The organism is Pseudomonas jessenii, from assembly GCF_002236115.1.
Lineage (GTDB): Bacteria > Pseudomonadota > Gammaproteobacteria > Pseudomonadales > Pseudomonadaceae > Aquipseudomonas > Aquipseudomonas jessenii.
In genome coordinates, this window is the sequence record NZ_NIWT01000004.1 from 631001 (window position 1) to 741994 (window position 110994).

Annotated in this window: 112 protein-coding genes, 1 tRNA gene and 2 pseudogenes (2 of these 115 only partly in view); 62 read left to right on the forward strand and 53 right to left on the reverse strand. The window is 59.8% G+C overall.

All coding sequences use genetic code 11. From position 1 onward, the window contains the following. Window positions 1-532, forward strand: partial view of a cysteine hydrolase family protein gene (locus PSJE_RS16015; RefSeq protein ID WP_090453521.1) — the 3' portion only. The gene continues 26 nt to the left of window position 1, outside the view; only the last 532 of its 558 coding nucleotides appear in the window; its start codon lies off the left edge, out of view; it ends in the stop codon at window positions 530-532. 58 nt (window positions 533-590) lie between these two features. On the opposite strand, the gene PSJE_RS16020 is transcribed toward PSJE_RS16015, so the two are convergent. From PSJE_RS16020 to PSJE_RS16040, 6 genes are all read right to left on the reverse strand, one after another. Then, on the reverse strand, window positions 591-1427 hold the full coding sequence (locus PSJE_RS16020; protein WP_235863936.1) for an IS3 family transposase: 837 nt from the start codon (window positions 1425-1427) through the stop codon (window positions 591-593). A gap of 164 nt (window positions 1428-1591) precedes the next feature. Further along, window positions 1592-1729, reverse strand: coding sequence for a transposase (locus tag PSJE_RS31670; protein WP_235863937.1), 138 nt, complete (start codon window positions 1727-1729; stop codon window positions 1592-1594). Between the two features lie 204 nt (window positions 1730-1933). After that, window positions 1934-2146 carry an SEC-C metal-binding domain-containing protein gene (locus tag PSJE_RS16025; protein WP_015093814.1) on the reverse strand — a complete coding sequence of 71 codons (213 nt, stop codon included), beginning with the start codon at window positions 2144-2146 and terminating at the stop codon, window positions 1934-1936. Beyond that, window positions 2143-2637, reverse strand: coding sequence for an LEA/WHy family protein (locus PSJE_RS16030; RefSeq protein WP_090453523.1), 495 nt, complete (start codon window positions 2635-2637; stop codon window positions 2143-2145). The genes PSJE_RS16025 and PSJE_RS16030 overlap by 4 nt, the downstream gene beginning before the upstream one ends. 87 nt (window positions 2638-2724) lie before the next feature. Beyond that, on the reverse strand, window positions 2725-3201 hold the full coding sequence (locus tag PSJE_RS16035; protein ID WP_090453525.1) for a YchJ family protein: 477 nt from the start codon (window positions 3199-3201) through the stop codon (window positions 2725-2727). A gap of 4 nt (window positions 3202-3205) precedes the next feature. Further along, complete coding sequence (locus tag PSJE_RS16040; RefSeq protein ID WP_090453527.1) at window positions 3206-3703, reverse strand: DUF6231 family protein; 498 nt, start codon at window positions 3701-3703, stop codon at window positions 3206-3208. A 189-nt stretch (window positions 3704-3892) separates the two neighbouring features. On the opposite strand from PSJE_RS16040, the gene PSJE_RS16045 reads away from it, so the two are divergent. The 4 genes from PSJE_RS16045 to PSJE_RS16060 all read left to right on the forward strand — a co-directional run bounded on the left by PSJE_RS16045 (window position 3893) and on the right by PSJE_RS16060 (window position 6559). Continuing rightward, window positions 3893-4582, forward strand: coding sequence for a PA1041 family peptidoglycan-binding anchor lipoprotein (locus tag PSJE_RS16045; RefSeq protein WP_090453529.1), 690 nt, complete (start codon window positions 3893-3895; stop codon window positions 4580-4582). A gap of 91 nt (window positions 4583-4673) precedes the next feature. Then, the gene (locus tag PSJE_RS16050) at window positions 4674-5381 is read left to right on the forward strand and encodes a PA1041 family peptidoglycan-binding anchor lipoprotein (protein WP_057716120.1); all 708 of its coding nucleotides are present in this window, start codon (window positions 4674-4676) and stop codon (window positions 5379-5381) included. Between the two features lie 148 nt (window positions 5382-5529). Beyond that, window positions 5530-5808, forward strand: coding sequence for a DUF1145 domain-containing protein (locus PSJE_RS16055; protein WP_057716119.1), 279 nt, complete (start codon window positions 5530-5532; stop codon window positions 5806-5808). Next, window positions 5801-6559, forward strand: coding sequence for a hypothetical protein (locus PSJE_RS16060; protein WP_090453531.1), 759 nt, complete (start codon window positions 5801-5803; stop codon window positions 6557-6559). Before PSJE_RS16055 ends, PSJE_RS16060 begins: the two co-directional genes overlap by 8 nt. Window positions 6560-6675: 116 nt before the next feature. Here the strand turns inward: PSJE_RS16060 and PSJE_RS16065 are convergent, their stop codons facing one another. Continuing rightward, window positions 6676-7140, reverse strand: coding sequence for a CopD family protein (locus tag PSJE_RS16065; protein ID WP_057716117.1), 465 nt, complete (start codon window positions 7138-7140; stop codon window positions 6676-6678). 99 nt (window positions 7141-7239) lie between these two features. Here PSJE_RS16065 and dinG point away from each other — a divergent pair, with 99 nt between their 5' ends. The 5 genes from dinG (at window position 7240) to pdxH (ending at window position 15124) form a co-directional block, all read left to right on the forward strand. Further along, window positions 7240-9384: an ATP-dependent DNA helicase DinG gene (gene dinG / locus PSJE_RS16070; protein ID WP_007992389.1), complete on the forward strand. Its 2145-nt coding sequence runs from the start codon at window positions 7240-7242 to the stop codon at window positions 9382-9384. A gap of 96 nt (window positions 9385-9480) precedes the next feature. Beyond that, complete coding sequence (locus tag PSJE_RS16075) at window positions 9481-11973, forward strand: beta-galactosidase (protein WP_090453533.1); 2493 nt, start codon at window positions 9481-9483, stop codon at window positions 11971-11973. Window positions 11974-12185: 212 nt separating this feature from the next. Further along, a complete protein-coding gene (locus PSJE_RS16080) occupies window positions 12186-13331 on the forward strand; it encodes a serine hydrolase domain-containing protein (protein ID WP_057716115.1) in 1146 nt (381 codons plus the stop codon). A 113-nt stretch (window positions 13332-13444) separates the two neighbouring features. Next, window positions 13445-14452, forward strand: a complete 1008-nt coding sequence (locus PSJE_RS16085) for an OmpA family protein (RefSeq protein WP_090453535.1) — start codon at window positions 13445-13447, stop codon at window positions 14450-14452. Between the two features lie 24 nt (window positions 14453-14476). Next, window positions 14477-15124: a pyridoxamine 5'-phosphate oxidase gene (gene pdxH / locus PSJE_RS16090; RefSeq protein ID WP_057716113.1), complete on the forward strand. Its 648-nt coding sequence runs from the start codon at window positions 14477-14479 to the stop codon at window positions 15122-15124. 5 nt (window positions 15125-15129) lie between these two features. On the opposite strand, the gene PSJE_RS16095 is transcribed toward pdxH, so the two are convergent. Next, window positions 15130-15366, reverse strand: a complete 237-nt coding sequence (locus tag PSJE_RS16095; RefSeq protein WP_046041257.1) for a hypothetical protein — start codon at window positions 15364-15366, stop codon at window positions 15130-15132. Window positions 15367-15531: 165 nt separating this feature from the next. On the opposite strand from PSJE_RS16095, the gene PSJE_RS16100 reads away from it, so the two are divergent. Next, window positions 15532-15996, forward strand: coding sequence for an outer membrane lipoprotein (locus PSJE_RS16100; RefSeq protein ID WP_057716111.1), 465 nt, complete (start codon window positions 15532-15534; stop codon window positions 15994-15996). 105 nt (window positions 15997-16101) lie between these two features. Here PSJE_RS16100 and nhaA read toward each other — a convergent pair whose 3' ends face one another. Continuing rightward, on the reverse strand, window positions 16102-17289 hold the full coding sequence (gene nhaA, locus PSJE_RS16105; protein ID WP_057716110.1) for a Na+/H+ antiporter NhaA: 1188 nt from the start codon (window positions 17287-17289) through the stop codon (window positions 16102-16104). A 247-nt stretch (window positions 17290-17536) separates the two neighbouring features. Between nhaA and PSJE_RS16110 the strand changes: the two genes are divergently transcribed. Continuing rightward, a complete protein-coding gene (locus PSJE_RS16110; RefSeq protein ID WP_191622271.1) occupies window positions 17537-18634 on the forward strand; it encodes a PLP-dependent cysteine synthase family protein in 1098 nt (365 codons plus the stop codon). 142 nt (window positions 18635-18776) lie between these two features. On the opposite strand, the gene PSJE_RS16115 is transcribed toward PSJE_RS16110, so the two are convergent. The 3 genes from PSJE_RS16115 to PSJE_RS16125 all read right to left on the reverse strand — a co-directional run bounded on the left by PSJE_RS16115 (window position 18777) and on the right by PSJE_RS16125 (window position 21861). Beyond that, the gene (locus PSJE_RS16115; RefSeq protein WP_090453539.1) at window positions 18777-20390 is read right to left on the reverse strand and encodes an NAD(P)/FAD-dependent oxidoreductase; all 1614 of its coding nucleotides are present in this window, start codon (window positions 20388-20390) and stop codon (window positions 18777-18779) included. 95 nt (window positions 20391-20485) lie between these two features. After that, window positions 20486-21154 (reverse strand): COG3650 family protein, encoded by a 669-nt coding sequence (locus tag PSJE_RS16120; RefSeq protein WP_090453540.1) that lies wholly within the window; start codon window positions 21152-21154, stop codon window positions 20486-20488. Between the two features lie 110 nt (window positions 21155-21264). Further along, on the reverse strand, window positions 21265-21861 hold the full coding sequence (locus tag PSJE_RS16125) for a short chain dehydrogenase (RefSeq protein ID WP_057716106.1): 597 nt from the start codon (window positions 21859-21861) through the stop codon (window positions 21265-21267). 106 nt (window positions 21862-21967) lie between these two features. Here PSJE_RS16125 and PSJE_RS16130 point away from each other — a divergent pair, with 106 nt between their 5' ends. Beyond that, window positions 21968-22876, forward strand: a complete 909-nt coding sequence (locus PSJE_RS16130) for a LysR family transcriptional regulator (protein WP_090453542.1) — start codon at window positions 21968-21970, stop codon at window positions 22874-22876. A gap of 182 nt (window positions 22877-23058) precedes the next feature. On the opposite strand, the gene PSJE_RS16135 is transcribed toward PSJE_RS16130, so the two are convergent. The 5 genes from PSJE_RS16135 to PSJE_RS16155 all read right to left on the reverse strand — a co-directional run bounded on the left by PSJE_RS16135 (window position 23059) and on the right by PSJE_RS16155 (window position 28062). Then, window positions 23059-23760: an ABC transporter ATP-binding protein gene (locus PSJE_RS16135; RefSeq protein ID WP_057716104.1), complete on the reverse strand. Its 702-nt coding sequence runs from the start codon at window positions 23758-23760 to the stop codon at window positions 23059-23061. After that, window positions 23761-24528, reverse strand: coding sequence for a high-affinity branched-chain amino acid ABC transporter ATP-binding protein LivG (gene livG / locus PSJE_RS16140; protein WP_057716103.1), 768 nt, complete (start codon window positions 24526-24528; stop codon window positions 23761-23763). After that, on the reverse strand, window positions 24525-25781 hold the full coding sequence (locus PSJE_RS16145; protein ID WP_057716102.1) for a high-affinity branched-chain amino acid ABC transporter permease LivM: 1257 nt from the start codon (window positions 25779-25781) through the stop codon (window positions 24525-24527). Before PSJE_RS16145 ends, livG begins: the two co-directional genes overlap by 4 nt. Then, the gene (gene livH / locus PSJE_RS16150) at window positions 25778-26701 is read right to left on the reverse strand and encodes a high-affinity branched-chain amino acid ABC transporter permease LivH (protein WP_007947264.1); all 924 of its coding nucleotides are present in this window, start codon (window positions 26699-26701) and stop codon (window positions 25778-25780) included. Before livH ends, PSJE_RS16145 begins: the two co-directional genes overlap by 4 nt. A gap of 233 nt (window positions 26702-26934) precedes the next feature. Continuing rightward, entirely contained in the window at window positions 26935-28062 is a 1128-nt protein-coding gene (locus tag PSJE_RS16155; protein ID WP_046816661.1) for a branched-chain amino acid ABC transporter substrate-binding protein, read from the reverse strand. Window positions 28063-28412: 350 nt separating this feature from the next. Here PSJE_RS16155 and PSJE_RS16160 point away from each other — a divergent pair, with 350 nt between their 5' ends. Beyond that, window positions 28413-28718 carry a DUF2288 domain-containing protein gene (locus PSJE_RS16160; protein WP_008052913.1) on the forward strand — a complete coding sequence of 102 codons (306 nt, stop codon included), beginning with the start codon at window positions 28413-28415 and terminating at the stop codon, window positions 28716-28718. Between the two features lie 295 nt (window positions 28719-29013). Here the strand turns inward: PSJE_RS16160 and PSJE_RS16165 are convergent, their stop codons facing one another. Continuing rightward, a complete protein-coding gene (locus PSJE_RS16165; RefSeq protein ID WP_090453544.1) occupies window positions 29014-31209 on the reverse strand; it encodes a hypothetical protein in 2196 nt (731 codons plus the stop codon). A gap of 196 nt (window positions 31210-31405) precedes the next feature. On the opposite strand from PSJE_RS16165, the gene PSJE_RS16170 reads away from it, so the two are divergent. Next, window positions 31406-32302 carry an NAD(P)-dependent oxidoreductase gene (locus tag PSJE_RS16170; RefSeq protein WP_090453546.1) on the forward strand — a complete coding sequence of 299 codons (897 nt, stop codon included), beginning with the start codon at window positions 31406-31408 and terminating at the stop codon, window positions 32300-32302. Here the strand turns inward: PSJE_RS16170 and PSJE_RS16175 are convergent. Then, window positions 32259-34475, reverse strand: a complete 2217-nt coding sequence (locus tag PSJE_RS16175; RefSeq protein WP_280523327.1) for a putative bifunctional diguanylate cyclase/phosphodiesterase — start codon at window positions 34473-34475, stop codon at window positions 32259-32261. The two genes, PSJE_RS16170 and PSJE_RS16175, sit on opposite strands and share 44 nt — an antisense overlap. A 147-nt stretch (window positions 34476-34622) precedes the next feature. Further along, window positions 34623-34988 (reverse strand): YkgJ family cysteine cluster protein, encoded by a 366-nt coding sequence (locus PSJE_RS16180; RefSeq protein WP_046043993.1) that lies wholly within the window; start codon window positions 34986-34988, stop codon window positions 34623-34625. A 267-nt stretch (window positions 34989-35255) separates the two neighbouring features. On the opposite strand from PSJE_RS16180, the gene PSJE_RS16185 reads away from it, so the two are divergent. Further along, window positions 35256-36605: a spinster family MFS transporter gene (locus tag PSJE_RS16185; RefSeq protein WP_090453549.1), complete on the forward strand. Its 1350-nt coding sequence runs from the start codon at window positions 35256-35258 to the stop codon at window positions 36603-36605. Between the two features lie 170 nt (window positions 36606-36775). Here the strand turns inward: PSJE_RS16185 and rapA are convergent, their stop codons facing one another. Next, window positions 36776-39622 carry an RNA polymerase-associated protein RapA gene (rapA, locus tag PSJE_RS16190; RefSeq protein ID WP_057716096.1) on the reverse strand — a complete coding sequence of 949 codons (2847 nt, stop codon included), beginning with the start codon at window positions 39620-39622 and terminating at the stop codon, window positions 36776-36778. A gap of 217 nt (window positions 39623-39839) precedes the next feature. On the opposite strand from rapA, the gene PSJE_RS16195 reads away from it, so the two are divergent. The 3 genes from PSJE_RS16195 to ccoM all read left to right on the forward strand — a co-directional run bounded on the left by PSJE_RS16195 (window position 39840) and on the right by ccoM (window position 40696). Then, window positions 39840-40181, forward strand: a complete 342-nt coding sequence (locus PSJE_RS16195) for an aspartate-semialdehyde dehydrogenase (protein ID WP_090453550.1) — start codon at window positions 39840-39842, stop codon at window positions 40179-40181. A 99-nt stretch (window positions 40182-40280) separates the two neighbouring features. Continuing rightward, the gene (locus PSJE_RS31310; RefSeq protein WP_008016476.1) at window positions 40281-40442 is read left to right on the forward strand and encodes a hypothetical protein; all 162 of its coding nucleotides are present in this window, start codon (window positions 40281-40283) and stop codon (window positions 40440-40442) included. A 143-nt stretch (window positions 40443-40585) separates the two neighbouring features. Further along, window positions 40586-40696 (forward strand): cytochrome c oxidase subunit CcoM, encoded by a 111-nt coding sequence (gene ccoM / locus PSJE_RS31950; RefSeq protein ID WP_007976669.1) that lies wholly within the window; start codon window positions 40586-40588, stop codon window positions 40694-40696. A 289-nt stretch (window positions 40697-40985) separates the two neighbouring features. Here the strand turns inward: ccoM and PSJE_RS16205 are convergent, their stop codons facing one another. Together PSJE_RS16205 and PSJE_RS16210 are read right to left on the reverse strand one after the other, a co-directional pair. Beyond that, on the reverse strand, window positions 40986-42461 hold the full coding sequence (locus tag PSJE_RS16205) for an inorganic phosphate transporter (RefSeq protein WP_057716094.1): 1476 nt from the start codon (window positions 42459-42461) through the stop codon (window positions 40986-40988). Window positions 42462-42837: 376 nt separating this feature from the next. Continuing rightward, complete coding sequence (locus PSJE_RS16210) at window positions 42838-43038, reverse strand: hypothetical protein (protein WP_007986337.1); 201 nt, start codon at window positions 43036-43038, stop codon at window positions 42838-42840. 685 nt (window positions 43039-43723) lie between these two features. Between PSJE_RS16210 and pcaR the strand changes: the two genes are divergently transcribed. The 11 genes from pcaR to pcaC all read left to right on the forward strand — a co-directional run bounded on the left by pcaR (window position 43724) and on the right by pcaC (window position 54507). Further along, window positions 43724-44566, forward strand: a complete 843-nt coding sequence (pcaR, locus tag PSJE_RS16215) for a pca regulon transcriptional regulator PcaR (RefSeq protein ID WP_090453552.1) — start codon at window positions 43724-43726, stop codon at window positions 44564-44566. Between the two features lie 123 nt (window positions 44567-44689). After that, complete coding sequence (pcaK, locus tag PSJE_RS16220; protein ID WP_057716092.1) at window positions 44690-46036, forward strand: 4-hydroxybenzoate transporter PcaK; 1347 nt, start codon at window positions 44690-44692, stop codon at window positions 46034-46036. A gap of 269 nt (window positions 46037-46305) precedes the next feature. Further along, window positions 46306-47163 (forward strand): CoA transferase subunit A, encoded by an 858-nt coding sequence (locus PSJE_RS16225; RefSeq protein WP_090453553.1) that lies wholly within the window; start codon window positions 46306-46308, stop codon window positions 47161-47163. Then, the gene (locus PSJE_RS16230) at window positions 47163-47942 is read left to right on the forward strand and encodes a CoA-transferase subunit beta (RefSeq protein WP_057716091.1); all 780 of its coding nucleotides are present in this window, start codon (window positions 47163-47165) and stop codon (window positions 47940-47942) included. The genes PSJE_RS16225 and PSJE_RS16230 overlap by 1 nt, the downstream gene beginning before the upstream one ends. Continuing rightward, window positions 47939-49144: a 3-oxoadipyl-CoA thiolase gene (gene pcaF, locus PSJE_RS16235; protein WP_174245503.1), complete on the forward strand. Its 1206-nt coding sequence runs from the start codon at window positions 47939-47941 to the stop codon at window positions 49142-49144. Before PSJE_RS16230 ends, pcaF begins: the two co-directional genes overlap by 4 nt. A 37-nt stretch (window positions 49145-49181) precedes the next feature. Continuing rightward, on the forward strand, window positions 49182-49886 hold the full coding sequence (gene pcaH / locus PSJE_RS16240; protein ID WP_057716089.1) for a protocatechuate 3,4-dioxygenase subunit beta: 705 nt from the start codon (window positions 49182-49184) through the stop codon (window positions 49884-49886). Window position 49887: 1 nt separating this feature from the next. Continuing rightward, window positions 49888-50454 carry a protocatechuate 3,4-dioxygenase subunit alpha gene (pcaG, locus tag PSJE_RS16245; protein ID WP_090453555.1) on the forward strand — a complete coding sequence of 189 codons (567 nt, stop codon included), beginning with the start codon at window positions 49888-49890 and terminating at the stop codon, window positions 50452-50454. Between the two features lie 133 nt (window positions 50455-50587). Continuing rightward, on the forward strand, window positions 50588-51892 hold the full coding sequence (locus PSJE_RS16250) for an MFS family transporter (protein ID WP_090453557.1): 1305 nt from the start codon (window positions 50588-50590) through the stop codon (window positions 51890-51892). Window positions 51893-51935: 43 nt separating this feature from the next. Then, entirely contained in the window at window positions 51936-53300 is a 1365-nt protein-coding gene (locus PSJE_RS16255) for a 3-carboxy-cis,cis-muconate cycloisomerase (RefSeq protein ID WP_090453559.1), read from the forward strand. 12 nt (window positions 53301-53312) lie between these two features. Continuing rightward, window positions 53313-54104 carry a 3-oxoadipate enol-lactonase gene (pcaD, locus tag PSJE_RS16260; protein ID WP_090453561.1) on the forward strand — a complete coding sequence of 264 codons (792 nt, stop codon included), beginning with the start codon at window positions 53313-53315 and terminating at the stop codon, window positions 54102-54104. Window positions 54105-54114: 10 nt separating this feature from the next. After that, the gene (gene pcaC / locus PSJE_RS16265; RefSeq protein WP_008016493.1) at window positions 54115-54507 is read left to right on the forward strand and encodes a 4-carboxymuconolactone decarboxylase; all 393 of its coding nucleotides are present in this window, start codon (window positions 54115-54117) and stop codon (window positions 54505-54507) included. Between the two features lie 121 nt (window positions 54508-54628). Here the strand turns inward: pcaC and PSJE_RS30625 are convergent. Continuing rightward, a pseudogene (locus tag PSJE_RS30625) lies at window positions 54629-54730 on the reverse strand (OprD family outer membrane porin); the annotation flags it as partial. 159 nt (window positions 54731-54889) lie between these two features. On the opposite strand from PSJE_RS30625, the gene PSJE_RS16270 reads away from it, so the two are divergent. Further along, window positions 54890-55375: a hypothetical protein gene (locus PSJE_RS16270; protein ID WP_090453563.1), complete on the forward strand. Its 486-nt coding sequence runs from the start codon at window positions 54890-54892 to the stop codon at window positions 55373-55375. Window positions 55376-55634: 259 nt separating this feature from the next. On the opposite strand, the gene PSJE_RS16275 is transcribed toward PSJE_RS16270, so the two are convergent. The 4 genes from PSJE_RS16275 to emhA form a co-directional block, all read right to left on the reverse strand. After that, window positions 55635-56894: an OprD family porin gene (locus tag PSJE_RS16275; RefSeq protein WP_090453565.1), complete on the reverse strand. Its 1260-nt coding sequence runs from the start codon at window positions 56892-56894 to the stop codon at window positions 55635-55637. A gap of 438 nt (window positions 56895-57332) precedes the next feature. Next, complete coding sequence (emhC, locus tag PSJE_RS16280; RefSeq protein WP_090453567.1) at window positions 57333-58793, reverse strand: efflux RND transporter outer membrane subunit EmhC; 1461 nt, start codon at window positions 58791-58793, stop codon at window positions 57333-57335. Then, complete coding sequence (gene emhB / locus PSJE_RS16285) at window positions 58793-61954, reverse strand: efflux RND transporter permease subunit EmhB (RefSeq protein ID WP_090453569.1); 3162 nt, start codon at window positions 61952-61954, stop codon at window positions 58793-58795. The genes emhC and emhB overlap by 1 nt, the downstream gene beginning before the upstream one ends. Before the next feature lie 3 nt (window positions 61955-61957). Further along, window positions 61958-63115, reverse strand: a complete 1158-nt coding sequence (emhA, locus tag PSJE_RS16290) for an efflux RND transporter periplasmic adaptor subunit EmhA (protein WP_057716081.1) — start codon at window positions 63113-63115, stop codon at window positions 61958-61960. A 277-nt stretch (window positions 63116-63392) separates the two neighbouring features. On the opposite strand from emhA, the gene emhR reads away from it, so the two are divergent. Beyond that, complete coding sequence (emhR, locus tag PSJE_RS16295; protein WP_057716080.1) at window positions 63393-64025, forward strand: efflux system transcriptional repressor EmhR; 633 nt, start codon at window positions 63393-63395, stop codon at window positions 64023-64025. A gap of 307 nt (window positions 64026-64332) precedes the next feature. Here emhR and PSJE_RS16300 read toward each other — a convergent pair whose 3' ends face one another. From PSJE_RS16300 to PSJE_RS16315, 4 genes are all read right to left on the reverse strand, one after another. Then, window positions 64333-64866 (reverse strand): hypothetical protein, encoded by a 534-nt coding sequence (locus PSJE_RS16300; protein ID WP_057716079.1) that lies wholly within the window; start codon window positions 64864-64866, stop codon window positions 64333-64335. Window positions 64867-65127: 261 nt separating this feature from the next. Further along, window positions 65128-66177 (reverse strand): alkene reductase, encoded by a 1050-nt coding sequence (locus PSJE_RS16305; RefSeq protein WP_057716078.1) that lies wholly within the window; start codon window positions 66175-66177, stop codon window positions 65128-65130. A 21-nt stretch (window positions 66178-66198) separates the two neighbouring features. Then, window positions 66199-67368, reverse strand: coding sequence for an MFS transporter (locus PSJE_RS16310; protein ID WP_090453571.1), 1170 nt, complete (start codon window positions 67366-67368; stop codon window positions 66199-66201). A 35-nt stretch (window positions 67369-67403) separates the two neighbouring features. Beyond that, on the reverse strand, window positions 67404-67706 hold the full coding sequence (locus PSJE_RS16315) for an ArsR/SmtB family transcription factor (RefSeq protein WP_008019443.1): 303 nt from the start codon (window positions 67704-67706) through the stop codon (window positions 67404-67406). Window positions 67707-67876: 170 nt separating this feature from the next. On the opposite strand from PSJE_RS16315, the gene PSJE_RS16320 reads away from it, so the two are divergent. Continuing rightward, complete coding sequence (locus tag PSJE_RS16320; protein WP_090453573.1) at window positions 67877-68455, forward strand: acyl carrier protein phosphodiesterase; 579 nt, start codon at window positions 67877-67879, stop codon at window positions 68453-68455. A gap of 123 nt (window positions 68456-68578) precedes the next feature. On the opposite strand, the gene PSJE_RS16325 is transcribed toward PSJE_RS16320, so the two are convergent. Both PSJE_RS16325 and olsB read right to left on the reverse strand, forming a co-directional pair. After that, the gene (locus PSJE_RS16325) at window positions 68579-69370 is read right to left on the reverse strand and encodes a lysophospholipid acyltransferase family protein (RefSeq protein ID WP_057716075.1); all 792 of its coding nucleotides are present in this window, start codon (window positions 69368-69370) and stop codon (window positions 68579-68581) included. Next, window positions 69370-70125, reverse strand: a complete 756-nt coding sequence (gene olsB, locus PSJE_RS16330; RefSeq protein WP_057400777.1) for an L-ornithine N(alpha)-acyltransferase — start codon at window positions 70123-70125, stop codon at window positions 69370-69372. Before olsB ends, PSJE_RS16325 begins: the two co-directional genes overlap by 1 nt. Window positions 70126-70280: 155 nt before the next feature. On the opposite strand from olsB, the gene PSJE_RS16335 reads away from it, so the two are divergent. The 5 genes from PSJE_RS16335 to PSJE_RS16355 all read left to right on the forward strand — a co-directional run bounded on the left by PSJE_RS16335 (window position 70281) and on the right by PSJE_RS16355 (window position 74750). After that, on the forward strand, window positions 70281-71159 hold the full coding sequence (locus tag PSJE_RS16335) for an acyl-CoA dehydrogenase family protein (protein WP_090453575.1): 879 nt from the start codon (window positions 70281-70283) through the stop codon (window positions 71157-71159). Between the two features lie 155 nt (window positions 71160-71314). Beyond that, entirely contained in the window at window positions 71315-72409 is a 1095-nt protein-coding gene (locus tag PSJE_RS16340; protein WP_090453576.1) for a serine hydrolase domain-containing protein, read from the forward strand. Beyond that, window positions 72406-72729 carry an amidase gene (locus tag PSJE_RS16345; protein ID WP_090453578.1) on the forward strand — a complete coding sequence of 108 codons (324 nt, stop codon included), beginning with the start codon at window positions 72406-72408 and terminating at the stop codon, window positions 72727-72729. Before PSJE_RS16340 ends, PSJE_RS16345 begins: the two co-directional genes overlap by 4 nt. Window positions 72730-73000: 271 nt before the next feature. Then, on the forward strand, window positions 73001-73591 hold the full coding sequence (locus tag PSJE_RS16350; RefSeq protein WP_090453580.1) for a YceI family protein: 591 nt from the start codon (window positions 73001-73003) through the stop codon (window positions 73589-73591). 1 nt (window position 73592) lies between these two features. Beyond that, window positions 73593-74750 carry a phospholipase D-like domain-containing protein gene (locus PSJE_RS16355; protein ID WP_090453582.1) on the forward strand — a complete coding sequence of 386 codons (1158 nt, stop codon included), beginning with the start codon at window positions 73593-73595 and terminating at the stop codon, window positions 74748-74750. A gap of 139 nt (window positions 74751-74889) precedes the next feature. Here PSJE_RS16355 and bglX read toward each other — a convergent pair whose 3' ends face one another. Then, on the reverse strand, window positions 74890-77181 hold the full coding sequence (gene bglX, locus PSJE_RS16360; RefSeq protein WP_057716068.1) for a beta-glucosidase BglX: 2292 nt from the start codon (window positions 77179-77181) through the stop codon (window positions 74890-74892). A gap of 263 nt (window positions 77182-77444) precedes the next feature. On the opposite strand from bglX, the gene PSJE_RS16365 reads away from it, so the two are divergent. The 6 genes from PSJE_RS16365 to PSJE_RS16390 all read left to right on the forward strand — a co-directional run bounded on the left by PSJE_RS16365 (window position 77445) and on the right by PSJE_RS16390 (window position 80547). Beyond that, window positions 77445-78050 (forward strand): LemA family protein, encoded by a 606-nt coding sequence (locus PSJE_RS16365; protein WP_057716067.1) that lies wholly within the window; start codon window positions 77445-77447, stop codon window positions 78048-78050. A 37-nt stretch (window positions 78051-78087) separates the two neighbouring features. After that, the gene (locus tag PSJE_RS16370; protein ID WP_090453583.1) at window positions 78088-78843 is read left to right on the forward strand and encodes a TPM domain-containing protein; all 756 of its coding nucleotides are present in this window, start codon (window positions 78088-78090) and stop codon (window positions 78841-78843) included. Between the two features lie 28 nt (window positions 78844-78871). After that, the gene (locus PSJE_RS16375; protein WP_057716065.1) at window positions 78872-79489 is read left to right on the forward strand and encodes a TPM domain-containing protein; all 618 of its coding nucleotides are present in this window, start codon (window positions 78872-78874) and stop codon (window positions 79487-79489) included. 131 nt (window positions 79490-79620) lie between these two features. Further along, window positions 79621-79923, forward strand: a complete 303-nt coding sequence (locus tag PSJE_RS16380) for a helix-turn-helix domain-containing protein (RefSeq protein ID WP_090453585.1) — start codon at window positions 79621-79623, stop codon at window positions 79921-79923. Further along, the gene (locus tag PSJE_RS16385) at window positions 79910-80269 is read left to right on the forward strand and encodes a putative holin (RefSeq protein ID WP_090453587.1); all 360 of its coding nucleotides are present in this window, start codon (window positions 79910-79912) and stop codon (window positions 80267-80269) included. Before PSJE_RS16380 ends, PSJE_RS16385 begins: the two co-directional genes overlap by 14 nt. After that, window positions 80266-80547, forward strand: a complete 282-nt coding sequence (locus PSJE_RS16390) for a phage holin family protein (RefSeq protein ID WP_090453589.1) — start codon at window positions 80266-80268, stop codon at window positions 80545-80547. Before PSJE_RS16385 ends, PSJE_RS16390 begins: the two co-directional genes overlap by 4 nt. A gap of 16 nt (window positions 80548-80563) precedes the next feature. Here PSJE_RS16390 and PSJE_RS16395 read toward each other — a convergent pair whose 3' ends face one another. After that, a complete protein-coding gene (locus PSJE_RS16395) occupies window positions 80564-80992 on the reverse strand; it encodes a helix-turn-helix domain-containing protein (RefSeq protein ID WP_090453591.1) in 429 nt (142 codons plus the stop codon). 300 nt (window positions 80993-81292) lie between these two features. Here PSJE_RS16395 and PSJE_RS16400 point away from each other — a divergent pair, with 300 nt between their 5' ends. From PSJE_RS16400 to PSJE_RS16410, 3 genes are all read left to right on the forward strand, one after another. Further along, complete coding sequence (locus tag PSJE_RS16400; protein WP_090453593.1) at window positions 81293-81571, forward strand: Ogr/Delta-like zinc finger protein; 279 nt, start codon at window positions 81293-81295, stop codon at window positions 81569-81571. Window positions 81572-81573: 2 nt separating this feature from the next. Beyond that, window positions 81574-81936: a hypothetical protein gene (locus PSJE_RS16405; protein WP_057716059.1), complete on the forward strand. Its 363-nt coding sequence runs from the start codon at window positions 81574-81576 to the stop codon at window positions 81934-81936. A gap of 132 nt (window positions 81937-82068) precedes the next feature. Next, the gene (locus PSJE_RS16410) at window positions 82069-83283 is read left to right on the forward strand and encodes a class I SAM-dependent methyltransferase (protein WP_057716058.1); all 1215 of its coding nucleotides are present in this window, start codon (window positions 82069-82071) and stop codon (window positions 83281-83283) included. Between the two features lie 57 nt (window positions 83284-83340). Here the strand turns inward: PSJE_RS16410 and PSJE_RS16415 are convergent, their stop codons facing one another. After that, window positions 83341-84261: a DMT family transporter gene (locus tag PSJE_RS16415; protein ID WP_090453595.1), complete on the reverse strand. Its 921-nt coding sequence runs from the start codon at window positions 84259-84261 to the stop codon at window positions 83341-83343. A gap of 322 nt (window positions 84262-84583) precedes the next feature. Between PSJE_RS16415 and PSJE_RS16420 the strand changes: the two genes are divergently transcribed. From PSJE_RS16420 to PSJE_RS16430, 3 genes are all read left to right on the forward strand, one after another. Further along, a complete protein-coding gene (locus tag PSJE_RS16420; protein WP_008051822.1) occupies window positions 84584-85165 on the forward strand; it encodes a DJ-1/PfpI family protein in 582 nt (193 codons plus the stop codon). 14 nt (window positions 85166-85179) lie between these two features. Beyond that, entirely contained in the window at window positions 85180-85485 is a 306-nt protein-coding gene (locus PSJE_RS16425) for a ribbon-helix-helix domain-containing protein (protein ID WP_090453597.1), read from the forward strand. 172 nt (window positions 85486-85657) lie between these two features. Next, window positions 85658-86002: a YegP family protein gene (locus PSJE_RS16430; RefSeq protein WP_090453598.1), complete on the forward strand. Its 345-nt coding sequence runs from the start codon at window positions 85658-85660 to the stop codon at window positions 86000-86002. A 142-nt stretch (window positions 86003-86144) separates the two neighbouring features. On the opposite strand, the gene PSJE_RS16440 is transcribed toward PSJE_RS16430, so the two are convergent. Both PSJE_RS16440 and PSJE_RS16445 read right to left on the reverse strand, forming a co-directional pair. Beyond that, window positions 86145-87032 carry a dihydrodipicolinate synthase family protein gene (locus tag PSJE_RS16440; RefSeq protein ID WP_090453599.1) on the reverse strand — a complete coding sequence of 296 codons (888 nt, stop codon included), beginning with the start codon at window positions 87030-87032 and terminating at the stop codon, window positions 86145-86147. 26 nt (window positions 87033-87058) lie between these two features. Further along, window positions 87059-87841 carry an aldolase gene (locus PSJE_RS16445; RefSeq protein ID WP_090453601.1) on the reverse strand — a complete coding sequence of 261 codons (783 nt, stop codon included), beginning with the start codon at window positions 87839-87841 and terminating at the stop codon, window positions 87059-87061. A 159-nt stretch (window positions 87842-88000) separates the two neighbouring features. On the opposite strand from PSJE_RS16445, the gene PSJE_RS16450 reads away from it, so the two are divergent. Next, window positions 88001-88543: a helix-turn-helix domain-containing protein gene (locus PSJE_RS16450; protein ID WP_057716658.1), complete on the forward strand. Its 543-nt coding sequence runs from the start codon at window positions 88001-88003 to the stop codon at window positions 88541-88543. Between the two features lie 98 nt (window positions 88544-88641). Here the strand turns inward: PSJE_RS16450 and PSJE_RS16455 are convergent, their stop codons facing one another. After that, window positions 88642-89661 (reverse strand): DUF4917 family protein, encoded by a 1020-nt coding sequence (locus tag PSJE_RS16455; RefSeq protein ID WP_090453603.1) that lies wholly within the window; start codon window positions 89659-89661, stop codon window positions 88642-88644. 131 nt (window positions 89662-89792) lie between these two features. Between PSJE_RS16455 and PSJE_RS16460 the strand changes: the two genes are divergently transcribed. From PSJE_RS16460 to PSJE_RS16475, 4 genes are all read left to right on the forward strand, one after another. Continuing rightward, window positions 89793-90701 carry a LysR family transcriptional regulator gene (locus PSJE_RS16460; RefSeq protein WP_090453605.1) on the forward strand — a complete coding sequence of 303 codons (909 nt, stop codon included), beginning with the start codon at window positions 89793-89795 and terminating at the stop codon, window positions 90699-90701. Between the two features lie 236 nt (window positions 90702-90937). Beyond that, window positions 90938-92131, forward strand: coding sequence for a CaiB/BaiF CoA transferase family protein (locus PSJE_RS16465; RefSeq protein ID WP_090453606.1), 1194 nt, complete (start codon window positions 90938-90940; stop codon window positions 92129-92131). After that, complete coding sequence (locus tag PSJE_RS16470) at window positions 92128-93054, forward strand: hydroxymethylglutaryl-CoA lyase (protein WP_090453608.1); 927 nt, start codon at window positions 92128-92130, stop codon at window positions 93052-93054. Before PSJE_RS16465 ends, PSJE_RS16470 begins: the two co-directional genes overlap by 4 nt. A 184-nt stretch (window positions 93055-93238) precedes the next feature. Continuing rightward, window positions 93239-94570 carry an MFS transporter gene (locus PSJE_RS16475; protein ID WP_090453610.1) on the forward strand — a complete coding sequence of 444 codons (1332 nt, stop codon included), beginning with the start codon at window positions 93239-93241 and terminating at the stop codon, window positions 94568-94570. 78 nt (window positions 94571-94648) lie between these two features. On the opposite strand, the gene PSJE_RS16480 is transcribed toward PSJE_RS16475, so the two are convergent. Next, window positions 94649-95137 (reverse strand): DMT family transporter, encoded by a 489-nt coding sequence (locus PSJE_RS16480; protein ID WP_090453612.1) that lies wholly within the window; start codon window positions 95135-95137, stop codon window positions 94649-94651. Window positions 95138-95214: 77 nt separating this feature from the next. Between PSJE_RS16480 and PSJE_RS16485 the strand changes: the two genes are divergently transcribed. Next, complete coding sequence (locus PSJE_RS16485; protein ID WP_090453614.1) at window positions 95215-96123, forward strand: LysR family transcriptional regulator; 909 nt, start codon at window positions 95215-95217, stop codon at window positions 96121-96123. 20 nt (window positions 96124-96143) lie between these two features. On the opposite strand, the gene PSJE_RS16490 is transcribed toward PSJE_RS16485, so the two are convergent. Together PSJE_RS16490 and PSJE_RS16495 are read right to left on the reverse strand one after the other, a co-directional pair. After that, a complete protein-coding gene (locus PSJE_RS16490; RefSeq protein WP_090453616.1) occupies window positions 96144-96428 on the reverse strand; it encodes a type II toxin-antitoxin system RelE/ParE family toxin in 285 nt (94 codons plus the stop codon). Then, window positions 96418-96657: a CopG family ribbon-helix-helix protein gene (locus PSJE_RS16495; protein WP_090453618.1), complete on the reverse strand. Its 240-nt coding sequence runs from the start codon at window positions 96655-96657 to the stop codon at window positions 96418-96420. The genes PSJE_RS16490 and PSJE_RS16495 overlap by 11 nt, the downstream gene beginning before the upstream one ends. Before the next feature lie 153 nt (window positions 96658-96810). Here PSJE_RS16495 and PSJE_RS16500 point away from each other — a divergent pair, with 153 nt between their 5' ends. From PSJE_RS16500 to PSJE_RS16515, 4 genes are all read left to right on the forward strand, one after another. Next, window positions 96811-97449 (forward strand): LysE family translocator, encoded by a 639-nt coding sequence (locus PSJE_RS16500; RefSeq protein WP_090453620.1) that lies wholly within the window; start codon window positions 96811-96813, stop codon window positions 97447-97449. Between the two features lie 79 nt (window positions 97450-97528). Beyond that, window positions 97529-98875, forward strand: a complete 1347-nt coding sequence (locus PSJE_RS16505) for a sensor domain-containing protein (RefSeq protein WP_090453622.1) — start codon at window positions 97529-97531, stop codon at window positions 98873-98875. 118 nt (window positions 98876-98993) lie between these two features. Then, on the forward strand, window positions 98994-99152 hold the full coding sequence (locus PSJE_RS16510) for a KGG domain-containing protein (RefSeq protein ID WP_007976786.1): 159 nt from the start codon (window positions 98994-98996) through the stop codon (window positions 99150-99152). A 72-nt stretch (window positions 99153-99224) separates the two neighbouring features. Continuing rightward, a complete protein-coding gene (locus tag PSJE_RS16515; RefSeq protein WP_057716657.1) occupies window positions 99225-99728 on the forward strand; it encodes a DUF4142 domain-containing protein in 504 nt (167 codons plus the stop codon). A gap of 55 nt (window positions 99729-99783) precedes the next feature. On the opposite strand, the gene PSJE_RS16520 is transcribed toward PSJE_RS16515, so the two are convergent. Continuing rightward, a complete protein-coding gene (locus PSJE_RS16520) occupies window positions 99784-100194 on the reverse strand; it encodes a low affinity iron permease family protein (protein ID WP_090453624.1) in 411 nt (136 codons plus the stop codon). Between the two features lie 212 nt (window positions 100195-100406). Here PSJE_RS16520 and PSJE_RS16525 point away from each other — a divergent pair, with 212 nt between their 5' ends. Next, window positions 100407-101492: a type I restriction endonuclease gene (locus tag PSJE_RS16525; RefSeq protein WP_090453626.1), complete on the forward strand. Its 1086-nt coding sequence runs from the start codon at window positions 100407-100409 to the stop codon at window positions 101490-101492. 261 nt (window positions 101493-101753) lie between these two features. Further along, a complete protein-coding gene (gene tam, locus PSJE_RS16530; RefSeq protein ID WP_090453628.1) occupies window positions 101754-102524 on the forward strand; it encodes a trans-aconitate 2-methyltransferase in 771 nt (256 codons plus the stop codon). Between the two features lie 370 nt (window positions 102525-102894). Here the strand turns inward: tam and PSJE_RS16535 are convergent. The 9 genes and pseudogenes from PSJE_RS16535 to atzF all read right to left on the reverse strand — a co-directional run. Beyond that, a pseudogene (locus tag PSJE_RS16535) lies at window positions 102895-103149 on the reverse strand (type II toxin-antitoxin system HicB family antitoxin); the annotation flags it as partial. Window positions 103150-103226: 77 nt separating this feature from the next. After that, window positions 103227-103496, reverse strand: a complete 270-nt coding sequence (locus tag PSJE_RS16540) for a short-chain dehydrogenase (protein WP_090453630.1) — start codon at window positions 103494-103496, stop codon at window positions 103227-103229. Window positions 103497-103958: 462 nt separating this feature from the next. Further along, window positions 103959-105503: a Fic family protein gene (locus PSJE_RS16545; RefSeq protein ID WP_090453632.1), complete on the reverse strand. Its 1545-nt coding sequence runs from the start codon at window positions 105501-105503 to the stop codon at window positions 103959-103961. Between the two features lie 335 nt (window positions 105504-105838). Then, window positions 105839-105912, reverse strand: a tRNA-Gly gene (locus tag PSJE_RS16550). 181 nt (window positions 105913-106093) lie between these two features. Beyond that, window positions 106094-106978 carry an alpha/beta fold hydrolase gene (locus PSJE_RS16555; RefSeq protein WP_090453634.1) on the reverse strand — a complete coding sequence of 295 codons (885 nt, stop codon included), beginning with the start codon at window positions 106976-106978 and terminating at the stop codon, window positions 106094-106096. A gap of 313 nt (window positions 106979-107291) precedes the next feature. Further along, window positions 107292-107984 (reverse strand): pseudouridine synthase, encoded by a 693-nt coding sequence (locus PSJE_RS16560; protein WP_090453636.1) that lies wholly within the window; start codon window positions 107982-107984, stop codon window positions 107292-107294. A 34-nt stretch (window positions 107985-108018) separates the two neighbouring features. Continuing rightward, window positions 108019-108237: a cysteine-rich CWC family protein gene (locus tag PSJE_RS16565; protein WP_057716038.1), complete on the reverse strand. Its 219-nt coding sequence runs from the start codon at window positions 108235-108237 to the stop codon at window positions 108019-108021. After that, the gene (locus PSJE_RS16570; RefSeq protein ID WP_090453638.1) at window positions 108224-109717 is read right to left on the reverse strand and encodes a sensor domain-containing diguanylate cyclase; all 1494 of its coding nucleotides are present in this window, start codon (window positions 109715-109717) and stop codon (window positions 108224-108226) included. The genes PSJE_RS16565 and PSJE_RS16570 overlap by 14 nt, the downstream gene beginning before the upstream one ends. A 207-nt stretch (window positions 109718-109924) precedes the next feature. Further along, on the reverse strand, window positions 109925-110994 hold the 3' portion of the coding sequence (gene atzF, locus PSJE_RS16575; RefSeq protein WP_090453640.1) for an allophanate hydrolase. The gene runs 709 nt beyond the window's last position; only the last 1070 of its 1779 coding nucleotides appear in the window; the start codon falls outside the window, past its right edge; it ends in the stop codon at window positions 109925-109927.

Consider the following 110994-nt stretch of genomic DNA (forward strand, 5'->3'; position numbering starts at 1 on the left):
GATCATCATCGATCAACAAAAGGGCATCCTGCACCCCAGACTTGGCCGCAGGAATAATCCAGAGGCCGAAGCGCGCATGCTGGACTTGCTTGGCCATTGGCGATGCACCGCTAGGCCGGTGATCCATGTGCAGCACCTGTCGCGCTCGGAGGACTCGGTGTTCTGGCCGCAGCAGTCGGGGGTGGAGTTTCAGGAACGGTTTGAGCCAATGGCCGGTGAACGCTTGATCCAGAAGCAGGTGCCGGATGCGTTTTGTTCGACGGGGCTGGAGGCGCAGTTGCGCGAGGCGGGGATCGGGCAGTTGATCATCGTCGGTGTCGCGACCCACAACTCGGTGGAGTCCACGGCGCGTACCGCGGGCAACCTGGGGTTTGATACGTGGGTGGCCGAGGATGCGTGCTTTACCTTCGACAAGGCTGATTTCTTTGGCCAAGCCCATAGCGCCGAAGTGGTGCATGCGATGTCGCTGGGGAATTTGCACGGTGAGTATGCGACGGTGGTCAGCACCGCATGTGTATTAAAGGCTGACTGAAAAACCTGTAGGAGCGAGCCTGAACTGGTCAAGTAATCCCGGACACCGGTTACGGTGTTTATGCCGCTTTTTGCTCCATGGCTATTGGCGACAGATAGTTGTTGTAGCTGTGGAGCCTGGTGCGGTTGTAGTACATGAAGAAGCGCACCATATCGGTTTTGGCTTCCTCGATCTTGCTGTAGCCACTACGAGGCACCCATTCTGATTTCAGCGTGCCGAAAAATCGCTCTGTTGGAGCGTTGTCCCAGCACTGCCCGCGATGGCTCATGCTTTGCAATATGTCACGACGCTTCAGTTCTTCTTGAAACTTGCGGCTGGTGTACTGACAGCCCTGATCCGAGTGAAACATCAGCCCCGCAGGGCACGTTCGAACCTCTGTCGCCATGCGTAGCGCCTTGCTGACCAAGTTGGCGTCATTGACCAGCGAAAATGCCCAACCGATGACCCGGCGAGCAAACAAGTCGATGACGATGGCCAGATGAACCCAGCGCTCGCCCACCATCAAGCTGGTCACGTCGCCACACCAGACCTGATCGACTGCAGCCGGTTTGAAGTTGCGCTTGAGCCGATTGGGCGCGACAAACGCTTCCACTCCTTTGGATCTGAATGGGTGAGGCTGGCGTTGTTTACTGACAATGTTGGCCTCCCTCATCAGCGCTCGGACAAGGCCTCTTCCAACTGCAATGTTTTGGGACTTCAGGCCCTTGCTGATCATTCTGGAGCCCATGGATTCGCGGCTTTCGCTGTGCAGTTCAACCACTTTGAGCTTGAGCTCTTCGCGCCTGATCCGCGGTTTGGCTCGCCGCTGAAGCCACTCGTAAAAGCTGCTGCGCTTCACATCGAAAACACGACACACGACAGCTGTCGGGAACGACTCTCTTAGTTCCGCAATCATCGAAAACGATCGGGATCCGACATCAAGAGAGCGGTAGCCTTTTTTAAGATCTCGGCTTCCATTTCCATGCGCTTGATCTTGGCCTTTAGTTCCTGGATCTGGCGCTGATCTTCGGTAATCGCCTTGGTGCCTTTGACTGGCTGCCCCTCGCGCTCCTTGCGAACCTAATCGACCCAACGCCGTAAAGCGGTGGGCCCGATATCCAGCGATGCACAAACGTCTGGAACCGGGCAGTTATCATCAAGCACCATGCTGGCAGCATGCAGCTTGAACTCGCGGGTATAAACCTTTCTTTCGTTCATGGAACCTCCAAGTTGGCGAAATCATATCGCCCTTAAGAGGTGTCCGGAATTATTAGGCCAGTTCAGCTTGCTCCGGGCGGCGTTCCGACGATAGCGGTCTGACTGACACATTGATAGTTGATGTGCTGCCGTCATCGCGAGCAAGCTCGCTCCCACAGGAGAGGATTGCGATTCAACAGGCGAAGCAAGTCTTCGCCCGAAGCATCAAGCGCCGTGGCACTTCTTGAATTTCTTGCCGTTGCCGCATGGGCACGGATCGTTGCGGCCGACGTCTTTCAGGGCATTGCGCACCGGTTCCTGGTGAGCGTGGCCGCAGTTCGGACCGTGGACATGGCCGTGGTCGTGATCATGGTGGTGATGGTCATGATCATGATCGTGATTGCAGTCAGGGCCGTGGACATGGGGTTGCTGGGTCATCGGTGTTGCTCCGGAATTAAATCGGCGGCGATTATCACGCCATTGCGCGTCAGGTGCACGTAGTGGGTGATGAATATACCGGTTTCCAGTTCACCTTCCAGACGATAGGGAATGGGTTGATCGGATTTTTTCAGCAGTTTGGCCAGATCACGGACCTTGGACCACAGGTTGGTGCGGATCGGTACCTTGAAGTAAGCGCTGTGCCTGGGGCTGATGGTGAACCAGTGTTCGTACTCGCCGTCGGCCAGCAGTATGTCGCCCAAGTGAACGCGGTACTCCAGACCGCGCACGGTCAGGTCGCTGTCGTTGGGGTTGTCGATGCGAAAATGCAGGAGGAGTTTCTGTTCCAGCAGTTTGGCGTTGACCACCTCGATCTTCACCAGATGGACCTCGGGGTCCGGCAAGTCGTCGTCGAACCACGAGGCACAGCCGCCGAGTCCCAGTGTCAGGAACAAGGTGAGCAGACAGAGTGCGCAGCGGCGGATGATCATCGTGGTGTTTCTCCCTTGAGCTCCAGTCTAGACCCAAAGGATCGCAGCCTTCGACAGCTCCTGCGTGGTGGTCAGTCATTCCATGTACTAGCTGCTGAAGTACCCCGCACAACACTTCTTGAACTTCTGCCCACTCGCGCACGGGCAAGGGTCATTGCGCCCGAGTTTGAGTTGCACGGTCGGGTCGATGAAATACCAGCGCCCGGCGTTCTGTACGAAGGATGAGCGCTCTCGATGACTGTGCTCGCCATTGCTGTCGTGCCAGCGCGCGGTGAAGGTCACGAAAGCGTGTTCAGGCTGGCCGCCCAGCACTTCGGAGCTTTCCACCTCAAGGCCCAGCCACGTACTTTGCGCGCTCCAGTCGCTGATCGATTGACGGTCCAGGCCAGTCTGTTGGGCGGGCAGGGTGGTGGCCACCAGATAGTCGACCAACCCCAGCACATAGGCGCTGTAGCGTGAGCGCATCAAGGTTTGCGCGCACGGCGCCGGGTGTCCGGCATGGTAGTGACCGCAGCAGGCGTCGAGCAGGGTGCCGCTGCCGCAAGGGCAAATGGATGTACTCATTGCATTACCACCAGTATTTCCCGAAGTTTTCCGGATTGGCCCAGAAGCGCGAATTGAGCCAGTCGGGGACTTGTTTGTATTCAAGCAGATCGTAGGTAAACAGGGTCAGGACCTGTTCGTCCCGTTGAAAGCGTTCACTGGCTTGCAGGGCCAGGGAGAAAAAGTCGGTTTCCTGCCAGCCACAGGCCGGCAGATCCGCCAGCACCGCGATGCGGCTGGCGTTGAGGTTGCGGATGCCACCCAGCAGGTTCAGGCCGTCGCGCTTGGGCAGATGCTCCAGGCAATCGACCACCAGGGCCAGGTCGAAACGGCGGGCCGCCAACTCGTCGGGCAACGGCCCGGGGGCGGCGAAAGCGACGCAGCTGTCCGGGTGAGCGAGTTTGAAAGCCTCCAGTGCCGGGAACTCGCTGGCGCCGATCAACAACAGACGTGCGGGGGCATATCGGTCGAGTAACGCGGCCAGTGCCTGTTGTGGCGTGCGTGAAGAAATACCTGCAGTCATCGAAGATCCTCAATCAGATCTGCCAAGACTAGCCTGCCCTTACGTTCGGGCCTAGAGCGCCTTGGCGACAAAAGCGCCAAGCTGCCGTTAATACGCGAATAAACAGCATGGCCTATTGCTGGCGGAGTTTAAAACTCGGGTCTTTACTACCTGAATCGGTTCTAAGCCGATCCTTCAGGAGAAAACTAGATGAGCATAGTTCGGACAGTATTACCCTTGGTTCTGCTAACCAGTGTCTTGACTGGTTGCGCAGGTTTGCAGAAAACCGACTGGCCGACCTGTGCGGCTGTTGGTGGTGTCGTGGGTGCGGGCCTCGGAGCGACCGAAAGCTCGGCATGGGCAGGGTATGGTGCTCTGCTCGTCGGCGGTACGGCAGCGGCTTATTGCTGGGTGCACGGTGATGGCGACGAAGACGGCGACGGTGTGCCGGATAGTCGCGACAAGTGCCCAGGCACGCCTAAAGGCGTTCAAGTCGATGCCAACGGTTGCCCACCACCTGCGCCTGTGGTCGAAGAAGCGGTTGTGGTCCAGGAAGAAACCATCGTCATTCGCGATGTCCACTTCCAGTTTGATAAAGCCACGCTTACCTCGTCCGACAAACTGGTACTCGACAAGATTGCCACTCGCCTGAAAGCCGAAGCCCCGACTGCTCAACTGACCGTAACCGGCCATACCGACAGCGTGGGTAGCGACGCCTACAACCAGAAACTGTCGGATAAACGCGCCCACTCGGTGGTTGAATACCTCATCGATCAAGGCGTACCTCGCAGCAACTTCGTGTCGGTTGTCGGTGCCGGTGAAAGCCAGCCGGTTGCAGACAACAAAACCGCTGACGGTCGTGCACAGAACCGTCGTACCGAAATCAAAATCCAGCGTTAGGCCCCCCTCGCATCCGCGCCTTGTGCAGTCGCGGATGCGGGTCTTTACTCCTGTGTAACCGGTATTGGCCGGGGACACAGGAGCTTTCAACATGATCGTTCTCACAAGGACCGTCTTGCCGGTTCTGCTACTTGGCAGCCTCTTGACCGGCTGCGCGACCCACAGCGATGGCACCGCCCCCCTCAATCAACGCACCTGGCCAATTTGCAGCCTCATCGGCGGTCTGGTCGGTGGTGGTCTGGGCGCAATCGAGAGTAGTGCCTGGGCCGCGGGTGGGGCGGCGCTGGGTATCTTGTCCGGCGGCTTGATCTGCTATGCCCAGGATGGCGACGAAGATGGCGACGGCGTTTTCGACCGACGCGACCGTTGCGCTGATACCCCTGCCAATACCCCGGTCGACCATCGCGGTTGCGTGGTGCCGCAGTACCCGGACAGCGTCCAGGTCGAGCCTGCGCAATCCGAAGTCATTACTCTGAGCGATGTACTGTTTGTCTTCAATCAATCCGAGCTGACCCCGACGGCGAAGAGTCAACTGGATGCGTTGATGAGCAAGTTCGAGGATGCCGATGTGGTCAGCATCAAGGTGGTCGGCCACACCGACAGTGTCGGTTCGGATGCCTATAACCAGGCCTTGTCGGAGCGGCGTGCCAGCAGCGTGGCGGAATACCTGTTGAGCCAGGGTGTGGCGCCGAACAAAATTACCAGCGAAGGCAAGGGCGAGAGCCAACCGATTGCCGACAACGAAACAGAAGAAGGCCGTGCGAAAAACCGTCGCGTGGAACTGCATATAAACCGCTGAGCCAAGAGATAGAGCCGTCGAGCGACTGGTGTGATCGCTGCGACGGCCGTTCGGCGGCCTCCATGAAGAATTTTCCGTTGCCCTCTGGCTTATCCCGCGTGGAAGCCGTTACTGTGCGCGCAAACAATAATTCTCATCGGGGGCGCGTATGAAATTCATATGGGGACTGGGGCGATTACTGACCTTGCTGTTCTGGGCGGTAGTGCTGGTCAATCTGCTCACACCGTTTGTCTTTCCGCTGCACCCGTTGGTCAACCTGGCCGGCGGCCTGTTGGGGTTCATCCATCTTCTGGAAGCGTTGCTGTGCTATCGCAGCCTTCGAGGTCGCGCCCATCCCTGGCTTGACCGCCTGAAGATCGTCATTTTCGGCGTATTCCACCTGCAAACCATTCCAGCCCCCACCGCTTCGAAGGCTTCCCATGCGTAAACTCTGTCTGCTCGCCGCACTCATCAGCCCATTGGCCTGCGCACAGGTGGTGAGTGTCGAACCCAACTCGCTGATGCGCTTGCCCAACACCGCCAGCGCCCTGCAACTGGAACGTCTGGAAGTGGCCGATTACGGCACCTTGCTGATTCCTTCGAACGTCACCGAAGTCACCGTGGGTGAATTGCATCTGGGGCGTGAAGCGCGCATTGCCATCGTGCCGGGGGAACAGGCGCTGGCGCTGAAGGTCCGTCGCGCTGATTTGTCCGAAGGCAGCCAGATCACCTCCCGTGGCTCACCCGGGACCTACCAGAAGGCCGCTCGATCCGGGCGCAGCCTTGATTTGCAGATCAAGACACTGAACGCAGCGCAATTGACCGTTGATGCTCGCGGTGGTGCGGGCGCACCGGGGTTCGTTGGTCTTGATGGGGGTAACGGCCAGGAACCGGGCTGCACATGGGGTCAGGCCGGTCGCGGTGCCGATGGCAGTGATGGCAGCAACGGTCAGCCGGGAGCACCGGGGGCGCTGGTCAAACTGGCAGTGCCGCACGACTTCCCGGCAGACCGGATCAAGGTTCAGGTGGCTGGCGGCGCCGGTGGCCTGGCCGGCCCGGGCGGCAAACCGGGCGCGGGTGGCAAGGCCAAGGGCTGCCTGATTTACAAGGCCGATGGTGGCAAGAGCGGTAAACCCGGGGCTGATGGTCAGCCTGGGCCTGAAGGTGCCGCTGGTTCGGTGACTGTGCAGCGGTTGTAAGCTGTTGCCGAAATATGAGCGGTCTGTCAGACCGCTATCGCGAGCAAGCTCGCTCCCACAGGATCTGTGCAGTACCTGAGTGCGAGCTTGGTCCGGGCGGCGTTCCGACGATGCTTTTAGAACATCGGCCGGGCCGCGGCAATCACCACCAAAGCCAACCCTACCAGCAGATTGATCCCCACCAACTTGCGGATCCGTCCCAGCACCGCTGCACCGGCTGGCCAATCCTGCTCGGCCACCGCGGTGCGCAGTTCCGGCAGCATCAGCGCCTGAATGCGGATGAACAGCGCAGTCATCACCACATACAAGCCCATCATCACCTGCACATAACGCGGCGCGGCTTCAAAACCATTGAACTGCATGTGCAGCATGCCCACACCGCTGACCGGCAATAGCACCACCGCCACCCAGACCCAGCGAAAAAAGCCTTGAAACACTTCTACCCACAGCTTCAGCCGGGCAGGGCCTTCAAGTGCCTTGATTGCGGCGGGGCGCAGGACCATCCAGGCGAAAAACATGCCGCCGACCCAGACCAGGGCCGCCAGTACGTGCAGGCTATAAATGAGGCTAAAAGGTGTCATTGGGTTACTCCGTTCTGCGCGGGATTCATTAGCGGGGTATGATAGCGACCGAACCGAACTACTGAAAATTTATCCAGCGTTTTTTGCGCCCGACAATCCATGATCAGCACTGAACTCAAAACCACGATCCAGGGCGCCTACTCGCGTTTTCTCGAAGCCAAGAGCCTCAAGCCGCGCTACGGCCAACGCCTGATGATCGCCGAAGTCGCCAAGGTCCTGGGTGACATCGACACCGACGACGAAGGCCGGCGCAGTGGCGACCCCGCAATTGTCGCGGTGGAAGCCGGCACCGGTACCGGCAAGACCGTGGCCTACAGCCTGGCGGCGATTCCCACGGCGAAGGCCGCCGGCAAGCGCCTGGTGATCGCGACGGCCACCGTGGCCCTGCAAGAGCAGATCGTCTACAAGGACTTGCCTGACCTGATGCGCAACAGCGGGCTGAATTTCAGCTTCGCCCTGGCCAAGGGGCGCGGGCGCTACATGTGCCTGTCCAAGCTCGACATGTTGCTCCAGGAAGGCCACGCGCAGACCGCCACCGCTCAGTTGTTCGAAGAAGAAGGTTTCAAGATCGAGGTCGACGAGGCCAGTCAGAAGCTGTTCACCAGCATGATCGAAAAACTCGCCGGCAATAAGTGGGACGGCGACCGCGACAGTTGGTCCACCGCCCTGGAAGACGCCGACTGGGCGCGCCTGACCACCGACCACAGCCAGTGCACCAACCGTCATTGCCCGAACTTCGGCCAGTGCGCCTTCTACAAGGCCCGCGAAGGCATGGGCAAGGTCGACGTGATCGTCACTAACCACGACATGGTACTGGCCGACCTGGCCCTGGGCGGCGGCGCCGTGCTGCCGGACCCGCGCGACACCATCTACGTGTTTGACGAAGGCCATCACCTGCCGGACAAGGCCATCGGCCACTTCGCCCATTACACGCGCCTGCGCTCCACCGCCGACTGGCTGGAAACCACCGCCAAGAACCTCACCAAACTTCTGGCCCAGCACCCATTGCCGGGGGACCTGGGCAAGTTGATCGAGCAGGTGCCGGAACTGGCGCGGGAGATCAAGACCCAGCAGCAGTTCATGTTCACCGCGTGCGAGCAGATTGCCGATTTCAAACCCGGCGAAGACGTCGAAGGCCGCGAGCGCCCGCGTCACCGATTCGTCGGCGGGGTGATTCCCGAGCACATGCGTGAAATGGGCATCGAGCTGAAGAAAGGCTTCGCACGGCTGACGGATTTGTTCACTCGCCTGACCGAGTTGCTCAAGGAAGGCATGGACGGCGAGGTCAACATTGGCATCGCCAGCAACCAGGCCGAGGAGTGGTATCCGCTGTTCGGCAGCTTGTTGTCGCGTTCTTCCGGCAACTGGGAGTTGTGGACCGCCTTCACCGTCGAAGACCCGGAAGACAACCCGCCCATGGCGCGCTGGCTGACCCTGGCCGAAAGCGGCTCGCTGTTCGATATCGAGGTCAATGCAAGCCCCATCCTCGCGGCGGAAATGCTCCGGCGCAACCTGTGGAACGTGGCGTATGGCTGCCTGGTGACGTCGGCGACCTTGACGGCCCTCGGTACCTTCGACCGCTTTCGCATGCGCGCTGGCCTGCCGAAAAAAGCCGTGACCGCCGTGGTCCCAAGCCCCTTTCATCATGCCGACGCCGGTGTGTTGCGGGTGCCGAACCTGAACGCCGATCCCCGTGATGCAGCGGCGCATACCGCCGCGATCATTCGTGATTTGCCTGAGCTGGTCGAAGGCTCGCGGGGCACGCTGGTGCTGTTTTCCTCGCGCAAACAGATGCAGGACGTGTTCGACGGCCTGGACCGCGACTGGCGCAAGCAAGTGTTCATCCAGGGCAACCTGTCGAAACAGGAAACCCTGAACAAGCACAAGGCGCGGGTCGATGGCGGCGATTCCAGCGTGTTGTTCGGCCTGGCGAGCTTCGCCGAAGGGGTCGACTTGCCCGGCGCCTATTGCGAGCACGTGGTCATTGCCAAGATTCCTTTCTCGGTACCCGATGATCCGGTCGAAGCGGCGCTGGCCGAATGGATCGAAGCCAGGGGCGGTAATCCGTTCATGGAAATCTCCGTGCCGGACGCCTCGCTGAAACTGGTCCAGGCCTGCGGTCGCTTGCTGCGCACCGAAGAAGACCGCGGCACCATCACCTTGCTCGACCGGCGCCTGGTGACCCAGCGCTATGGCAAAGCCATCCTCAACGCGTTGCCGCCGTTCCGTCGAGAAATTTCCTGAAGCACCGGTGGGCAGTTTTGCCCGCCGCGTTGTCTATCTCTCTGCCATCGCTTTTCCACTGGCCCATTGAAGGTCGTTAGGGAGAATTTCGTTCTCATGATTTGCCGTTCGTTGCCTGCTGTTTTTGCCCTGCTGTTCGCAACTCCGCTGTTGGCCGCCCCCGCCAGCCAGCAGACGCTGTTCAACTTTGTGCGCCCCGCCGACGTGGTCCAAGTGGCGACTCAGGACGCCAGCCTGCCGCAATCCAACGCCGAGCAAACCCCCGAGGGCGAAGTGCTGCGCCGGGTGACGTTCAACCCGGTCGCCCGGCCGACGTTGCGCCTGACCCCGCAAAGCGGCGCCTGGGACTGGTCGCAGTCGGGCGTCATGAGCCTGCGGATCCAGAGCGCCATGAACTGGGCCTTGACCCTGTACGTGACCATCCAGAGCAACGACGGCAAGACACTGGTCAGCCGTGTCGATCTGCCGGCGGGGCCTGCGCAAACCCTGTTGGTGCCTTTGCAGGCGACATCACCGCTGAGCCAGGGCATGAAGGCTGGCCCGCCGATGCCGATGACCGTTGAGGGGCAGCGAGTGTTGCTGGCCAGCAGCGCCGGTGAGCTGGATCGCAGCCGGGTGGTGTCGGTGAGCCTGTCGATGGACCAGCCCAAAGCCGCGCAAAGCATCCTGCTGGAGCGCTTTGGTGTGCAGGACGGTGAGTCGATAACCCAAGCCGTGTATGGCGGGTTGGTGGATGCCTACGGCCAGTCGACCCGAAACAAATGGCCGGAAAAAATCAGCAGTGACGAACAACTGAAAAGCGCCGCCAGCAAGGAGCAGCAGCAACTGAAAACCTGGCTGGCCGAGCGCGAGAAGTCCTCCCTGGACAAGTTCGGTGGTTTGACCAAAGGCCCGTCCTTCAAGGCCAGTGGCTTTTTCCGCACCGAGAAACGCGATGGACGCTGGTATCTGGTGACGCCGCAAGGCCATCCGTTTTATTCGCTCGGGGTTAACACCGTCGCTGCAGACGTCAACCCGACCTACGTTGCCGGTCGTGAGTGGATGTTCGAATCCCTGCCCAAAGCAGATGACGCACTCGCCAGCCACTACGGCGAAGGCGACAACCGCGGCGGCAACGGTGCCGATCAAGGGCGTGGCTACAATGCCGGTCGCTGGTACGACTTCTACGGTGCCAACCTGCAACGCCTGTATGGCGACCCGTGTGTGAAGGGCAGCGATACCAAGGCGGGCGTCGCCGCGGCGGCCAAGGCGGATGCAGTTGAGGCGACCGCGGCCAAGGCGGCGGAGCAACCTGTAGTGCCAGCAACTGCCGAGTCTGGTGTCGCCGAAGCGGCCAGGACTGAAGTGACGGTAGCGAAATCGGCCGAGCAAAAAACCGCCGAACCGTGCAAGCCGCTGTTCGACGAGCAGCGTTGGGCCAGTCACACCCTTGATCGCTTGCAGGCCTGGGGCTTCAACACCATTGGCAACTGGAGCGCATCCGTATTGGGCGACGCTGATCGCGTGCCCTACACCTTGCCGCTGGCGATCGTCGGCGACTACGCCAGCATCAGCACCGGTACCGACTGGTGGGGCGGCATGCCCGACCCCTTCGACCCGCGTTTCGCCATGGCCACCGAACGTGCCGTGGCCATTGCCACCCGCGATCATCGTGACGATCCGTGGTTGATCGGTTACTACGCCGACAACGAACTGGCCTGGGCCGGTCCCGGGGATGACCCGAAAGCCCGGTATGCCTTGGCCTACGGCACCTTGAAAATGACCACCGACGTGCCGGCCAAGCGCGCATTCCTCAAGCAGCTGCGTGACAAGTACCGCAATCAGGCTGGCTTGTCGAAAGCCTGGGGCATCGATCTGGCGGCCTGGGAACTGATGGAAGATCCGGGATTCGTGCCGCCGTTGCCAAGCGCCGAGCACCCGGAAATCGAAGCCGACTTCAAATACTTCCAGAAGGTCTTTGCCGACACTTACTTCAAGACCATCTCCGACTCGCTCAAGTGGCACGCACCGAACCAGCTATTGCTCGGCGGCCGTTTCGCCATCAGCACGCCGGAGGCCGTGGAGTCCTGCGCCCAGTATTGCGACGTGTTGAGCTTCAACATGTACACCTTGCAACCCCAGGATGGTTACGACTTCGCCAGGCTGCGCAGTCTCGACAAACCGGTACTGATCACCGAGTTCAATTTCGGCTCGGCTGATCGTGGCCCGTTCTGGGGTGGTGTTACGCCTTTGGTGAAGGAGGAAGACCGCGGTCCGGCGTACGCCAACTTCCTCAAGCAGGCATTGAGCGAGCCGTCGATTGTTGGCGTGCATTGGTTCCAGTACATCGATCAACCGGTCACCGGGCGCCTGCTTGATGGCGAAAACGGTCACTTCGGGTTGGTGGGCATCACTGATCTGCCGTTCCAGGGGTTTGTCGACAGCGTGCGCAAGAGCAACCTGGCGACAGTCGAGCAATTGGGCAAAGAGGCCGAGAAGGCTGCGGCCGCCGCCGACAAAGCCAGCCACGACGCCGAGGGCGGCCGCAAGGCCGACGCCGGCAAGGGGCCGGGGAAGGGTGCTGGCGGGCACTCCGGCAAAGGCCATTAAAAGCTGAAACTCTGTGGCGAGGGGCTTGCCCCCGTTGGGTTGCGTAGCAACACCAAAATCTCGGCAACGGCCGAAAAATTTGGGAGCACTACGCACTCCAACGGGGGCAAGCCCCCTCGCCACAACCGCCCGGCCCAATCCTGTTCCCAAAACCCTCAAGGGCTGGAACAATGCCCGCCACTTTGTAGAGCGTTAATCCGGGGGAGTTGCGGGTGCAGATTCAGGGTCATTACGAGCTTAAGTTCGAAGCGGTGCGAGAGGCGTTCGCGGCGCTGTTCGACGATCCCCAGGAACGTGGCGCAGCGTTGTGCATTCAGGTCGGCGGCGAAACCGTCCTCGATCTGTGGGCCGGCACTGCCGACAAGGACGGGACCGAGGCCTGGCACAGCGACACTATCGCCAATCTGTTCTCCTGCACCAAGACCTTTACCGCTGTCACCGCGCTGCAATTGGTGGCCGAAGGCAAGCTGCAACTGGATGCCCCGGTCGCGCGCTACTGGCCCGAATTTGCCGCTGCCGGCAAAGAGTCCGTCACCTTGCGTCAACTGCTCTGCCATCAGGCCGGCCTTCCGGCATTGCGCGAGTTACTGGCCCCCGAAGCCCTTTACGACTGGCAAACCATGGTCGACGCCCTGGCCGCCGAAACGCCGTGGTGGACGCCGGGCGAAGGCCACGGTTACGCGGCGATCACCTATGGCTGGCTGATCGGCGAATTGCTGCGCCGTGCCGACGGTCGTGGGCCGGGTGAATCCATTGTCGCGCGGGTCGCCAAACCGTTGGGGCTGGACTTCCATGTGGGCTTGGCCGACGAAGAGTTCCATCGCGTGGCCCACATTGCGCGGGGCAAGGGCAATGTCGGCGATGCCGCCGCCCAGCGCCTGCTGCAAGTGACCATGCGTGAGCCAGCGGCCATGACGACCCGGGCGTTCACCAACCCTCCGTCGATCATGACCAGCACCAACAAGCCCGAGTGGCGACGCATGCAACAGCCGGCCGCCAATGGCCATGGCAATGCCCGCAGCCTGGCCGGGTTCTATGCCGGCCTGCTCGACGGCAGCCTGCTGGAAAGCGAAATGCTCGATGAACTGACCCGCGAGCACAGCCTCGGCGAGGACAAGACTTTACTGACCCGGACCCGTTTCGGTCTGGGCTGCATGCTCGATCAACCGGACGTTGCCAATGCCACCTTCGGCCTTGGCCCGCGGGCGTTCGGTCATCCGGGTGCCGGCGGCTCCATCGGTTTTGCCGACCCGGAGCACGACGTGGCTTTCGGATTTGTGACAAATACCCTGGGGCCGTACGTCTTGATGGACCCGCGTGCGCAAAAGCTTGTGCGGGCTCTGGCCACTTGTCTGTAAAAACGGCTATCGGGTTCCAGGGCTGGAACCCGATAACCTTTTCAGTTTCAAAGTGTTTGTTTATACCGGCCAATGCGGCCTGATTTTTTTGACTTCATTCTTGTGGATATCCAATGTCATCCAATAAAACCCTCGCCTTGGCCCTGTGCTTCGCTATTACCGGTTGCGCACAGACTCCACAGAAAGACGTGACGGCACCTGTCGCCAAGACTGAAAGCGGCAGCCACTGGTACTGGCCGTTCAGTTCCGACGACAGTGCCGGCAAGCCTGTGGTCAAGCCGGAGGTGAAACCTGAAGTCAAACCGGTTGCGGTGGCCAAGGCCGGAACCGATAGCGGCAGCAAGTGGTACTGGCCGTTCGGCGGTAGCGAGCAGAGCACCGCCAAGGCTGTGCCGATGCCCGACCCGAAAGTCACCCAGGCCTGGCTTGACGACTATGAACCGCGTCTGCGGGAGGCGGTCAAGGGCAGCAACATGCAACTCGAGCGCCGCGAAAACGTGCTGGTGGTGACTGCGCCGGTCGAAGGCTCGTTCAACCCTGATCGTCCGGCCATGCTGCTGCCGGTCACGCTCGGTCCGTTCACCCGCGTTGCCAAGATCCTTGAAGCCGATCCAAAGACCGCTGTGTTGATCCTCGGCCACAGCGATACGTCCGGCGCTGTGCCTGCCAACGTCAAACTGAGCCAGGAACGTGCCCAGGCCGTTGCGGCGATTTTCCGTCTCAGTGGTTTGCAGCGTGATCGCTTGATGCTGCGTGGCCTGGGCGGTGATGCGCCGCGTGCCGCCAACGACAGCGTGCAAGGTCGTGCGTTGAACCGTCGCGTGGAACTGCTGGTGACCCCGCAAAACACCATGGTCGCGCTGCTGAGCAAGTACAACATGCCGGCTCCAGCCCCGGTAAGCATGGTTGCTGCCGCGGACGCCAAGCCGGTCGCCAAGCCTGTGACACCGGCCCCTGCGACTAAAAAGGCTGCGGTTCCAGCGGTGAAAAAAGCTCCGGTGAAAAAAGCCCCGGCCAAGAAAACACCTGCGAAAACCGCAACGCCGGCAAAAAAGACCACGCCAGCCAAAGCCTCGACGGCTGACAAGAAAGTCGCCGCCACTGATACTGCAAAGCAGTGATTCGTTAACCAAAAGGAATGCGCCATGACCCAGGGCCTGGCTGATATGCGTCGTGACTACACCCGTGATGGCTTGACCGAGGCACAAGCCCCGGCCGAGCCGTTTGCGTTGTTCCACCAATGGTTCGCCGACGCGGTGAAAACCGAACAGGTCCCGGTGGAAGCCAACGCCATGACCCTGGCCACCGTTGACCAGGACGGTCGACCGCACTGTCGCATTCTGTTGCTCAAGGGCCTGGACGAACTGGGCTTCACCTTTTTCACCAACTACGAAAGCGCCAAGGGCCAGCATCTGGCCGCGAATCCGTTCGCGGCCATGACGTTTTTCTGGCCGGCGCTCGAGCGTCAGGTGCGCATCGAAGGGCGGGTGGTGAAGGTGACGCCTGAAGAGTCCGACGCCTACTATCAGGTTCGTCCACTGGGCAGTCGCCTGGGAGCCTGGGCGTCGCCGCAGAGCCAGGTAATCGCCGATCGTAGCGAGCTCGAAGCGCTGCTCAAGGACACCGAGCAACGTTTCAGCGACACCCAGCCCCATTGCCCGGAACACTGGGGTGGTTATCGCCTGCTGCCGGAACGCATCGAATTCTGGCAGGGTCGCCCAAGCCGCCTGCACGACCGCCTCAATTACCGCCAGCAGGGCGCCGACTGGATTCTTGAACGTCTGGCACCCTGAGCAGTCTACCGATCGGGATAGCCTGCCGCAGCGGCCTCCAGCCACTTCGGCAGGTCTCGACGCTTGATCTTCTGCGCCTGAGCACTCGCCAATCGTTCGAGCATGAAGGCTTTTTTCTGCTCGTCCTTGCCCGCCAGCGCTAGCGCCAGGTCGCGGTCCATCCAGCGTTTGATCCGCACGTACAGCCACCAATGGAAGTACAAACCGGCAACAGTCGTGACGACGATGATAAAGTAATCCATGGAAATCCTTGGCCAGTGGGGCGGCTTTGCGAATTTGCCGCTACTGTGTGAGTTCGTGGAAGCGCCTTAACGGAGCCTGAATCAAACCAATTTTACCCGGGCGATGCCGTGACAGGCGTCAAGCAGCGGAGTTTAATGAACAACTGTTTTTTTGGAGTTGATGCTATGCGTAAGTCTGTTCTGCTGGTTGCTTCCTTTTCCACGATGGCGATGTTGCTCACTGGTTGCCAATCGAGCCTGACCGGTGACTCCTACTCCCGTGACGAGGCGCGTCGCGTGCAGACCGTTCGCATGGGCACCATCGAAGCATTGCGCCCGGTGAAAATCGAAGGCACCAAAACCCCGATCGGCGGCGCTGCAGGTGCAGTGGTCGGCGGCGTTGGCGGCAGTGCCATCGGTGGCGGCAAAGGCAGCGTCGTTGCAGCGGTTATTGGTGCCGTGGCCGGTGGCCTGCTCGGTTCAGCCGCTGAAGAAGGCCTGACCCGCACCCAGGGTGTGGAAATCACCGTGCGCGAAGACGATGGCAGCATGCGCGCCTACGTTCAGGAAGTTCAGCCGAACGAAGTGTTCCGTGTTGGCGAACGTGTGCGCATCGCAAGTGTGAATGGCACCAGCCGCGTTTCGCACTAAGCGCAAACACCTGCTGAAAAACAAAAAACCCGATCAGGTGACTGATCGGGTTTTTTGTTTTTCAGCAGGTGAGTCCTGATTGATGCCGGCCGTTATGGCGGTTTATCAGGAAGCCAGCGCGCTGTTCTTGCGGCTCGCCATCGCCGTCACCACATAACCGATCAGCGCAGCCAGAATCGAACCGGTCAAGATCCCCATGCGGTCCATCCCGGCGAAATCACTCACGCCTGGCTCGAAGGCCAGCGAGCCGACAAACAGGCTCATCGTGAAACCGATGCCACAGAGAATCGCCACGCCCAGTATCTGGCCCCAATTGGCACCTTGGGGCAGGGCGGCGATACCGGTTTTCACGGCCAGCCAGGTCAGGCCGAAGACACCGACGGTCTTGCCCAGCAGCAGCCCGATGGCGATGCCCATGGGGACGTGGTGAGTGAAGCTCTCGACGGTGACACCGCTCAGGGACAGGCCGGCATTGGCAAAGGCGAACAGTGGCAGGATGCCGTAGGCGACCCACGGGTGCAGGGCATGCTCCAGGGCAAGCAGTGGCGAAGGTTCGGCATTTTTCGTGCGCAACGGAATGCAGAATGCCAGGGTCACGCCGGCCAGGGTGGCGTGGACACCGCTCTTGAGCACGCAGACCCAGAGGATCAGTCCAATGATCATGTACGGCCCGAGCTTGACCACGCCAAGCCGGTTCATCCCGATCAGCGCCGCAATACAGGTCGCGGCGAGCGCCAGAGACAGGGTCGACAGCGCGCCGGAATAGAAGATCGCAATGATGATGATCGCGCCAAGGTCGTCGATGATCGCCAGGGTCATCAGGAACAGTTTTAGCGATACCGGAACCCGTTTGCCCAGCAGCGCCAGTACGCCAAGGGCGAAGGCGATGTCGGTGGCGGTCGGGATTGCCCAGCCGTTCAGGGCGGCTGGCGTGTCGCGATTGAGGTACCAGTAGATCAGCGCCGGCACCACCATGCCACCAATGGCGGCGGCACCGGGCAGGACGATTTGCGACGGTTTGGACAACTGGCCGTCGAGGACTTCGCGCTTCACTTCCAGGCCGATCAGCAGGAAGAACAGTGCCATCAGGCCGTCGTTGATCCACAGCAGCAAGGGCTTGGCGATTTTCAGTGCGCCGATCTGCGCCACCACGGGGGTGTCCAGCAGGCCGTTGTACAGCCACGACAGCGGCGAGTTGTTGATGATCAGAGCCAGAACGGCAGCGGCGATCAGTAACAGACCGCTGGCAGCTTCCAACTGAAAGAAACGCGTGAAAGTGCTACGCAGAGGCAAGGTCGCTCTCCATCCATGAATTCAAAAGGTGTTACACCCTAACAAGTACCGTTAGTTGTTAAAACAAAAGTTATATTCTTTTTTGTTATATGCCGTTACAGAGTGATCCCTCGGCACCGACCTGAGCCTAGCAGTTGCCGGGCGTATTGGATTTCATCTGTACCTGTGCTGGATGCAGGATTTTTCCTAAGCTTGTTGGATGAGCCTTGTCAAAAGGCCGACTCCTGCCCGATACAACGAGAAAACCATCATGAGCGACAACCGACAGTGGTCCCGCGAAGCGATTCGGATCATCGAAGCCGATTTCCAGCGCAGCGCCGACACCCACTTGATCCCCTTGCCGCTGCCGGGTTTTCCAGGCATCGAGTTGTATTTCAAGGATGAGTCCAGCCACCCCACGGGCAGCCTCAAGCACCGCCTGGCCCGTTCGCTGTTCCTGTATGCGCTGTGTAACGGCTGGCTCAAGCCCGGTGCGCCGGTGATTGAGGCATCCAGCGGTTCGACGGCGATTTCCGAAGCGTACTTCGCGCGCATGCTGGGCTTGCCGTTCATTGCGGTGATGCCGGCGACCACGTCCAAGGAGAAGATTGCGCAGATCGCCTTCTACGGTGGCCAAAGCCACCTGGTGGACGATCCGACCCAGATCTACGCCGAGTCCGAGCGCCTGGCCCGTGAACACGACGGGCACTTCATCGACCAGTTCACCTACGCCGAGCGCGCCACCGACTGGCGGGCGAACAACAACATTGCCGAGTCGATCTTTCAGCAGATGCGTTTCGAGCAGCATCCCGAACCGAGCTGGCTGATTTCCAGCCCCGGTACCGGCGGTACCACGGCCACTCTGGGCAGATATGTGCGTTATCGCCAGCATGGCACCCGCGTGCTGTGTGCCGATGCCGAGCGTTCGGTGTTCTTCGATTACTACCAGACCGGCGATGCCAGCCTGCGACTGGACCACGGCTCGCGTATCGAAGGCATCGGCCGGCCGCGCGTGGAAGCGTCGTTTCTGCCCAAGGTGATCGACGCGATGGTCAAGGTGCCGGATGCCTTGTCGCTGGCGGCCATGCACTACCTGGCGGAGCGTCTGGGACGGCATGTGGGCGGGTCGAGCGGGACCAACCTGATCGGCGCACTGATGGCCGCCCAGCACATGAAGACGGCGGGGGAGACGGGGTCGATGGTGGCGATTCTGTGTGACAGCGGCGAGCGCTATGCCACGACCTATTACGATCAGGGCTGGCTCAAGGCTCAGGGGTATGAGCTGAGTGGTTTGATGGCTGCGGTGGCAGCGACGGTGGAGCGGGGTGAGCCGTTGCCGGACTCGGTTTTGCGCGCCAATATCTGAGATCTTTCAGACATTGAATACCCCTGTGGGAGCGAGCTTGCTCGCGATGGCGGCATAACATTCAACACCTATGTTGACTGATTTACCGCTATCGCGAGCAAGCTCGCTCCCACAGGGTTTTGCATTGTTTCGGGATCGCGTATCAGGCTTCCAGGCCAAGGATATCCCGAGCCACAGCCTCGGCAATGCGAATCCCGTCAACACCCGCCGACAGAATCCCGCCCGCATAACCGGCCCCTTCACCGGCCGGGAACAAGCCCTTCACGTTCAGGCTCTGCAACGACTCGTTACGGGTAATGCGCAGCGGCGACGAGGTGCGGGTCTCGATCCCGGTCAGCACTGCGTCGTGCAGCGAGTAACCACGAATCTGCTTCTCGAATGCCGGCAAGGCTTCGCGAATTGCTTCGATGGCGAATGCCGGTAGTGCCAGTGCCAGATCACCCAGGGCAACGCCCGGCTTGTAGGATGGCTCGACGCTGCCCAGTTCGGTAGACGGTTTGCCCGCGATAAAATCGCCGACCAGTTGCGCCGGGGCTTCGTAGTTGCTGCCGCCCAGCACGAATGCGTGGGACTCCAGGCGTTCCTGCAGCTCGATACCGGCCAGCGGACCGCCTGGATAATCGACTTCCGGCGTGATGCCGACGACGATGCCGGAGTTGGCATTGCGCTCGTTACGCGAGTACTGGCTCATGCCATTGGTGACCACGCGGTTTGGCTCGGAAGTCGCCGCCACCACGGTGCCGCCCGGGCACATGCAGAAGCTGTAGACCGAACGGCCGTTCTTGGCGTGGTGCACCAGCTTGTAGTCGGCGGCGCCCAGTTTCGGGTGGCCGGCGTACTTGCCCAGGCGCGCACGGTCGATCAGCGACTGCGGGTGCTCGATGCGGAAACCCACCGAGAACGGCTTGGCTTCCATGAACACGCCACGGCCGTGAAGCATGCGGAAGGTGTCGCGGGCGCTGTGGCCGAGGGCCAGGATCACGTGTTTCGAGTGGATCTGTTCGCCGCCATTGAGTTCGACGCCGACCAGTTGGCCGTCTTCGATCAACACGTCGGTGACGCGCTGCTGGAAGCGCACTTCACCGCCCAGGGCGCGAATCTGCTCACGCATGTTTTCCACCACGCCGGTCAGACGGAACGTACCGATGTGCGGTTTGCTGACGTAGAGGATTTCTTCCGGAGCACCGGCCTTGACGAATTCGTGCAGGACTTTACGGCCGAGGAATTTCGGGTCCTTGATCTGGCTATAGAGCTTGCCGTCGGAGAACGTCCCCGCGCCGCCTTCACCGAACTGCACGTTGGACTCCGGGTTGAGAACGCTTTTGCGCCACAGGCCCCAGGTGTCCTTGGTGCGCTGGCGTACTTCGGTGCCGCGCTCGAGGATGATCGGCTTGAAGCCCATTTGCGCCAGCAGCAGCCCGGCGAAAATCCCGCACGGGCCGAAGCCGACGACGATCGGCCGCACGCTCAGATCGGCCGGCGCCTGGCCGACTTCCTTGTAGCTGACATCCGGCGCCACGTTGACGTTACGGTCATCGGCAAACTTGTGCAGTACCGCCGCCTCATCGCGAACTTCAAGGTCGATGGTGTAGATGAAGCACAGTTCGGAGGACTTTTTGCGCGCATCGTAGCTGCGCTTGAACAAGGTGAAATCGAGCAGGTCATCGCTGGCAAGCCCTAAGCGCTGCACGATGGCAGGGCGCAGGTCTTCTTCGGGATGGTCGATCGGCAACTTGAGTTCGGTGATTCGTAACATGGCGGGATCCGGTTCGCGGGGCGCACAACTGCGCCAGGGCGTTTGAAACCCGCGATTATAAGCCTCAAAGGCGCAGGCCCGTGAGGCTTAAACGATCAGTCGTCGCGCGATCCGCCGAAATACCCGCAGCCGCGCTGTACCTGACCGTCGATGCGCAGCTCGGCGCTCATGTGCTGGATGCTGCCGGTGCTGCTGTCGACGCAACGTTGCGGTGCAACCCACAGTTCGATGTGCTGGTTGTTGGCTTCGGTGCTGAGGTTGAAACGGCCATCGCCCAGTTGCTCCTCGACGTAAGGCACGGCCAACGGCGGCTGGCCGGCCCGGTCGAGGACCATGCCTTTGCCGCTGACTTTCACGCTCCACTCCGGGGTGTGGCCGGCGGCGCGCAGGATCAGCAACTTGAAATTCGGATCGTCGCACGCGGTGCCCGAGCGCTCGACGCGGTACAACTGCTCCAGATCGAGCTGGCCGTCACCACCGCCGCCGGCCACAACCCGCCCGCGCACGTCGGCAAACAGCTTGCCCTGCTTGTCCGCCAGGTTTGCGGCCTGCTGCAGGACGCTGGTACCGCCCGTGTCGTTGACCACGTAGCGGTTTGTCTGGTTGCACGGCTGGAACAGCAGTTTGCCGTCCGCCGCGGTCAACTGGCCTTGCATGCGTGTCTGGCCGACATGGGAGGCGTTCTGCCGCTCACCCTCGAACAACTGGCAAGCGGCGAACAGCGGAAGCAGGGCAACGAGGACTAAGGAACGGGCAACACGCATCTTGGGGTCTCCTGACAGGTGCCGCCACGTTACTCAGCCTGACCGTTCATCACAACCGGTTATCGTCTCCACTTTGTATTGGCGCGGACGCAGGTTGCGATTTTTCATCTTCAGATGTGAAAGGTCTGACCCGTTTGCAGGCCTTCCACACTCTTGGCGTAGGCCAAGGCCACATCCGCCGCAGGAACTGGCTTGAAGCCACGGAAGTACGGCGCGTATTTGCCCATGGCTTCGACCAGGACGTTCGGGCTGATCGAGTTCACCCGCAGGCCGCGCGGTAGCTCGATGGCGGCGGCGCGGACGAAGCTGTCCAGTGCACCGTTGACCAGCGCCGCCGAGGCGCCACTGCGAATCGGGTCGTGGCTGAGCACGCCAGTGGTGAAGGTGAACGAAGCGCCGTCATTGGCGAAGTCGCGGCCGATCAGCAGCAAATTGACCTGGCCCATCAGCTTGTCTTTCAGGCCCAGGGCAAAGCTCTCTTCGGTCATCTCGTTGAGCGGTGCGAAGGTCACGTTGCCGGCGGCACACACCAGTGCGTCGAATTTGCCGGTCTGCTCGAACAGCTTGCGAATCGAGGCGCTGTCACTGATGTCCACTTGAAAGTCGCCGCTGGTGCGACCGATGCGGATGATTTCGTGGCGTTGCGACAGCTCCTTGTCGACTGCCGAACCGATGGTGCCGCCTGCGCCGATCAAAAGAATTTTCATGGGGGCTGATCCTCGTATGGGTTGAACGAGGTTTCAGTTTAGGGTGGTTTTTTCTCCGGATAAGCGCACTAATAGGCAACCTTTGGTTTTCAAATGGAAACAATCCATGAGCGAGATGGATGACCTGGCGGCGTTCGCGGTGTTGATCGAGGCGGGGAGTTTTACCCTGGCGGCGCAGCAGCTTGGTTGCAGCAAAGGTCAGCTGTCCAAGCGCATCAGCCAGTTGGAAGCGCAGTTTTCCGTGGTGTTGTTGCAACGTACCACCCGCCGCTTGAGCCTGACCGCCGCCGGTGCTGCGTTGTTGCCCCAGGCCCAGGCGCTGGTAGTGCAAGTCGAGCGGGCCCGCCAGGCCCTGGCGCGCCTGAAGGACGACATGGCTGGCCCGGTGCGGATGACGGTACCGGTGTCGCTCGGGGAAACCTTCTTCGATGGCCTGTTGCTGGAGTTCTCGGCCAGGTATCCCCAGGTGCAGATCGAGCTGGAGCTCAACAACAGCTACCGCGACCTGTCTCGCGACGGCTTCGATCTGGCGATTCGTTCCGACGTGGCCATTGACCAGCGACTGGTGGCGCGTCCACTGTTGGCGTGGCAAGAACTGACCTGTGCCAGCCCGGCTTATCTGGAGCAATACGGTGAACCGCAAACCCCCCAGGCGCTGGCCGAGCATCGCTGCCTGCTCAACAGTCATTACAGCGGCCGCGAAGAGTGGCTGTATCACCAGCAGCACGAGTTGTTGCGGGTGCGAGTGTCGGGGCCGTTCGCCAGCAACCACTACAACCTGTTGAAGAAAGCCGCACTGGTCGGCGCCGGTATTGCGCGCCTGCCATCCTACTGTTTGCCAACAGAGCTGGCGGACGGGCGTTTGCGATGGCTGCTGCGCGATTATCAGACCCGCAGCATGCCGATGTACCTGGTGCATCCGTATCAGGGCGGTTTGCCCAAGCGCACGCAGGTACTGGCGGATTATTTGATCGGGTGGTTCAAGCGCAGTGGGGAGGCGTTGGACAGGCTGTAAATGTCCTGTGGGAGCGAGCCGGCTCGCGATGGACGTTAACGATGACGAGGGCTGTCTGAATGAACATGGCGCCCTCCAGTTTTTCGCGAGCAAGCTCGCTCCTACAGAAGAGGGTCTATGTAGCTATAGGGGGGGCATAAAAAAACGGCCCGCGAAGGCCGTTTTTCATTTACCGCAAAGGATTAGCCACCGAGGTACGCATCACGCACTTTCGGGTCGGTCAGCAGCGCTTCACCGGTGCCTGTCATCACCACCCGGCCGTTCTCCAGAACGTAGGCTCGGTCAGCGATCTTCAGCGCCTGGTTGGCGTTCTGCTCGACCAGGAACACGGTCACACCGTCCTTGCGCAGCTGTTCGATGATGTCGAAGATCTGCTGGATGATGATCGGTGCCAGGCCCAGCGATGGCTCGTCGAGCAGCAACAGCTTGGGCTTGCTCATCAGCGCACGACCGATGGCGAGCATTTGCTGTTCGCCGCCGGACATGGTGCCGCCGCGCTGGTTGAAGCGTTCTTTCAGGCGTGGGAAAAGTCCGAGAACCTTGTCCATCTGTTCCTGATAGTCGCCCTTGGCGGTGAAGAAACCACCCATGGACAGGTTTTCTTCAACGGTCAGTCGGGAAAACACCCGACGACCTTCCGGCACCACGGCGATGCTCTTGCGCATGATCTGCGAAGAGTCCTGGCCGACCAGTTCCTCACCCATGTAGCGGATGCTGCCGCTGTGGGCGCGCGGCGAACCGCAAAGCGTCATCAGCAACGTGGACTTACCGGCACCGTTGGCACCGATCAGGGTCACGATCTCACCCTGGCGGACTTCGACGTTGACGCTGTGCAGGGCCTGGATCTTGCCGTAGAAGGTGGAAACGTTTTCGAACTGCAGCATTTACGCTTCCCCCAGGTAGGCTTTGATCACTTCAGGATTGTCGCGGATCTGTTCCGGCGTGCCGTTGGCCAGGGGCGTGCCCTGGTTGATCACGACAATGTGGTCGGAAATGCTCATGACCAGCTTCATGTCGTGTTCGATCAGCAGCACGGTGACGTTGTGCTCTTCACGCAGCATGCTGATCAGCGCCTTGAGGTCCTCGGTTTCCTTCGGGTTCAGGCCGGCAGCCGGTTCGTCGAGCATGAGGATCCGCGGGCGGGTCATCATGCAACGGGCGATTTCCAGACGACGTTGCTGACCGTAGGCCAGGGTGCCGGCCGGACGGTTGGCGAACTCCTTGAGATTGACCTTTTCCAGCCAGAATTCGGCGAAATCCATGGCCTCGCGCTCGCTTTTGCGGAACGACGGGGTCTTGAACAGGCCGGACAGGAAGTTGGTGTTCAGGTGACGATGCTGGGCGATCAAGAGGTTCTCGACCGCCGTCATGTCCTTGAACAACCGCACGTTCTGGAAGGTGCGCACCACGCCTTTGAGGGCAATCTTGTGGCCCGGCAGGCCTTCGATCGCTTCGCCGTCGAGCAGGATGCTGCCGCCACTCGGCTTGTAGAAGCCGGTCAGGCAGTTGAACACGGTGGTCTTGCCGGCGCCGTTGGGGCCGATCAGCGCAACCACTTGTTTCTCTTTCACGCTCAAGGCTACGCCGTTGACCGCCAGCAAGCCGCCGAAGCGCATGCTCAGGTTTTCTACTTTAAGGATCTCGCGGCTCATTTGCGCAGCTCCATGTGAGGACGTTGCATGGGCAGCAGACCCTGAGGGCGCCAGATCATCATCAGTACCATCAAGGCACCGAACATCAACATGCGGTACTCACTGAACTCACGCATCATTTCCGGCAGCAGGATCATCACCACGGCAGCGAGGATCACGCCCAACTGCGAGCCCATGCCACCCAGCACCACGATGGCGAGGATGATCGCCGACTCGATGAAGGTGAAGGACTCCGGCGTCACCAGACCCTGACGGGCAGCGAAGAAGCTACCGGCGAAACCGGCGAAGCTCGCACCCAGGGTGAAGGCCGATAGTTTGATGACGGTCGGGTTCAGGCCCAGGGCACGGCAGGCGATTTCGTCTTCACGCAACGCTTCCCAGGCGCGGCCCAACGGCATGCGCAGCAAACGGTTGATGACGAACAGCGCACCCAGGGCAAGCAACAGCGCAACCAGGTAGAGGAAGATCACCTTGTTGATCGAGTTGTATTCCAGGCCGAAGTACTCGTGGAAGGTTTGCAGGCCTTCCGCGGCTTTACGTTCGAAGGTCAGGCCGAAGAACGTTGGCTTCTCGATGTTGCTGATACCGTTCGGACCGCCAGTGAGGCCGGTCAGGTTACGCAGGAACAGACGAATGATTTCACCGAAGCCCAAGGTCACGATCGCCAGGTAGTCACCACGCAAACGCAGCACCGGGAAACCGAGCAGGAAGCCGAAGGTGGCCGCCATCAGGCCGGCGATCGGCAGGCAGATCCAGAAGCTCAGGCCGTAGTAGTGCGACAGCAGCGCGTAGCTGTAGGCGCCGACGGCATAGAAACCGACGTAACCGAGGTCGAGCAGACCGGCCAGGCCGACCACGATGTTCAGGCCGAGGCCGAGCATCACGTAGATCAGCACCAGCGTAGCGATATCGACCGCACCGCGAGAGCCGAAGAACGGCCAGACCAGGGCACCGGCGATCAGCGCGATGATGATCCAGCGCTGGGTGGTCGGCAGGGTCAGGAAGTTGCTGGCCTTGGCCGGGATCAGCGGCATGCTCGGCGAAGAGCGCCAGGCCGAGCTGATCTGCTGGTCGAACAGCACACGCAGGAACATCAGCACCGAGCACACCGCGATGGTGATCAGGGTGGCGTCGCTGGTGCCATGAACTTCGAGGTTGATGCCGACGATGGTCAGCTTCAGACCGAGTACCGGGTAGGCCACGGCCCACACCAGCAAAGCGCTGAACAGCGCCTGTTTAAGATTCCTAGTCATACCTTCTCAACCTCCGGACGGCCCAGCAGGCCGGTTGGCCGGAACAACAGCACCAGAACCAGCAGGCCGAACGCCACGACGTCCTTGTACTGGTCGCCGAAGATATCGGCACCAAAGGCTTCCGCCACACCCAGTACCAGCCCGCCGAGCATGGCGCCCGGAATACTGCCGATACCGCCCAGTACCGCGGCGGTGAAGGCCTTGAGGCCGACGAGGAAACCGGCGTTCGGGTTGATCACGCCGTATTGCATGCTCAGCAGCACGGCGGCGATGGCTGCCAGAGCGGCACCGATGACGAAGGTCAGGGCGATGATGTTGTTGGTGTTGATACCCAGCAGGTTGGCCATCTTGATGTCTTCGGCACAGGCACGGCAGGCGCGGCCCAGGCGAGAGCGGGAGATGAACAGGGTCAGGCCGAGCATGGCGACGAGAGTCACCACGAACACCACGATTTGCATGTAGGAAATCAGCACTTCATGTGCGCCACCTGGCCCAAAGGCAAAGTTGCCCGGAATCAGGTTGGGGATGGATTTGTCCTTGGAGTCTTGCGCCAGCAGAACGGTGTTCTGCAGGAAGATCGACATGCCGATGGCGGAGATCAGCGGGATCAGACGGTTGCTGCCGCGCAAGGGGCGGTAGGCGATCCGTTCGATGCTGTAGCCGTAGGCACTGGTTACAACGATGGTTGCGAGAAAAGCGGCGGTCATCAACAGCGGCACGCTGTCGAGTCCCAGCATGGCCAGCCCGGCGATGGCGATGAACGCCACGTAGGAGCCAATCATGTACACCTCGCCGTGGGCGAAGTTGATCATTCCAATGATGCCGTAGACCATCGTATAGCCGATGGCGATCAGGGCATACGTGCTGCCAATGGTCAGGCCATTAACCAGCTGTTGGAAGAAGTGATAGATGTCAGGCATTACAGCGCTCCTAAAAACCTGATACGCATTTCACTGGTGGAGTCATTTTCCCGCCCGAGCCCCGTGGATCTGCATCCACTTCGAATTCGGGGTTTGCCAGCGAACCGCTGATGACGGTTTTGAGATTTTCAGGTGGGGAGACTGGCGGATCACGCCAGCGCGGCCCAGATACGTTCGTAAAACAAAGCCCACGGCACGCCGTGGGCTTTATTGGCAGTCAGTCTGGCAACGCCTTACTGAGGCTTGGCTTCAGTTTTTGGTTTGCCGAAGTGCCACTCGTAAACCACGAATTTGAAGTCTTTCAGGTCGCCTTTCTCGTCGAAGCTCAGGTCGCCGGTAGGCGTCTTGAAGGTGCCGGCGTGGATGGCTTCAGCCACTTTGGCGGAGTCTTCGGACTTGGCAGCCTTGATGCCGTCGGCGATCACGGTCACAGCCGAGTAGGCCGGGAACACGAACGGACCGCTTGGATCTTCTTTCTTGGCTTTGAACGCATCAGCCAGGGCAACGTTGGCCGGATCCTGGTCGAAGGATTTCGGCAGGGTCACCAGCAGGCCTTCGGAAGCGTCCTTGGCGATCTGCGAAATGGAGTCGTTACCCACGCCTTCCGGACCCATGAACTTGGCTTTCAGGCCTTTTTCCGCAGACTGACGCAGGATCAGGCCCAGCTCCGGGTGGTAGCCGCCGTAGTAGACGAAGTCGACGTTGGCTTGCTTGAGTTTGGCGATCATCGAGGAGAAGTCTTTGTCGCCGGCGTTGACGCCTTCGAACACGGCAACCTTGACGCCTTTGCCTTCCAGGGTTTTCTTCACGGCAGAGGCGATGCCTTCACCGTATTGCTGTTTGTCGTGCAGAACAGCAACGATCTTCGGTTTTACGAAGTCGGCAATGTAGTTACCGGCAGCAGGGCCCTGGGCGCTGTCCAGACCGATGGTGCGGAACACCATTTTGTAACCACGGGCGGTGATGTCCGGGCTGGTGGCAGCCGGGGTGATCATGATCACGCCTTCGTCTTCGTAGATGTCCGAAGCCGGTTGAGTGGAGCTGGAGCACAAGTGACCGACTACGAACTTGACGCCGTCGTTGACGACCTTGTTCGCGACTGCCACAGCTTGTTTCGGATCACACGCGTCATCGTATTCAACGGCTTCGAGTTTCTTGCCGTCCACGCCGCCCTTGGCGTTGATTTGCTCGATGGCCATTTTGGCGCCACTGAACTGCATGTCGCCGTATTGGGCTACAGGGCCGGTCTTAGGGCCGGCGATGCCGATCTTGATGGTGTCAGCTGCGAACGAATGGCTGGCAACCCCGGCCAGAACCATAGCGGCAAACAGTTTGGAAATCTGCTTAGTAGCCTTAGTCATAGTGCTCCACTCTTACTGTTGTAGTTTTTATAGTCCTGGCGCCGAAAGCAGCAGAACCGGGTCGGATATCTGCGACATTCCCCGGAAAAGTCCCTCGGCAACTGTACCGGTACAGTGTAGAGCGCCGATTGTCAGCCTGGGAAGGCAGCGCCGGGGGACAAAACCTGCAAGTGTCGCTTTATTGAAAGTAAAAGACAGAATTGCGGCGGGGTGTTGAGGGGCTTATAGCCGTATTCAGTGCATTCTCTGGCTTTCCTGCGCTTTTCATTTCGGTCACTCAATTGCATCCGGGTTTTTCTGCCAGTCCACCGACGTTATCATTCGCGTCGATTTCTTTTCCGGACAGTCCCATGAATCAAGAACCTAGCACCCTCTATGCCAAGCTGCTTGGTGAAACCGCATCTATTACCTGGAAAGAGCTGGAGCCGTTCTTCGCCAAGGGTGCCCTATTGTGGGTCGATCCTGGCCTGGATCTGATCGCCGCCGCCGAGGCCGTTGCCCAGGATGAAGGGGAGAAAGTGGCTGCCTGGCTGGCCGCCGACAAGCTCGGCAAGCTCTCTGAAACGCGGGCGCTGGATCTTTTTGAACGTGATCCACAGCTGTGGGCCGTGGTTGTTTCGCCGTGGATTCTGATCCAGGAAAGGGCGCAGGCTTAAAAGGTTGCACCTGATTGGTGCGTTCGTTTCTGAGGGAAAAGTGTGTAGCCGAGTAGCGTGATGGCATGTTGCCGTAGAGAAAGGCCACAGCCTCACGGTGACGTAAACGTAACGGGAACAGTTGGGAGGGCAACTGAACGTCTGCTCAATTGTTTCTGAATGTTGATTTGCAGTAATTCAAGGCCGCCATCGCGAGCAAGCTCGCTCCCACAGGGATCGCATTCTTTCAAACAGAACGCGGTCAACTGTGGGAGCGAGCTTGCTCGCGATAGGGGCGGTGAGTTTTCGGGTCTTGTTAAGCCGTTTTGCCCGTATGGTTATTCAACGAAATAACCTTGGTCTTGCCGATGCGGTGACGGTAGATCTCGCGCAGGTACTTGATCGATTTCTTCACGCAATCCCGGGACAGGCGAATGTCGTTGATCGAGACGAACTTGTCCTTGTCGTTGATCAGCTCACGGTACTTCTTCTCGTACATCGGCTTGATCGCGTACCAGTTAGTATCGAGGATCTTCGCCGGGTTCTCGAATTCGTTGAGTAGTTCGTCAATCCGGTCTTCATCGAACTGTTCGTTGATGATGAAGTCCAGGATCGAGTTGTCCAGGGTCTCGTCGAAGCGGTACGGGTTTTTCGCGAAGCAGCGCTTGATGAAGGCCACGATCAGCGTCAGGAAATCGTCCGACAGGCACGGGCTCTTGGCGATCAGGGTGGTCAGCGACAGGTTGGCCGAAGCACCGATCACCAGCGCGTAGCGCTTGAGCGTGGTGTTGGGGAACAGGCTGTTGAGATGAGTCTTCAACCGGTTCAAATCCATGTAGGACAGCTTGTAGTCCTTCGGCAACGAAACGATCGACACCACCGACGAGCAATTCTTGAAGAAGTGCAGGTCATGCAGGGCCGCCGCGTCGTAACCCGAGTTCTTGTACTGCTCCAGTGACGCGCGATAGCGCTTGGACTCGATCGGCAACAGGCTGATGCCCTCGATGGCCTGGGTGACCTTGTTGAAGTGCGGCAGGTCGATCGAGCGGAAGAACAGGTCGTCGATGTTCAGGCGTTGCGGCTCTTTCTCGAACACCTTGAATTTGTCGCTGCTCGGCGCCGGGGTTTCCGGCACCACGGACTCGGCGTAGGCAATCGCCACCGGGCCGGCCAGGCTCATGAACAGGTCGTTGGCGTCCAGGCGGATGGTTTCGCCGATGTCGATGCCGGCACGACGGAAATAGTTCTGGTCGTAGTCGGTGGTCACCGCCTGGGCCGTCAGAATGTTGAAGATCTGCTGCGAGATGTATTGGTTGGCATGCTTTTCCATGGCATTGACATCAATGTTCTGGATATTGCCGTCATCGTTCTCTTCGGCGTAACGCATGATGTCGTTGGAGATCAGCATCATCGCGTTCCATGGGCGGATGCGGCCCATGACGCTGGCTTCGCTGCTGTCTTCGTTGGCGAAGTTGTAGGAGAAGTCCCACTCTTCCGACAGGTATTTGCACAACAGGCGTCCGGCGTTGATGTGCAGCGCCTCGGACATTTCACTGCGGTGATCTGAAATGTTCGGCAGTACACAGATGCCACTGGTGAAGATCGGTTCGAAGACGAAGGAGTGGCCGCTCTTGCTGTCGTGCTCGTCCATCGGCTTGGTGTCGAACGTCTTGTTCATGTACGAGTGCTGCTGGGCCAGGCCGAACTCCGAGGCCATGCCCGAACCGGTACCGCCGCCGGCACTGAAGATCGAGAAATACAGGCGCGACTGGTTGGCCTTGATGCCGCAGCTGTCGATCAGGTACGAGTGAATCATTTTCCAGTCGGGGCTGGAGAAACGCTGGGTGTCCTTGTTCAGGATGATCTTGGCCAGGTACTGGCCGAGGATCGGCGCGTTACCGGCGCCACCGGCGTGGACTTCCGACAGATCCATGATCTTCATCTTGCTGTAGTCGCGCAGAAAGCCGCTTTTTTCGCCCTTGCGCGAGAAACGGATGCGCCCGGCGATGTCCTTGTCCAGGTCGCCGAGCATCACCAGCGGCTCGACCAGAAACACCGGCTTGGTGTTTTTGTTCTGGCCCAGGCGCAGGTTGTTGCGGATCCACTGGGCCGGGCTGTAACCCTTTTCGGCAAAACGCTTGTCCGGCGACAGGCGATCTTCGTTGTTGAATTCATTGAGGTAGAACTTGCGGGCGTTGTACACCAGTTCCGCCACGTCCAGCGCAATGTTCGAGCCACAGCGGCCCAAGCCGATCAGGCATACCGACGGGAATTCCTGATCGCTGTGCTGTTCGCTGTCGCCTTCCAGGTGCGGTGCGCGCGGGAACACCATGTCGCGCAGGCCGTCGAGGTTGTCGAGGATGCGGTCGGTGTTGGTTTCGGTGAAGTACAGGTATTGCTGGGTCGCCAACGGGCGCGATTGAATCGATGGCTTAGGTGATGACGGGCTGTTGGCCGCGGGGCTCAACGTCAGATCGGTTACCGCAGTGGCCGGGTTGTTTTTAGAAGTCATAGTTCGCCATCTACCTGGGCTGATTGGTTGGCCGACTCACTGTCGTCGAACCGTCACGGAATACAATCGCGTCTTTTTTCAGCGCGTACTTGGACCATGCCTTGGTCTTTAGCCTGAGCATTGCTCGGAGTGAATCCTTTCCTGAGTCATGATGAATCGGCCAATATTCGGTGATCTTTAATCAAGAAGAGGCAAAATGATGTCAACGCTACCTTCGCTAGGGTTTGCCGGGATCGGCCTGATGGGGCTGCCGATGTGCCGGCGCCTGCTGGCCGCGGGTTATCCGCTGGCGGTATGGAATCGCAATCCGGACAAGTGCAAGCCGCTGGTGGAGGCCGGCGCGCGCCAGGTCGCCAGCCCGGCCGAACTGTGCCAGCACGCTGACGTGGTGATGCTGTGCCTGGCCGATACCTCGGTCGTACGCGAGGTGGTGTTTGGTCCGGCAGGTGTTGTGGAGGGCGCCAAAAAAGGCCAGCTGCTGGTGGATTTCTCCAGCCTGGAGCCCAACGCTACGCGGGAAATGGCCGCAGAACTTGCCGCTAAAACCGGCATGGGCTGGCTCGATACGCCGGTGTCCGGTGGCGTGGTCGGTGCCGAGGCTGGAAGCCTGGCGATCATGGTCGGCGGTGAGCTACAGGATCTGGAGCGGGTCCGGCCTGTCCTGTTGAGCCTGGGGCAGCGTGTGACGCATATGGGCGGCGTCGGCGCGGGGCAGGTGACCAAGGCGTGCAATCAGATGATCGTCGCCTGCAATGCATTGGTGATTGCCGAAGTGGTCGCGTTGGCGGAGCGTTCCGGGGTTGATGCCAGTCTGATCGCCGAAGCGCTGGCCGGCGGCTTTGCCGATTCGAAACCCTTGCAGATCCTGGCTCCGCAGATGGCGCAAAATCGATTCGAACCGGTCAAGTGGCACGTACGGACGTTACTCAAGGATCTGGATACAGCGGTGAAGTTTTCCCGTGAACAAGGCTCGGCGACACCGATCAGCGGTCTGGCCGCGCAGTTGATGCGCCTGCATGGGAGTCAGGGGTTTCTTGAAAAGGACCCGTCTACATTAGTGCAGATGTACCGTGAACCAGGCTCAGCGTCGTGACGGTGTAGGCGTGCTTGCGCTGGTTGATTTCTTTCAGTACCGGATGCAGTTCGGCCAGTGGCACCGGCCGACTCAGCAGATAGCCCTGAACGAAGTCACAGCCATGGTCTTCCAGGAACTGGTATTGCTCGAAGGTTTCGACCCCTTCGGTGACCACTTGCAGGTGCAGGGTATGGGCCATGACGATAATCGCCTGGACGATTTCCATATCCTGGGTCGCCTTGGGAATGTCCTGGATGAACGAACGGTCGATTTTCAGCGTGTTGAGCGGCAAGCGCTTGAGGTAGGCCAGGGATGAATAGCCGGTGCCGAAGTCATCGATAGACAGTGAAACGCCGAGGGCGCGTATCTGGCGCAGCAGCACCAGGGTGTCGGCGATATTGCCCATCAAGGCGTTTTCGGTGACCTCCAGTTCCAGACGGTGGGGCTCCACACCGGAGGCCCGCAATGCGTACTCGATTTCATCGGCCAGTTCTTCGCGCGCCAGGTTCAGGGGCGAGCAGTTCACGGCGATCTTCAGGTCTTCACAGCCTTGGCGCGACAACTCGCCCAGATCCTCGCAGGCCTTGCGCAGCACCCAGTTGTCCAGCTCGGCGATCAGACCATTGGCTTCGGCGATGGCGATAAAACGATCCGGTACGAGGAAACCGTGGACCGGGTGTTGCCAGCGGATCAAGGCTTCGAGCTTGCTCACCTGACCGGTCTTGAGGTCATAGATGGGCTGGTAATAGAGCATCAGGCCGGTGTCTTCACGCAGGGCGTGGCGCAACTCTTCTTCCAGTTGCAGCTCGAGTGTGGCGCGGGTTTTCAGGTCGGCACTGAAAAAACTCAGCCCGTTGCGGCCGCTGCCCTTGGACTGATACAGCGCCAGGTCGGCGTTTTTCAACAGTTCCTCACAGGTCTTGCCGTCTTCCGGAAACAGGCTGATGCCGATGCTGGTGGTCATGACCATGCGCCTGCCGGCCAACTCGATGGGCTCCTTCATTTTCAGCATGATGCGTTGGGCCATCTGCCGCGCTTCGTCACGATCACGCAGGTCGATGAGCAGGCAGAACTCGTCGCCGCCGAAGCGAGCGACCACATCCTCATGACTGCGAACAGAGCTCTTGATGTGCCCGGCAAGCACTTTGAGCAGTTCGTCACCGGCATCGTGGCCAAGGCTGTCGTTGATCCGCTTGAAATGGTCGATGTCCAGGAACATGACCGCCAGCATCCCGCCTTTGTTGGTTTTCTCGATGAGTTTTTCAGCGAAGACCTGGTTGAACCCGCGGCGGTTGATCAGGTTGGTCAACGCATCGTAGTTCGCCAGCTGTTGCAGCGACATGCGCGCCTGGTCAAGTTGGCTTAGCAGGGAGTTGACCCGTTGCAGGTCGTGGTCCTTGTGTTGCAGCTTCTTGTCCGCCAGTGCCGCGCTGATGCTGCTGCCGATGATCAGCAGGGTGATGACTGTCACGGTCAGCGCCAGTTGCAGATGGCTGTGTTCGCCGGTTTGCGCTGGCAGGCTGTCGCTGGGCATCACCATGTTGAAGGCGGCCATGGCAGTGAGGTGCATACCGAGGATGCCCGCCCCGAGCACCAGGCTGGCGCAGAATTTGAAAAGCTGATGCAGCATGCCGGCGCCGTCGCGCAGATACCATGCCAGCAACAAGGCGGCCAGCGCGGCACCGATCGCGATCGCGATGGAAAGGGCGAACAGGCCCGGATGGTAATAGACCGAGGCATTGGAGTGCATGGCCGTCATGCCCACGTAATGCATGGTCGCGATACCCAGGCCGATCCCGACCGATGACGTGAGGCACTGTCGAAAACTCAGCTCAGGAAGGCTGAGGGTACGCATCGCCAGCCATGCGGCGAACAGCGCGATGGTTAGCGAGAACACCGTGACAGGCAGTTGGTAGTGAAGATCGATAGGCGCCTGGAATGCCAGCATCCCGACAAAATGCATGGCCCAGATGCCGCCGGCCAGGCATCCGCTGCCCACCCAGCGCCAGAGCGTTTGGGACGCGGATTTTTCAGCGTGAGCAACCCGTTCGGCCATGTCCAGTGTCGCGAAACCGCCGACACAGGCGACCAGATAAGCCAGCAGCACCAGAAACGGGTCATGTGTGCAATTAAGTATGACCTGCCCAGTCTCTGGTAGCTCGGTAATGAAATGCAAACCAAGCCACTCCATAGCATGCCCCATCGTTAAGCTTCAGGTCGGCGCAAGGAGCGTCGGCGAATGTCGTGGAGTATAGAGGGCGTGGATGGAGCGCAAGCAGTAGTGGCATATTGATGCCAATTTTTTTGATATTAGGCTAATAGCGATTAGTGCTATGACTCAGGCGATTTGCTTCTGAGGCGTCTCGAACGCGGGTTGCAGGGCCGGCAAACCGAAAGCCGCACGGGCCGCGTCGCAATCGGGATTTGCCAGGCCGTCGACCCACGAAGCGTCGAACTCCCGACAGGTGCTGGAGCGTTTTTCGTAAATGGAGCACTGCACCGTACTGCCCACGTCTCCGACCAGGCTGGTGCAGCGCACGGGTTTGCAGCCGGTTCCGAGCATCGCGACCCGACTGGGGCTGATCTGCTCGACAAGCTCATCGGGTACCGTCCCCCCGGACGAGGCGCATTCACCCCAGAAAAATGACACGCGAAAATGAGAACAGCAGGCACCGCAATTCAGACACGGACTGGCTTCGGACATGGGCGATTATCTAAGGAGGAGTGGAGACACAGGGGGGAAACAAGGCCGCTATTCTAGGCTTCGCCAACGGCTTGGGAAGGGGGGCTGAAAGGTATTTTTCATCGCTCGGACGGACTGCGAAATACCCGTCCCGCGAAAGCTCCTACAGGTTGCGTCCCATGGGTTGGTATCAGCCTGGCGAATAATGAAAGACAGGCGCGGCCGGCCTGTCTAGATTGCAAAGACCGGGGGCAGTGACGCCCCAAAAACAATAAAAGAGACGGACCCATGCAGAACTCGACCCAAGCGGCCAATGCCTGGCGCATTCTGTTCCTGTTGTTCCTGGCCAATCTGTTCAATTTTTTCGACCGCACCATCCCGGCCATCATCATCGAGCCCATTCGCATGGAATGGCACCTCAGTGATTTCCAGTTGGGGATCATCGGGACGGCATTCACCATCGTCTACGCCATTGCCGGCTTGCCGCTGGGGCGCATGGCCGATACCGGATCGCGCAGCAAGCTGATGGGTTGGGGGCTGGCGGTATGGAGCGGGTTGACCGCCGTCAACGGCATGGTGGGCAGTTTCTGGAGCTTCCTGATCGTGCGCATGGGCATCGGCATCGGCGAGGCCAGTTACGCGCCAGCCGCCAACTCGCTGATCGGCGACTTGTTTCCGGCGCACCGTCGGGCGCGGGCCATGGGGATCTTCATGCTGGGGCTGCCCTTGGGGCTGTTGCTGGCGTTCTTCACCATTGGCGCGATGGTCAAGGCCTTCGATAGCTGGCGCGCACCGTTCTTTATCGCGGCGGTGCCCGGGCTGATCCTGGCGATCTTCATGTTTTTCATCAAGGAACCGAAGCGCGGCGCTGCCGAGAGCGTTCAGGTTTCGCAGGAAAAGATCGATCGGCCGATCCGTCGGGTATTGGCAGTGCCAACCTTCCTGTGGCTGGTGATGGCCGGCCTGTGTTTCAACTTCGCCACCTATGCTTGTAACTCGTTTCTGGTGCCGATGCTGCAACGCTACTTCCTCATGCCGTTGCAGGATGCCGCAGTGGCGACCGGGGTTATTGTCGGTGTGACCGGGCTGGTCGGCCTGACCCTCGGTGGCTGGATCGCGGACAAGATTCACCAGCGCATCGCCAACGGGCGGCTCCTGTTTGCCGCCTTCAGCCTGGTGATTTCGACGGTCTGCACCGCGTGGGCGCTGCATTCCGGGCGAATCGAGATCGGTGTGTTTGTCGCGGTATTCAGTATGGGCTGGCTGTTCGCCTACAACTTTTACACCTGCGTGTACACGGCGATTCAGGATGTGGTCGAGCCGCGGTTGCGGGCAACGGCGATGGCGCTGTTCTTTGCCGGGCTGTACCTGTTGGGCGGTGGCCTGGGGCCGGTGGTGGTCGGGGGCTTGTCGGATCACTTCGCCCACGCGGCGATGCTTGCGGCGGGCGCGGAGCAAATGACTGAGGCGTTTAAGGCGGTCGGCCTGCATGACGCGATGTACCTGATACCGGTGGCGTTGTTGCTCACCGTGGTGTTTCTGTTCCTGGCTTCGCGGTGTTTTGTGAGGGACGCTAAGCGGATGAAGGACGGGTTGGTGGCGGTGGTTGAGCCTGACAGTTCTGCGGTGACTGCTTGACCGCTATCGCGAGCAAGCTCGCTCCCACAGGTATCTCATAGGCACTGAAGATCCAATGTGGGAGCGAGCTTGCTCGCGATGAGGCCATCAGCAGCACTACTGAATTTGAAGTAAACAAAAAAGGCCCGCATCGCTGCGGGCCTTCTTTTCATAGCGGTGGAGGAGGGTTGTTAACCCGCCACCAGCACCCGAATCGCTTCCAGTCGCAGCGCAGCCTTGTCGAGCATGGCCAGGCCTTGCTCGCGTTGTTTGCGCAGGGCCACCAGTTCGCTGTCGCGCACGGTTGGGTTGACCGCTTGCAGGGCGGTCAGGCGCGCCAGTTCTTCGTCGGTATCGGCGGCCAGGCGACGCTGCGCCTCGGCGACACGTTCAGTGTGGCGCGGCAGGATCTTCGCTTCACCGGCGTTGATCCGTGGCGTCAGTTGGTCACGCTGGGCCTGGATGAACTTGTTGGCGCTGGCACGCGGCACGCTTTCGAGCTGGTCGTTCAAGGTTTCGAACGACACGCGGGCCGACAGGTCGTTGCCGTTGGTGTCGAGCAGGCAGCGCAGGGCGGCCGGCGGCAGGTAACGGCCCAGTTGCAGCGAGCGCGGGGCAACCACTTCGCTGACATAGAGCAGTTCCAGCAACACGGTGCCAGGTTTCAGCGCCTTGTTCTTGATCAGCGCCACGGCGGTGTTGCCCATGGAGCCGGACAGCACCAGGTCCATGCCGCCCTGAACCATAGGGTGCTCCCAGGTGATGAACTGCATGTCTTCGCGAGACAGCGCCTGGTTACGGTCGTAGGTGATGGTCACGCCTTCGTCGTCGCCCAGCGGGAAGCTGGCGTCGAGCATTTTTTCGCTCGGCTTGAGGATCAGCGCGTTTTCCGAATGGTCTTCGCTGTCGATGCCGAAGGCGTCGAACAGGGTTTCCATGTAGATCGGCAGGGCGAACTGATCGTCTTGCTCGAGGATGTCTTCAACCAGCGCATCACCTTCGCCAGCGCCACCGGAGTTGAGCTCCAGCAAACGGTCGCGGCCGGTGTGCAGTTCGGCTTCAAGGCGCTCACGCTCGGTGCGGGCTTCGTCGATCAGCGCTTGCCACTCACCGTCATCGGCTTCTTCGAGCAGCGGCAGCAGGCGCGGGCCGAACTGGTGCTGCAAGGCGTTGCCGGTCGGGCAGGTGTTGAGGAACGCATTCAGTGCTTCGTGGTACCACTGGAACAGGCGCTCTTGCGGGCTGGTTTCCAGATACGGCACGTGCAGTTCGATGATGTGCTTCTGGCCGATCCGGTCCAGTCGACCGATACGTTGTTCCAGCAGGTCCGGGTGGGACGGCAGATCGAACAGCACCAGGTGATGGGAGAACTGGAAGTTGCGACCTTCACTGCCGATTTCCGAGCAGATCAGCACCTGCGCGCCGAATTCTTCGTCGGCGAAATAGGCGGCGGCGCGGTCACGCTCGAGGATGTTCATGCCCTCGTGGAACACCGTGGCCGGGATGCCGGAGCGCACGCGCAGGGCGTCTTCCAGGTCCATGGCGGTTTCGGCGTGGGCGCAGATCACCAGCACTTTGGTGCGCTTGAGCATCTTCAGTTGATCGATCAGCCATTCGACGCGCGGGTCGAATTTCCACCAGCGTTCTTCTTCACTGGCGTCCGGTTGGGCCTGGAAGCTGACTTCCGGGTACAGCTCGGCGTGATCGCCCAATGGCAGTTCGAGGTATTCGTCCGGGCACGGCAGCGGGTACGGGTGCAGCTTGCGCTCCGGGAAACCCTGCACGGCAGCGCGGGTGTTGCGGAACAGCACGCGGCCGGTGCCGTGGCGGTCGAGCAATTCACGCACCAGACGCGCGCTGGCTTCAGTGTCGCCATCGTTGACGGCGGCCAGCAGGGCTTCGCCTTCGTTGCCGAGGAAGCCGTGGATGGTCTTGTGGGCTTGCGGCGACAGGCGTCCCTTGTCCAGCAACTCCTGAACGGCTTCAGCCACCGGGCGATAGTTTTCGCTCTCGGCGCGGAAGGCTTGCAGGTCGTGGAAACGGTTCGGGTCGAGCAGGCGCAGACGAGCGAAGTGGCTGTCCTGGCCCAGTTGTTCCGGGGTGGCGGTCAACAGCAGCACACCGGGAATGGTCTCGGCGAGTTGCTCGACCAGGGAATACTCGGGGCTGACCTGATCTTCGTGCCACACCAGGTGGTGAGCCTCGTCGACCACCAGCAAGTCCCAGCCCGCCGCGAACAGCGCGTCCTGGGCTTTCTCGTCGTCCACCAACCACTCAAGCGCGACCAGTGCGAGCTGGGTGTCTTCGAAGGGGTTGCTGGCATCGCTTTCGATGAAGCGTTCTTCGTCGAACAGCGCGACCTGCAGGTTAAAGCGGCGGCGCATCTCGACCAGCCACTGGTGCTGCAGGTTTTCCGGAACCAGGATCAGCACGCGGTTGGCGCGGCCCGAGAGCAATTGGCGATGGATCACCAGGCCGGCTTCGATGGTTTTGCCCAGGCCCACTTCGTCGGCCAGCAGAACCCGTGGCGCGATACGGTCGGCGACTTCGCGGGCAATGTGCAACTGGTGCGCGATCGGTTGCGCACGCACGCCACCCAGACCCCAAAGGGAGGACTGCAACTGGCGACTGGTGTGTTCCAGTGTGTGGTAACGCAGGGAGAACCAGGCCAGCGGGTCGATCTGGCCGGCGAACAGACGGTCGCTGGCCAGGCGGAACTGGATGAAGTTCGACAGTTGGGTTTCCGGCAGGGTGACCACTTCGTTCTGCCCGTTGAGGCCGTGGTAAACCAGCAGGCCATCGACGTCGTCGACTTCGCGAACGGTCAGCTTCCAGCCTTCGAAGTGAGTGATGGAGTCACCGGGCGAAAACCGCACACGGGTGAGGGGCGCATTCCTTAGCGCGTACTGGCGAGTGTCGCCAGTGGCCGGATAGAGCACGGTCAACAAGCGGCCGTCCTGTGCCAGAACGGTGCCTAAACCCAGCTCGGCTTCGCTGTCACTGATCCAGCGTTGCCCCGGTTGATACTGCTGCGCCATGCTGCCTGACTCCCACCTGAAAAAGCGGGCTATCTTAACGGAATGAGGGCCTCAGGGCCAAAGGACTCTCAGAAAAACTCACAGTCATACGTTAGCCCACCTGTGCATGACGCGCCGCCCGGTGCACTAATGAGTGCCAAATGAGTCACAGTTTGCGACCGATGGCTCAAGTCGCCATCCCCGCAGCCGACAGCCTGCTGACAGGAGACTGAAAACCATGCTGCCACCGATGCTCCCCTTGAGTGCCGTGCCGATCACTTCACAGACCGACCCGATCCGTCAGCGTCCGGATATTCCTCCGGTGGTGCCGGTTCAGGAAAGCTCCAGTGAAAGCACGATCGACCTGCAAAAGCGCAATCCTGAGGAGGACGGACTGGTGCTGCGCGAGGAACAGCGCCGCAGGCAGGACCAGGAACGACGTCGCCACGAAGCTGATAATGACCCGCAGGCTCACCTGGCGATTCCCGGGGATGAGCTCAATGCCGACAACACCGTGCCGGTGGCGCCGCTGATGGAAGATCAGCCGCGGCAAGGGTTGTGGGTCGATATCGAGATTTGAGCGCAGGCTGGTCAGCACGGCCGTCAGGCCGCATTATTGGCGCAGGGTTGCCGAACGCTACGGCGGCTTAAACTCATTTCAAGCGATGCACTGACTGCCATGAGCCAAGACGACAAACTGATTGACCTCAATGCCGAGCGCGCCAAGCGTGTTCATGACCTCAATGACAAGCGGCTCAATGAAGTTCGCCAGGCGTTCGAGCAGGCCATGCCATTGGGCAAGGCCAAAAAAAAGCCGAAAAACAAACCGAAAAAGCGCTGAAATCCCCCGCATTCATTGATGCGGGTCAAACTTCTCCCTTCCTCTTGCCCAGTCTCGGGCGACATTGATCCCGGTCAATATTCTCTCCTGCCCGTTTGGTTAACTTAGCCCTATCGCAACAGGGCAGGTACAGGAGACGCGTCATGTTTTTCGACAACGTGGTGATCGCCGGAGTGCTGACTGTCAGCCTCATGTTTGTATTTTTTGCAGGGTTCGGACTTTTTATCTGGAAGGATTCGCACAAGCGGAAATAACCGTAGTTCTTTCTGGATGTAATGAGCACGCAAGGCATTTTGGGCAACTTCGGTTGCCCTTTTTTTTGCCTGTAAAAAACTATCGGCAAACATGTGACCCTGTAGGAGCGAGCTCTGCTCGCGATGGACGCCAACGATGACGCGGGCTGCCTGAATGTACGCGTTGTCCTTGCGGTCATCGTCGGAACGCCGCCCGGAGCAGAGCTCGCTCCTACAGTGATTTTTTGCGATTGGCGGCAATAAAAAAGGCGCGGTCCTTGCGGAGCGCGCCTTTTTCGATGCCGCTGTATCAGCTACCCAGCGCCTTCGAGGCCAGCCAGAACAACCCGGCCGACAGGGCCACGGTGGCTGGCAGGGTCAATACCCAGGCCAGCAGGATGGTTCTGACGGTGCCGCCTTGCAGGCCGCTCTTGTTGGCGACCATGGTGCCCGCCACGCCCGAGGACAGCACGTGGGTGGTGGAAACTGGCAGGCTGAAGATGTTCGCCATGCCGATCAGGCTAGCGGTGGTGATCTGCGCCGACATGCCTTGGGAGTAAGTCATGCCTTGCTTGCCGATCTTCTCGCCAATGGTCAGTACCACGCGTTTCCAACCGACCATGGTGCCCAGGCCCAGGGCCAGTGCTACCGCCAGAATCACCCAGAACGGAGCGTATTCAGTGGTGGTGGTCAGGTCTTTGCGCAACTTGTCCAGGTCAGCCTTTTCACGGGCCCCGAGCGTTGGCAATTTGCTGACTTTCTTCGCGGTGTCATCCAGGCAGAGCAGGTAACGACGTACTTCGATGCGGCTTTCCGCCGACAGCGAATGGTAGTCGGCTACACCCTTGAGGGTGCCGAGCAGGGCGGTAATGGTCGGTTCGGTCTGTTGCGGGTTGCAACGGAATTTCTCCGGCAAGTCGCCGTTCAAGCTCTTGCCCAGGGCCAGGAACTCGCCCAGGGTTTCGGAATTGCGCTGGTAGAACTGGCTCAGGTGCAGGGTCGCGTCGCGAGTCCGCTCGATCTGATAAGTTGTGCTGTTCAGGTCGAGGACGAACTGGGCCGGCACGATACCGATCAGGACCAGCATGATCAGGCCGATACCTTTCTGGCCATCGTTGGAACCGTGAACGAAACTCACGGCCATGGCCGAGATCACAAGTACCAGGCGATTCCAGAACGGCGGGTGTTTCTTGTCGTCGATCTTGCGGCGCTGTTCCGGCGTCTTGTGCATCTTCGACAGCGGACGCCACCATTTAAGACCGATCAGGATCAGCGCGGCGATCAGGAAGCCTGCCATTGGCGAGAATACCAGCGACATGCCGATATCGATCGCCTTTTGCCAGTTCACCCCGTCAGCCAACGGAATTTCGTTGATCAGGGCGTTGGCCAGGCCCACGCCGAGGATCGAACCGATCAGCGTGTGGGAGCTGGAGGCGGGGATACCGAAGTACCAGGTGCCCAGGTTCCAGGTGATGGCTGCGGCGAGCAACGAGAACACCATGGCCAGTCCGTGACCGGTGTTCACATTGATCAGCAGTTCTACCGGCAGCAGGTGGACGATGGCATACGCCACGCCGACCCCGCCCAGCAGCACGCCGAGGAAGTTGAACACACCGGAGAAGAACACCGCCAGGTGAGGCGGCATGGCTTTGGTGTAGATAACGGTCGCCACCGCGTTAGCGGTGTCATGAAAGCCGTTGATGAACTCGAAGGCGAGGACAAAGGCCAGGGCGAGCAAGAGGCTCACAAGCACCCAAGCATCCAGTCCGCTGAATAAATCGATCATGAAGGTTTTCTGACCCGGTCATAAGGGGGCGCGATTATGCCAGAAAAGACTGCTAATCAATGCACTAGCTGCTCATCGGTAACATTCTTCAACGAATTTTTTTGCCGCAGGACCTGAAAACCCACGGTTTTGCTGTGTTTTTTAAGTCATTGATTTTATTGAAAAAATAGACTGTCACAAAACCTTCACGGCCCGGCAGGAGGGGCTTGAACGGTTGTGAGAAAAATCTGAGAAATAGGTCAGATACCGGAAATCTGCCTGATTCGACGACGGTGATGGCCGCTGCCCGCTCGTAGCGGGCGCGAAAGGCAACATCAATACATCCCGCTTTTAACGGGTGCAGAGGCAGGTTCTTGTAAGGATCAGGCCGAAGCAGTCACGGCTCTTCGGCTTTGAGTTCCTTTTCCATTTTTTGAAGTTCTTGCTGGAAAACCTGATCCTGAACGGTGGCGCGTTTACGCCAGGGTTTACGTTCCGGTTCGGGTTGAGCGGCGTAAGTGGTGACTTCTCCGCCGTAAACTTCCTTGTAACGTTGTTCCTGGCGCTCTAGTTCCGCGCGCAGTTCGTCTTTCGTCACAGTGCTACCTGATTGAGTTGGGATAAATTCTGGTGAAAACGCGCTGCATCAAATCGTTTGATCACGTTCGTCGAGTGGGCAATGCCCGTCAAGGCATCGTTTTTGGCAACAACGTGATCAATACTTCCATGTCACAGGCGGCCACGACACCAGAGATAAATAGCTGACGTAGCTTCAGTTTCCTGTTTCGGCAAGCGCGATGGCAAGGCTGTGCAATGCGGATCTGGCGCTTGCAACGGGCAACGGCGATGGAACATCGCCTGGCCGGGCAGCGGGTTCGGCAAGTAAAAAACCGAAGCGCTACTGAATTGTATTATAGCGGCCGATTTGAAGAACACTATCTCCAAAGAGTTAAAAGTGAATCTTGGTGTGTGACCGTTTTGTTGCTCGAAACTTTGCGATTAACTAGAACGTCGACGGATACCGCATTGCTGCGATGCCTTTCTGACGCCACTAAATCAGGCAAGTTACGGTAATTGGATTGCCCCATTAAGTCCTGTGTCGAGTCGGCGTAAACATGGGGGCGCAAGTCAGCGAAAACCGGGCATCAGCGCATGTGATTTACACGACGGATTGCGATTATCGGTCGAGCGTTCGATAATCGCACAGAGTTGGCGGGCCGGGCTTGAGCGCCAGGCTCGCCCTTTGTAATAGTCGCTGATCCGAATGGGTAAAAGGACCTTGTATGAACGATCAAATGCGCAATTCCTTCGCTTCAGTGGCGCCTCCCATCGTTGCCTCACCTGCCAAACGGATCCAGGCACTGACCGGCGACCCGGATTTCATGACGTCCCTGGCCCGCGGCCTGGCCGTGGTGCAAGCGTTCCAGGAGCGCAAACGACACCTGACCATCGCCCAGATCAGTCACCGCACGGAAATTCCCCGCGCCGCTGTGCGCCGTTGCCTGCACACCCTGATCAAGCTCGGCTACGCCACCACCGACGGCCGCACCTATTCGCTGCTGCCCAAAGTGCTGACCCTCGGCCATGCCTATGTGTCATCTACGCCGCTGGCGGTTTCCGCCCAGCCTTACCTGGACCGCATGAGCGAGCAACTGCACGAGGCCTGCAACATGGCCACGCTGGAGGGTGATGACATTCTGTACATCGCGCGCTCCGCGACCACCCAGCGGCTGATTTCGGTGGACCTGTCGGTGGGCGGGCGCTTGCCGGCCTATTGCACCTCGATGGGGCGGATCCTGCTGGCCGCACTGGATGACACCTCGCTGGGCGAATACCTCGACCACGCCGAATTGCAAGCCAAGACCAGCCGCACGATCCACACCCCCGAGGCGTTGCTCGAATGCCTGCAAGAGGTGCGAAAGCAAGGCTGGTGCATCGTCGACCAGGAACTCGAGCAAGGACTGCGTTCGATTGCCGTCCCGGTGTACGACGCTTCCGGGCAGGTGGTTGCGGCCCTCAATGTCAGCACTCACGCCGGGCGAGTCAGCCGCAATGAACTGGAACAGCGGTTCCTGCCCGGTTTGTTGAGCGCCAGCCGCGACCTCAGCGCCCAGTTGTTTGCCTAAGCCGTTCGATAAACGCACAGAGTCGCGTTTATCGAATTGACGCTGTTTCCTCCGGATCATTACTGTCGCGGCTTCGTCGGCATCTGCTGACATCGTTCGACCGCGATCCGTGGGATAAAAATAATGAACCAGCCTCAGTCTGCTGTAGGTAACTGCCTCGACGTGCAGTCCTTCATCAATGCCCAACCCATTTCGCGCTACCAGTGGCGCGTGGTGATCCTGTGTTTCCTGATTGTCTTCCTCGATGGCCTCGACACCGCGGCAATGGGCTTCATCGCCCCGGCCCTGTCCCAGGACTGGGGTATCGACCGAGCCAGTCTCGGCCCGGTGATGAGTGCGGCGTTGATCGGCATGGTCTTCGGCGCACTGGGCTCCGGCCCTCTGGCTGACCGCTTCGGGCGAAAAGTCGTACTGGTCGGCGCGGTGCTGTTGTTCGGTGCCTTCAGCCTGGCCTCGGCCTACAGCACCAATGTCGATCAGCTGTTGGTGTTGCGCTTCCTGACCGGCCTGGGTCTGGGCGCCGGCATGCCGAACGCCACCACGCTGCTGTCGGAATACACCCCTGAGCGCAAAAAGTCCCTGCTGGTGACCAGCATGTTCTGCGGCTTCAACCTCGGCATGGCTGGCGGCGGATTTATCTCGGCCAAGCTCATTCCGGCCTTTGGCTGGCACAGCCTGCTGCTGATCGGTGGAGTGCTGCCGCTGATCCTCGCCGTCGTTTTGCTGTTCTGGTTGCCGGAGTCGGCGCGTTACCTGGTGGTGCGCAACCGCGGTACGGACAAAGTACGCAAGGCACTGGCGCCGATTGACCCGACGGTGGTGGCCCAGGCGTCCAGTTTCAGTGTGCCGGAACAGAAAACCGTGAAGGCGCGCAACGTGTTCGCGGTGATCTTCTCCGGCACCTACAGCACCGGCACCTTGCTCTTGTGGCTGACCTACTTCATGGGCCTGGTGATCGTTTACCTGCTGACCAGTTGGCTGCCGACGCTGATGCGTGACAGTGGCGCGAGCATGGAGCAGGCCGCCTTCATCGGCGCGCTGTTCCAGTTTGGTGGCGTGCTGAGTGCGGTGGGCGTGGGCTGGGCAATGGACCGGTTCAATCCGCACAAGGTCATCGGCACTTTCTACCTGCTGGCCGGGGTGTTTGCCTACGCGGTAGGGCAGAGCCTGGGCAACATCGCGCTGTTGGCGACGCTGGTGCTGGTGGCCGGGATGTGTGTCAACGGTGCGCAATCGGCAATGCCGTCACTGGCTGCGCGGTTTTATCCGACTCAGGGGCGGGCCACCGGCGTGTCGTGGATGCTCGGGATCGGCCGCTTCGGCGCCATCCTCGGGGCGTGGATGGGCGCGACGCTGCTGGGCCTGGGCTGGAACTTCGAGCAAGTGCTGACGGCGCTGGTGATTCCGGCGGCGCTGGCGACGACGGCAGTGGTGATCAAGGGCATGGTCAGTCATGCGGATGCGACCTGACAGTCTGATCCGGAATCTCGTGTGATGTAGATGGCCTCTTCGCGAGCAGGGCTCGCTCCCACAGTTGATTGCAATCCTCTGTGGGAGCGAGCCCTGCTCGCGATGCATTTTGGGATAGGTAGCCAGACAACAATGTGTTCGATAATCGAACGCTCAGTCGATTATCGGATTGTTTGGCCTTTTTCAGAAGCTTAACCTTCAGTCATTCCGGCGCTGCGCATCGGCGCCTTCTTCCACTGTCGGTTAACAATAAACGGGAGCCTGCCCCAATGGCTGAAATCCTTTCGCTGCACGACGCGGTGAAGCAATTCGTAAACGACGGCGATACGGTCGCGCTCGAAGGCTTTACTCACCTGATCCCGACGGCCGCCGGTCACGAAATCATTCGCCAGGGCAAGAAAGACCTGACCCTGGTGCGGATGACCCCTGACTTGATCTACGACCAGTTGATCGGTGCCGGTTGTGCCCGCAAACTGATTTTCTCCTGGGGCGGCAACCCGGGTGTCGGCTCACTGCATCGCCTGCGTGACGCAGTAGAGAAACAGTGGCCCCACGCGCTGGAAATCGAAGAACACAGCCACGCCGACCTGGCCAACGCCTACGTCGCCGGGGCATCCGGCCTGCCGTTCGCGGTGCTGCGTGCCTACGCCGGTTCCGATTTGCCGAAGGTTAACCCGCTGATCAAATCCGTGACCTGCCCGTTCACCGGCGAAGTGTTGGCAGCAGTGCCTTCGGTGCGTCCGGATATCACGGTGATTCACGCGCAGAAAGCCGACCGCAAGGGCAACGTGCTGCTGTGGGGCATACTCGGCGTGCAGAAAGAAGCTGCGCTGGCGGCCAAGCGCTGCATCGTCACCGTTGAGGAAATCGTCGACGACCTCAATGCGCCGATGAACTCCTGTGTGCTGCCAACCTGGGCCTTGAGCGCGGTTTGCCACGTACCTGGCGGCGCGCATCCGTCCTACGCCCACGGTTACAACAAACGCGACAACCGCTTCTACCAGGCCTGGGACCCGATTGCCCGCGACCGTGAAACCTTCACCGCGTGGATCAACGAATACATCCACGGCAGCGCTGACTTCAGCGAGTTCCAGGCCAAACTGGCCGCCGCTTCGGAGGCGAAGTAATGACTTACACCACCAATGAAATGATGACCGTTGCCGCTGCCCGTCGCCTGAAGAACGGCTCGGTGTGCTTCGTCGGCATCGGCCTGCCGTCGAAAGCGGCCAACCTGGCGCGCCTGACTTCCTCGCCTGATGTGGTGCTGATCTACGAATCGGGCCCGATCGGTGCCAAGCCAAGTGTACTGCCACTGTCGATCGGTGACGGTGAACTGGCGGAAACCGCTGACACCGTAGTCCCGACCGGTGAGATTTTCCGTTACTGGCTGCAGGGCGGGCGCATTGACGTCGGTTTCCTCGGCGCGGCGCAGGTCGACCGTTTCGGCAACATCAACACCACCGTCGTGGGTGATTACCACGCGCCGAAAGTCCGTCTGCCGGGTGCAGGTGGCGCGCCGGAGATTGCCGGTTCCGCCAAGAGCGTGTTGATCATCCTCAAGCAGTCGTCGCGCTCCTTTGTCGACAAACTCGATTTCATTACCTCGGTCGGCCACGGCGAGGGCGGCGATTCGCGCAAGCGTCTCGGTCTGCCAGGCGCCGGACCGGTGGGGATCATCACCGATCTGTGCATCATGGAGCCGGAAGCCGGTACCCATGAGTTCGTGGTCACTGCACTGCATCCGGGTGTGACCCGCGAGCAAGTGGTTGATGCCACTGGTTGGGCGATTCGCTTTGCCGACCAGGTTGAGCAAACCGCCGAGCCGACTGAAGTCGAACTGACCGCGCTGCGCGACCTCGAAGCCCGTACCGCTGCCGCACACGGCCAAGCCCCCGGAGAAGCGTGATGCGTGACGTTTATATCTGCGACGCGATTCGTACCCCTATCGGCCGTTTCGGTGGTGGCCTGTCGACGGTGCGTGCCGACGACCTGGCTGCCGTGCCAATCAAGGCCTTGATGGAGCGCAACCCGTCGGTGGACTGGAACGCGGTGGACGAGGTGTTCCTCGGCTGCGCCAACCAGGCCGGTGAAGACAACCGCAACGTGGCGCGCATGGCGCTGCTGCTGGCTGGCCTGCCGGAAACCATTCCCGGCGTGACTCTCAACCGCCTCTGCGCTTCGGGCATGGATGCCATCGGCACCGCGTTCCGCGCCATCGCCAGCGGCGAGATGGAGCTGGCGATTGCCGGCGGCGTCGAGTCGATGTCCCGTGCGCCGTTCGTGATGGGCAAGGCCGATGCCGCTTTTTCGCGCAACATGAAGCTCGAAGACACCACCATCGGCTGGCGCTTCATCAACCCGTTGATGAAGGCCCAGTACGGCGTGGATGCGATGCCGCAGACCGCTGACAACGTGGCCGACGATTACAAGGTGTCCCGCGCCGATCAGGACGCGTTCGCCCTGCGCAGTCAACAACGCACGGCCGCCGCACAAGCCGCCGGGTTCTTCGCCGAAGAAATCGTTGAAGTGCGCATAGCCCACAAGAAGGGTGAAACCGTGGTCAGCCAGGACGAGCATCCTCGCGCCGACACCACCCTGGAAGCTCTGACCAAACTCAAACCGGTCAACGGCCCCGACAAGACCGTCACCGCCGGCAATGCCTCGGGTGTAAACGACGGCGCCGCCGCGTTGATCCTGGCTTCGGCCGAAGCGGTGAAGAAACACGGCCTGACTGCCCGTGCCAAAGTGCTGGGCATGGCCAGCGCCGGTGTTGCCCCGCGGGTGATGGGCATTGGCCCGGTGCCGGCGGTGCGTAAACTGATCGAGCGCCTCGGTGTAGCGGTCAGCGATTTCGACGTGATCGAGCTCAACGAAGCCTTCGCCAGCCAAGGCTTGGCGGTGCTGCGTGAACTGGGGATCGCGGACGACGCGGCCCAGGTCAACCCGAACGGTGGCGCGATTGCCTTGGGTCACCCGTTGGGCATGAGCGGCGCGCGGCTGGTGTTGACCGCATTGCATCAGCTGGAAAAAACCGGTGGCAAGAAAGGTCTGGCGACCATGTGCGTCGGTGTCGGTCAGGGTCTGGCCCTGGCGATCGAGCGCGTCTGACGCGCTCTGAAGACTTATACGAACTGAGGAATGTTTCATGACTGACAAGCCTGGTTACCGTCGCCCGCAGGAAGGCACCCAGCCGGAGTACCTGCACCCGACCTATCAATCCACCAACCTGCGCTCGCCGTCCAAGCCGTTGGTGTTCCTGCCGCATTCGCTGTCGGAAATCACCGGTCCTACCGTCGGCGCCGAGCGCATCAACGAGAAGGATAACGACCTGACCGCCCAGCACGAGGGGCAGCCTCAGGGTGAGCGCATTATCATCCACGGCCGTGTGCTGGATGAAAACGGTCTGCCGGTGCCGGGAATTCTGGTGGAGATCTGGCAGGCCAACGCCGCCGGTCGCTACGCCCATGCCCGCGACCTGCACGACGCACCGCTGGACCCGAACTTCACCGGCACCGGCCGCACCGTGACCGACGCCGATGGCTGGTACCAGTTCCAGACCATCAAGCCCGGCGCCTATCCATGGGGTAACCACCACAACGCCTGGCGCCCGGCGCACATCCATTTCTCGCTGTTCGGGCCGAGCATCCTGACGCGCCTGGTGACGCAGATGTATTTCCCGGGCGACCCGCTGCTGGCGTACGACCCGATCTACAACTGCGTACCCGATACCAGCGCCAAAGAGCGTTTGATCGCCACGTTCGATCTGGAAAAAACCATCCCTTCCTATGCCCTCGGTTATCGCTGGGACATCGTATTGCGCGGCCGCGACGCCACGCCGATGGAGAAATAAGATGACGCTGACTGCGACCACGTCCCACACCGTCGGGCCGTACTACCACATCGGCCTGACCTGGCTGAACCGCGAAAACCTGACCGTCGAACAAACCCTGGGCGAGCGCGTAGCGATCACCGGGCAAGTGGTCGACGGCAATGGCGACATCGTCAACGACGCGATGCTGGAAGTCTGGCAGGCCAACGCCGCCGGCAAGTATGACCACCCCGAAGACGACCAGGACAAACCCCTGGACCCGAACTTCGAAGGCTTTGGCCGGGTGCCGGTGGATGCCGAAGGACGCTTTCGCTTTACCACCATCAAGCCCGGTACGGTCGAGGGCCTCAAAGGCACGACCCAGGCACCGCACCTTGTCGTTCTGGTGTTTGCCCGTGGTTTGGTGAAACACCTGCTGACGCGGATCTACTTTGATGGCGAGGTGGCCAACGTCAACGATCCGTTGCTGGAGTGCGTGCCGGCCGAGCGCCGCAGCACCTTGCTGGCCAAGAAGGATGCGTCGGGTGTTTATCAGTGGAATGTGATTCTGCAGGGTACCGATGCCGAGACGGTGTTCTTCGACTATTAAGTGAACACCGCAACACCTTGTAGGAGCTGGCAAGCCAGCTCCTACAGGGGATCTGTGTTGCTGATTTATCTGCGGAACGGGAGTGTTGCAAAGTGTGTCTAGACTCTCACTGTCCCCATTGAGTGAAAAAACAATGACAACACCCACAGCGCCTATAGCTCTTTATACGGGCGAAGAACGCAGCAAGCGGATCTTCGCCATTGTCGGTGCCTCGTCCGGCAACCTGGTTGAATGGTTCGACTTCTACGTCTACGCCTTCTGTGCGATCTATTTCGCACCGGCCTTTTTCCCGTCCGATAACCCCACCGTGCAGCTGGTCAATACCGCTGGCGTGTTCGCCGCCGGGTTCCTGATGCGGCCGATTGGTGGCTGGATTTTCGGGCGCTTGGCGGACAAGCACGGGCGCAAGAATTCGATGTTGATCTCGATTCTGATGATGTGCTTCGGCTCGCTGCTTATCGCCTGCCTGCCGACCTACAGCAGCATTGGGGTCTGGGCGCCGATCCTGTTGCTGTTCGCCCGTTTGCTGCAAGGCTTGTCGGTGGGCGGTGAGTACGGCACTACCGCAACCTACATGAGTGAAGTGGCGCTCAAGGGCCAGCGCGGTTTCTTCGCCTCGTTCCAGTACGTGACCCTGATTGGCGGCCAATTGCTCGCGGTGTCGCTGGTGGTGGTCCTGCAACAGTTCCTCACCGAAGATGACCTGCGTGCCTACGGCTGGCGGATACCCTTCGTGGTGGGTGCCATGGCGGCGCTGGTTTCGCTGTATCTGCGTCGTTCGCTCAAAGAAACCACCAGCAAGGCAATGCGCGAAAACAAGGACGCCGGCAGCATCAGCGCCCTGTTTCGCGACCATAAAACCGCATTCATCACCGTACTCGGTTACACCGCCGGTGGTTCGCTGATCTTCTACACCTTCACCACGTACATGCAGAAGTACCTGGTGAACACCGCCGGCATGCCGGCCAAGACCGCCAGCTACATCATGACCGGCGCGCTGTTCCTCTATATGTGCATGCAGCCGATTTTCGGCATGCTCGCCGACAAGATCGGCCGGCGTAACTCGATGCTCTGGTTCGGCGCCCTCGGCACGCTGTGCACCGTGCCGATCCTGTTGAGCCTGAAAAGCGTGACAAGTCCGTTTCTGGCCTTCGTGTTGATTACCCTGGCGCTGGCGATCGTCAGTTTCTACACCTCCATCAGTGGCCTGGTGAAAGCCGAGATGTTCCCGCCCGAGGTGCGTGCATTGGGTGTCGGCCTGGCGTATGCGGTGGCGAATGCGATTTTCGGTGGTTCGGCGGAGTATGTGGCCTTGAGCCTCAAGGCCGTGGGCATGGAAAACTCGTTCTACTGGTACGTGACGGTGATGATGGCGATAGCGTTCCTGTTCAGCCTGCGTCTGCCGAAACAGGCGAAGTATCTGCATCACGACCTTTGATCTTCACGCGCGGACCGCAGGCCCGCGCCTCCAGGAATTGTTTATGAACCAGCGACCGGGCAATCAATTGTTCGATGCCTATTTCACGGCCCGCGACATGCGTGAGGTGTTCTGCGATCAGGGTCGGGTCCAGGCCATGCTCGATTTCGAAGCGGCATTGGCCCGGGCCGAAGCACGGGTCGGGATGATTCCGTCGAGTGCTGTCGCGCCGATTGAAGCAGCTTGCCGTGCCGGGCTTTATGATTTTGCGATGTTGGGCGAGGCCATTGCCACGGCGGGTAACTCGGCGATTCCGTTGGTCAAGGCGCTGGGCAAGCAGATCGCGGCCACCGATGCCGAAGCCGAGCGCTATGTGCATCTGGGCGCGACCAGCCAGGACGTGATGGACAGCGGCCTGGTGCTGCAACTGCGCCGGGCGCTGGAACTGATCGAGAGCGACCTGGCACAACTGGGGCAGACACTCGCGTCCCAGGCCCAGCGCTACGCGACCACGCCATTGGCCGGACGCACCTGGCTGCAGCATGCGACACCGGTCACCCTCGGCATGAAGGTCGCCGGCTGGCTGGGGGCGGTGACCCGCAGTCGCCAACGCTTGGCCGAACTCAAGCCGCGTCTGCTGGTGCTGCAATTCGGCGGTGCGTCCGGAACCCTTGCGGCCCTTGGCGAACAGGCCATGCCGATTGCCCAAGCGCTGGCCGAAGAACTGCAACTGACCTTGCCCGATCAGCCGTGGCACACCCAGCGCGATCGTGTGGTGGAGTTCGGCGCTGCGCTCGGCCTGATCGCCGGCAGTCTCGGCAAACTCGGGCGTGATATCAGCCTGTTGATGCAAACCGAGGCCGCCGAAGTGTTCGAGCCTTCGGCGCCGGGCAAGGGCGGTTCCTCGACCATGCCGCACAAACGCAATCCGGTGGGCGCGGCGGTGTTGATCGGCGCGGCGACTCGCGTACCCGGTTTGCTCTCGACGCTGTTCAGCGCCATGCCCCAGGAGCACGAGCGCAGCCTCGGTCTGTGGCATGCCGAGTGGGAAACCCTGCCGGAAATCTGCTGCCTGGTGTCGGGCAGCCTGCATCAAGCATTGTTGATCGCCCAAGGGCTGGAAGTGGATGCCGAGCGCATGGCGCGCAATCTCGATTTGACCCAGGGCCTGGTGCTCGCCGAAGCGGTGAGCATCGTCCTCGCGCAGCGGGTTGGGCGCGATACCGCGCATCATCTGTTGGAGCAATGCTGCAAACGCGCCGTGGCCGAACAACGTCACCTGCGTGCGGTCCTCGGCGACGAACCACAAGTGACCGCCGAACTGTCGGCGGCTGAGCTCGATCATCTGCTGGACCCTGCCCATTACCTCGGCCAGGCCAAAACCTGGGTCGAGAGGGCGGTGGCTGAACATTCTGCATTGACTGCCTGAAGGAGACTTGCTGTGGCTTTTGTACAACTCGCCGAGGGCGAACTGCATTACCAACTCGATGGACCGGTCGATGCGCCGGTGCTGGTGCTGTCCAACTCCCTGGGCACGGACCTGCACATGTGGGATGCGCAGATCCCGGCGTTCTCCAAGCATTTTCGCGTGCTGCGTTTCGACACCCGCGGCCATGGCCAGTCATTGGTAACGCCGGGGTCTTACAGCATCGAGCAACTGGGCCGCGACGTGCTCGCATTGCTGGATGCCTTGCACATTGAGCGCGCGCATTTCTGCGGTCTGTCCATGGGCGGGCTGATTGGCCAGTGGCTGGGGATCAACGCCGGCGAGCGGCTGAACAAACTGATCGTGTGCAACACCGCAGCGAAAATCGGCGATCCATCGGTATGGAACCCGCGTATCGAAATGGTGCTGCGGGATGGTCAGGCGGCCATGGTTGCCCTGCGCGATGCGTCGATTGCGCGCTGGTTCACCCCGGACTTCTCCGAGGCCAACCCGGCGGCAGCCAAGCAGATTACCGACATGCTGGCGGCGACTTCGCCAGAAGGTTACGCGGCCAATTGCGCAGCTGTGCGCGATGCCGATTTCCGCGATCAGTTGTCCTCGATCAAGGCGCCGCTGCTGGTGATCGCCGGTACCCAGGATGCGGTCACGCCGCCGTCGGGTGGGCACTTCATTCAGGAACATGTACCGGGCGCCGAGTACGCCGAGTTCTATGCCGCGCACCTGTCCAACGTTCAGGCCGGCGCTGATTTCAGCGAACGCGTACTGGCGTTCCTGCTGGCTCGTTGAGGGATATTCCGTGGACGAGAAACAACGTTACGACGAAGGCATGAAAGTCCGTCGCGCGGTACTGGGCGATGCTCACGTCGACCGCAGCCTGACCACCCTGACCGAGTTCAACTCGGAGTTTCAGGAGATGATCACCCGCCACGCCTGGGGCGACATCTGGACCCGCGAGGGCCTGCCGCGCCATACCCGCAGCCTGATCACCATCGCCATGCTGATCGGCATGAACCGCGAGGGTGAACTCAAACTGCACCTGCGCGCTGCCGCCAACAACGGTGTCAGCCGTGGCGAGATCAAGGAAGTGATCATGCAGAGCGCGATCTATTGCGGGATTCCGGCAGCCAATGCGACGTTCCACCTGGCCGAGTCGGTGTGGGATGAGTTGGGGGTTGAGTCGCGGGAGTAAGCGGTAACGGTGAACAACCTGTGGGAGCGAGCTTGCTCGCGATGGCGTCGGCACATTCACTATTGATGTCGCCTGATACACCGCCATCGCGAGCAAGCTCGCTCCCACATTTGTTTTGTGTTTACAACAGGCTGATCGGGTAGCTGATGATCAGGCGGTTCTCATCGAACTCGTTGTTGCTGTAGTCGCGGCGCATGGTCGAGTTGCGCCATTTCATACTGATACCGCAGTGTGGAATAAGTTACTTGAGTGAAAAATACTAAAGCTTACTAGGTTTGCGTGGCTCATTGTACCTAGCAGTTCTGATAGTTGTATTTGCGTACTTTTGTATTAAGGTCTTGTAGGTAAATATCTTTCAAGTTCTGATACTGAGGTAACTGTAATGAGCGAAGAATTTATTAAGCGGGATTCAGCTTCGGCTGAGGTTTATAAAAATTTCCCCGATTTGAAAGCAGCTACTGGGTTTATGCGGTTGGAAATCACTAGGGGGAATGTTGTTGAAGAATATAAAGCTACCAGTTTTTACATGAGGGCGGATGAGACTTATGCTCTGATTTTCGCGAATATTGGCGATGCATTAGATGGTCAGAGAATTAAAATAAACTCTTTTGTAAAAATGGAAGCGGGGAAGCGCTACATACTCGGTCCTGGCAATGAATCAGTGTTGGCATGGTATATCGACATGAAAGGTGGTGGTAGTTATGAATCCATTGGTTCAGGAAAATTGGATGTAGAAACAGCTGTATCGAAACCACCTAAGCCTTATATTAAAGGTTCGATTGAGTTTATGTGTAGGGAAACGCCCTTCAGTGATACTTGGATGAAAGTGGTGGCGAAAGACTTTTGGGTTGAAGGTGATATGTCGTAAGAGTTGGTGAAAGGTCGTTGGGAAAAGCAGTGCATTAACATGCAGAGCGCAACTTACAGCTGCAACCCGGCGACCCACACGACGTTCCACCTGGCAGAGTTGGTGTGGGATAAGTTGGGGGTTGAGTCGCGGGAGTAGTCAGTAACACCGTGCAACCTGTGGGAGCGAGCTTGCTCGCGATGGCGTCGGCACATTCACTATTGATGTCGCCTGATACACCGCCATCACGAGCAAGCTCGCTCCCACATTTGTTTTGTGTTTACAACAGGCTGATCGGGTAGCTAATGATCAGGCGGTTCTCATCGAACTCGTTGTTGCTGTAGTCGCGGCGCATGGTCGAGTTGCGCCATTTCAGGTTCAGGTCCTTCAGCGCACCGCTTTGCACGGTGTAGCCCAGTTCACTTTCGCGTCCCCATTCCTTGCCGTCGGTGATGGTGCCGGTGTGCACATTGTCACCGCTGATGTAGCGGTTCATCAGGGTCAGGCCCGGAACGCCCAGGGCGGCGAAGTTGTAGTCGTGGCGTACTTGCCAGGATTTCTCCTGGGCATTGTCGTAGCTGGAGTTGTAGCTGTCGTTGGCCAGGGTACCGCCGCTGGTGCCGTTGACCCGCATCCAGGCGTTGTCGCCGGTGAGTTTTTGCAGGCCGACGTAGAAGGTGTTGCCGCCGTATTTGGCCGAGAACAAACCGTACATGGTCTTGTTGTCCAGCTCGCCGGCCAGGGCGCTGCCGTCATCCTTACCGTAGAAGAAACCCAGGTTGGCGCCCAGGGTCCAGTCACCCAATGGCTGGCTGTGGGTCAGGTTGATGAACTGCTGGCTGTAGATGTCCTTGAGCTCGGCGTTCCACAGGCCGATCTGGGTGCGCTTTTCGTTGAACAGGTATTCGCCGCCCTGAAAGTTGAAACGGTCGGAGGTGAACGCCGCTTTGCCGGTCATCGACATGTCGTCCATGCTGCTGTCATCGCGGGGGCTGTTCTGCCGGAACTGGCCGCCGTAGAGCGTCAGGCCATTGATCTCCTTCGACGTGATCTGGCCGCCCCGGAAGGTTTGCGGCAACGAACGACCGTCGTCCGAACGCAGGATTGGCAACACCGGCATCCACTCGCCGACTTTCACTTCGGTCTGCGACAGCTTGGCCTTGAACGCGACATTGGTGCGGCCGAAGTTATCCGCCGGGCGACCGTCATGATCCAGCGGCAGCAGTTGCGTACCGCCTGTGCCTTTACCGCCGTCGAGTTTCACCGAATATAAACTGAGCACATCCATGCCGAATCCGACGGTGCCCTGGGTGAACCCGGACTTGGCGTCGAGGATGAAACTCTGCGTCCATTCTTCAGCCTTGCCTTGGGCCTTGGTCGGGTTGGTGAAGTTGCGGTTGATGTAGAAGTTGCGCAGGTTCAGGTTGACCTTGGCGCCTTCGACAAAACCCGACTCTTCGGCGATGGCGGGCAGGGCCGCGCTGGCCAGGGCCATGGCAATCAGGCTGGGAACGAAGTACTGCGCGGGAGAAGGCGTCATGGGCTCGGGTCTCTCTAATTCTTTGGGATGAAGCGGGGTGATGCCGCAACCCTGGGTTGCAGACGAATATTCGAAATCAGCACGAACGAAGCGGATCAGCCGGAGAGGGCAGGGCGCGGGGGCATGGCGTCGAACCTGTTGTTATTGGTTTTGTGGTTCGGATGGTGCGTGGAATGTACTGGATGGTTCAATTGTTAAAAGCAGGTTTTGGGCGATTATCGAACGCAACATGTCGCTGGATTTTGTGTGGCCTGTGCGGGCCTCATCGCGAGCAAGCTCGCTCCCACAGGTGGCCGGGTTTGGCAAAAATCTTGTGCACGCTGTAAGTCCACTGTGGGAGCGAGCTTGCTCGCGATGGGGCCATCACTGAGAACACACCTTTTCCCGCAGCCAACAAAAAGCCCACCAATCGGTGGGCTTCTCGTTTTTACAGCGCTATCAGAAATACTTCATCTTCGGCGCTTCTTCTTTCAACGGCTCGTTCTTCGCCGTCTGTTCGTTCCAGCCACCACCCAGGGCCTTGTACAGGTTGACCTGGCTGACCAGCTGCGCCAGTCGGTCGGTGATCAGCACCTGTTGCGCACTGAACAACTGACGCTGGGCATCGAGGAAGGTCAGGTTGCTGTCGACACCAATGCGGTAGCGACGCTCGGCCAGGCGGTAGTAGTCCTGGTTGGCACTGACGAAATCTTTCTGTGCCTGCAACTGCTGGACGTAGGTCTGGCGGGCGGCCAGGCCGTCGGCGACTTCCTGGAAGGCCGTTTGAATGGACTTCTCGTAGTTCGCCACGCCGATGTCTTTCTGGATTTTCGAGTAATCCAGGCTGGCGCTCAGGGCGCCGGCGTTGAAGATCGGCAGGTTGATCTGCGGTTGGAACAACCAGGTGCCCGAACCACCCTTGAACAGACCGGACAGGTCCGGGCTCAGGGTGCCGGCATTGGCCGTGAGGCTGATGCTCGGGAAGAACGCAGCCCGCGCCGCGCCGATGTTGGCATTGGCGGCCTTCAGGTTGTACTCGGCCTGAAGGATGTCCGGACGACGATGCAGCAGGTCCGACGGCAGGCCGGGTGGAACGTCGCTCAGCAGGTCGTCGTCAAGTGGTTTGGCCGCTTGCAGGTTGGCCGGGACACCGGTGCCGAGCAGCAGCACCAGGCTGTTCTCGTCCTGGGCGACCTGACGGGTGTACTTGGCCAGTTGCGCACGGGCGTTTTCCACCGAGGTGCGCGACTGTGCCAGGTCCAGGGCCGAGGCGACGCCGACTTCGTTGCTGCGGGCGGTGAGCTTGTAGCTCTCCTCGAAGGCGGCGAGGGTGTCCTGGGTCAGCTTGTACAGTTCCTTGTCGGCCTGCCAGGTCAGGTAGGCATTGGCCACACTGGCCACCAGGCTGATCTGCGTACTGCGGCGACCCTCTTCAGTGGCGAAGTACTTCTGCAACGCTTCTTCGTTCAGGCTGCGAACCCGACCGAACAGGTCGAGTTCATAGGCGCTGACGCCAACAGTTGCCGAGTAGGAACTGGTGATGCCGGCTTCGCCGGTCTGGGAAGCATCAGCCGGAAGCCGCTGACGGCTGCCGCTGCCATTGGCCGAGACGGCCGGGAACAGATCGGCACGGGAGATGCGGTATTGAGCCGCGAACGCGTCGATGTTCAGGGCCGCGACACGCAGGTCACGGTTGTTTTCCAGGGCAACCTGGATCAGCTGTTGCAGCGCCGGGTCATGGAAAAACTGCTTCCAGCCCTGCTCGGCAGCCGCTTGCGCCGGTGCCTGGGCCGGCGAGTACGCCGGGCCCTGCGGGTACTGGCCCGCCACCGGTGCTTCGGGCTGCTGATAGTCAGGTATCAGCGAGCAGCCACCGAGCACGAAGGCGGCGACTGCCAGGGAGAGTAGCGACTTGCTCATTAGCCAGCCTCTTTAGAAGTTTCAATAGCGTCATCCTGGTCGGCGATTTTGCGCTGGCCAATGGACGACACGGTGACGAAGAACAGCGGGACCCAGAAGATCGCCAGCACAGTGGCCGTGATCATACCGCCGATTACGCCGGTACCGATTGCATGCTGGCTACCGGAGCCCGCACCGGTGGATATCGCCAGTGGTACCACACCGAGGACGAAGGCGAGCGAGGTCATGATGATCGGTCGCAGACGCATGCGGCAGGCTTCGATCGCTGCATCGCGCAGGCTACGCCCTTGTTCGTGCAACTCCTTTGCAAATTCGACAATCAGAATGGCGTTTTTCGCCGCCAGACCGATAGTCGTCAACAAACCTACCTGGAAGTACACGTCGTTGGACAAACCACGCAGGCTGGTGGCCATCAGCGCACCGATGATCCCCAGCGGTACAACCAACATCACCGCGATCGGAATCGACCAGCTTTCATACAACGCCGCCAGACACAGGAACACCATCAGCAGCGACAGGGCGTACAGCGCCGGTGCTTGCGAACCGGACAGACGCTCTTCGTACGACAGGCCGGTCCAGGAAATACCGACACCCGCCGGCAGTTTCTTGGCAATGGCTTCGACTTCGAGCATGGCTTCACCGGTGGAATAGCCTGGCGCCGGGGCACCGAGGATTTCCATCGCTTCCACGCCGTTGTAACGGGCCAGTTTCGGCGAACCGTAAATCCACTCGCCCTTGGCGAACGCCGAGAACGGAACCATGGTGCCGGTGCTGTTGCGCACGTACCACTTCTGCAGGTCTTCAGGGCCCATTCGAGCGCCTGGCTGGCCTTGCACGTACACCTTCTTCACCCGGCCACGGTCGATGAAGTCGTTGACGTAGCTACTGCCCAGGGCAATCGACAGGGTGTTGTTGATGTCGGCGATGGTAATGCCCAGGGCACTGGCCTTCTCGTCATCGATTTCCAGCTGGTATTGCGGTTCGTCGTTCAGGCCGTTCGGACGCACCTGAGACAGAATCTTGCTTTGTGCGGCCATGCCGAGGAACTGGTTGCGCGCTTCCATCAGTTTTTCGTGGCCGATACCGGCACGGTCCTGCAGGAACACGTCGAAACCGGTGGCGTTACCCAGTTCCAGTACCGCCGGTGGCGCGAAGGCGAACACCATGGCATCGCGGAAGGTGAAGAAGTGCTGCTGGGCACGGGCCGCCACCTTGAACACATTGTTGTCGGCGTTACGTTCGTCCCACGGTCTGAGCATGATGAACGCCATACCCGAACTCTGGCCACGGCCGGCGAAGTTGAAGCCGGTCACGGTAAACACCGAGTTCACCGCATCGCCTTCACCGCCATCCTTGCCAGGGCGCAGCAGGAATTCACGCATTTCGTCCACGACCACCTGGGTGCGCTGGGACGTCGAACCGGCCGGGGTCTGCACCTGGGCGAACAGTACACCCTGGTCTTCTTCCGGCAGGAACGCCGTTGGAATGCGGGTGAACAGCCAGATCATGCCAACCACGATCAGCAGGTACGCCAGCAGATACGGGATCTTGCGCTGCAGGATATTGCCGACACCGCGCTCGTAGCCGCGAACGCCACGGTCGAAATTGCGGTTGAACCAGCCAAAGAAACCACGCTTGGGTACGCCGTGCTCGCCTTTGGGAATCGGCTTGAGCATGGTGGCGCAAAGCGCCGGGGTGAAGATCAGCGCGACCAGTACCGACAGGGCCATGGCCGAGACGATGGTGATCGAGAACTGCTTGTAGATCACACCGGTGGAACCGCTGAAGAACGCCATCGGCAGCAGAACCGCCGACAACACCAGGGCGATACCGACCAGCGCACCCTGGATCTGGCCCATGGACTTCTTGGTGGCTTCCTTGGGTGACAGGCCTTCTTCGCTCATCACCCGTTCGACGTTTTCCACCACGACGATGGCGTCGTCCACCAGCAAGCCGATGGCCAGCACCATGCCGAACATGGTCAGGGTGTTGATGCTGAAACCGGCAGCCGCGAGGATGCCGAATGTACCGAGCAATACCACCGGCACGGTCATCGTGGTGATGATGGTGGCGCGGAAGTTCTGCAGGAACAGGAACATCACCAGGAACACCAGCGCGACCGCTTCGACCAGGGTGTGAACCACGCCCTTGATCGATTCGGTTACGACCGGAGTGGTGTCATACGGAAACACCACTTCCATCCCTTGCGGGAAGAAAGGCTTGAGACTGTCGATGGTTGCGCGCAGGGCCTTGGCGGTATCGAGCGCGTTGGCACCGGTGGCCAGTTTCACGGCCAGGCCGGAAGCCGGGGCACCGTTGAACTGGGCGTTGATGCTGTAGTTCTCGCCACCCAGACCGACTTCGGCAACATCCCTCAAGCGAACCTGGGAACCGTCCTTGTTGACCTTGAGCAGGATCTTTTCGAACTCTTCCGCGGTCTGCAGGCGGGTCTTGCCGATGATGGTCGCGTTCAACTGGGTGCCGGGCAGGGCAGGCAGGCCGCCGAGCTGGCCGGACGACACCTGGACGTTTTGCGCGGCGATAGCGGTCTTGACGTCGATCGGGGTCAGGTTGAAGTTGTTCAACTTGGCCGGGTCGAGCCAGATTCGCATGGCGTATTGGGAACCGAACACCTGGAAGTCGCCGACACCGGCGGTCCGCGAGATCGGGTCCTGCATGTTCGACACGATGTAGTTGGACAGGTCGTCCTTGGTCATGCTGCCGTCACGCGACACCACGCCGATCACCAACAGGAAGTTCTTCACCGCCTTGGTGACGCGGATACCTTGCTGTTGCACTTCTTGCGGCAGCAGCGGGGTGGCCAGGTTCAGCTTGTTCTGGACCTGGACCTGCGCGGTGTCGGAGTTGGTGCCTTGCTCGAAGGTCGCGGTAATGGTCATGGTGCCGTCGGAGTTACTTTCCGACGAGACATAACGCAGGTTGTCGATACCGTTGAGCTGTTGCTCGATCACCTGAACCACGGTGTCCTGAACCGTTTGTGCCGAAGCACCCGGGTAGGCCACGGAGATGGCGATCGCTGGAGGCGCAATGCTCGGGTACTGGTTGATCGGCAGTCTGAGGATCGATAGTGCCCCGACCAGCATGATCACCAGGGCAATTACCCAGGCGAAAATCGGACGGTCGATAAAAAATTTCGACATGGTTTACTCCCCTTTGCCGCCAGAGGCTTTATCAGCTACCTGGGCGGGGGCCGGGTTCTTTACGGCTACGTTGGTCGCTTCACTGGCCTTGACTTCGATGCCAGGTTTGACGAATTGCAGACCTTCGGTGATCAGGCGATCGCCGGCCTTCAGGCCGTCTTCGATCAGCCATTGATTGCCGACGGTGCGGTTGGCCTTGAGTTGACGCAGTTCGACCTTGTTGTCCGGGCCGACAACCAGTGCGGTCGGCGTACCTTTGAGGTCGCGGGTCACGCCTTGCTGCGGGGCCAGGATCGCCGCGCTGTTCACACCGGCCAGCAACTTGGCGTGCACGAACATGCCAGGCAGAAGGGTGTGGTCAGGGTTCGGGAAAATGGCGCGCAGGGTGACGGAACCGGTGGTCTGGTCAACCGAGATTTCGGAGAACTCCAGCTTGCCGTCCAGCTTGTAGTCGCTGCCGTCTTCGAGGGTCAGCTTGACCGAAGCCGTGTTGTCGCCGGCTTTCTGCAGGCGACCGCTTTCCAGCTCACGGCGCAGTTGCAGCAGCTCGACCGAGGACTGCGTCACGTCGACGTAGATCGGGTCGATTTGCTGAATCACCGCCATCGCATCGGCCTGGGCATTGCTCACCAGCGCGCCTTCGGTCACCGAGGAGCGGCCGATGCGGCCGGTCAGCGGGGCATAGACCTTGGTGTAGCGCACGTTGATCTGTGCGGTTTGCAGCGCGGCTTCCGATTGCAGGCGGTTGGCCACGGCGGTGTCGTATTCCTGACGGCTTACGGCTTGTTCGTTGACCAGTTGCTGGTAGCGGTCGGAAATCGACTTGGTCGAGCGCAGGTTGGCTTCAGCGCTTTTCAGCGTCGCTTCATAGACCGACGGATCGATCTGGTACAGCTGCTGGCCGGCCTTGACGTCACTGCCTTCCTTGAACAGGCGCTTGAGAATGATGCCGTTGACCTGCGGGCGGACTTCGGCAATGCGGAACGCACTGGTACGGCCGGGTAGATCGGATGTCAGGGTGAAAGCTTGAGGTTGCAGAGTCACGACGCCGACCTGAGGCGGTGGGGCGGCCGGTGCTGCCTCTTCCTTTTTGCATCCGCTGAGCAGCGATGCCAGGGCGACGGCGGCGACCAGAGCGGTAACAGCTGGCTTGAATTGCATGAAAATCCTCGGGTCAGGCACGCAAGGTGCGCACTAGAAAGGTGGAAGGTTGAAAAATGTTTGCCGAGTGGATAAGTAGCTTGCTAAGGAATATACTTACGTACATGGCTGTTTGTAAATACCCAGGCTGCGTATCAACGCCGTTACACAAGCCGCTACACAAGCCGTTGAAAGGTTGGAATTGTAGGCCGGGGACGAATCCCTGGAACGTTCGCCCCACTTTTATTCAGCTGATGTTCAGGCATCGCTGAAGCACCCTGATTGAGGTTGTACTGCCATGGTCCGTCGTACCAAAGAGGAAGCTCAGGAAACCCGCGCGCAAATTCTCGTGGCGGCCGAAAAGGCCTTTTTCGAGCGAGGCGTGGCACGCACGACCCTGGCGGACATCGCGACCCTGGCCGGCGTCACTCGAGGGGCCATCTACTGGCATTTCAGCAACAAGGCCGATCTTGTGCAGGCCATGCTCGACACTCTGCATGAGCCGCTGGAAGAAATGGCCAAGGCCAGCGAAAGCGAAGACGAACTCGATCCTCTGGGCTGCATGCGAAAGTTGCTGATTCATTTGTTTCATCAAATTGCGCTGGACCCGAAAACCCGACGCATCAATGAGATTCTTTTTCATAAGTGCGAATTCACCGATGAAATGTGCGACCTGCGCCAACAACGGGTGTCAGCCAGCCTCGAATGCAATGTGCGGATCGGTCTGGCCCTGAGTAATGCAGTGAATCGCGGTCAGTTGCCGGAAAACCTCGACACGGCCCGCGCCGCGATCAGCTTGCATGCTTATATTGATGGCATCCTGTACCAGTGGCTGCTGGCCCCCGACAGCTTTGAATTGCACGCCGAAGCCGAGCGTTGGGTCGATACCGGGCTGGATCTGTTGCGCTTTAGCCCCAGCCTGTGCAAATGAAACAAAATGATAAATTGGCTCCCTGCAAGTCAACCGTTGAAGTCACCGAGGATCATTTTACTTCGCGTGCCTTTTTTGCAATGGGGGCTTTTATATACGGACGTGTGCCAGGTTGACAGCTACCAGGCTACATAATTTGTAGGAATTTTGTGTCGAGCTTGCATGGGGAGTGAACCTCGTGCGGATTCCACTACTGCTAAAAAGAACCCCGGTTTTGCGAGCCGGGGCCTGGAATGTGGCGAAGAAAATGCATCAGCAAGCTGATTTGATACGTTTTTTCACCGGCGTCTTTTCTATCTGATCAGTATCAACCGACTATCAAGTCGACGCTAAAACTGAAGGGCGCCTCTTTATTCTTTTTCGTGATGTCGGCAGTGACCTTATATGAGCTGTTGCTGTTGCCGGATCGCGTTATTGTTTTTGACCAATTTGGTTTCAGGTTCGGATGCAGGACGCCGAAAACCACTGAAACTGTCAGCTGAATAGCTAGCGTGAATATTAATCCATCTTCGGTAATGTACGAGAACTGTTGCAGGATCGGGGCGAACTTTCTTTTGTTGTAATACATTCCATTACTTGAGAAGTCCCGAAGGTAAGGAAGATCGAGGGTTTGCTCATCGTTCGCTTCGATTTCGAAAGCTGATAGCGAGGTTCCGGTCAAATCCCAGCCTGCTTTCAAGAGCCGGATCGGGCCATCGGTGTTGTTGGAAATGTTAATGGTCATTATGGTGTATTGATTGGGGAATTTACTGGCTGAAGCAGAAAAAATGCTGGAATCATCAGGTTCATATTCTGTGCGTGCAATGATGCGAGGCACGTTTATCGGGCCATTGTTGTTCATGCTGTTAATCCTTTAAAGTTATTGAGAGGCTTTCCGTGGCGCTCGAAATGTTGTAGCGAAGCGTTGTGAAGTATTAGATTGTTCTGTTGGGTTTGTCTGGGTTTTAATTGTAATTTTGTATTGGGGTACGTGCAGGTGTGATGCAAATTTAGATGGCAGGTAAGTTGTCAGAGATTTAAGTATGACAAGCGGGTTTTGGCTTGTTTAAAGCAAAAAAAACCCGACGTCCAAAACGCCGGGCTATTCGAGTTTTTCGCAGGCCTACAAGGTTGGATAGTCGATGTAACCGACCGGGCCCTTGGCGTAGAACAGTTCCGGACGCGCTTCGTTCAACGGTGCGTCAGCCTGCAAGCGTGCCGGCAGGTCAGGGTTGGCAATGAAAGGTACACCGAAGGCGACTGCGTCGGCCTGGCCACTGGCGAGCAACGCGTTGGCGCTGTCCTTGGTGAAACGCTCGTTGGCAATGTATGGGCCGCCGAAGGCTTCCTTGAGTTGTGCGCCAAGGCTGTCGGCACCTTCTTTCTCCCGCGAGCAGATGAAGGCAATGCCACGCTTGCCCAGTTCGCGAGCGACATAGGTGAACGTTTCAGCGAGGTTGTCGTCGCCCATGTCATGCAGGTCGGCGCGTGGCGACAGGTGCACACCCACGCGGCCGGCGCCCCAGGTTTCGATGGCGGCGTCGGTCACTTCCAGCAGCAGGCGGGCACGGTTTTCCAGGGAACCGCCGTAGTTATCGGTGCGCTGGTTGGTGCTGCTTTGCAGGAACTGGTCGAGCAGGTAACCGTTGGCGGCATGGATTTCCACACCGTCGAAGCCGGCGGCCTTGGCGTTCTCGGCACCGACGCGGTAAGCGTCGACGATGTCGGCGATTTCAGCGGTTTCCAGGGCGCGCGGTACAGGGAAGTCGGCCAGCGGACGAACCAGGCTGACGTGGCCCTTGGGCTGGATGGCACTCGGGGCGACCGGGGCTTCATCGTTCAGGTACAAACCGTGGGATATGCGACCCACATGCCACAGTTGCAGGAAGATCTTGCCGCCCGCGCCATGGATAGCCTTGGTCACGTTGGACCAGCCACGCACCTGATCGTTGGACCAGATGCCCGGGGTGTCCGGGTAGCCGACGCCCATTGGGGTCACCGAAGTGGCCTCGCTGAGGATCAGGCCGGCGGTGGCGCGTTGCACGTAGTACTCGGCCATCAGCGCGTTGGGCACGCGGCCTTCGTCGGCGCGGCAGCGGGTCAGTGGCGCCATGATGATGCGGTTGGCCAACTCGAGGTCGCCCAGTTTGATCGGATCGAAAATAGTCGTCATTTAGTGGCTCTCTTTTGGAGATCAGTTAGAAGTAGCAGGGGCCAGGTCGGGATTGCCGCTCTGACGGAAAGTAATCAGCGTCACCAGCAGGGCGAGTACCGCCAGTGCGGCTGCCGCGAGCGGCACGCTGGTCAGGCCGAAGCCGTGGGCGATCACACTGCCGCCGACCCAGGCACCCAAGGCGTTGCCGATGTTGAAAGCGCCGATGTTCAGGGTCGACACCAGGTTCGGAGCGGCCTTGCCGAAGGTCACCACGTTCACTTGCAGCGCCGGTACGGCGGCGAAGCACGCGGTGGCCCAGAGCAACAGGGTGATTTCGGTAGGGATCAGCGCGACGCTGGTCCAGGTCAGCACGGTGGACACCACGGCCATGGTGACGAACACACCGATCAGCGTCGCGGCCATGCCTTTGTCGGCCAGCTTGCCGCCGATGATGTTGCCGACCGTCAGGCCCAGGCCGATGAGCATCAGGGTCCAGGTCACGCCACGGGGCGAAACGCCGGTGACTTCGCCGAGCAGCGGGGCGACGTAGGTGAACAGGGTGAACACCGAGGCGGCGAACAGCGCGGTCATGCTCAGGGACAGCCAGATGCCGCCGCCCTTGAGTGCGGCCAGTTCGGCGCGCATGTCGAGTTTCTCTTCATCACGCTTGGCCGGCAGGAAGCGGATCAAGCCGATCAGCGCGATCACACCGATCACGGTCACGGCCCAGAAGGTCGAACGCCAGCCGGCTTCCTGACCGAGTGCGGTGCCCAGCGGTACGCCGAGGACGTTGGCCAGGGTCAGGCCGGTGAACATCAGGGCCACGGCCGAAGCGCGTTTGTTCGCAGGCACCAGGCCGGCGGCTACCACTGAACCGATACCAAAGAAGGCTCCATGGCACAGAGCGGTGACCACACGGGCGAACATCAGCACGTTGTAGTCGCCGGCCACTGCGCAAAGCAGGTTGCCGACAATGAAGATGCCCATCAACGCCACCAGGGCTGCCTTGCGCGGCAGTCTGGCGGTGGCCAGCGCCATGAACGGCGCGCCGATGGCCACGCCCAGGGCGTAACCGGTCACCAGCCAGCCGGCACCGGGAATCGACACACCGAGGTCCGCCGCCACGTTGGGCAGCAGGCCCATGATGACGAACTCGGTGGTGCCGATGGCGAAGGCGCTCAAGGCCAGGATGAGTAGCGAGAGAGGCATTGTTTAATTCCTTGTCGGCCGACTGACGTTAAGGGTCAGAGCTCTTTACTGAAGGTTTTGAGGAATTCCTGGATGGTTTCCTCGTTGCGTTTGAAAAAATGCCACTGGCCGACTTTGCGGCTGCTGATCAGGCCGGCGCGTTGCAGGGTCGCCAGGTGTGCGGACACCGTGGACTGCGACAGGCCGCAACGTTGATCGATCTGCCCGGCGCAAACGCCGTGCTCGTTACTGTGGGACTGGTCGGGAAATTCGACGGTCGGGTCCTTGAGCCAGTGCAGGATGTCTCGCCGTACTGGGTGTGCCAGGGCTTTTATTATTTCGTCGAGATTGATGGTCATGATGTGGGCTCGTGATGTTTAAAACGCTATATCGCGATGAGGCGAACTTTAAATCGGTATTTCGCGATATACAAATATGATTTGGCTCTGACCAACTCACATTTCGGTATATCGAGTTATAACGATATGTTGAGTGTAACAAGACAAGGGGGCAGTGCTAAGCTGCGCCCATGAACTATCTCGCACATCTTCACCTCGGTGGCCAGCGTCCCGGCCAATTGCTCGGCAGTCTGTATGGCGATTTCGTCAAGGGACGCCTGCAAGGGCAGTTCGCTCCGGACATCGAGGGGGCTATCCAGTTGCACCGCAGCATCGACGTGTTCACCGACCGCCATCCGCTGGTGGACGTCGCGTTGTCGCGTTTCTCCCTGACCCGTCGTCGCTACGCGGGCATCGTGCTCGATGTGTTTTTCGACCATTGCCTGGCCCGGGACTGGACGTTGTATGCCGACCGGCCCCTGGCGTTGTTCACTTCGGACGTTTACCGGGTGCTGTCCAGCGAACGGCAATTGCCGGAGCGGCTGGCGAGGATTGCGCCGCACATGGTGGCCAATGACTGGTTGGGTTCGTATCAGGAATTCGAAGTGCTGGAGCAGGTGTTGCGCGGGATCTCGCGACGCCTGACCCGGCCGGAAGAACTGGCGGCGGCGATGCAGGAATTGCGGCGGTTGTATGAACCGTTGAGCGAGGACTTCAGGTTGTTCTATCCGCAGCTTCAGGATTTTGCCCGGAACTATCCAACACCATAAAACCCCTGTGGGAGCGAGCTTGCTCGCGATTGCGGATTAACATTCAACGATGATGCTGAATGACCCACCGCTATCGCGAGCAAGCTCGCTCCCACAGGGTACTTCGGTGAATAAAAGATCGCGTCACGCCGCAATGGCAGGGCGCATCGGTGCTCGTTGCGGTTCGACAATTTCACCAAACAACACCTTCTGCACCGCCTGCTGCGCCTCGAACGCCAGTGCCGCGCGTTCCCGGCCTTCGCATGCGATTGGCTTGAGCAGATGAATCTCCACGCCGCCACGGTCATTGGCGAACAACCGCATCAGATGCGACAGCAAGTCATCGTCGCCAATGAACGGCGCCAGCGCGCAAGTCTCGCCGTCACGCACATAACGAATCGCCACCGGCTGCATCGCCACTTCGGAATCGATGGCGGCGGACAGCAGGCGGCCGTGAAAGGTACGTAGCGAACGGCCATCGGTAGTGGTGCCTTCGGGGAACATCAGCAGCGGGTGTGCCTGTTCCAGGTGACGGGTCATCTGCTTGCGGATCAACTGGCTGTCACCCGAGCCACGGCGGATAAACAGGCTGCCGGCTTTGGCCGCCAGCCAGCCGGCTACCGGCCAGGTGCGCACTTCGGCCTTGGACAGGAACGACAGCGGCGTGAGCATGCCCAGCAGCGGGATGTCGGTCCAGGACACGTGGTTGCTGACCCAGAGCATCGGTGCCTTCGGCAACTCGCCGTGGACAGTCACGTCGAAGGGCAGGGCATTGCTCAGGCGGGCCATGAAAAACCGCGACCAGCGTTGCCGGCGCGCCATCGAATGGGCCATGCCCAAGCGCTCGAACAGCCCGAACACACTGGCCATGCCCAAGCCCAGCGTCACTACCATCAGCACTCGCGCGATTCGCGCGTACACCCGCAACCGGCCCATTACACAGCCGCCTTGAAGTGTTTGGCATAACGCGGGCAGAGTTCGTCGCGCTTGAGCAGGATGAACACGTCGGCGACCTGGAAGTCTTCGTCCCAGCATGGCTCGCCGCAGATCTTCGCGCCCAGGCGCATGTAGGCCTTGAGCAGCGGTGGCATTTCGGCGATCACGTTCGACGGAATGTCGAGGCTCGGCAGCGGGTTTTTCGGCTCGGCGCGCAGATGTTCGGTGCACAGGTAGCGTTCGCGCAGACGCTGCATGATCGCGTGGGCCTGCACGCCGCCATCCTGCATCGGAATGCTCGCACAACCCATCAGGTAGCTGTAGCCGCCCTGGTTCAGGACTTCGGCCAGTTCGCCCCAGAGCACGGCGATGGTGCCGCCATTGCGGTAGGCCGGGTCGACACAGGTGCGACCGATTTCCAGGATCGGGCCTTGCAGGTGCACCAGACCGTGGAGGCTGAATTCTTCTTCGCTGTAGAATTTGCCCAGGCTGCTGGCAGCCGTGTGGTCGAGTAAACGGGTGGTTGCCACCAGGCGACCGGTATTCAAGTCACGCACGCCGATGTGGGCGCAGTGAACGTCGTAGTCATCCATGTCCAGACCCAGTTCAGCGCCTTTGAGCCTGGCGTTGAATTCGCCGCTGAACACGTTGAAGCGCAAGGCCTGGGCTTCCTGCAAAGCCTCGGCGCCCACCAGGCGTTCGGCTTGCAGGCGGCGTTCGTTGCCGGTGTCGCTGATGCGGGCGATCTGAGTCATGGCGAATCTCCGTGCGGGCTGCTCACCCGTCTTTGGGCTACAGCGAATCGACTTTCTTTGTCTAGCCGTGTTGTGCAAAGTCAGGCTATGTAGCCCCGGTGTCATCGCCATTAAGCTTTGGTGATGCTTATATGACAGCCTTCGAGGAGACTCTTATGCCCTGGCAAACCCTGTTGAACCGCCGTGATCGCTTGCCCGCCAACCCGGATCTGGCGGAAGGTTTCGCGACCTTGTTGCAGCAGTTGGGAACGGTCACTCCGTTTGAATTGGCGGTGCTTGGCGGGCGGTTGATGGCGACACCGGGGCAAGCGTTTCTGGTGGGGTATCAGGCGGCCTTGCGCATGCTCTGGCCGAGCGCGCCACTGAGCCTGGGCGCGTTGTGCGCCACCGAGCAGCGCAGCCTGCGCCCGGCCGATATGCAAACCCGACTGAGCGATTTGCGCCTGAGCGGACGCAAGGATTTCGTCACCGCCGGCAATGCCGCCGACTGGCTGCTGGTGGCGGCGCGCAGCGAGGAGCCCGGCGCCGATCCACGCTTGAGCCTGGCGGTGATCTATCGCGATGAGCCGGGTGTGCGGGTGGAAAAGCTGGCGCCGCTCCCGTTGATGCCGGACATCAGCCATGGCCGGTTGTTTCTGGATAACGCGCTGTGCGAGTTGCTCGCAGGGGATGGTTGGGACGCTTACGTCAAACCGTTCCGAACTTTGGAAGACATCTATGTGCTGAGCGCCATGACAGCGTGGTTGTATGGCGTCGGCCAGGAATGCGATTGGCCGCAAGGCTTGCAATTGCGGTTGCTGGGGTTACTGGCGGGGTGCGCGGAAACCAGCCGCCAGCCACCCACCCATCCGGCCGGGCATGTGTTGCTTGGCGGGTTGTTTGCGCAGTTCGAAGGGCTCAAGACTGAAGTGAATGAGGCGCTGGCCGGAGGGCCTCAAGAGTGGGCGGCGATGTGGCAACGGGATCAGGCGGTGATGGATTTGGCTGCAGGGGCGCGGGGCAAGCGGTTGGCCAAGGCATTGGCGGCGTATTGATGGGCCTCATCGCGAGCAGGCTCGCTCCTACATTTGGAATGCATTCCCCTGTGGGAGCGAGCTTGCTCGCGATGGCGGCCTGATTGGCAGCATGAATTCCTGAACTGTCATCAACCTCGACTAGGCTCAGCAAGTTCAATCTTCGAGCCCCCGTCATGCCCAAAGGCCTGTCCCTGATTTTCCTGCTGTTGCTCAGCCTCACGACCCAGGCTGAAAGCTGGCCCGCCGAGCAATGGCCGACCGCGCCGACGCCCGCTGGCCCGGCGCTTCAAGCCCTGGAGACCTATGCCTTCCCATCCCGCGATGACACCACTCGCCAAGGCATTCGCACCGATGCCTTGCTGGTGATCCGCGACGGCCAGTTGATCTACGAACGCTACGCCGGCCCAACGACGGCCGAGACGCCGCACCTGACCTGGTCGATCAGCAAGAGCCTGATGGCCGCGGTCCTCGGTGTGGCTTACGGCGAAGGCTTGTTCAAACTCGGCGACCCTGTGGCGAAGTTTTATCCGCCCCTGCAAAAATACCCCGACCTGACCATGGCCGACCTGCTGCACTGGGCCTCGGGCCTGGATTGGCAGGAAGACTACGAATACGCACCGCTGAAGTCTTCGGTAGTGGCCATGCTCTACACCCGCGGTCACCACGACATGGCTGCGTTCACCGCGGCCCATGCCGAGTACGCGGCGCCGGGCCAGGCGTTTCGCTACTCCAGCGGTGACAGCAACCTGTTGTCCGCCGCGTTGAAAACCATCGTCGGCCCCGGCCGCTATCCGGATTATCCGTGGACTGCGCTGTTCGAGCCGCTGGGTATCCGCCAAGCCGTGTGGGAAACCGATGCCACGGGCACTTTCGTTGCTTCGTCCTATGCCTACCTCACTGCACGGGACCTGGCCCGGGTCGGTCTGTTGATGGCCCGCGAGGGGCGCTGGGCAGATAGGCAACTGCTGCCCAGGGACTGGGTGGCATTCAATCGCGAGCCATTCGCTCACTATCACGCCGATCAAGACGAGGCCGTCCCCGGCGGCCAGTGGTGGCTCAATCGAGCCGTTGAGGGCGCGGCACGACCCTGGCCCGATGCTCCCGCCGACACCTTCGCCGCGCTGGGGCATTGGGGCCAGGCGATGTACGTGATCCCCAGTGAGCAGCTGGTGATCGTCCGCTACGGCGATGACCGCGACGGCACTTACCGGCACAACCAATTGCTCCAGCTCGCGCTCAAGGCCTTTTCCGGGAAGGTGCAGCCATGAGCGGTTTCATTCGCCGTCGACCGCTCAGTTCCCTGTTGTTGATCCTGCTGATCGCCTTGCTCGGCTGGATCTGGCACGAGCGGGTGGCGCTGTGGGCGTTCCCCGACATCATCAGCGCCTACACCGCCAAGGAATATTGTTCGTGCCGCTACGTGATGAACAACGATGCCGAGTACTGCCACGGTTATGTGAAACAGTGGCTGCCCGCCAGCGGCTTTACCGATGACCCGGCCGGCAAGCGTGTCTCGGTCAGTGGCATGGGCCGCAGCAACAGCGCGGTGTGGATCGGCGAGCGCCAGGGTTGTCGTTTGGAGCCTTGAGCGGGGTATGTGCTTTGGGTGGTGGTGAGTTTTTGTGGCGAGGGGGCTTGTCCCCGTTCGGCTGCGAAGCAGACGCAAAGCCAGCCTCCCCGGTCCGTCAGGCTTACTTGGTTGTAGACTTCAGCACTGCTTCGCAGCGCAACGGGGGCAAGCCCCCTCGCCACAAAAGCTCACTCGCCCTATGGAATGTGTTCATGGCGCAACAGAAAGTTTGCAACCTGTGACAAGCCAGTTAAGGTTCAGCACAGGTTTATCTGCCCCACGAGTCTCTATGTTCAAGCGCTCCACCTTCCAAACCCTCACTTTCCTGCTGTTGGCCGGTGCCGCGTTGTCGGCCCGCGCCGACTGGTATCTCGATGGCGAGTCTTCGCGCCTGTCGTTTGTCAGCACCAAGAATGCCAATGTTTCCGAAGTGCAGCGCTTCCTGGTGCTGCACGGCAAGGTCGACCCCGAGGGGCTGGCCCAGGTGGAAGTCGAGCTGGAGTCGATCAACAGCGGCATCCCGTTGCGCGATGAGCGCATGCGCAAGGAACTGTTCCAGATCGACCGGTTTCCCGACGCCATGATCACCACGAAAATCGATCTGCGCCCGATCAATGACCTCGCTCCCGGCGCGCAGTTGGAGTTGCGCCTGCCGCTGATGGTCGACCTGCACGGCAAACAACACGAATACCAGGCCGAACTGTTGGCGACCCGACTCGATGACCGGCGCTTCCAGGTGGTGACCCTCGAACCGCTGGTGATCAACGCCGAGGATTTCGATTTGGCTCCCGGCCTGGAAACGTTGCGCAAACTGGCCGGTTTATCAGCTATCAGTCTTTCCGTACCGGTGGGTGCGGTACTGATTTTCACGGCGCGCTGACATGGCCGGAGCGATTTTTCCGTGGCGTGAAGGCAACCGCTTCGAACTGCTGATCGACGGTCCGCAGTTTTTTCCGCGCATGCTGGTGGCGATTGCCCGGGCTGAAGAGCAGGTTGAGCTGGAACTGTATCTGGTGGAGGCGGGTGCCTGCGCCGAAGCCATGGTCCAGGCATTGGTGCAGGCCGCCGAGCGCGGTGTACGGGTGCGCTGTCTGTTCGATGATTACGGCAGCCTCGCTTTCACCCTGGCCTTGCGTCAGCGGCTGATGTCCGCTGGCGTGGAGCTGCGTTTTTACAATCGTCTGAGTTGGCGACGTTGGGTCGGCAACTTCTACCGCGATCACCGCAAGCTGTTATTGGTGGACCAGAGCCTGGCCGTGGTCGGCGGCACCGGTGTCACTGATGAATTCTGGACTCCGGGGGAAGACGCCAGCGAATGGCACGAAGTGATGGTGGAAATCACCGGCCCGCTGGTACTCGATTGGCAGCTGCTATTCGATCGTCAGTGGATTGCCAACCGCCATCGACGTGCCTGGCGACCGGCTTCGCATTTCGGTCTGCCGCGCCTGCCAAGGGTGCCGTCCATAGGCGAGGGCATGGGCCGGGTGGCCTATGCCGACGCCCGTCAACACCGGGACATTCTGCAATCGCTGGTGCGTGCCCTGAACAGTGGTCAGCGACGGATCTGGCTGGCCACGCCGTACTTTTTGCCGACCTGGAAAGTCCGCCGCTCCCTGCGCCGGGCGGCTGCCCGGGGCGTCGATGTGCGCTTGCTGCTGACCGGCCCCCGTACCGATCACCCATCCGTGCGTTATGCCGGGCATCGCTACTACCCGCGACTGCTCAGGGCCGGGGTGAAAATCTACGAGTACCAGCCGTGTTTCCTGCACCTGAAAATGGTCCTGGTCGACGACTGGGTGAGCATCGGTTCGTGCAACTTCGATCACTGGAATCTGCGCTTCAACCTGGAAGCCAACCTGGAAGCCCTGGACCCCGGACTGACCCGGTCGGTGGCGGCGAGTTTCGAACGGGATTTCGGGTTGAGTGAGCAAGTCAGCCTGGAGGAATGGAAGCGCCGGCCACTGTGGCGGCGGGTCAAGCAACGGGTGTGGGGATGGGTGGATCGGGTGGTGGTGAACCTGCTGAATCGGCGGGGTTGACCCCAGTTTTCTGAACACTGAAACCACTGTGGGAGCGAGCTTGCTCGCGATGAGGGCTTAACATTCAACATCTCTGTCGACTGTCAGTCCGCTATCGCGAGCAAGCTCGCTCCCACAGGGTTTTGCGGTGTTTGATTAATTACAGCAACTCAAAACTCTGCTGCGTCACGTCCTCTGAATCCAGGCCGATCTGCACGTTGAACTTGCCCGGTTCCGCCGCGTACTTGAGCTGGGTGTTGTAGAACTTCAGGTCGTCCTCAGTGATGGTGAAGTGCACGACTTTCTGTTCGCCGGCCTTGATCATCACTTTCTGGAAGTTCTTCAGTTCCTTGATCGGACGAATCATCGAGCCGGTCTCGTCCTGGATGTACAGCTGCACCACGGTTTCGCCGTCGCGCTTGCCGGTGTTTTTCACGGTGACACTGGCGTCGAGCTTGCCGGTCTTGTTCAGCGTGGTCGACGACAGCGCCATGTCGCTCAGGCTGAACTCGGTGTAGCTCAGGCCATAGCCGAACGGGTACAGGGGGCCCGTGGTGTCATCGAAGTACTGCGAGGTGTAGTTGCCCGGTTTGCCCGGAGTAAACGGCCGGCCAATGGTCAGGTGGTTGTAGTAGGTCGGAATCTGGCCTACCGAACGCGGGATGCTGATCGGCAGTTTGCCCGACGGGTTGTAGTCGCCGAACAGCACGTCGGCGATGGCGTTGCCGCCCTCGGTGCCGCTGAACCAGGTTTCCAGGATCGCGTCGGCCTGTTCCTTCTCTTCGAGGATCGTCAGTGGACGGCCATTCATCAACACCAGTACCAGCGGTTTGCCGGTGGCTTTCAGGGCCCGGATCAGCTCGCGCTGGTTTTCCGGGATGTTCAGGTCGGTGCGGCTCGACGATTCGTGGGACATGCCACGGGATTCACCGACGGCGGCAACCACCACATCAGCATCCTTGGCCGCTTTCACCGCTTCGTCGATCAGCACGTTCGCCGGGCGCGGGTCGTCCACCACTTCCGGGGCATCGAAGTTGAGGAAGTTCAGGTAACCGAGGATTTTCGGGTCGCTGGTGATATTGGCGCCACGGGCGTAGATCAGTGTCGATTTGTCTCCCAGGGCGTTGGTCATGCCATCGAACAGGGTCACCGATTGAGCAGGGCGACCGGCGGCTGCCCAGCTGCCCATCATGTCGATGGGCGCCTTGGCCAGCGGACCGACCAGGGCGATTTTCGCGGTCTTCTTCAGTGGCAGGGTGTCATTCCGGTTTTTCAGCAGCACCTGGCTGCGGCGTGCCACATCACGGGCCTCGGCGCGGTGCAGGCGGCTGTCGGCGTAGGTGTCGACCGGATCATCCTCGGCCTTGCCGATGCGCAGGTACGGGTCCTTGAACAGGCCCATGTCGTACTTGGCGCCCAGTACCGCACGCACGGCGTTGTCGATGTCGCTCTGCTGGATCTCGCCGGACTTCAGCAGCCCTGGCAGCTCTTTGCCGTACAGGGTGTCGTTCATGCTCATGTGGATGCCAGCCTTGATTGCCAGCTTCGCCGCTTCGCGACCGTCGGCGGCAACACCGTGCTTGATCAGCTCGAAAATCGCCCCGTGGTCGCTGACGGCCAGGCCCTTGAAGCCCCACTCCTTGCGCAGCAGGTCGTTCATCAGCCAGGTGTTGGCGGTGGCCGGCACGCCGTTGATCGAGTTCAGCGCGACCATGACCCCGCCGGCGCCGGCATCGATGGCGGCGCGGTACGGTGGCAGGTAGTCCTGGTACATCTTGACCGGGCTCATATCGACCACGTTGTAGTCGCGGCCACCCTCGACCGCGCCGTACAAGGCAAAGTGCTTGACGCTGGCCATGATGCTGTCGGCTGCGTTCGCGCCAGTACCCTGGAACGCCTTGACCATCACGCCGGCAATGCGCGACACCAGGTAAGTGTCTTCACCGAAGCCTTCGGAAGTACGACCCCAGCGTGGGTCGCGAGAGATGTCGACCATCGGTGCGAAGGTGATGTCGAGGCTGTCAGCCGCGGCTTCCTTGGCGGCAATGCGCCCGGACAGGCCGATGGCGTCCATGTCCCAGCTCGAGGCCAGGGCCAGCGGGATCGGAAATATGGTGCGGTGGCCGTGGATCACGTCGTAGGCGAAGAACATCGGGATCTTCAGGCGGCTGCGCATGGCCGCGTCCTGCATCGGGCGGTTTTCCGGGCGGGTGATCGAGTTGAACGTACCGCCGATGTTGCCTGCCGCGATTTCCTTGCGGATCATTTCGCGCGGCATTTCCGGGCCGATGCTGATCAGGCGCAGCTGGCCGATTTTTTCATCGAGGGTCATTTGCTTCATCAGGTTGCTGACGAAGGCTTCCTTGTTCTCCAGGGGTGCGGGCGTCGTGGCGGCCAATACGTTATGACTGGCCAGGCTGACGAACAGGCCCAGCAAACACAGCTTCTTCATGAATAGTTTTCTCAAGGGCCCAAACGGCGATGTACACGCCGGCCAGCCAAAATTTAGGGAGCGTCTATTGTTGTTCGGGTACCGGCTCAAAAGACCAGAGCCAAAAAACCACAGCCAGATGGCGGATGCGTTTTCGCGCAGGGCCTCTTTTTAGCCCATCGGCCCGTTGCAATCCAGAGGCGCGGGCGATTATGCCCCAAGAGCCGGCCCAGAAGGTTTCACGGTCGGTTTTTTCATGAAATGCACAAGGGAGCATCATCCTGATGAATGTAAGTCCAACCTACCGCTCGCGTTTGCAGGTCGTCACGTTGCTAATGCTGGCTACGTTGCTGACCGCCTGCGGCATCAACAACATCCCGACGCTCGATGAACAGGCCAAGGCCGCCTGGGGCCAGGTGCAGAACCAGTATCAGCGGCGCGCCGACCTCATTCCCAATCTGGTGGAAACCGTCAAGGGCTATGCGGCCCACGAGAAGGAAACCCTGACCGCCGTCATCGAAGCCCGGGCCAAGGCCACGTCGATCCAGGTGGATGCCTCGACCCTCGACAACCCGGAAAAGCTCAAGCAGTACCAACAGGCCCAGGACCAGCTCAGCGGCGCCTTGAGTCGCTTGATGGTGGTCTCCGAACGTTATCCGGACCTCAAGGCCAACCAGAACTTCCTCGCCCTGCAATCGCAGCTTGAAGGCACCGAGAACCGCATCAGCGTGGCCCGGCGCGATTTCATCCTCGCGGTGCAGAAATACAACACCGAGATCCGCACGTTCCCCGGTCGCCTGTGGCACACCGTGATGTACAGCGACCTGCCGGTGCGCGAGACCTTCGAAGCCACACCGGGTTCGGAAAAGACCCCCGAGGTCAAATTCTGAACTGCGCTAATCGGCGTCACCACGCAAGAGGTTGCCAATGCGCGTCCTGAAAACAGGCCTGTTGCTGTTGTTGTGGGTGGTGGCGATCGTTGCCCGCGCCGAGCTGAGCTTTCCGGCGCTGACGGGGCGGGTGGTCGACACTGCGCAGATGATCGAGCCATCGGTGCGCCAGCAGCTCAGCCAACAACTTCAGGCCCATGAGCAAGCCACCGGCGAGCAGCTTGTGGTAGTGACGTTGCCGGACTTGCAAGGTACCGACATCGCCGACTTCGGTTACCAACTCGGCCGCCACTGGGGCATCGGGCAGAAGGACAAGAACAACGGCGCCTTGCTGATCATCGCCCGGGACGAGCGCCGGCTGCGTATCGAAGTCGGATACGGCCTGGAGGATCGCCTGACCGATGCCCAGAGTTCGGTGATCATCAACCAGGTCATCACCCCGTCATTCAAGACCGGCAATTTCAGTAAAGGCATCAGTGACGGCGTAGCGGCGATGCTGGTGGTGCTGGGCGGCAACCCCCTGGACGAACCCTCCACGGCGTATGAATCCAGGGGCGATCCGGGGGACGATTTCATCGCGCGGCATCCCGGATTGTTCGTGTTTTTTGTGATGTTATTCATCCTGACTGTTTTTGTGTGCCAGATGCTCGGTATTCTTCCCGCTGGCCGGGGCGGCTCCGGTGGATCCGGGGGCGGCTTTGGCGGTGGCGGGTTTGGCGGCGGCGGTGGAGGGGGAGGCTTCAGCGGCGGCGGGGGCAGTTTCGGCGGGGGCGGTTCGTCCGGCGGCTGGTGATAATAAAAATTAGCAGGCACTTCACGACATGGCATTACTGACTGAACACGAACAACGCAAGGTGGCCGAGGCCATTGCCCGGGTCGAGCGCGAGACAGACGCAGAACTGGTGACAGTACTCGCAGCCCGCGCCGACGACTATGCGTACATCCCGTTGCTGTGGGCCAGCCTGCTGGCGCTGCTGGTGCCGGGCATCGTGCATTACCTCACCGGCTGGCTGACCATGCACAGCCTGCTGATGGTGCAATGGGCCATCTTCATCGTGCTGTGCCTGGTGTTCCGCCTGCCGAAAGTCACCACCCATCTGATCCCGCGCTCGGTGCGCCATTGGCGTGCCTCGAACCTGGCGCGCCGGCAGTTCCTGGAGCAGAACCTGCACCACACCGAGGGCAGCACCGGCATGCTGATTTTCGTTTCCGAGGCCGAGCGTTACGTGGAGATCCTGGTGGATGAAGGGATTTCCAGTCGCCTGGACAACAAGAACTGGGACGCGATCGTCGCGACATTCACCCAGCAGGTGAAACAGGGGCAGACGCTGCAGGGCTTTGTCAGTTGCGTCGAGGCCTGTGGCGAGTTGCTCAAGGTACATGTGCCGGTGACCCATGTGCGCAACGAGCTGCCGAATCGTCTGGTGGTGCTGGGTTAAGCCAGGGCTTCATGTGCTTTTGTAATGCGCCGCGACACAGTTCCCGAACGTTGTCCGGCGGGGAGCTTGTCTTCAACATCTCTCTCATGGTGCACGCCCTGCGATGGGCGTTTTGTGTAGAGGGAGTTCTTATGAAAACGCAACAAACGCTGGAGACCTTGGTGGAGGATGCACCCGGTAGCGCAATGCTTACTCCGTTGGTGCAACTGACAACGAAAGAGACACAAGCCCTGGAGTGGTGCCTCAAAGGCAAGACGTCCTGGGAGATCGCCAGGATTCAGAGTTGCTCGGAATCCACCATCAACTTCCACTTTTCCAATATCCGCCGCAAGTTCGCCGTCAGATCTCGCAACGCTGCCGTGTTCAGGGCGCTGGAGTCGGGGGCCATCACTGTTGAGCCATTGCAGTCGCGAGATACCCATGAGCCTGACTGATTCGACCTACAACAGTATCAGCGGGCTCATGGTGGGGTTGGGTATTGCGACGTTGCCGGCTATCGATGGAGAAGCCCTGTTCGGCGCGACACTTGGCGCGTGGCTGGTCACGACCACTCGCGCCAACTTCAAGGCCTGGCAACGCATCGGTTCCTGGCTGTTGTCGGCGGGTGTCGGTTACCTGTTTGCCCCGGTGGCCCAGCCAATGGCGCCTTTTCTGACAGCCGGCGTGACGGCCTTTCTATGCGCGTTGCTGGTCATTCCCATCAGCATCAAGCTCATGCAGTGGATCGATGGCGCCGGCCTCGGTGACATCCTTCGTCATCTCAGAGGGCGAGGGCAATGACCTTTGAGATGGCGGCTCTGGTGTGGGTGGCGGGCGTGGCTCACCTGGTCAGTGCGTTCAGGCTGGCGTGTTACCAGCGCGACGAACAACGTTACCACTGGTGCGACAGGATATTGATCAGCTTGCTTGGCGCAGTGTTCTGCCTTGCCGGCATCGATGTATTACTGACATTCCTGCCGGTGAGCCCATGGCATGCAGTGGTGAGTGTTTTTTCATGCGTAATGATTGTTCGCAGTAGTGGCAACATTATTGTTTTGTGGCATGCCTTCAAGCATTGAAACGTCGGACTTCAAGTCAGGTTTTGTTTGAGTGTCCAAGTGATGCCAGGGTAGCGGCCATTTCCGAAAGTTGTGTTTCCAGATCCCGCAGGCGCCGCTTTTCCTCCAATGCACTTTGTATTGCGCAGCGGTCATCCTCATCAAGCAATCGCCACAGCGAAAGGATGGTGCTTTCCTGCGTTGTTGCAGTTTCCGCAGCATTTGCAGGAGCGTTGACATGGGGCTGCCGCAGCATCGGCCCCTCGCCCAGCAGCAACCAGTCAAGGGAGATGCCGCGAGTCCGTGCAATATCTACGCATAATGAGTATGGCGTGCTGTCGCGGCCTTTCCAGCTGCTGAGTGTCTGGGGGCTGATCTGTAGCGCAGTAGACAGGGAAGCGTCAGTTTTTGTACCCGTGATTTGCTTCAGACGGGCCAAAACAGCTTGTGATTTTTTGCTACGCAATTTGAGCCTCTTCCTTTTGACATATGCTTTTTGAGTGCTTAACGTATGCGTAATGAGTACGTTTTTTCTTGTAAGTAATCAATCGTCAACTATGAATCTGAAGAATACGATGTCGAAACTTCCTAATGGTATCAGGGTGATTTCCTACGAGCTTGGCTCGTATCTATTACGTGTCCACCCGTTGCACTTCCTTTTGTCTGGCGGACGTTATTTGCAGCACCTGTCTTTCACCAATTGTGTTTCAAACAGTATTGCGTTTGATCAATTCGATTACCACCGGATGGCCCAAGGGAAGCATGTATGAGTACTTACAAGATGGTGTGCCCGCACTGCCTGAGCCGGATGCGCATACGTACCAGCGAAGGGCGGCATATCTTCCTGCGGGTGGCATACCTGCAATGTACGTCGGAGGCCTGTGGCTGGTCGGTACGGGCCGAGTTCGAAATGACCCATGAGCTTTCCCCCAGTGGCATGCCCAATCCGGCCGTGCACCTGCCGTGCGCCGGACCTGACTTGCGCCGCGCCGCACGGCCTGTCGCCGAGAGTGCTCCGGCGGCGCAAGCGCAACAGGAGTCTTGAGCATGAAGGAGGTTGATGAACAGGCCCATTTGAATGAGGAGCTATTGGCCATAGCGCAGGCGTTTCTGACCCGTCATGAAGGCGAGGGTGTGATTGATGATCAAGTGCTGTTCTGCCGTGCGGTGAGGCATTTGCAGAGTCTGGATATGCCGATGCACCAGGCGGAGCGGCTGGTCAGCCATGCATATGGATTACTCAAATCCAGCAACGATCGCCGACGTCTGGATCTGGCTGCAAGTTCCGAAACTGTCGCCGTGGTCACTGATCCGGTCAACGGTCTGACGTGGGCGGTGCCGGTAGGGTTGATCGTCAAGTTCGTCATCAACTCGCCGACCAATCGCAAACTTCGACTGGTGGAGCCATGAGGTAGCGACGGTTGAATTCAGGTCCCGATCGGCGGGAACGGGACCTGGCGCAAAATTACCCCGTGCCCAAAACCCTCGTCCCCCCTAAAATACCCGGCATCCCCAGATTCGTATTGCCGAGGCCGTTTTTCCATGTCCGTCACCGCCACTCCCGCCAGCCTCGCGCCGGATCATCACGCCCAGTTCATCGACCTGCTGCAATCGAGCCTCGAGCACAACGCATTCATCAAACTGGTGCTGGCCAAATACGTGGGTGATGAAACGGACCTGCAGCGGATCATCATCAAACCGGTGACGGTCAAGGCGCAGCCTTGCCTGTCTTTTGTCTACCGCTACAAGACCCGCGATATCACCAAGAACCTGCCGCTGGTCGAAGGTGTGGCGAGCATTGCCGGGCTGCTACCAGCGTCGTTCAAAAATGCGCATTTGTTGTCGTTGACCGACGAAGCCCAGCTCGAATACAGCAAAAAGGGCAAGTCATCGCTGTTTAAGAGCCAACCTCAGCAATTGCGCGAAGTGCCATCGGCCGAGCACAACCGTGAGAAAAACCGTTTTCTTGACCTGAGTCGGCCGTTTCTCGCCGACCTCGGTGTGACCAACAGCAAGCACGAGCTGATCCCGGCGATGTCGCGCAAGTGGAAGCAGATCAACAAGTTCATCGAAGTGTTCAGCCATGCGCTGACATCGTCCCCCCTGGCGCTGGACAAGCCGGTGCGTGTGGCGGACTTCGGCTCAGGCAAGGGCTACCTGACCTTCGCCATCCACGATTACCTGCGCAACACCTTGAAGGCCGAAGGCGAGGTGACCGGCGTCGAGCTGCGTGAAGACATGGTCACCCTGTGCAACACCGCCGCCGCCAGGCTTGAACACCCCGGCCTGGTGTTCAAGTGCGGTGACGTGCGCAGCGTGGCGCCGAGCGAGCTGGACGTGATGATCGCCCTGCATGCCTGCGATATCGCCACCGACTATGCGATCCACACCGGCATCCGTTCCGGAGCGGCGATCATCATGTGCTCGCCATGCTGCCACAAACAGATCCGCCTGCAAATCCAGAGCCCGGCGCTGCTCAAGCCGATGCTGCAATACGGCTTGCATCTGGGCCAGCAGGCCGAGATGGTCACCGACAGTTTGCGCGCGTTGTTCCTTGAGGCCTGCGGCTACGAGACCAAGGTGTTCGAGTTCATCTCACTGGACCACACCAACAAGAACAAGATGATCCTGGCGGTCAAACGCGCAGAACCAGTGGACCCGGCTCAGTTGCTGGCGAAGATTCAGGAGCTGAAGGATTTCTATCGCATCAGCGAGCATTGCCTGGAAACCCTGCTGCGCTCCGACGGTTACCTCTGATCCTGTGGGAGCGAGCTTGCTCGCGATGGACGTCAACGATAACGCGTGCTTTCTGAATCAACGCGTCGGTTTCAAGTCCTTCGCGAGCAAGCTCGCTCCCACAGGATTGGGTTTGATCGCTGTCTTGCGCCCGAGCATCACCGTCACGATCACCCCGCCAGCAAACAGCCAGGTAATCGGCTCCACATGTTCACCGAAGAACAGCGCCGAGAAGGCGATGGTGAAGAAGATCTGCAGCAACTGGATCTGACTGACCCGGGCAATGCCACCCATGGCCAGTCCGGCGTACCAGGCAAAGAAACCGATGAACTGCGAAAACAGCGAGACATATCCGAAGGCCCACCAGGTCTTGGCGGAAATCTCGCCCTGATGTTGTAGTGCCAGATACACCACCGGGCCAATCAGCAGCGGCGTCGACAGCACCAGCGCCCAGCAGATCACCTGCCAGCCGCCCATCTCCCTGGCCAGTCGGCCTCCCTCGGCGTACCCCAGCCCACCCACTGCAATGGCGCCAAGCATCAGCAAGTCACCGGCCTGAATGCTGCCGGCACCGCTGATCAGTGCATAACCGAGCACCAGCGCACTGCCCAATGCGGCGCAGGCCCAGAAGGCTTTCGAAGGCCGCTCATGGGACAACCACGCGGCGTACAGCGCCACGCACAGCGGCTGCAAGCCGTTGACCAGCGCACCGTGGGACGCCGGCAAGGTTTGCATGGCCCAGGCCGACAACACCGGGAAACCGAGGATCACCCCGGCCATCACCAGCGTCAGGCGTTTGACCTGCTTCCAGGTCGGCCATTTTTCCCGGTGCCACAGCAACAGCAACGCCGCCGGAACCGCTGCAAACAGTGCCCGGCCCAGGCCATTGAGCAGCGGGTGGAGTTCCTGCACGACGATCCGCGTGAAGGGCAGGGTGAGGCTGAAGATCACAACGCCGAGCAGGCCCAGGGCCATGCCGGTGTTTTCGCGCGAGGACATGATGGCAACCAGAATCGTGGAAGGTGGGAGGTGTTGTTATCTAGCCATAAACCCGGTGTAAGCCGCTGTTACAGCTAGGTGCAGAGTTATCCGTACAGTTGCGAACACACCTATGTGGCGAGGGGGCTTGCCCCCGTTGGGCTGCGCAGCAGCCCCTATCCGGTTTCATCAAACGAACCGCACTGTCCTATTTTGCGCCTGCTTCGCAGGCGAACGGGGGCAAGCCCCCTCGCCACAAGGTAGTAGCCGGTTGTTACCCGACCCGCCGGATAAGGACTACCTTGAATACTCCTGCACGCCCACTTCCAGAGGAGTCCTCCCCATGGCTGCGAAAAAAATTCTGATGCTGGTCGGTGATTACGTCGAAGACTATGAAGTGATGGTGCCGTTCCAGGCGTTGCTGATGGTCGGCCACACGGTGCACGCCGTTTGCCCGGACAAGGCTGCCGGCCAGACCGTGCGCACGGCGATCCATGACTTTGAAGGCGACCAGACCTACAGTGAAAAACCCGGTCACCTGTTTGCCCTCAACTTCGATTTCGCCAAGGTCAACGCCGCCGATTATGACGCGGTGCTGATTCCGGGCGGCCGTGCGCCGGAGTACCTGCGCCTGAACGAAAAAGTCCTGGAACTGGTGCGCGCGTTCGACAAGGCTGGCAAGCCGATCGCTGCCGTGTGCCATGGTGCGCAGTTGCTGGCGGCAGCGGGTGTTCTCGAAGGTCGCGAATGCAGCGCTTATCCGGCCTGCGCTCCGGAAGTGCGACTGGCGGGCGGTACGTATATCGATATTCCGGTGACGGACGGCCATGTCCAGGGCAATCTGGCCACGGCTCCGGCCTGGCCTGCGCATCCGAACTGGCTGGCCGGTTTCCTGGGGTTGCTGGGTACTAAAATCACGCTGTAAAGAGGGGCATGCCCATGTGCGAGCTGTACGTCAAAGCCGACCCGATACTCTACGAATCGCGCTCCCGCTCGCTGCGCATTTGCGGGGTGGTCACCACCTTGCGGCTGGAGAATCAGTTCTGGGACATCCTCAGCGAAATCGCCGAGGTCGACGGCATGACCACCAATCAGTTGATCGCCAAGCTGTATGAAGAGGTGATGGACTACCGCGGCGAGGTGGTCAATTTCGCTTCGTTCCTGCGGGTGAGTTGTACGCGGTATCTGAGCCAGCGGCGGACGTCAGCACCGGAGTTGTCGGTGGTGCGGGCTGCGGTGAAGTAAGGAAGATCGTGTCGACGCCATCGCGAGCAAGCTCGCTCCCACAATGGTTTGGTGTACACAAATCTACTGTGGAAGCGAGCTTGCTCGCGAAGGGGCCAGAACAGGCGACAGAAACCCGAGGCTGGTCTTTACTGTGAAGCGCGCAACCTTTCAATCGCCAAGGAGAAAGAGCATGTCCGGATGGTATGAAGTGAGCAAAAGCAGCAATGGCCAGTTCAGGTTTGTCCTCAAGGCGGCCAACGCCGAGACCATTCTGACCAGCGAGCTGTACACCACCCACGCCGCCGCCGACAAAGGCATTGCCTCGGTCCAGGCCAACAGCTCGCTGGATGAGCGTTACGAGAAGAAAATCACCAAGGATGGCCAACCGTATTTCAACCTGAAGGCGGGCAACCACGAGATCATCGGCAGCAGCGAGGCCTATTCCTCCGATGCCGCCATGGAGAAAGGCATCGCCAGCGTGAAGGCCAACGGTTCGTCCAAGGTGGTCAAGGACAAGACGTTGCCGGTGCTTTGAGTACAGCTTTCAAATCCAGCAAAAATCCCTGTGGGAGCGAGCTTGCTCGCGATGGCGGTCTGACAGTCAACATCCGTGTTGAATGTAATGGCCTCATCGCGAGTAAGCTCGCTCCCACAGTGGCTTTATGTACAGCTGGAGATCAGCGCAGGGCCTTCAACAGATCTTCCAGCTGATCACAACTCGCCTCACTCAACGGGAATACCGGCAGCCGCGGATCCCCCACCTCCAGGCCCGTCGCCCGCAAACCCGCCTTGATCGTCGCCGGCAAGCCACCCTTGAGGATGAAATCCAGCAGCGGCAACTGGCGATAGAACAGTTCGCGAGCCTTGCGCAAATCGTTGGCCAGAACTGCTTCGTACAAATCCAGGTTGAGCTGCGGGATCAGGTTCGGCGCAGCGGTGCACCAGCCTTTTGCGCCGGCGGCGAAGGCCTCCAGGGCCAACGGATTGCAGCCGTTGTAGAACGGCACCTGGCCTTCGCCGAGACGTTGCAGTTGATGCATGCGCTGGATGTCGCCGGTGCTCTCCTTGACCATGGTCACGTTTTCCACGGCGTTGACGATGCGCAGGATCAGGTCCACCGACATGTCGGTGCCGCTGGTGGCCGGGTTGTTGTAGAGCATGATCGGCACGCCGATGCTGTCGCCGATGGCACGGTAATGGGCGAGGATCTCCGCTTCGCTGAGCTTCCAGTAGGACGTGGGCAGCACCATCACCACATCGGCGCCGTGAGCTTCGGCGAAACGCGCGCGGCGCACCGCTTTAGCGGTGGTCAGGTCGGACACGCTGACGACGGTCGGCACGCGCCTGGCCACGTGCCTGATGCTGAACTCGCTGACCTGATCCCACTCTGCGTCGCTCAAATAAGCACCTTCACCGGTGCTGCCCAGCGGTGCGATGGCGTGTACGCCGCCCTCGATCAGTCGGTCGATGGAGCGCCCGAGGGCATCCAGGTCAACGCCCTCACCGTGGGGGGTGAAAGGGGTGATGGTGTAGCCGATGATGCCGTGAATGTTTGCGGTGGACATGGTGTCTCTCCGTTCGATCGATGGGTTCAGTTCAGGCAATCGGCGTGTTGGCGCAGGATCTGCCGGGCGTAGTAGTTGAAAGCGGCGGCATGCCGCTTGGGCCGGGCAATCCAGTCGTGGGCTTCGCGGCCCAGTTCGGGAATGATCGGCTTGATGGTCCCGGCGCTCATCGCCAGCAGTTGCAGTTTCGCGGCGCGTTCGATCAGTTGCGCGATGACACAGGCTTCCTCAACGGTACCGCCGGTGGACAATTGGCCATGATGCGAAAGCAGGATCGCCCGTTTGTCGCCCAGTGCCCCGGCAATCAGCTCGCCTTCCTCGTTGCCCACCGGCACGCCCGGCCAGCCTTCGAGAAGCGCGCAGTCGTCATAGAGCGGGCAGAGGTCCATGTGGGAAATCTGCAACGGCACTTCCAGCATCGACAAGGCTGCAACGTGGGTCGGATGGGTGTGAATGATGCAGTTCACATCCGCTCGGGCGCGGTACACCCAACTGTGAAAACGATTGGCCGGGTTGGGCATGCCGTGGCCTTCGAGCACCTCCAGGTCCTCGTTGACCAGCAGCAGGTTGCCCGCAGTGATTTCGTCGAAACCCAGGCCCAGTTGTTGAGTGTAGTAAGTGCCGGGTTGGGGACCACGGGCGGTGATTTGTCCGGCAAGGCCGGAATCGTGACCATGCTCGAACAGGATGCGGCAGGTCAGGGCCAGCTTTTGCCGGGTGTTCCACGTATTATCCGCCAGGGTATTTTGCATTTGGCTCAGCGCGTGCTTGACCAGTTGCTCTTTGGGCAGTGCTAATGTCTTGGCCATATCGGTGTCCTTTGGGTGATTCAATGGACGTCGGGTTTGCCGTTCACCGGTTCCTCGCAAAGTCGTCGGTGAATGCAAATGACACTAAAGAGGCTATATGACACATTGTGTCATTGGCAAGGACAAATCGTTGCCTCCTTGATGGATAAATCGCTCTACATGTCTATCCGTTTGAAATTACTCAGAAAAAAACTTGGCGTGACGTTGGAAACCCTGGCCGAACAATCCGGCATGACCAAGAGTTACCTGTCGAAAGTCGAGCGTGGGTTGAACACGCCGTCGATTGCTGCGGCCCTGAAACTGGCCAGGGCGCTGAATGTGAAGGTCGAGGAACTGTTCTCTGAAGACAACGTCAGCCTCGACAGCTACAGCCTGGTGCGCAGCCACGAACGGCAACCGTTGGGCGTCAGTGACAACAATTCGGGCTACGCGGTGCTGGCGCATCAGGTCAGCGAACGCAGCTTGTTGCCGTTCATCATCTACCCGCCGGCCGAGTTCACCGACAAGACCTTCAAGGAGCATTTGGGCGAGGAGTTTTTATTCGTCCACGAAGGGCGGGTGGAGGTGGACTTCATGAACGAGCGCGTGCTGCTCGATCGTGGCGATGCGTTGCACTTCAATGCGCAAAAGCCGCACCGGATTCGTTCGGTGGGTGAGGTGCAGGCGCAGTTGCTGGTGGTGGTGCACAGCACTGAAGAATGAGTTGACTGCAAAAGCATCGCGAGCAAGCTCGCTCCCACAGGGATCACGCTGAACCTGTGGGAGCGAGCCTGCTCGCGAATGCGTCAGATCAGTTGCCGCTAAACTTCGACAGGGACCGTGAGCTTCGTGCCACCCAGCGCATGGCTCTTCGAATCAAAAAACCTCAACGCCACACCCGTCCCCTCAAACACCTTCGCGTAATGCCGCTTCTGGTGCTGGATGAAGGCCTTGCTGCGCGGGTAAATCGAGATCGCCACCACCTGCGGTTTCGCCAGGCGCAAGGCATGGATGATGTGGCTGTCCTGCTCCCCCAACGCATGGCCGAAGATGCACAGCGCCTGGCCGTGACCGAGTAATTGCTCGTAGCAGAACGACAGGTAATCCGAACTGCGAATGGTCTTGAGCTTGTCCGCACTCGGGCCTTCATTGACGAACAGCGGCACGTCGTCGAGGGTCTTGATCGTGTTGTTGATGGCGAAATTGCCCAGCAACGTGCCCTCGGTCGACATCAGCTTGCGCGCCGTACCGTCCTGGTTGCGCACCAGATGCAGACCGCCGTGCAGGTACAGCAAACGGGTTTTATCGGTGGCCGTGTCGCTCAGGTCGAAACCGGGTTCGGCACCCTGGAACAGATCGGTGATCGCCTCAGGCTGGTGTTGCACCGCCCAGTAGTTGAGCAGGTCGTAATTGGTGGTGAACACCGTGCGGTAGCTGGCCAGTTCCTGATTGATGGTTGCCAGCGTCGAAGGCACTACCAGCCGCCACGGGATATGCGCAGCGTGCACAGTGTTGATTAGCGCTTCCTTGATCGCGTAGTAGCGATTGCGCGGGGCGGCGGAGCTGACAGCCAGGGCCTTGTTGACCCGGCTGGTGGTTTTCAAGGCGCTCAGTACCTGCTCGAAACTGCGGGTCTGCATCGCATCGAACACGCTCAACTCGGACGGGCTCAGGGGCTTTTCTTCAACGGTGCGGGCGTTTTCGAACAGCGATTCGTAGCCGAAATCGTCCCACACCGCGCGACTGGCACCGTTGCCCACCAGCAAGCCACTGAACGAAGTGGTGCTGCGCAAGGCGTTCCAGTCTTCAAGTTGAGCATCGACATCCTGGAAATCGGTCATTGCGTTCTTCGTCTCACGGCAAAAGGTCTGTGGGCGGCGACTTTATCACGACCGGTGCCTGGACCACGGCACGACGTGGGCGAAGAACGCTATGCTGCGACTTCGCCTGAGCCGACTTCGCCGAGTACCCGATGCTGCAAAAAAGCCTGATCCGCCGTCTCGACCTGATCACCCTGCAACTGTTCGTCGCCGTGCACGAAGAGGGCACGTTGACCCGTGCAGCGGCGCGCGAAGCGATTGCCGTCTCGGCGGCGAGCAAGCGTTTGATGGAGCTGGAGGAGGCGCTGGGCATCAGCCTGTTCGTGCGCCAGGCCAAGGGCATGTCCCTGACGCCGGCCGGTGAAACCCTGCTGCACCATGCCCGGCAGATGTTGTTCAACGTCGAGAAAATGGGACTTGAACTGGGCGAGCACAGCCACGGTGTGCGCGGCTACGTGCGGATGCTCGCCAACCTGTCGGCGATCATTCAGTTTTTGCCCGAGGACCTGCGGGATTTTTCCGAGCGTCACCCACAGGTCAAGACCGACCTCGAAGAACGCCCCAGCGCCGGGGTGATTCAGGGCGTGCTCGACGGCGTGGCCGACCTCGGGATCTGTTCCATCGACAGTGACATCAAGGGCCTGCACAGCGTGCTGTATCGCCAGGACAAACTGGTGGTGTTGATGCCGCCGCACCATCCATTGGCGAGTCGGTCCAGCGTCGCGTTCGCCGATACGCTGGACAGTGATTACGTTGGGTTGCATGCCGCCAGTTCGATCAACATGCGTACCCATGCCGCCGCCCGCGAGGCCGGCAAGGTGCTGCGGGTGCGAATTCATGTGCCAGGGTTCGACGCCATGTGCCGCATGATCCAGGCCAACATGGGGATCGGCATCCTTCCGCAGCGCGCCTATGAATTGTTTGGCCGGGCGCTGGGTTTGCACGCGGTGCCGTTGACGGACGAATGGTCCGATCGGGCGTTGATTCTGGTGGTGCGCGATGAGGCGTTGCTGTCGCCGGTGAGCCGGATGTTGTTTGAGCATTTGCGGGATACAGCCTGATAGTTCTCGGCTGAATGGGCGGGCCTCATCGCGAGCAAGCTCGCTCCCACACTGGGTCGGCGCCGCACTGAGGATCCCTGTGGGAGCGAGCTTGCTCGCGATGACTGACCTGAGGCCACGACAATTTCCCAAAGCGTTCGCATTTCGCGAACACCCGTTGCCAACTGAAGGTTGGATTCCCGAGCTACCTGTCCTCTAGCCTTGGCACATATTCCAAGAACAAGAGGTACCCCGCGATGACTGCCCCTTTGAGTGCGATCAAAGTGATCGAGATCGGCACGCTGATCGCCGCGCCGTTTGCGGCGCGCATGCTGGCCGAGTTCGGCGCCGAGGTGATCAAGATCGAATCCATGGGCCAGGGCGATCCCCTGCGCAAATGGCGCAAGCTGCACGAAGGCACCTCGTTGTGGTGGTACCTGCAATCACGCAACAAGAAGTCCCTGGCGCTGAACCTCAAATCCCCTGAAGGCATCGAACTGGTCAAGCAACTGGCGACCAGCGCCGATGTACTGATCGAAAACCTGCGCCCCGGCGCCCTGGAGAAACTCGGCCTGGGTTGGGACGTGTTGCATGCGCTCAACCCCAACCTGACGCTGGTGCGGATTTCCGGTTACGGCCAGACCGGTCCTTACCGCGACCGTCCAGGTTTTGGTGCCATCGGCGAGGCCATGGGCGGGATTCGCTACACCACCGGCACGCCTGGTTCGCCGCCGGCGCGGGTCGGCGTGAGCCTTGGCGATTCCCTGGCTTCGCTGCATGCGGTGATCGGTGCGCTGATGTCGCTGCTAAGGGTCAAGACCGGGCAGGGCGGCGGGCAAATCGTTGATGTGTCCCTGGCCGAAAGCGTGTTCAACGTCATGGAAAGCCTGGTGCCGGAATACGACATGCTTGGCCATGTGCGCGAACGCAGCGGCGGTGCCTTGCCGGGCATCGCGCCGTCCAACACCTACCTGACGGCCGACGGCGCCTACGTGGTGATCGCCGGCAACAGCGATCCGATCTACAAACGCCTGATGCAAACCATCGGCCGCGCCGATCTGGCCGAGGCCCCGGAGTTCGCCCACAACGACGGGCGTGCAGCCAAGAGCAACCTGCTCGACGCCGCCATCACCCACTGGACCAGCAGTCTGCCCATCGACGAAGTGCTGGCCGCGCTGGAGGCCGCCGAAGTCCCGGCCGGACGCATCTACTCGGTGGCCGACATCGTCGCCGATCCGCACTATCAGGCGCGGGACATGCTGCTCAATGCCGAGTTGCCCGGTGGCGCCACGGTGAAGATGCCAGGCATCGTGCCGAAACTCTCCGAGACGCCCGGCGGCGTGAACTGGTCCGGCCCCGGGCTGGGCCAGCACACCGACGGCATCCTCGCGCAATTGGGCCTGACTGCAACAGATATCGAACGCCTGAAAGTCGAAGGAGTGGTGCAATGATCACCGATTATTCCAACAGCCTGATCGTGCAGGAAGTGTCCCCGCGCGACGGTTTGCAAATCGAGCCCACCTGGGTTGAAACCCACGACAAGATCGCTCTGATCGATCAACTGTCGCTGGCCGGGTTCAGCCGCATCGAAGCCGGTTCGTTCGTGTCGCCCAAGGCCATTCCTGCGCTGCGCGATGGTGAACTGGTGTTCAAGGGCATTAGCCGGCAACCGGGGGTGATCTATGTCGCGCTGATCCCCAACCTCAAAGGCGCGCAACGGGCATTGGCGTGCCGTGCCGATGAGCTGAACCTGGTGATGTCCGCCAGCCAGACCCACAACCTGGCGAACATGCGCATGCGCTGTGAAGATTCGTTGGCCGCGTTCGGCGAGATTGTGCAGTTCGTCGGCGACAGCCCGGTGCGACTCAACGCCAGCATCGCCACCACCTTCGGCTGCCCGTTCGAAGGCAAGATCGATGAGGACCGGGTACTGCAAATCGTCGACGCCTATCAGGAGCTCGGCATCCAGGGCATCACCCTGGCCGATACCACGGGCATGGCCAACCCGCGTCAGGTCGACCGGCTGGTGCGCCGGGTGCTGCAAAGGGTTTCCCCATCGGACCTGACCCTGCATTTTCACAACACTCGCGGTCTTGGCCTGTGCAACGTGCTGGCCGCTTACGAGGCCGGTGCCCGGCGCTTCGACGCGGCCCTCGGTGGCCTCGGCGGCTGCCCGTTCGCACCGGGGGCATCGGGAAACATCTGCACCGAGGATCTGGTGAACCTGTGCGATGAAGTCGGCATTCACACCGGCATCGATTTGCCGCTGCTGCTGAAACTGTCCCGGGGACTGCCGGCTCTGCTCGGCCACGAAGTGCCCGGTCAACTGGCCAAGGCCGGGCGCAATTGTGACCTGCACCCCGTGCCCTCCTGAGCAAACTGCCCTCCTGTAGGAGCGAGCATGCTCGCGATGGACGTCAACGATAACGCTGGATGCCAGATACCCCGCGGCGATCTCAGGTTCATCGCGAGCGAGTTCGCTCCTACAGTGAAATCGAACATTTACCAGACAACAAAAACAATCGGACACCCACGGGAAGTCCGCCTGGAGAAACGCAATGAGCCTTAATGCACTGGAGGCCGGCGCGAGCCCGGCCGTTAGCCACGACGAAGAAAAAGCCCTGGTCAGCAAAGTCGCCTGGCGCCTGATGCCGCTGATCATGGTCTGCTACCTGTTCGCCTTTTTCGACCGCATCAACATCAGCTTCGCCAAGTTTCAGCTGCAGGCCGACCTGAGCCTGAGCGACACCGCTTACGGCCTGGGTGCCGGGTTGTTCGTGGTCGGTTATGTGATTTTCGAAGTGCCCAGCAACATGATGCTGTACAAGGTCGGCGCCCGGCGCTGGATCGCCCGGATCATGATGTCCTGGGGCCTGGCCACGGCGGCCATGGTGTTCGTCAACAGCGAATGGCAGTTCTACGTGCTGCGCTTCGTGATCGGCGCGATGGAGGCGGGTTTCGCTCCGGGCGTGCTGTATTACCTGACCCTGTGGTTCCCGCAGCACTATCGCGGGCGCATCACCTCGATGCTGTTCCTGGCGTCGGCGTTCGCCGGCCTGGTGGGTGCGCCGTTCTCGGGCCTGGTGCTGCAACACCTTGACGGTGTGCTGCAAATGCGTGGCTGGCACTGGCTGTTCCTGCTCGGTGGCGTGCCGTGTATCGGCCTCGGTTTGCTGGTGCTGACCCTGCTCAAGGACCGCATCGAAGACGCCCATTGGCTGACGCCTTCGGAGAAGACTTTGCTGGCCAGCCGTATCGCTCAGCATGAGCCGCACAAGAGCGGTGGCTCGCTGCTCGCCGCGCTACGGATTCCGGGCTTCCTGACCTTGGGGCTGATCTATTTCCTGATTCAGGTGGCGTCCTACGGCTTGAATTTCTGGGCGCCGCAACTGATCCGCAGCGCAGGTACTGAGAGTCCGGTGATGATCGGCTTGCTGACGGCCATCCCGTACATCTGCGGCGCCATCAGCATGGTGGTGATCGGACGGCTGTCCGATGCTTCTGGCGAGCGACGCAAGTTTGTCGCCGGTCTGGTGGCGGTTGGTGCGGTCGGGTTCTTCTGTGCGGGGATCTTCGCCAGTCACACGACCTTCCTGATTATTGCGTTGGGCCTGCTCGGTGCCGGGATCATCGCCTCCATCCCGAGCTTCTGGACCCTGCCGCCGAAACTGCTGGCCGGTGCCGGCGCGGGCGCGGCCGGCGGGATTGCGGTGATCAACACCCTGGGCCAGTTCGGCGGCATCGTCAGCCCGGTGATGGTCGGCCGAATCAAGGACCTGACCGGCAGCACCACGCCGGCGCTGTATGTCATTGGTGTATGTGCGCTGATTGCGGTGGCGCTGTTGCTGTGGGGGTTGCCGCAGAAGTTGCGCACACTCGATAAGTTTTAAAAGATTGCAGCCTTCGGCAGCGCCTGCTCGGACCACGCATCCCGGTAGGCGCTGCCGGAGGCTGCGATCTTTTGATCTTCAAGAAGTCGCTGTCATCGCTTTTTCCGCAGCGTCACTAAACTGAATCAACACCACCCCGGCCACCAACAGCACCACCCCAAACACCTTGGACAAGCTGACTGGCCGCTCCACCAACCCAAACCAGCCAAAGTGATCCAGCAACAACGACCCCACCACTTGCCCCGCCAGCGCCAATGCCATGAACCCCGCGGCACCCAGCTTGGGCAGCAGCACCAATGCCAGGGAAATGAATATCACCCCAAAAGCGCCACCGGCCCACATCCAGAGCGGCGCCTTGCTGATGAATGCCAGTGATGGCAACGGCAAGCGCATCGCAACGATGATCGGCATCAGCACCAGGACGCTCACCAGCAACGAGGCGAGTGTCGCCCACAGCGGATGGCCCAACCCGCGCCCGAGATTGACGTTGATCGCGCTCTGAAACGGCACCACCGCCCCGGCGATCATCGCCAGTCCAATCAGACCGGCCCAATGCAACGTACTCATGATCGATCTCCAACAGGTTTTGCTGGACTCTAGGGTATTCGTCACGCAGATTTAAATTCCGTTTTGTTATCCAGAACATGCAGCAGATGAATAATCTTCGCCGTATCGACCTCAACTTGCTGGTGATCCTCGACGCCTTGCTCAGCGAGCAACACGTGACCCGGGCGGCCGAGCGTCTGCACTTGAGCCAGCCAGCGGTCAGCCATGCGCTGGCGCGCTTGCGTAACCTGCTCGGCGATCCGCTGCTGGTGCGCGCCGGTGCCGGTCTTGTGCAGACTCCGCGAGCGCTGGAACTCGTGGTACCGCTGGCCGCAGCCCTGGCCCAGGTGCAAGCGCTGCTGGCGCCGAACGCCTTCGATCCCGCGACCACCCAGCGCACCTTCCGTCTGGCGATGTCCGACTACGGCGCCGCCATTGTCCTGCCGGGACTGATCCGTACGTTGCGCCGCGAAGCGCCGGGCATCGACCTGCAAATCAGCCATGGAAGCCGCGAAAGCATGCTCGAAGGGGTGCTCAACGGTGACATTGATGTCGCCGCCGGTGTGTTCCCGGAAATGCCCCATGAGTTGCGCAGCACGCACCTGTTCGAAGAGCACTATGCCTGCCTGGTGGACCGCAACAGCCTGCCCGCCGATGGTGGCCTCGACCTGCCCACTTACCTGGCTCGGCCTCACGTCCTGCTGGAAATGCGCGGCAGCGGCACCCCGGAAATCGAACGTGCATTGACTGCATTGCGCGAACGTCGTCGTGTGGCTGTCAGCCTGCCACACTGGAGCGTGGCCCCGGAGCTCATCAGCGGCACCGACCTGATCCTCACCGTCGCGTCGCGCGGCTTGCGCGATATCGATCAGTCTTCATTGGTTGTCGTGCCACCGCCGTTTCACATTCCGTCGTTCACCTTTGTGTTGGCGTGGCATAAACGGCGGGGTGGGGATCAGGCGTTGAACTGGTTGAATCGCAGGATTGGGGAGGGGATCGAACGCTAGAGGCTTTTCTAAAATGGCCTTTACCAATTGGAAGGTGGCAGGCGACGCGTATGAAAAATCCGTAGTACCTGAAGCCGACCTTGGCGAACCCGGTAGGGAATCAAATAGGGGCGATCAGGCATGACCCATTCCCGGGTACCGGGTAGGCGTCCTTCACGGCCCGTCGCTGGAAATCGTGCAAGGTGATCGACACTGGCGAGAATTGCCTGGACAAAATCTGCTGCAGCTTTTGGATTCTCGATGGCAATGTACGCGGCTTCGTCATCCAGATTCTTTAACGCCGTACGCAACCACTCAACGCGCATTCGCCGTCCACTTGTCTGCAATAGCGTTCACTTGTTCTTGTGTCGCGAAGTCACCTTCATCGGCTTCTTTCAAGGCTTTCTGAATTTCCTCGATTTGCCACGCTTCACGGGCCAGGTACTCACGCAGTGCATCCACGGCCAGAAATGATTTGCTGCGGCCCGTTGCTTTGGAAAGACTCGCGAGAGTATCGGCGATTTCGTCTGGTATGCGCAGGGACATAACTGACATGGTGGTCTCGATGTAGTGGTTTGTAATACAACATACTACACCGTCATCAGTGAAGCGGGGCCAGCCCGTTCGTCTGTCGAGATGTTTCAGTCGACAGGCAATGACCTGATATAGACTGGCCATCATTCACCAAGCCGTTCAAAAGGACTCCCCATGACCCCATCGTTGCTAATGGCCGTGCTTGCCTCGGGTTTTATCTACGGCATCACCCCGGGGCCGGGTGTGCTGGCGGTGTTCGGCATTGGCGCGGCCCATGGGCGACGGGCCGGGGCGGGGTTTCTGTGCGGGCATTTGCTCGGTGATGTGGTCTGGTGCAGCACGGCGCTGATTGCGATTGTCGGTGCGCGGGAGATCGGCAGTACCGCGTTCGACGTGCTCGGTGTGCTCAGCGGCCTGTACCTGTTCTGGCTCGGCTGGCGTGCGGTGCGCGCCCGCCGCAGCAGCGCTGATGCGCCGCAAGGCCCGGCGCGGCAGCCGTTCTGGCACGGCATCCTGTTTGGCCTGACCAATCCCAAGGCCTATCCGGTGGCGGTGGCGACGTTCACGGCATTGCTGTCGAGTCGCGCGGAACTGCTCAACTGGTCAATGCTGCCAGCGCTGATCGCCCTGAGTTTCGTCGGCGGGTTGCTCGCCTACGCTATTCTCATCGGCATCGTCGGTGCACGGCGTGTGCGCACCTTGTACCAGCGTCATGAACTGGCAATCACCCGGTTGTGCGGGGTAATGTTCATCGGTTTCGCCATCAATGCGCTGGTCCATGCGTTGCCGGGGCTGATGCCGGAAAAGGCTTGAATGTAATCACAGGGATGCAAGGCTGACGGGGCAGGGATGATTGAAGAGCGCTGCATTATCGGGGCACCCACGCTGAACCATGGAAAACCGGAATTCCGCGCCGCTGGCGAGTTATATCGATCTGTTGCTGGACGCCGTCTGTGCGGTGGATAAGCAGGGCCGCTTCGTCTTTGTCAGCGCGGCATGCGAGCGCATTTTTGGCTACAGCGCCGATGAGATGATCGGCGAGGCGATGATCGACATGGTGCACCCGGGCGATCGCCAGCGCACCCTCGACGCCGCCCGGGAAATCATGGGCGGTGAGCCCAAGCTCAACTTCGAAAACCGCTACCTGCGCAAGGATGGCAGTGTGGTGCACATCCTCTGGTCGGCACGTTGGTCCGAGGACGATCAACTGCGCATCGCCGTTGCTCGTGACATTACCGAGCGTAAGCAGGCCGAGTCCCGGCAGGCAGCGTTGTACGCGATTTCCGAAGCGGCCCATGCGGCAGAGGATCTGCTGGCGTTGTTCAAGCGCATCCACATGATCATCGGCGAATGGCTGCCGGCATTGAGTTTTTCCGTGGCGCTGTACGACCAGCACTGCGCACAGCTGAACTTTCCCTATCACGTCGATGACCACGAGCCACAGCCCGAACAGCCCGGAACCATGACCGGGCGCCTGTGTGTCGAGGTGATCTGCACGGGGCAGCCGATCCTGTTGACTCCGGGCCAGTGCCCACCTCTTGCCGGCTTCGAAATGCTGCAGACCGAACAGAACGCACCCTGTTGGCTGGGTGTGCCGCTGAGTTCGCAAAACGGCACCATCGGCGCGCTGATCGTCAAAAGCATTCCGGGCGGCGAACGCTACACCGAGCAAGACAAGGAGCTGCTGCAATACGTCTGCGCCCAGGTCGCCACCGCCATCGAGCGCAAGCAATTGCACGCCCGCCTGCAACACATGGCCCAGTACGACCAACTGACCCAGTTACCCAACCGCGAGCTGCTGCGCGAACGGCTCAAGGCGTCACTGCAAGTGGCCCGGGAGGGCGGCGGGCGCATGGCGCTGCTGTACGTCGACCTTGACCGCTTCAAGCAAGTCAACGACACCCATGGGCACGCGGTCGGCGACATGCTGTTGCAAGCGGTGGCCAACAGGCTCAAGGGCTGCGTGCGGGAAATCGACACCGTGGCCCGCATCGGCGGCGATGAATTCGTGGTGTTGCTGCACAGCATTCACGCGGCGGACGATACCGACCTTGTGGTCGAGAAAGTCCGCCAGGTCCTGGCTCAGCCCCTGCGCCTGGACGGGCACAGCCTGAATATCCAGCCCAGCATCGGCGTCGCCCAATACCCCGATCACGGCACCGAAGAGAAGCAATTGTTCCGGCATGCCGACGAGGCGATGTACTGCGCCAAACGCGAGCATCACCTGCGACTGGTCTGAAAAACCGCGCACCGTTCGTCGTGGCATCCACGTAATTTTCTAAACCTTTTGGGGCGCGCAAATTCAGATTCTATGCGGGCTACAGCTCGCCGCGACTACCACCAAGAGGAAGAGAATCATGCCTAATTCAAGAAACTCGAACTCGGGGAACTTCGCCAATGATCGAACGAAGGCCTCTGAAGCCGGTCGCAAGGGTGGGAAAACCACCACGACGACTGTCGACAAAGAGCCTGCGAAACCCGACATGGGCCGCAAGCCCGGACAGAAATCCAAGTAATGGATGATGGTGGTTTTGATTGAGAAGCGGGGGCGAAAGCTCCCGTTTGAATTTGAAGAGGAGGGCGCGACCATGAACCGGATGGCCACCCGATTATGTAATACCAGTCTTGCCGCGTTACTGGGCCTGTTTGCCAGTGGCGTCTTTGCCCAGTCGACTGCCGAGTTCATCGACGAGGCCTCGGCAAAAGGTATTGCCGATATTGAAGCTAGTCGCCTGGCGCACCAGAAAGCCGAGTCCAAAGAGGTCAAGGACTACACCATTATCGTCATCAACGACCGCACCACGGCGAACCAGCACCTGGCTAAAATCGCCAAGCAACTGGATATACCGGTCGCCCCCCGGGAAGAAATTGTCGAAAAGGCCAAAGCCCTGATGCCACAAGTCATGGATGGGGCGACCTACGACGAGGCCTATACAGCCAGTCAGGTGAAGACCACGCAGGAAGCCATCGAACAGCTGCAGCAGGAGGCGCAGACCACCGACGTGCCGCAAATCAAGGCGTTCGCCGAAGAAACCCTGCCTAAATTGCAAAATCACCTGGAAATGGCCAAGGCGTTGCAAGCCAGCCGTTGACCTGAAGGTTTGAACACAAACGGCGCGGGGCTTCAGTCACGCGCCGTTTTTCTGTTCAGCACTGGTCCAGATGCGGCTTGGGATTATGCGTTGGGTTCAGGCCGTCGAGGTCGAACACCTGGTTCTCGCCCATGGCGCGGTAGTGCCTGCGCAGCGCCTCCAGTTGCTTGAGGTCCAACGCCTCAAGCCCGAGCATGGCCTGTTGCGCCTCCTTGGTCACCCGCAGCAATTCGTCGACTTTCAAGTGCAGGATGTCGGTGTCGCGGTTCTGCGTGTTCTGGATCAGGAACACCATCAGGAAAGTGATGATGGTGGTCGAGGTATTGATGACCAGTTGCCAGGTATCGTTGAAATGAAAAATCGGCCCGCTCAAACCCCACAGGAAAATCAGGATCAACGCGCTCATGAACGTCTTGGGGCTACCGGCCCAGAGGGCTAGTTTCTGCGCGATTTTTGCGAATTTCATGACCGTGTTCCTTTTGAGGGGGCGCCTGATTTTTCAGACAGTGGCGGGAGAATGAAAATTCGGCTGGGGTTGCAAACCAATGAAGCATGGAGGTAGGCAAGATCTTAATTTTGGGTGGGAATCTTCCTTTGTATCGGTTTGTGTCTAGTATCAATGGCAGTCAATTTGCCAGCATGTGTTCACACGGATCGAAACCGGAAAAGAGGCTACTCATGGAATTCTTCGAAAAATTAGCAAGTCTCGCTGCCAAAGTTCGTTTGCAGAGCGCTGCCATTCAAACGGAAGAAGCGACCAAGAATGCTTTTGTCATGCCCTTTATCAGTACGGTACTGGGCTACGATGTTTTCGATCCGACGGAAGTGACACCTGAATTCGTTTGCGATATTGGAACGAAGAAAGGGGAGAAAATTGATTACGCAATCATGAAGGCTGGTGAGGTTCAGATTCTCATCGAGTGCAAAAAAATTGGTGAGCCGCTGCATATCAATCACGCCTCCCAGCTGTTCCGCTATTTTCATGTCACCAGCGCTCGAATCTCCATTCTCACCAATGGCCAGGTCTATAAGTTTTTCACTGACCTGGACGCGCCAAACAAAATGGACGAGAAGCCATTCCTTGAACTCGACCTGCTGGATATCGACGAGTATTCCGTCCCAGAGTTGGTGAAACTCACCAAATCTGCATTCGATGTGGAGTCGATCATCAGCGCCGCAGGTGAGCTGAAGTACGTCAGCCAAATCAAGAAGGTGATTGCTTCTCAGGTAAGCAAGCCTGACGACGACTTCGTGAAAGTGTTTGCTTCTCGGGTTTACGACGGAGTGATTACTCAGAAGGTCCGCGAACAGTTCCATGAGCTCACGAGAAAGGCTGTGGTGCAGTTTCTCAACGACCAAATCAATGACAGGCTCAAGTCGGCAATGAGTGGCGCCCTCCAGCCTGCGCAGGCCTCTTTACCAGTCGCTACTGGTGACACTGAACAATCCGATGTTCGAGATGAGCCAGAGGACAAAGTTCTGACGACATTGGAAGAACTGGAGGGCTATCACATCGTCCGGGCCGTGGTTCGGTCGGTTGTTGATGCCAAGCGGATTGTTCAGCGTGACACACAGAGTTACTTCGGCATCCTGCTCGACGACAACAACCGCAAGCCGATCTGCCGACTGCACTTCAACCGATCACAGAAATACATCGGCATATTTGACGAAGAGAAGAATGAAACCCGGCATGCAATCAACTCCGTTGATGACATTTACGAGTACTCGGATCATTTGAAGAAGACTGTCGGGTACTACGATTAAGATTGCTGTCTAGCGACGAAAAAACTGACTAATAGAGCCTAGGCCGATCAGTTAAGGTGAAAAACTGTGGGAGCGAGCTTGCTCGCGATAGCGCCATGTCAGTCGACGACGATGTTGACTGTGCAATCGCCATCGCGAGCAAGCTCGTTCCCACAGAAGTTTTCGCAACAAAGGTGGAATAGAGCAGAGCCTATTGGCCGATGTATCGTAGTGAACTGGTGGTCTGCCCAGATCACGACAACGTACCGACAGGAGAACGCAATGAGTTGGTCCGCCAAACAGTACGTCGCTTTTGAAGATGAGCGCACCCGTCCCGCCCGTGACCTGCTGGCGGCTGTCCCCGCCGGGGACGTGCGCTTGGCCATCGATATCGGTTGCGGGCCCGGCAACTCCACCGAGTTGCTGGTGGAGCGCTTTGCCGATGCCACGGTGCGTGGGCTGGACAGTTCCAGCGACATGATCGACGCCGCGCGCAAGCGCTTGCCGCAGGTGCAGTTCGACATCGCCGACATCGACACCTGGAATGACAGTGGCCCGTTCGATGTGATTTTCGCCAACGCGGTATTGCAGTGGGTGCCTGATCACGCCACGTTGCTACCGTCGCTGGTGAGCAAACTGGCGCCGGGTGGCAGCCTGGCCGTCCAGATGCCTGACAACCTGAATGAACACTCGCACCGCTTGATGCGTGAAGTCGCCGCTGATGGCCCATGGGTCGGCAAACTGGCAGGTGCCGCCGGGCAAAGGACCGAAATGGCCGATGCCAGTGGCTACTATTCGATTTTGAAAGCCTGTTGCACCCGCGTCGATGTGTGGCGCACCACTTACCATCATCCGCTCGCAGGCGGTGCATCTGGCGTGGTGGAGTGGTTCAAGGGCAGTGGCTTGCGACCGTTTCTCGATCCGTTGGACGAGGCGGAACGGGCGCAGTATCTGAAGCAATATCAGACTGCTATCGAGCGGGCGTACCCGGCCATGGCCGATGGTTCGGTGCTGTTACCATTTCCGCGACTGTTTATCGTCGCGACCCGCTGAAGCAAAACAGGGACAGTTGATGAGCGTCATCTGCCCCTTTTTTCGATTTTGAATAATCACTGTGGCTTGTTCTTTTTTGAGCGTCGGGCACTCAAGTACTCAAAGGCAAAGGAGGCAAAGCCGAACAACCCGATCAATGAAATGATCATGATTCCCAACTCTGAATTGTGCATGTTGATCTCCAGGCGAAGGATGAGCCGGGAGAATAAGGGAACTGTTGCTGGGCTCAACGCAGCTCTACGGCTTCTTTACTCGCTTGCGGTGATCTATACGCAAAAGATATGAGCGTCCAGGTGGCAGGGTCACATTCAGCGCTGAACACCAACCCACTGTTTTGAGTCATATCAGGGGCTCCAATCAGTTACTCGATCACGTCGATTTCCACCAGTGCCCACGTACAGCCAGCGTACCTTGGATTAGATGTGTGCAGGGTAACGCTGCTGGCTGAGGGGAAGGGTGCACCGTTCTCGGCGAGCATCTCGAAATACCCCTCAATGGCTTGTTGAACCATGGCTATTGCATCTTCCAGATCTTCACCGGCGCTAAAACAACCTGGCACATCCGGGACTTCAACACCCCACGCATGTTCGTCGTCGTCCATGAAAATCGCAATCGGGTAAAACATGTTCATGGTCCTCCGTGAACACAGCGGGTGAGGTTATGAACCCCAAAGGGCGCCCCCGAAAGGCGCCGGGTGGACTGTCAGGATGGTTCTGCATCCATGCGTCGAGCGATAACGTCCAGCACATCGCAACCATCGCGCAATGGCACGCAGCAGAGCAATGCGGAGTCGCTGAGTACAACTGTGTCAGAGGTCAGGTCGCCGCGCATTGCGAGGTTTTCAAGAAGCTGCGTCACGGCGCGAATTCTGTAGCTGGCGGTGCTGAGCAGGGAATGCAGGGGTTGGGTGGTGTTGACGTAGAGGGAGGGGAGGTCGTCGGCGTTGCTGGTTAAAGCCATATATTCATTCATGAGTGATTCCTTGAATTGAAGTGAACTACCACTCAGTGTCGCCAAACAAAAGGTGGTAGCTGTACGCAGGTTGGCGAACCGGGACAAGGCAAACCGGTAGACCCAAAGGTCTCCCACGCACAGCCACCATAAACAGGTAGCCAAGTGCGTTCAGAAACGCTCCGAGACAGCTCGGAGGTTTCTATGCTTTGCCATCAAGTCGCCAAACCCGATACGCCATTTGGGCGCGGTCGGACTATAGGTCTCATGACAAAGGCACAGCAATGCGCAAGTCTACGGACATTTCCCAGTGTCGTGTAGGACGTTGCTTTTTCTAACGTTGACCCCTGCTGGGCCCTTAAAAGTAGGGCATTAACGCTAGCGTTGGCAGGCGCATCACCAGATCCCGCGCACAAAAAAACCGGTCACCCGGACCGGCTTTCTCCTGAGCTGCAGATGTACGCTATCCAGTTCTACCGGAGATCACTCTTCACTGGCCCCCATCAATCGATCCTCAAACGCCGAACGCACTGCATCCACAACACGTTGCGCCATGCGCTCATCTTCAAGTATTGGGTACCCTTTTTTCAGCTTACCGGAGACCTTCCAAGCATTTTCCTTGATCGAGCGGATGATGCGATTGGCATCCTGATCCGGCATTTCGATCACTTCTTTGAGTTGTTCCTGCGCTCGCTGAAAGATCACCAGTACTCTGGCCTCATCTGCCATCTCCGTACGAATCGTATGTTCGACAACGCGTGCGGTGTAGAGAACGTGCTCGGTCAGGTCTGGGTACCGCCAGGCAAAGCTTGCGTCTACGTATTCATCGAAGTTGAAATTGCTAAGCGTTTCGTCCTCGTAGGTCACGAGTTCGCCAAACCGATAGGCTGCCGCGTAACGGCGCATGAACGGTCGTGAGAATACTTCAAGCGTACGATCGTAGCCGGCCCTGAAATCGATAGAGCTGGTGATCGTGGCTGACACGGGCAGAATCACTCCGTCGGGCACTGCCTTATCCCGGATCAAGGTGTCATTGATTAGAAAGCGATGGATCCGGCCGTTGCCGTCACGCATTGGATGGATGTACACGAATCCGAATGCAAGCACCGCGGCGCGCGCCACTGACTCGGCACCACGCGTTGCGACCTCGAACTCGTTGAGGCCTTCCAGGAGGGGGGCAAGATCTTCAAAGTGCGGGGCAATGTAATGCACGATGTCTTCGCGCATTGTCGCTTGTCCCACGAAGACAGGGGAGCGCCGCAAGCCTAGTCCGATGGCATCGTGGCCCAGAATGCCGGCTTGCAGGGATCGAAGGGTGTCGTTGCTCAATGGGGCATCTATATGGCCGCAGTGCTGGGCAATGACATGCGCAAACCGCTGGATGCGATCGGCCTGGTCGGCTTCCTTTTCGATGAGGAAACTCGCGCGCGATTCCTTGAACGTCAGCCAGCTGGCCGTTCGCATCAGGATGTCGGAACCAAAGGCTTGATCCAACTCATCCAAAGCCGCACGCAGATCGAATTGCAAGGCCTCCCGCACTGGCTCGGTACGACGAACCAAGGGGCAGAAGTCGGGTGTCCCTGGCAGATTGTTATTGATTCGCCAGCGCCGCGTTCGCAACGACTCACGACGAGTCAGGTAATTTTGTGGTGAAAGTACATCAACATAGGCGCCATTGGTCACATCAGGCACCTCCAGACGTTCCCCTGTCAGCCATTCGTAGAGGAATCCTGTGCGACGGGCATACTGGCCAAAAGGCTCCCGTCGACACCAGTCTTCAACAGGCTGCGGGCCTATGGCCGCAAACAGGCGAGCAAAGAACTCGAGATGAATCTCTTCGTATTTGAGACCGAACTCGAAATGCCCTGCGAAATCGTCTGCAGGGCGGTAGCGTGGCGGATACCTGTTCTCCACGTTTCCAGCGCTTTCACGGCTGACACGTACGGTGCCAATCATCGACTGTACGCGCAGAGGCTGCGCCAATGCGATGTTGTAACGGTTCGCGAGGGTCTGGAAACCGACTTGCATTGACGAAATCCTTTACGGAGACAGGAAAAACGCTAACGAAACTTCCGTATTATGGCGAAACGATAATTTCGTGGGTGGAAAAATACTAATGCTGGATGAAATTTGATACTGAATTCGTATTTTTGGAGAAAAACGCTAATAGCTTTCAGAGTAGCCGACACAGCCGCGAAAGAAAGAATGTACTCACCGATTGATCACAGAAAAGTGACCGACCAAGCTATCCATAAATCCGACGCCATCAAATTACGCCCATAAAAAAACCGGCCATCAAGGCCGGTTTTTTCTGTCTCTGCATCCCCCGTCAAAACAACCCTGACGTGAGATCAAAATTCGATTGGAGCGGGTGAAGGGAATCGAACCCTCGTTATCAGCTTGGGAAGCTGGAGTAATGCCATTATACGACACCCGCTCAGAGCGCTGACTTTGTACCAGATACGGCTGCGGATTTGAAGTTTTTCTTTACGTGGAGCGGGTTTAACGCAGATGTGACAAAAAAGCCCGGACCGCATGACGGTCGATCGCGGGCAAGCCTCGCGCCTGCAGAATACGTTTAACGCAGCAGGGCGGGGCTTGCTCGCGATGACGCTACTTCAGCCTGCCAATGCATGGTGTTCCTGGACGTTGTGGTAACGCGGTCGGCTTTCGAGTTGCGCTGGTTTCAGAAAGCCCATCAGTGCGTTGCGGCTGTCTCGGCAGGCGGCTTTGTGCTCCATGTCGAGAAAGTGGCCGGTGGCCTGAATGGTGCTGAACGTGCTGTGTTGCACGTGGCCGGCGAACAACCGGGCGTCGTCGGCGGCGGTGTATTCGTCCCATTCGCCGTTTAGGAACAGCACCGGCACGTCGATTTTCTTCGCCGCGTGCAGGTAGCACTGGCGATCGCTGTGCAGCACGTCGCTGATGTGGAAGTGCATCTGCCCGTACTCATGTTCGGCCAGGGAGCTGACGTGGCGATAGTTGAAGCGCTTGAACAACGACGGCAGGTGTTTGCCGATGGTGTCGTTCACCAGGTGCCCGACCCGGTCGCGATCCAGGTTGCCGAGGTGTTCGACGCCGCGCTCGAGGTAGTCGAGCATGTGCGCGTTGATCACCGGGGAGAACGAGCTGATCACGGCTTTTTCGATGCGCCGTGGCCGTTGCGACAATGCCATCATGGTCGCGGCACCGCCCCAGGAAAACGACAGCACGTGCTCGGCGGCGAAGTGGTCGATCAGCTCCAGCAGGATCTGCCCTTCGATTTCCTTGGTGAGCATTTTTTCATGCAGGTTGTGGGCTTTTGACCGGCCCGCGTAGGGCTGGTCGTAGCAGACGACGTTGAACTGCGGATGGAGGTTTTTCACGGTTTGTGCAAACGACGCAGTCGTAGCCATCGAGCCGTTGACCAAGATAATGGTCTTCTCTGCGGCGTCTGCGCGATAGAACTCCGTGTAAACCCGATACTGACCCTGTATATCCAGCACAGCGATTTCTGGCCTCATGTCATAAGACTCCTGGCAAGCGGGTATGCGCGCAAATGAGATTGCACGAGCTTTGTGACAGGTAGGCATACGCCTGGAATTTGAGAGGCCCATGTCGATCCATTGCAGTCCGGTCGACGGGTATTGTTATTGGCGGGCAGTCTGCCGGATGAGGCCGGAACCCTTGGGTTCCTACCGGCAAAAAGTTTCTTAGAAGTATGTGGTGACTCGTCGGTCACATTTCGGCCGACGTCCTGATTCAAGCAGGGGTCACATCATTGCGCAAGTGCCGTTGGTAAATTGTTCGACAACTTTCTGCTGAGCGGTCGCGCGTTTAGATCGATCCGATCTCTTCGTCGGTCAGCGGGCGGTATTCGCCCGGTTTCAAGGCGTCGTCGAGCACCAGCGACCCCATGCGTTCGCGATGCAGGCGCATCACCTTGTTGTCGAAGTGGCCGAACATGCGCTTGACCTGGTGATAGCGGCCCTCGACGATGCTCAGGCGTGCGCATTTTGGCCCGAGCAGCTCTAGCCCGGCGGGTTGTGTGGTGAGGTCTTCGAAGGCGAAGTACAGCCCTTCGTTGAATTTGATCGCGTACTCGGGGCCGATGTCCTGCTCGGTTTCGACGTAATAGACCTTGGGCAGTTTGGTCTGCGGTTGGGTCAGGCGTCGCGACCAGGTGCCATCGTTGGTGATCAGCATCAGGCCGGTGGTGTTGAAGTCCAGGCGTCCGGCGATGTGCAGTTCGTCCTTGTCCGGTTCATGGATCAGATCGAGCACGGTCGGGTGCTGCGGATCCCGGGTGGCGCTGACGCATCCGGCGGGCTTGTGCAACATGAAATGGCGCAGGGGTTTACCGACTTGCAGCACCTCGTTGTCAACTTCGACGCGGCTGAATTCGCGGACTTCGCTGTGCGGGTCGCTGACGATTTTTCCGTCAACCCTGACGCGTTTTTCCACCAGCAACAAGCGCACCTGCTTACGGTTGAAGCACGGCAGGTTGCTGAGGAAACGGTCGACACGCATGACTTAAGGATCGGTAAGGACAGGGGCGCGCATCTTACTTGATCGACCCGGACGCTGCTTGCAACTGCGCCTCGACTTCAGCGCAGCGCGGGCACAGGCACGAGGCGTCGCGCAGTTCCGCCGGCAGCGCCTGGAGCACCGCCGGGTCGATGCTGACGCCGTAGCACCAGCAGGCGCGGTCGGCGGTTCGCGGGTCGGCCAGGGCGCAGTCGTTGGATGCACCGCAGGCCGGGCAGAGGTCAGGCTGGTTCATAGCTGAAGTGAGGTTTTTCCACGCAGGTTCGGTTACGGCCAGTTTGCTTGGCCCGATACATCGCATGATCCGCCCGTGACAGCAGGCTGTGCAAGGTGTCATCGGGCTGCTGGGTGGTGAGGCCGATGCTGACGGTCACATGCAAGGCCTGACTGTTGTAGGCATAGCGCTGTTGTTCCACGTGCTGGCGAATTTTCTCGGCAATCATCAGGCCGGTCTTACCGTCGGTATCCTTGAGTAGCACGATGAACTCTTCACCACCCCAGCGGCAGACGATGTCGGAGTGCCGCAGGCAACTTTCCAGATCCCGGGCGAAACCGATCAGTACCTGGTCGCCGGCCAGGTGGCCGTAGGTGTCGTTCAGCGCCTTGAAGTGATCCAGGTCCAGCAGCAAAGCGGTCAGCGGCTTGGGCTCGCGCCGGGCTTCGTGCATGGCCTGCGCGGCCAGCAGGTCGAAGCCGCGACGGTTGGGCAGTTCGGTCAGGCTGTCGAGGATGGCCTGGGCCTGGATCTTGTCCTGATAGCGTTTGATCACCCGGTTGAGCAGGGCCAGCACGATCAAGGTGACCAGCAAGCAGATCAGCAGGTTGAGGTACAGCGACTGGCGGATTTCACCGAGGGCGCTGTCTTCGCGTTTGTCGACGAACAGGTACCAGTTCAGCTCCGGGATAAACCGCACGTTGAGGAAATGCCCCTGGCCCTGCACGGAGTATTCATAGCTGCCGCTGTGGGGTTTGGGCAGCCGGCTGACCAGGTCTTTCATGCTGTCGAGTTCGCTGAGTTTCTGCCCGATGTGCGCACCCTGCGGACCCCCTTCGGCGCCGGTGAGCACCAGGCGCCCGAAGTTGTCGACGAAATACACACTGCGTTGATAGCGCTGCTGGTACTTGTCGATCAGCTTGATCACGGCATCGACGGTCAGGCCAACCCCGGCCGCGCCGATGAATCGGCTGTTGTAGTCGTAGACCTTGTAGTTGATGAAGAAGGTCAGGTTGTCCTTGTTGGCGAGATCCGGGTCGACGTTGATCTCGTACGGATCCTTCATGTCCCGCACGCGAAAGTACCAGGCATCGCGGGGCTCGGTGGTCTTGACCTGCTTGAGCACACCCTTGGCGTGGTAGTAGGTCAGGCTGGTGTTGGAGACGAAGAACGCGGTGTAGGCGCCGTAGTGGGTCATGACCTCGTTGAGGTAACGGGTCATCTGGTCGGAGTCCTTTTCACCATTGACCACCCAGTCGCGCATGAAGGTGTCGCGGGCCATCATCGAGGAAATCAGGATCGGCCTGACGAGGTCTTTCTGGATTTCCGAGTAGACCGTATCCGACGTCAGCGGCAGTTCGGTGTTGACGATGTTGTCGCGGATCGAGGCCCGGGAGGCGTAGTAACTGAGGAAGGAGGTGGCGAGGAAACCTGCGCCCAGCAATGCGACCAGCGTGAGCACCAACGAACGTTGAGAGTACAGCGGCGAGCGAAGCGGCATGGCAGTTCCATTGGCAGTCATCCGATGGTTGCATTCTAATGGCACTGCGGGGAAATAACCCATGTTCCACGGAGGTTGCGCGTGGTCCTTGTGGGAGCTAGCTTGCTCGCGATGGCGGTGTGTCAGTCACATCAATCGTGAATGTGCTGACGCCATCGCGAGCAAGCTCGCTCCCACAGGGGTTGGTGTTGCATGTGAGTCTGGTGTTTAGCCGAGTGTTTTCAGATACATCCGCCACCCGCCCAAATGGCTGATGTCCACCGCGCCCTCCAGCCCATACGCCTCGCAGATAAACCCGCTCTCCCAGCGACCGTCCGCCAGTTGCACCTTGCCCAATCCCAATGGCGCCGGAATTCCGGTCAGGAACGAGCCCAACTCGCTGCTCGGCAACTCCCAGACTTCCACCGCAATCGCCACGCCGCCATCCTTCACGCGGACCATGCCCGGACGAAACGGCGGGCCGCCGGCCAGGGCATGGAGTTGATAGTCCGGTGAGCTGAATGTCGTTTCCACCAAACGGGCACCGCGCTGCTTGAGCTGCCAGTTCAACGCCAACCCGTCCAGGTGCGCCCCACAGACCACCAGTCGCGCTCGATCATGGCGTGCAACCGTCGCCGGTGCAGGCGCGGACAGGCCTTGCTGACGCTGCAAGGCATCCGCCACGCCCAACAGATACTGATCGGTAAAGGCCCGGCCAAACAGCGTCACGCCCCAGGGCAGGCCGTTGTCCATGAACGCGCCGGGCACAGCAACGGCGGCGTAGTCGAGCAGGTTCATGAAGTTGGTGTAGTAGCCCAGTTCCGAATTGCGCAGCACCGGTTCGGCCTCGAGTTCCGCCAGCGTCACCGGGCGGCCGATGGTTGGCGTGACGACGCAATCCAGGCCTTGCAGTGCTGTGTCGCACAGGGCTTTGAGCGCTTGCAGCCGGTATTGGGCGCGGAAGGTTTGTACGCCGTCGACGGCGGGTGCCTTGGCCAATACGGCGCGAATCACCGGCAACACGGCCTCCGGGTTTTGCGCCATCAACTCCCCGGCCACGCTGTAGCGCTCGGCCACCCACGGGCCTTCATAGAGCAAGCGTGCAGCCTCCAGAAACGGCGACAGGTCCAGTTCCACTGCTTCGCCGCCCAGGGCCTTGAGGCGGTCGATGGCATCACCGAACAACAGTGGGCCTTCAGGGCAACCGAAGAATTGCAGGTCCTGTGCACGGGGTACGCCGAAACGGAAGGGGCGTGGTGTACCGAACGCCGAACCGTCGTTCCACAGCGGGTTACTGC

Bases quoted from the DNA above. Each gene is read 5' to 3' on its own strand.
- PSJE_RS16020 (WP_235863936.1), bottom strand. From the start codon at position 1,427: ATGATTGCGGAACTAAGAGAGTCGTTCCCGACAGCTGTCGTGTGTCGT.
- PSJE_RS31670 (WP_235863937.1), bottom strand. From the start codon at position 1,729: ATGAACGAAAGAAAGGTTTATACCCGCGAGTTCAAGCTGCATGCTGCC.
- PSJE_RS16025 (WP_015093814.1), bottom strand. From the start codon at position 2,146: ATGACCCAGCAACCCCATGTCCACGGCCCTGACTGCAATCACGATCAT.
- PSJE_RS16030 (WP_090453523.1), bottom strand. From the start codon at position 2,637: ATGATCATCCGCCGCTGCGCACTCTGTCTGCTCACCTTGTTCCTGACA.
- PSJE_RS16035 (WP_090453525.1), bottom strand. From the start codon at position 3,201: ATGAGTACATCCATTTGCCCTTGCGGCAGCGGCACCCTGCTCGACGCC.
- PSJE_RS16040 (WP_090453527.1), bottom strand. From the start codon at position 3,703: ATGACTGCAGGTATTTCTTCACGCACGCCACAACAGGCACTGGCCGCG.
- PSJE_RS16045 (WP_090453529.1), top strand. From the start codon at position 3,893: ATGAGCATAGTTCGGACAGTATTACCCTTGGTTCTGCTAACCAGTGTC.
- PSJE_RS16050 (WP_057716120.1), top strand. From the start codon at position 4,674: ATGATCGTTCTCACAAGGACCGTCTTGCCGGTTCTGCTACTTGGCAGC.
- PSJE_RS16055 (WP_057716119.1), top strand. From the start codon at position 5,530: ATGAAATTCATATGGGGACTGGGGCGATTACTGACCTTGCTGTTCTGG.
- PSJE_RS16060 (WP_090453531.1), top strand. From the start codon at position 5,801: ATGCGTAAACTCTGTCTGCTCGCCGCACTCATCAGCCCATTGGCCTGC.
- PSJE_RS16065 (WP_057716117.1), bottom strand. From the start codon at position 7,140: ATGACACCTTTTAGCCTCATTTATAGCCTGCACGTACTGGCGGCCCTG.
- dinG (WP_007992389.1), top strand. From the start codon at position 7,240: ATGATCAGCACTGAACTCAAAACCACGATCCAGGGCGCCTACTCGCGT.
- PSJE_RS16075 (WP_090453533.1), top strand. From the start codon at position 9,481: ATGATTTGCCGTTCGTTGCCTGCTGTTTTTGCCCTGCTGTTCGCAACT.
- PSJE_RS16085 (WP_090453535.1), top strand. From the start codon at position 13,445: ATGTCATCCAATAAAACCCTCGCCTTGGCCCTGTGCTTCGCTATTACC.
- pdxH (WP_057716113.1), top strand. From the start codon at position 14,477: ATGACCCAGGGCCTGGCTGATATGCGTCGTGACTACACCCGTGATGGC.
- PSJE_RS16095 (WP_046041257.1), bottom strand. From the start codon at position 15,366: ATGGATTACTTTATCATCGTCGTCACGACTGTTGCCGGTTTGTACTTC.
- PSJE_RS16100 (WP_057716111.1), top strand. From the start codon at position 15,532: ATGCGTAAGTCTGTTCTGCTGGTTGCTTCCTTTTCCACGATGGCGATG.
- PSJE_RS16115 (WP_090453539.1), bottom strand. From the start codon at position 20,390: ATGTTACGAATCACCGAACTCAAGTTGCCGATCGACCATCCCGAAGAA.
- PSJE_RS16120 (WP_090453540.1), bottom strand. From the start codon at position 21,154: ATGCGTGTTGCCCGTTCCTTAGTCCTCGTTGCCCTGCTTCCGCTGTTC.
- PSJE_RS16125 (WP_057716106.1), bottom strand. From the start codon at position 21,861: ATGAAAATTCTTTTGATCGGCGCAGGCGGCACCATCGGTTCGGCAGTC.
- PSJE_RS16130 (WP_090453542.1), top strand. From the start codon at position 21,968: ATGAGCGAGATGGATGACCTGGCGGCGTTCGCGGTGTTGATCGAGGCG.
- PSJE_RS16135 (WP_057716104.1), bottom strand. From the start codon at position 23,760: ATGCTGCAGTTCGAAAACGTTTCCACCTTCTACGGCAAGATCCAGGCC.
- livG (WP_057716103.1), bottom strand. From the start codon at position 24,528: ATGAGCCGCGAGATCCTTAAAGTAGAAAACCTGAGCATGCGCTTCGGC.
- PSJE_RS16145 (WP_057716102.1), bottom strand. From the start codon at position 25,781: ATGACTAGGAATCTTAAACAGGCGCTGTTCAGCGCTTTGCTGGTGTGG.
- livH (WP_007947264.1), bottom strand. From the start codon at position 26,701: ATGCCTGACATCTATCACTTCTTCCAACAGCTGGTTAATGGCCTGACC.
- PSJE_RS16155 (WP_046816661.1), bottom strand. From the start codon at position 28,062: ATGACTAAGGCTACTAAGCAGATTTCCAAACTGTTTGCCGCTATGGTT.
- PSJE_RS16160 (WP_008052913.1), top strand. From the start codon at position 28,413: ATGAATCAAGAACCTAGCACCCTCTATGCCAAGCTGCTTGGTGAAACC.
- PSJE_RS16165 (WP_090453544.1), bottom strand. From the start codon at position 31,209: ATGACTTCTAAAAACAACCCGGCCACTGCGGTAACCGATCTGACGTTG.
- PSJE_RS16170 (WP_090453546.1), top strand. From the start codon at position 31,406: ATGATGTCAACGCTACCTTCGCTAGGGTTTGCCGGGATCGGCCTGATG.
- PSJE_RS16175 (WP_280523327.1), bottom strand. From the start codon at position 34,475: ATGGAGTGGCTTGGTTTGCATTTCATTACCGAGCTACCAGAGACTGGG.
- PSJE_RS16180 (WP_046043993.1), bottom strand. From the start codon at position 34,988: ATGTCCGAAGCCAGTCCGTGTCTGAATTGCGGTGCCTGCTGTTCTCAT.
- PSJE_RS16185 (WP_090453549.1), top strand. From the start codon at position 35,256: ATGCAGAACTCGACCCAAGCGGCCAATGCCTGGCGCATTCTGTTCCTG.
- rapA (WP_057716096.1), bottom strand. From the start codon at position 39,622: ATGGCGCAGCAGTATCAACCGGGGCAACGCTGGATCAGTGACAGCGAA.
- PSJE_RS16195 (WP_090453550.1), top strand. From the start codon at position 39,840: ATGCTGCCACCGATGCTCCCCTTGAGTGCCGTGCCGATCACTTCACAG.
- PSJE_RS31310 (WP_008016476.1), top strand. From the start codon at position 40,281: ATGAGCCAAGACGACAAACTGATTGACCTCAATGCCGAGCGCGCCAAG.
- ccoM (WP_007976669.1), top strand. From the start codon at position 40,586: ATGTTTTTCGACAACGTGGTGATCGCCGGAGTGCTGACTGTCAGCCTC.
- PSJE_RS16205 (WP_057716094.1), bottom strand. From the start codon at position 42,461: ATGATCGATTTATTCAGCGGACTGGATGCTTGGGTGCTTGTGAGCCTC.
- pcaR (WP_090453552.1), top strand. From the start codon at position 43,724: ATGAACGATCAAATGCGCAATTCCTTCGCTTCAGTGGCGCCTCCCATC.
- pcaK (WP_057716092.1), top strand. From the start codon at position 44,690: ATGAACCAGCCTCAGTCTGCTGTAGGTAACTGCCTCGACGTGCAGTCC.
- PSJE_RS16225 (WP_090453553.1), top strand. From the start codon at position 46,306: ATGGCTGAAATCCTTTCGCTGCACGACGCGGTGAAGCAATTCGTAAAC.
- PSJE_RS16230 (WP_057716091.1), top strand. From the start codon at position 47,163: ATGACTTACACCACCAATGAAATGATGACCGTTGCCGCTGCCCGTCGC.
- pcaH (WP_057716089.1), top strand. From the start codon at position 49,182: ATGACTGACAAGCCTGGTTACCGTCGCCCGCAGGAAGGCACCCAGCCG.
- pcaG (WP_090453555.1), top strand. From the start codon at position 49,888: ATGACGCTGACTGCGACCACGTCCCACACCGTCGGGCCGTACTACCAC.
- PSJE_RS16250 (WP_090453557.1), top strand. From the start codon at position 50,588: ATGACAACACCCACAGCGCCTATAGCTCTTTATACGGGCGAAGAACGC.
- PSJE_RS16255 (WP_090453559.1), top strand. From the start codon at position 51,936: ATGAACCAGCGACCGGGCAATCAATTGTTCGATGCCTATTTCACGGCC.
- PSJE_RS16270 (WP_090453563.1), top strand. From the start codon at position 54,890: ATGAGCGAAGAATTTATTAAGCGGGATTCAGCTTCGGCTGAGGTTTAT.
- PSJE_RS16275 (WP_090453565.1), bottom strand. From the start codon at position 56,894: ATGACGCCTTCTCCCGCGCAGTACTTCGTTCCCAGCCTGATTGCCATG.
- emhC (WP_090453567.1), bottom strand. From the start codon at position 58,793: ATGAGCAAGTCGCTACTCTCCCTGGCAGTCGCCGCCTTCGTGCTCGGT.
- emhB (WP_090453569.1), bottom strand. From the start codon at position 61,954: ATGTCGAAATTTTTTATCGACCGTCCGATTTTCGCCTGGGTAATTGCC.
- emhA (WP_057716081.1), bottom strand. From the start codon at position 63,115: ATGCAATTCAAGCCAGCTGTTACCGCTCTGGTCGCCGCCGTCGCCCTG.
- emhR (WP_057716080.1), top strand. From the start codon at position 63,393: ATGGTCCGTCGTACCAAAGAGGAAGCTCAGGAAACCCGCGCGCAAATT.
- PSJE_RS16300 (WP_057716079.1), bottom strand. From the start codon at position 64,866: ATGAACAACAATGGCCCGATAAACGTGCCTCGCATCATTGCACGCACA.
- PSJE_RS16305 (WP_057716078.1), bottom strand. From the start codon at position 66,177: ATGACGACTATTTTCGATCCGATCAAACTGGGCGACCTCGAGTTGGCC.
- PSJE_RS16310 (WP_090453571.1), bottom strand. From the start codon at position 67,368: ATGCCTCTCTCGCTACTCATCCTGGCCTTGAGCGCCTTCGCCATCGGC.
- PSJE_RS16315 (WP_008019443.1), bottom strand. From the start codon at position 67,706: ATGACCATCAATCTCGACGAAATAATAAAAGCCCTGGCACACCCAGTA.
- PSJE_RS16320 (WP_090453573.1), top strand. From the start codon at position 67,877: ATGAACTATCTCGCACATCTTCACCTCGGTGGCCAGCGTCCCGGCCAA.
- PSJE_RS16325 (WP_057716075.1), bottom strand. From the start codon at position 69,370: ATGGGCCGGTTGCGGGTGTACGCGCGAATCGCGCGAGTGCTGATGGTA.
- olsB (WP_057400777.1), bottom strand. From the start codon at position 70,125: ATGACTCAGATCGCCCGCATCAGCGACACCGGCAACGAACGCCGCCTG.
- PSJE_RS16335 (WP_090453575.1), top strand. From the start codon at position 70,281: ATGCCCTGGCAAACCCTGTTGAACCGCCGTGATCGCTTGCCCGCCAAC.
- PSJE_RS16340 (WP_090453576.1), top strand. From the start codon at position 71,315: ATGCCCAAAGGCCTGTCCCTGATTTTCCTGCTGTTGCTCAGCCTCACG.
- PSJE_RS16345 (WP_090453578.1), top strand. From the start codon at position 72,406: ATGAGCGGTTTCATTCGCCGTCGACCGCTCAGTTCCCTGTTGTTGATC.
- PSJE_RS16350 (WP_090453580.1), top strand. From the start codon at position 73,001: ATGTTCAAGCGCTCCACCTTCCAAACCCTCACTTTCCTGCTGTTGGCC.
- PSJE_RS16355 (WP_090453582.1), top strand. From the start codon at position 73,593: ATGGCCGGAGCGATTTTTCCGTGGCGTGAAGGCAACCGCTTCGAACTG.
- bglX (WP_057716068.1), bottom strand. From the start codon at position 77,181: ATGAAGAAGCTGTGTTTGCTGGGCCTGTTCGTCAGCCTGGCCAGTCAT.
- PSJE_RS16365 (WP_057716067.1), top strand. From the start codon at position 77,445: ATGAATGTAAGTCCAACCTACCGCTCGCGTTTGCAGGTCGTCACGTTG.
- PSJE_RS16370 (WP_090453583.1), top strand. From the start codon at position 78,088: ATGCGCGTCCTGAAAACAGGCCTGTTGCTGTTGTTGTGGGTGGTGGCG.
- PSJE_RS16375 (WP_057716065.1), top strand. From the start codon at position 78,872: ATGGCATTACTGACTGAACACGAACAACGCAAGGTGGCCGAGGCCATT.
- PSJE_RS16380 (WP_090453585.1), top strand. From the start codon at position 79,621: ATGAAAACGCAACAAACGCTGGAGACCTTGGTGGAGGATGCACCCGGT.
- PSJE_RS16385 (WP_090453587.1), top strand. From the start codon at position 79,910: ATGAGCCTGACTGATTCGACCTACAACAGTATCAGCGGGCTCATGGTG.
- PSJE_RS16390 (WP_090453589.1), top strand. From the start codon at position 80,266: ATGACCTTTGAGATGGCGGCTCTGGTGTGGGTGGCGGGCGTGGCTCAC.
- PSJE_RS16400 (WP_090453593.1), top strand. From the start codon at position 81,293: ATGAGTACTTACAAGATGGTGTGCCCGCACTGCCTGAGCCGGATGCGC.
- PSJE_RS16405 (WP_057716059.1), top strand. From the start codon at position 81,574: ATGAAGGAGGTTGATGAACAGGCCCATTTGAATGAGGAGCTATTGGCC.
- PSJE_RS16410 (WP_057716058.1), top strand. From the start codon at position 82,069: ATGTCCGTCACCGCCACTCCCGCCAGCCTCGCGCCGGATCATCACGCC.
- PSJE_RS16415 (WP_090453595.1), bottom strand. From the start codon at position 84,261: ATGTCCTCGCGCGAAAACACCGGCATGGCCCTGGGCCTGCTCGGCGTT.
- PSJE_RS16420 (WP_008051822.1), top strand. From the start codon at position 84,584: ATGGCTGCGAAAAAAATTCTGATGCTGGTCGGTGATTACGTCGAAGAC.
- PSJE_RS16425 (WP_090453597.1), top strand. From the start codon at position 85,180: ATGTGCGAGCTGTACGTCAAAGCCGACCCGATACTCTACGAATCGCGC.
- PSJE_RS16430 (WP_090453598.1), top strand. From the start codon at position 85,658: ATGTCCGGATGGTATGAAGTGAGCAAAAGCAGCAATGGCCAGTTCAGG.
- PSJE_RS16440 (WP_090453599.1), bottom strand. From the start codon at position 87,032: ATGTCCACCGCAAACATTCACGGCATCATCGGCTACACCATCACCCCT.
- PSJE_RS16445 (WP_090453601.1), bottom strand. From the start codon at position 87,841: ATGGCCAAGACATTAGCACTGCCCAAAGAGCAACTGGTCAAGCACGCG.
- PSJE_RS16450 (WP_057716658.1), top strand. From the start codon at position 88,001: ATGTCTATCCGTTTGAAATTACTCAGAAAAAAACTTGGCGTGACGTTG.
- PSJE_RS16455 (WP_090453603.1), bottom strand. From the start codon at position 89,661: ATGACCGATTTCCAGGATGTCGATGCTCAACTTGAAGACTGGAACGCC.
- PSJE_RS16460 (WP_090453605.1), top strand. From the start codon at position 89,793: ATGCTGCAAAAAAGCCTGATCCGCCGTCTCGACCTGATCACCCTGCAA.
- PSJE_RS16465 (WP_090453606.1), top strand. From the start codon at position 90,938: ATGACTGCCCCTTTGAGTGCGATCAAAGTGATCGAGATCGGCACGCTG.
- PSJE_RS16470 (WP_090453608.1), top strand. From the start codon at position 92,128: ATGATCACCGATTATTCCAACAGCCTGATCGTGCAGGAAGTGTCCCCG.
- PSJE_RS16475 (WP_090453610.1), top strand. From the start codon at position 93,239: ATGAGCCTTAATGCACTGGAGGCCGGCGCGAGCCCGGCCGTTAGCCAC.
- PSJE_RS16480 (WP_090453612.1), bottom strand. From the start codon at position 95,137: ATGAGTACGTTGCATTGGGCCGGTCTGATTGGACTGGCGATGATCGCC.
- PSJE_RS16485 (WP_090453614.1), top strand. From the start codon at position 95,215: ATGCAGCAGATGAATAATCTTCGCCGTATCGACCTCAACTTGCTGGTG.
- PSJE_RS16490 (WP_090453616.1), bottom strand. From the start codon at position 96,428: ATGCGCGTTGAGTGGTTGCGTACGGCGTTAAAGAATCTGGATGACGAA.
- PSJE_RS16495 (WP_090453618.1), bottom strand. From the start codon at position 96,657: ATGTCAGTTATGTCCCTGCGCATACCAGACGAAATCGCCGATACTCTC.
- PSJE_RS16500 (WP_090453620.1), top strand. From the start codon at position 96,811: ATGACCCCATCGTTGCTAATGGCCGTGCTTGCCTCGGGTTTTATCTAC.
- PSJE_RS16505 (WP_090453622.1), top strand. From the start codon at position 97,529: ATGGAAAACCGGAATTCCGCGCCGCTGGCGAGTTATATCGATCTGTTG.
- PSJE_RS16510 (WP_007976786.1), top strand. From the start codon at position 98,994: ATGCCTAATTCAAGAAACTCGAACTCGGGGAACTTCGCCAATGATCGA.
- PSJE_RS16515 (WP_057716657.1), top strand. From the start codon at position 99,225: ATGAACCGGATGGCCACCCGATTATGTAATACCAGTCTTGCCGCGTTA.
- PSJE_RS16520 (WP_090453624.1), bottom strand. From the start codon at position 100,194: ATGAAATTCGCAAAAATCGCGCAGAAACTAGCCCTCTGGGCCGGTAGC.
- PSJE_RS16525 (WP_090453626.1), top strand. From the start codon at position 100,407: ATGGAATTCTTCGAAAAATTAGCAAGTCTCGCTGCCAAAGTTCGTTTG.
- tam (WP_090453628.1), top strand. From the start codon at position 101,754: ATGAGTTGGTCCGCCAAACAGTACGTCGCTTTTGAAGATGAGCGCACC.
- PSJE_RS16540 (WP_090453630.1), bottom strand. From the start codon at position 103,496: ATGAATGAATATATGGCTTTAACCAGCAACGCCGACGACCTCCCCTCC.
- PSJE_RS16545 (WP_090453632.1), bottom strand. From the start codon at position 105,503: ATGCAAGTCGGTTTCCAGACCCTCGCGAACCGTTACAACATCGCATTG.
- PSJE_RS16555 (WP_090453634.1), bottom strand. From the start codon at position 106,978: ATGAGGCCAGAAATCGCTGTGCTGGATATACAGGGTCAGTATCGGGTT.
- PSJE_RS16560 (WP_090453636.1), bottom strand. From the start codon at position 107,984: ATGCGTGTCGACCGTTTCCTCAGCAACCTGCCGTGCTTCAACCGTAAG.
- PSJE_RS16565 (WP_057716038.1), bottom strand. From the start codon at position 108,237: ATGAACCAGCCTGACCTCTGCCCGGCCTGCGGTGCATCCAACGACTGC.
- PSJE_RS16570 (WP_090453638.1), bottom strand. From the start codon at position 109,717: ATGCCGCTTCGCTCGCCGCTGTACTCTCAACGTTCGTTGGTGCTCACG.